Here is a 115343-nt window from a genome sequence, read left to right as displayed (position 1 = left end):
ACCGCTTCGATACGGGGAGATCGGAGCGCAGGGTCTCCCGCATCAGGTCCGCGTCGTCGAACGGCGACGGAAGCGGACGTCCCTCCACCAACTCGACGAGCGCCCGGGCGACCCACGGCACATCGATCAGGCCCGCCTCTTCGCAGGCGCGATGCGCAGACAACAATGCCACCGCACGCTGAACCTCGGGACCTGCGGCATCGAGGGCGTGCACCAGCTCGCTGTCGTAGGTGAGCAGTCCGAGGACATTGCTCCTGCGGACACCGCGCAGCGTTTCGCTCGGCAGCCGTCCGCCCCACTCCCACCTCTCGTAGTGCAGTCGCCGCTCCTCGGTGGCCCGTGCGCGGGCGGCCCGCTCCTCGGCGGCTCGCTCCTGGGCGGCCAGTTCGTAGGCGGCCCGCTCCTGGGCGAGCCATTCCTCGGCGAACCGCTCTTGGGCGGCCCGTTCCTTCGCCTGGCGGTCCCGTTCGGCCTCGGCGCGCTGCTCGGGCGTGTATGGGAGCCCAAGTGCGCTCGCGTAACGGTGGCGGTACGCGGCGCTCTGCGAGGTCTGGCGGATCACCCGGTCCGGGCCGGGCGGCGCGGGCCAGAACTGTAGGAGGTAGCTGTCCGCCTGTGGCTCCTTGGCCGCTCTGGTGGAGAGTTCCTGTCCCTCGTCCATCCCCCGGGCGCAATACCGTACCCGGTGGTCGGTCCGGGGGAGATCCAGGTCCCACGCAGCCTCGCCCGCCATCTGCACCAGACGGGTGTGTTCCGATGTCGGGCGGAAGGACACCTCCACCACATCCTCCCAGACCGGGTCCAGCGCAGGGGCCTCGTCGTGGATCTCCACGGTGAAGCCGACGTTGCCCTTGTGCAGTCCGGTGGCCAGGAAGAGCACACCCGGGACCGCGGCTCCACACAACCCCTCGCTCTGGCCCGGGAACGCCTCGTTGAGGTCCGGCTTCGCACCGTCCGGATCGCTCTCGACGTAGATCCGGTTGTAGTCGACGTGAACCTCGCCTGTGACCGGCCTGCGCATGGCACCCTCTCCGTGAGGACGGCCTCGGGAACCCCTGTCGGGTAGGCCGTCACATGCCCCGCATCATGCCCGACGCCGCGAGGCCGGCGGTGAGGTCGGTAATGCGGTGGCCGGCGGAAGCAGCGTGGTATGCGGGTCGGTGCGGCGCCGGCGGCTCTCGCCGTCGCGCCGGAACGCGGCCGTGCCGCCGCCTCATGGGCGGCGGCACGGTCTACGCCCGGAACGGTTCGGGCGTGGTGGTTCGTCAGGCGGTGGCGTACGTCCAGGAACCGCAGCCGTGGGGCTCGGTCCACTGGTCTTCGGCGACGCACACCTTGAACCGCAGTTGGCGGCCCTCGTCGAAGTCCCAGTCGTTGAGGACCCGGGTGCTGCCGGTGACCGACCACTTGGTGAAGCGGCCGGCGAAGTCCACATAACCGTTGCCGTAGTTGGCCTCGATGACAATGGCGGACCCCGAGCCACCCCAATAGTCGGTCAGCTCGAAGCGGTCGCCGTTGCTGTAGAACCGGGCGTAGCCGTCGACTCCGCTGTTGTCGTCACCCAGGGTCTGGGCGTAGTAGTTCGTGTTCCCGCCGGCGTGTGCCGCGCCGGTGAAGGTGAGCCCTGCGGTGAGCGCCATGACGGTGCTACCGACGGCCAGGGCGATTTTGCGCGTGGTCGAACGCACGGATGTACTCCTGGTGGATGGGGAGAACGTTGCTCCGGAAGCATCCACCGCCGCTCGCTTCGGAGATATCCGCGGAACGCGGCCGGCAAGATCCTTATTCGGCTGTGCTTACTGCAAATCGGCAGCGTCCCCGGGGCGTCAGAGGCGGTAGCAGCCGTAGGTGCGTGGGGCTCGGGCGCCGGGGGGAATGGGGAAGGGCTTGGATCTGGCGGGGGGTGCTCCGTCGCTCGGGTACCAGATGGCGTCGTCCGGGACGAGGTGGGTGAGGGGGGCGGTCCATGGGGGGCGGGTCGGGTCGAAGGGTTGGATGCGGGCCTGGTCGGTGTGCGGGTCGATGTGCTCGATTTCGCCGGGCGGGTGGGTTGTTCGCAGGCTCTCGTCCTTGTGTTTGACCTTGTGGCCGATGCGGCCGAGTGCTTCGTGGGCACTCATCGGCGTACCTCCGATTCGGTCTTCCCGTGTGTGGGAGGCGGGGCCGCACCGCAGCCAGGCCAGTGACTGCGGTGCGGCGGTTCAGGGGGCGGGCCGGGCCGGGGGTTGGGCCGGGCGCACGCTGTCGGAGGGCATCGCCCAGGCGATCCGGCCGCCCGGCGGTTGGACCGTGAGCCTTTGGTGCCCGTCGGGGAGGGGTTGCGCCATCAGGATCTGCCCGGGGTGACGCACCCGGCGCACGGCCTCGTTGGCCGGTTCCACCCAGTCACCCTCGCGATACATCGCGCCCCGCTTCCTCCAGCACCCGCAGGTTGCCGCAATGGGTGCGGAACTCGGTGCCACCGGGCAGGCGCACGAACGCCTGGAGGCTGATGACAGCAGCGAACGTCCCGATCCTGCCGGAGAGTTCGCAGCGGACGGCGCGCTTGGCGTTGGCTTTCCAGAAGCGGGCCACGTGCTCCGTGGTCCAGTCGCGGGGGTCTTTGGGATAGCTCTCGGGAGTGGGCATACCTGTCCTCTCGGTTGCCGCCAGTACTGATTCGGCCACTCTGTGAACAAGCATCGGCCCAGCGCCTAGGCTGCAATAGCCATTGGCGCTTACGTGACCTGTCGTAAAGGGGGATCCATGAGCAACGGGGCCCAGGAAGGGGCGTCGATCGGAGAATTGTTCGGGCGCGTGGTCGCGCGGCTCCGAGAGGCCGCCGGATACCGCCAAGCCGAGCTCGCGCACGCCATGTATGGCATGAGCAGCACCCGGTTGAACCAAATCGAGCGAGGAACCGGGCACCCTCCGACACTGGCGAACGCAATGGCTCTGGATGCCGAACTCAACACGGGTGGAATCCTCGCCGAGCTATGGAAGCACGGCAACAGCCGCATGTTTTTGGCGTGGTCGCAGCCACTCATCGACCTTGAAAGCACCGCTGTCGAGATGCATATGTACCTCGACCAGTTCGTACCTGGCCTCCTTCAAACGAAGGACTACGCGCGGGCGGTACTGCAAACGGGCCGCACGCTTCAGGATGAGGCTCATCTCGAAGAACTTGTTCTCAGTCGATTGGGTCGGCAGGAAAGACTCAACGGTCCGAACCGGCCATATCTCTGGCTAGTCATCGACGAGACTGTCATTCGCAGACCGATCGGCGGGCCGGACATCATGCGTCAGCAGCTCGCGCGGCTGCTCGCCACCGAGCACAACCAGCGCATCAGCGTGCAGGTTCTACCCTTCAGCGAAGGGGAATACCCGCGCATGGGCGGCTTGTTGGCGTTGCTGACGACACCGGACAAGCGCAAGGTTGCCTACACCGAAGGTGCGGAGGTCGGGCGTCTGATCGAAGATCCGGGCGAGGTCCGGCAATACGCCCTAACCTACGAACGGCAGCGGGCACGAGCCCTACCGGTGGGAATGTCCATGAACATGATCCGAGAAGCCATGGAGGGCCTTGGCCGTGCGCACTTCCCAAGCTCAGCCCAAGCCCTGCGCCTGGCGAAAGTCCAGTCACAGCAATTCAGAGGGAGGAGAGTGCGTGGAAGTCGGTATCGCTGACGCCGTGGTCCCCGTCCGGGACAGCAAAGCCCCGAACATAGGCCACCTCATAATCGGCGCAGCCTCGTGGACCGCCCTCGCCGCGTCGCTGCGTGCCTGACGTCACCGGTCGCCGACGGGCCCGTGCGTGCCGGGCCCGTCGCGTCCCGGTCAGGACAGCTCCGAGCCCAACGCCAGGAACCCGCAGATCAGTACGAACAAGATCCCGAGCAGCGGTGCCGCGAAGCGTAGGTACTGGTTGTAGCCGACCTTGGCCAGCGACACGCCGCCCATGATCACCGCGGTGGTGGGCACCCACAGGTTCATCCACCCCGACGAGGACTGCCACGCCGTCACCACCAACGCCCGCGGCACATCCGCGAAGTCGGCCAGCGGCGCCAGGATCGGCATCGCCAAGGTCGCGTGCCCCGACGTGGACGGGATCAGGAACGCCAGCGGCAGGTTCACCAGGAAGATCAGGACGCCGAACAGCGCCGAGGAGGCGTCCGAGACCACGCCCTCCATCGAGTGCAGCACCGTGTCGGTGACCTGCGCGTTGTTCATGATGACGGTGACTCCGCGCGCCAGCATGATGATCAGCGCCGGAGAGATGAAGTCCGCCGCGCCCTGGATGAGCGTCTCCGCCAGCTTCTTCTCGCCGAGCCGGGCCAACACCCCCACGATCACCGCCGCCACGATGAACATCGCGGCCAACTGGGCGAAGGACCAGCCCAGTTCCCAGTCATACGGTTCCGCATCCGCTTCGCCGGTGAGCACCTGGGCCCACGGGATGATCGAGAAGATCATGAACACGAAGGTGATGGTCACCGCGACCAGGACCATCTGGTGCGTACGGGTCAGCGGCGGCGGCTCGCTGCCGGTGGCCGCCGATTCCGCCGCCTCGCGGTCCCCCGGCAGGAATCCGACCAACGAACGGGACGGATCGGCCTTGACCCGATGGGCGTACCGCACCACGTACAGGATGGTCACCGCGGTCAGCACGATCAACATCGCCAGCCGCAACACGATCCCGTCGCCCAGCGAGATCCCCGCCGCCGACGACGCGACGCCGGTCGCGAACGGGTTGACCGTCGAGCACAGCACGCCCACGCCCGCGCCCAGGATGATCGTGCCGGTGGCCACCATCCGGTCGTAGCCCAGCGCCAGCATCAATGGCACGATCAGGCCGTAGAACCCGAGCGTCTCCTCGGCGAAGCCCTCGACCGAGCCGAGGATCGCGAACACCGTCATGATCGCCGCGATCAACACCGCACCGCGCGTGCGCAGTCGGTGCGCCAATCGGGCAATGCCCCGATCCAGCGCACCGGTCGCGAACACCACGGTGATGAACGCGCCGATCGCCAGCACGAACAGGAACACCGCCGCACTGCCGTACAGATCACCCGAGTTGTCCGGCGTGACCTGACCGCTCTGCGTGTCCTTGATCCCGTACAAGCCGTTGACCGGGGACAGGAACAGGTCGTTGAGCCGCTGGACGAAGTCCTCCGGCGACTTGATGTGGTGGTAGCTGCCCGCGACCGGCTTGCCGTCCTCGCCGCGCCGGTACTCGCCGGCCGGGATCGCGAACGTCAGCGCCCACACCGCGAGCGTCACGATCGCCAGCACCGTCAGCGCGCTGGGAAAGCGGAACCCGCCCTTGGGCGGAGGTGCTTCGTCCTCGGCCTCGGCCGGGGCTTGATCGGTACTCACGCGCTGCTCCTTGCGAGTGCTGGTGGCTACGGGGGTGGGTCAACGGGCGCCGCACGGCCCGAACGACAGCCGCAGGTGTGCTCCGCGGCTCAGCCGCGCCGGAACCGCTTGGCGTACGCGGTGAAGAACGCGGCCTCCGCCACCACCGCGTCGCGCAGTTCACTCACCAACACCCGTTCGTTGGGCCCGTGCAGGTTGCACATGCTGTCCTGCGCCCCGAACAGCAGGATCTCCGCGCCGGGTTGGGCCGCCGCCAGGCTGTTGACCAGCGGAATCGATCCACCCGCCGCCGCGTGTACGGGTTCCGCACCCCACGCGGTGCGCAGCGCCTCGTGCGCCGCCTGGTAGGCCACCCCGTCGGTGGCCGCGGCGAACCCGGACCCGGGCGCCCCGGCCTGGGTCACCGTCAGCGGCACCCCGAACGGCCGCAGGCCCTCCAGGAATTCGATCAGCAGGCGCTGTGCCTGGGCCGGATCCTGGGCCGGGTGGCAGCGCATGTTGAGCTTCGCCCGAGCGGACGGCACCACCGCGGACGCGGCCTTCGCAACCGAGGGCGCGTCGAGTCCGGTCACCGTGATCGCCGGTCCCGACCACAGGCGCGAGCCGAGGTTCCCGGTGCCGATCAGCGGCATTCCGTCGCGGATACCGGCAAGCCGGCGGAACTCGTCCTCGTTCCAGCCGCCCCCCGACCACTGCTCGCGACGCAGACCGGGCACCGCGACGTCACCCTTCGCGTCGTGCAACGCGGCCAGCGCGTGCAGCAGCACCAGCAGCGCGTCGGGAGCCGCGCCGCCGAAGTTGCCGCTGTGTTTGGCCTCTTCGAGGGTGCGCACCTCGACGATCACCTCGACCACCCCGCGCAGCGCGACGGTCAGCGTGCCGGTGCCCGGGCGGATGTTGCCCATGTCGGCGATCACCATCGCGTCGCAGGCGAACTCGTCCGGGTGCGCCTGGGGGTAGTCGTCGAACTCGCTGCCGTACTCCTCCTGTCCCTCGAACACGATCCGGATGCCCACCGGCGGTCGCCCGTCGAAGGCGCGCAGCGCGCCCAGGTGTACGACCAGGTTCGACTTGTCGTCGGCCGCGCCGCGCCCGTGGATCGCGCCGTCGACGTCGGTCGGCTCGAACGGCCGCGTCGTCCACAACACCTCGTCGCCGGCGGGCTGTACGTCGTAGTGCCCGTACAGCAGCACGGTCGGCGCGTCCGGGTGCGGCGGCGGGATGTGGCCGGTGATCACCGGCGCGGTGTCCGGCAGCCGCAACGCGCCGACGTCCCGCACGCCGGCCTCGCGCAGCAGATCGACCAGCAGGTCGTGGGCTTCGGCCACCGGCTCCGAGGGATACCCCGGGAAGGCGATCGACGGAATCCGGGTGAGTCGCCGCAGGTCGTCGCACAGGTTGTCGAGCATGCCGTCGACCCGTGTGGTCAACTCGTCCATCGTCGTGCTCCTTGGCCGCGCCGGGTCCGGTCCGCTGATCGCGTCTCCCGGCCCATGCTGGCCCGAACCGGATGATCCGGACCGATCCGGCACGCGGCGCCCGCACGGCTCACCCGGCCGGCCGCATCCGGCCAAGGGCCGATCGGGTGGTCCGCGTTCCCGTGACCGGGTTCCCGACCGCCCCCGCCACCCGCGACCCGGGCCGCACGCGAACCGGCCCGCCGCCTCGGCACAGGGAGCCGGGGCGACGGGCCGGTCGACACCGCGTCACGGGGGGAACGCGGTGATCGGGACCGCGTCCGGGGCAGACGCGGTATCGGGTGGAGCGGTCTCGGAGCGGAGCTGTATCGCGGCCCGCCGAGGGCGGGCTCTCGCGGAGCCGGGTCTCAGTCCCGACGCGGGGTGACCTGGCCGCTGAACAGGTAGCGCCCGCCCCCCTCGAAGGTTCCGAAGGTCACCGGGCGCCAGATCACCGATCCGGGCTCCCGTATCGCGAACAGGTCCTCGGCGACCGCGACCAGCGGCAATTCCCGCACCGCGTCCGGCAGGCTTTCCGCCATTTCCCCGGTCAGTTCGATCCGCAGCACCAGGCCCTCGCCCTCGGCGCCGGCCCGCACCTCGAAGCGCTGCATGGCACGTTCGTACACGCCGACGTAGCGCTCCGGATCGACGGTCGGAGGTTGCGCGGGCGGGGCGAACGGCGCGGGCAGCGCGACCTGCGCGACCTCGGCGAAGATCTCCCGGAACAGGTCCTCGTACAGCTCCGGCGCGTCCCCGCCGTTGGTCAACAGCGCCACCGCCAGGCCGTGTTCGGGCAGGACCCGGAGGAACGCGTACTGCCCGATGGTGCCGCCGTCGTGGCCGACCACCTCGTGGCCGTCCCACGCGTAGCGGTGCCAGCCCAGTCCCCACGACGCGTCCATGGCCGCGAGGTCGGGCATGTCGACGTGCTTCTCACGCATCGCGACGGCATGCTCGGCGCCCAGGAGCCGCTTGCCGTCGGCGGTGACGCCGTCGGCCAGGTGCAGCCGGGCGAACCGCAACAGCTCCGCCGAGGTGGAACCGATCAGACCGGCGGGTCCGGCCGAGCGAGGCAACATCCACACCGGCGCGACCCGCGGGTCGCCACCGTCCTGGGACACATGGCCGGCCGCCGCGCGCAGCAGCAGGGCCTCCTCGGGCAGTGTGATCGTGCGCTCCAGGCCCAGCGGCCCGCTCAGCCGCTCGCGCAGCACCTCGTCCCAGGTCTTTCCGGTGAGGTGTTCGATCACCCGTCCGGCCAGATTGAAGCCGGTGTTGCAGTACGACCACGCTCCGCCGGGCGGGAACACCTGTGCCGCGTCCTCGAGGCCGGCCACGTACCGGGCCAGGCAGTCGTCGCCGCGCCCGGTGTCGACGAACCGGTCGCCCTCGATGCCGCTGGTGTGCGTGAGCAGGTGCCGCATGGTGATCTGCTTGGCCGACTCCGGTCGGGACAGCCGCAGTTCGGGCAGTACCTCGATCAGCGGCTGGTCCAGGTCGAGCAGGCCGTCCTCGACCAGTTGCATGGCCAGCGTCGTGGTCCACAGCTTGGTGATCGAGCCGATCTGGAACACGCTGTCCGAGGTCGCCGGGACCCCGGTGTTCCGGTTGAGCACGCCGTAGGCGGCCTCGACCAGGTCGTCCGGCGCGTGCTCGTCCAGCCGCAGGATGCCCAGCGTCGCGCCGGGGATCCGGTGCCGCTCGGCCAGCGTGGACAGGCGGCGCTGCCAGTGCGCGGCGTCCAGCGGGGCGGGCCGGGTGCGGCCGGCGGATCCGGCGTACCGCTCGACCCAGTCGACGATCCGGCGGTTCCAATCCAGCCGGTGCGAGGGCGGGCCGTCGAGGATGAACAGGTGCGACCCGTCGGGGTAGAGCACCATCCGGGCGGGCACGTCGCGTTCGCGCAGCGCGCCGAACCACTGCTGGGCCTGGCCGAGCGGACACCGCACGTCGGCGGCGCCCTGCAGGATCAGGGTGGGCGTGCGCACGTCGCCGACCTTGGTGAACGGGTTCGACCGCGTGTACAGGTCGACGTCGTCCCACGGGGTGCCGCCGAACTCGGCCCAGCCCATGTAGGAGCCCAGGTCCGAGGTGCCGGCCATGCTGTTCAGGTCGCTGACCACGCCGCCCGCGACGGCCGCCGCGAAGCGCTGGTCGCGGCTGGTGAGGTAGCAGGTCATGTAACCGCCGTAGCTGTAGCCGGTGACGGCCAGCCGCTGCGCGTCGGCGATGCCCTCGGCGACCAGTTCGTCCAGCGGCTCCAGGAAGTCCGGGGCGTCCATCGTGCCCCAGTTGCCGACGGTGGCGGCGTAGAAGTCCTCGCCGTAGCCGTCGCTGGCTCGGGGGTTGAGGGTCAGGATCGTCCAACCGCGGGCGACCAGTTCCTGGTGGTAGAGGTGCACCGAGTCGGCCGTACCGGTCCACGCGTTGTGCGGTCCGCCGTGGATGTCCAGCAGCAGCGGGGTGGGGCCGGTCACCTGCGGGTCGCGCAGCAGCCGACCGTGCACCACGGTTCCGTCGGAGGTGGTGAACCGGCGGTCGATCGGGGTGAACAGCTCCACGTCCGGCAGGGCCTGCGTGCCGTGCGCGGTGAGCACCCGCTCGGTGCCGTCGGCCGGATCGACCATGGCGATCTCGCCGTACGAGGTGGTGGTGGTCAGCACGAACGCGACGGCGCCGGGGCTGCGGGACACGGACAGGCCCGAGACGGAGCTTCCGGTGTCGCCGACCACCAAACGCGCGCCGCCGCTTTCCAGGTCGAGCGCGTACAGGTGGGTGTTGCCGGCCTCGCGGAGGCAGAACAGGAGTTCGCGGCCGTCGGACGTCGGCTGCGGCAGGCCGCCCGGGTAGCCGGAGCCGCCCGGCATCACATTGCGGTCCAGAGCTCCGGTCAGGTCGACGGTGGGGCCGCCGGCGAGCGGCACCCGCAGGATCCGGGTGTGCCCGGTGCGGGTCTGCTCGGCGCCCAGCACGAGCAGTGACTCGCCGTCCGGGGTGAAGTCGACCCAACCCGCCATGCCGTCCGCCGACCCGACCCGTTCGGCGGGCGCGGCGGGGGTGGCGAGGTCGACGACGTACGCCGCCGAGCGCATGGTCAGGTCCGCGTCCGCGTCCGGGCCGGCGGCGTAGGCCAGCCGCGTCCCGTCCGGCGACCAGGCCGGGTCGCTCGCGTTCCAGGCACCCTCGGTCACCCGGGTGACCTCGCCGGAGGCCACGTCCACCACGTGCACGTGCCGGCGCAGGCTGCCCAGCATGCCCGCGCCGTCCACCTGGTAGTCCACGCGGTCGATGACCAGCGGCGCCTTCGCCCGGGCGGCCCGGGCGGACTCGTCCTCGTCCGTCGTCGCGTAGGTGTCGACCACGGCACCGAACGCCACACGGGTGCCGTCGGGGCTCCACAGCGCGCGGCCGGCGCCCATCGGCAGGCGGGTCACCTGACGCGCGTCGCCACCCTCGATCGGCAGCACCCACAATTGCGGCGGGCCGTCGACGGCACGCAGGAACGCCACCCGGGTCCCGTCCGGCGACCACACCGCGGTGCTGTCCGAGGGGCCTTCGGTGAGCCGCTGCGGCTCGCCGCCCGAGGTCGGGACCCACCACAGCGAGCGCACGTTGCGGTCCTTCGCCGCGTCGACGCCGACCAGGGTGTAGACCACCCGGGTGCCGTCGGGCGACACGGCCGGCTCGGCCGGCACCGTGATCGCGGTCAGGTCGTCCAGACGCAGACGTCGTGTCATGGCTTTCTCCATCCTGGTCGGCCCGTCCGGGCGGCCCCCGATCCTGGGTCGACCCGGTTCCGCGAGCGCCGGGTCGCGGACCGGGGCAACGGGTATCCGGTCGACTCACCGAAACCGGCCCCGCCTGAGGTGAGGCGGGTGCCGGTTCGGGGCTGGAGCTCAACGGTCGCGTCGGAGCCTCTCGGCGGCGCTTCCCCGAGGCTAGAGCGGTCGGAAGGTCCCGGACTTCGTGGCTTCGGACCAAGGTCGGGCCGCGTTTCGGTGCCACGCCACCAGGCGCGGGTGGGGTGCAGCCGGTAGACGGAAGCGGGATGGGGCTTCCGGGGGTGGGGGGCTGCCCGGGTCTGACGGGCGGGCTCCGCGGGTTGGCGGGCTGCCCGCGGAGGCGGGCAGGCGGGGGTGGCAGGCGTCAGGGGGAAGCGGCTTTCGGCGGGAAGCGGCCTTCGGCCGGGGATGGTGCGGCACAAGGACTCCAGGCCTCAGGGACGTAGGCCGATGCGGTCCAGGAAGGGCACTCCGGCGTTGTAGGTGCCGACGCCGGTGACGCGTTTGTCCCACACGGGGCCGATGCGCGACTCGGCGAAGACCCATACCGGCAGGTCCGAGGCGAGGGCGCGTTGCAGGTCGGTGTACGCCTGCTTGCGGGCCTGCGGGGCGGAGTCGGTGCGCGAGGTGTCCAGTGCCTGGTCGGCCTGGGGGTTCTTCCAGCCGGTGATGTTCAGCGGGCCCGCGGAGCGGAAGGCCTGGTACATCGCCGGTTCGGGGTCGGCCTGCCAGCTCTGGTCCATGGCGGCTTGGAAGTCGTGATTGACGCGGATCGTGGTGACGAAGGTGCCGATCTCCAGTCCCTGGGTGCGCATGGTGACGTTGTCGAAGGCGGCCAGTCGGCTCTGGAAGAACTCGGCGATCCGCAGGGCTTGAGGGTTCTGCGGGACCAGCGCGGTGAAGGAGAGGGGTCTGCCGGCGGTGGCGAGTTCGTCGAACAGGCGCTGCGCCTCGGCCTTGTTCGGGGTGGGCTGGGCGGCGGCGGGGTCGTGGAAGGGCGAGGTCCGGGGGAAGACGCTCTTCGCGGGGCGGAACCCGGTGCCCAGGGTGTCGGCGAGCTCGCGGGGGTCCAGTGCGAGGGCGACGGCGCGGCGGGCGCGCGGGTCGTCGAACGGCGCCCGGGTGAGGTTGAACGCGAGCGACTGGCCGCCGCCCGTGGGTACGGCGGCCACGTTCAGTTCCTTCTCGGCCTTGTCGAGGCTGGACGGGTCGGCGGAGACGAACAGGTGTGCGCCGCCTGCCCGTACGGTGTTGTAGGCCTGGGTGACGTCGGTGGCGATGGCGACGGTGAGCTTGTCGAGGTGGGGCAGGCCCTTGTCGTGCTGCCAGTACGTGGGGTTCTTGGCGAACTCCATGCGACTTCCCCTCGTCCAGCTCGACAAGGTGAACGGGCCGGCGCCGACGGGGTGGGTTCGGTACTCTTCCGGGCCTTTGGCGAGGACGGACGGGGCTGCGATGTAGGTGAGTTCGGTCGCGATCGTGCGGTCGAGGAGGACGTTGCGGGTCGGCGGTGTGACGCGCAGCGTCAGCGGCCCGGTCACCTCCAGGCGCAGTCCGGTGGCGGCGGCGCGGTGCAGGGATGCGGTCTCCGGGCGAACGTGCATGTCCCAGTTGACGCGGACGGCCTCGGCGTCCAGGGGCGTGCCGTCGCTGAAGCGCACGTCCGGCCGCAGCGTGAGTGTCCACGTCGCGCCGCCGTCCGCGGTCGACAGGCTCTGGCCGAGGTGCGGGTGGACCTCGCCGGTGGCGGCGTCGACGGTGAACAGCGGGTCGTACAGGGCGGCCATGCGCGGTTCGTCGAGCAGGGCGTTGTACGTGGCGCCGAACGGGTCGAGGCCTCGGGCGTCCGCGATGGACAGCATGGTGAGCGCGCCGCCGGCACGCGGCGGCGCAGTGTCGTCCCCCTTGCCCGGTCCCGATCCGCCGCCTCCGCCGCAGGCGGTCAGCAGGCAGGTCATCGCGGTGGCCAGGAGGATTGCCGGTCTGAATCTCATGGTGGGGCTCCTGGTCAGTGGCGGTTGCGCAGGTGGGCGGCGGTCCGGCGGCGGCGCAGCTGTTCGCTGCGCTCGGCGGGGTCGACGCGCGGGGTGGATGCGGGGAGGTGGTCGCGGAGCGAGTCGAACGCGACGACCCGCAGCATCGGTTCGGGGAAGGCGTCGGCCAGGAGCAACCGGCCGTTGAGGGTTCCGTGGGGGTGGCCGCCGGTGTCGAGCCAGTTCGGCACGCCGGGGTCGCGGTGTGCGATGACGGCGCGGAAGACGCCGTCATCGTCGAGCCGGGCCTGGTGGCAGTTGAGCGAGGACTGGCGGCTGAACCAGTTGACGGTCTCCCAGTAGTAGTTGCCGGTCCCGAAACTCCAGTAGTGCGCGGTCGGCGGCGTGAACTCCAGTACGACCGCCTCGTCGGGAGCGCAGCGGAAGTTGCCCATGCCGTACGCCTGGCTTTGGAATCCGCCCCACGCCGACTCCGCGAGGGCGGTCCACGGCAGGGTGTTCGGCATCGTCTCCAGCGACCGCTTGCACATCAGGTCCCAGAAGACGCCGGCCTTGTCGAACCAGCGCACCAGCCGTTCGCCGCGTGCCCGCACGTCGGTCTCGGTCAGCGGCGAGTCGGGCGGATAGTGCGCGCCGACCCGCTCGATCATCAGGTTGGCGGGGCGTTCGGTCTCCCAGTCGCAGAACAGCTGGCGGACGCACAGCGACTGCGCGTCCGCGTCGAGGGGCAGCCAGTTGCCCTCGCGCGGCTCGCCGCCGACGAACAGCTCGAACGAGCCGTCCCCGGCAACCGCGAGCGAGCGGCTGTCGATGTTCGAGTCGATCCGGTAGTCGGGGGCTTCGCAGAAGTGCGGCGAGTGCACCTGAACGTCCAGGTAATGCGACGTCCCGCGCTCCCCGAAGATCCGGTACACGGCGTCCCCGCGGACGGCGGCAAGGGTGTAGATGACGTCGGGGTTGTCGATGCCCCAACTGCACGTCGTGTCCGCCCACCGCGCGAACTCCGGGTAGTGCGGATCCGCCAGCTCCATGCTCAGCAGCGCCCCGGCCGCCATGTACCTGGTCGCGAAGCGCAGGCCCTCCGCGCGCAGCAGCGGGGTGTCGGTGGCGGGGTCGTCGAAGACGATGCCGCGCCCGAACCGCCGCCACGCGTCCACCACGTCGTCGAACAGTCGTCCGTCCCGGACGGTCGTTTCGCGTTCTGTCATGCCGGTCTCCTGGTGCGTCGTCCCGATGGGATCGACATACTCGCTAATGAAAACGTCATTTTCAAGAGCGAGTCTCATATACTCGCCGGGTCCGCAGACAAGGAGGAGACCTGTGACAACGACGGAGGGGTCCGCGGCGGAGAACGAGCCGGGACCGGGCGGGACACTTGCGACGGCGGCGGTGGACCGGCTCCTCGGCCCTCAGCGCGAGGAGTACCTCCACGACGCGCAGCGCCTGATCGCCGCATGTCGCGACCTCATCACCGAGACCGGCAGCGTCGACCCCCCGGTATCGGCGATCCTCAAGCGCGCGGGGCTGGGCAGCCGCGCGTTCTACCGGCTCTTCCCCAGCAAGCACGACCTGCTGATGGCGGTGCTGGAAGCCGGCACCGAAGCCCTGCAGGCGGGCGTCCGCAGCCGACTCGCCGCCGTCCCGGACCCGACCACGCGCATCCACCTCTGGATCGACGCGTTCATCGACCACGCCACGAGCACCCCGGCCGACGGCACCGCGTCGCTCATCCTCGACGCCCCCCGCTTCAGCGCGATCTTCCCCGACACCAGTGAAACCCTGGAACGCCGCATCATCGCGCCCCTGCGTGAAGCCCTCGACGGCCTGCGCGGCGACCAGGAAACCGAAGCGAACCTCGCCGACGCGACCGTGGTCTACGACATGGCCGCGTCGGCAGTCGTCCGCGCGCTGGCCCGGAGGCGACCCGTCTCCGAGCCTGTACGCGCCCATCTCCACGCCTGCGCGGCACGCGTCATCGAGGGCGTCGACCGGTGACTTCGATCGGCTCGATCGCGCGGTTCGACGCGGGCGCGGACGTGCCGGTGTGCGGCCTTGTCGGCCTTGTCGGCCTGTTCGCCGGGCAGCAGGTCACGGTTCCTGCGTGCGGTGCGGGACGACCGACCCGGTCCCGACGGGAGGAGGTGCCGTCCGCGATGCACAGCCGCTCGGCCGCGCCGGTTCAGCCCGTCGGCGACGCAAGTTCCTCGCGCAGCAGGCTGTAGAAGACCACGTCGCGCCATTCGCCGTCGCGGTAGGTGTAGGAACGGGCCACTCCCTCGCGGGTGAAGCCCACCTTTTCCAGGGCGCGCTGCTCGGCGAGGTTGCCCACCTCGGTCCCGGCCTCGATCCGGGCCACCTGGGTGTGCGCGAACAGGTAGCGCACCAGCAGGAGTTGGGCGCGGGTGCCGTATCCGTGGCCGCGCGCCTCGGGGAACAGGTTGATCCCGACGTTCCAGCAGTGCGAGCTGCGCGAGGTAAGGATGCTGCGCCAGGCCACGAAGCCCAGTACCTCGTCGCCCAGGACCACCAGCAACTGCCCGCCCTCGTCGCCGAGTAGGCCGTTCTGCGTCCAGTTGCGCCGCCACCGTCCCGGGTCCGACCAGCCGTACCAGGCGAACGACCCGACCGCCTCGGGATCGGTCGAGAACCGCTCCAGGAGGGATATGTCCGCTTCGGCCACCGGCCGCAAGGTCACCTGATCGCCGGCCATGATCCCGAACCCCGTTTCGATCGCCGCCGTCCGAGCGTCGGGCCCCGGCCCGCCGCGCCCGACCGAGTCGACGAGGGCGTCGACTGGGCCGAACGGGGCAGCATAGTCGACGCGGGCGCGCCCGACGAGCCGCCGTGTATCCGTCGCCCGCGAAGCGGCGCGCGTGGCGCTTCGCGGGCGAACCGGGCGGCCGGGTCGCCGAGTCGCCGAGTCGACGAAGCGGGCGGGGCGTTCGTACGCGATGAGCGCTCGTCGGTGCGGCGGCCATCGGCACGGGGGTCCGTACATCCGTACCTACGCCCGCATTCGGCGAGCCGTCACGAACCGGTGCGCGGCGGTTCCGGGTCGGGGCGGTTGGCCACCAGGCGTCGCACCCGCGCCCGGAGCGAGCCCCCGGACGCGTCGGGCGACTGCTGCCCGGATGCCGGATCCGGCGCCGACTCGCTCCACCGACGGGCCTGCCGTACCAGCGCGGCCAGTTCGTCGGCGCCTGACTCCCGGGATGAATCGTGCTGCGTCATGCCGAGCCGCTGCCCGCCCACACCCCCGAGCACGGCCGCTGAATGATCACGAATATGCGACATATCCATAACATTGGTAGCGCCCGACCTTCCAGACAAGCGCTCCGGCGCCGCACGTTCCGGTGATTGATTCGCTCAAACCGGGCCAAGACAAGGCCATCGCCCGGTCCTGACTCCCCCTCCCCGAGCACGGCGGCGGCAGGACACCGGCGAGGGCGCGGCGGAAAGATCATTTGGTGCGTCGCTGCCGATATCCTCTGACCCGGTTCAGCCGGGGAGCGCGACAGGGACACAGGGGGCACACGGATGACGCAGCCGACCAGCGACGAGGGCCTGTCCGGCCAGTCGCTCGACGAGGGCGGCGCGCGCACCGCGCGTTGGGCGTTCATTCGCACCGAGAGCGGCAGCGCCACCGTGCTGCTCGCCGCCACCCTGGCCGCGCTGGCCTGGGCCAACATCGACGCCGACTCCTACGCCTCGCTCTGGCACACCCACCTGTCCGTGCGACTCGGCGACTCCGGCGTATCGCTGGATCTGCGCGAGTGGGTCAACAGCGGCCTGATGACCCTGTTCTTCTTCGTGGTCGGCCTGGAGGCCCGGCGCGAGTTCGACATGGGCGAACTGCGCGAACGCCGCCGACTGACCCTGCCACTGCTGGCCGGCCTCAGCGGCATGGCGGTACCGGTGCTGATCTACCTGGCGATCAACGCGGGCGAGTCCTCGGCGCACGGGTGGGGCGCCGCGATGTCCACCGACACGGCCTTCGCGCTGGGCATGCTCGCACTGCTCGGCAGCCGGTTCCCTCGGCGGCTGCACACCTTCATCCTGACCGTCGCCGTGGTCGACGACTTCGTCGCCCTCGTGGTGATCGCGGTCGCCTACAGCGACGACATCGACATGCCCGCGCTGATGATCGCGCTGGCCATGCTGGTGGTGATCGTGCTGGTGCGCGCCGCGAAGGTGCGGCGCGGCAGCGCGTACGGCGTGCTCGGCGTGATCACCTGGGTGGCGGTGCTCAAGTCGGGCGTGGACCCGGTGGTGGTCGGCCTGGTGATGGGCCTGCTGACCTTCGCCTACCCGGCGTCCCGGGCCGAATTGGAGCGGGCCACCGGTCTGTTCCGCTCGTTCCGCGAACAGCCCACACCGGAGCTGGAACGCACCGCCCGGCTGGGCATGGCGGCGGCCCTGTCGCCGAACGAGCGCCTCCAGCGCATGTACCACCCCTGGACCAGCTATGTGATCGTCCCGTTGTTCGCGCTGGCCAACGCCGGCATCACGCTGGACGCCGGGCTGATCTCGCGGGCGTTCACCTCGCCGGTGACGCTGGGCATCCTGATCGGCTACGTGGTGGGCAAACCGGTGGGCATCATCGGTATGTCCGCGCTGACCACCCGACTCAGCGGCGGCCGGTTGCGCCCGCCGGTCGGCTGGGGGGCCGTGGTGGGCGGCGGTGCGATCGCCGGGGTCGGCTTCACCGTATCGCTGCTGATCGCAACACTGGCCTTCGAGGGCGAACGGCTCGAAGAGGCCAAGGTGGGCGTGCTCAGCGCCGTGGTGTGCTCGTTCGTGGTGACCTGGCTGGTCTCGCTGGTGATCGCCGCGCTGCCGCGTCCGGCCCGCACGCGGGCGTTGTTGGGCACCGCGCAGAGCCTGGTCGACCTGGCCGTACCGGTGGATCCCGAGCGTGACCACATCCGCGGTCCGATCGACGCCCCGGTGACGCTGCTGGAGTACGGCGACTTCGAATGCCCGTTCTGCGGTCTGGCCGAACCGGTGGTCCGCGAACTGCTCGCCGACTTCGGCGACGTGCGCTACGTCTGGCGCCACCTCCCGCTGCCCGACGTACACCCCCGGGCCCGGCTGGCCGCGATCGCCGCCGAGGCCGCCGCCGAGCAGGGCGCGTTCTGGGAGATGCTCGATCACCTGCTCCAGAGCCAGGACGCGCTCCGGCCCGGCGATCTGGTCGCGCACGCGGAGACGTTGGGCCTGGACGTGGAGGAGTTCCGGATAGCGCTGCGCGCCCATCGCGGCGCCGACCGGATCACGGAGGACGAGGAATCGGCGGACCTGAGCGGGGTTTCCGGCACCCCGACCTTCTTCGTCAACGGCCGTCGACACCACGGCCCGTACGACATCGCCGGGCTCACGGCGGCGGTCCGCGCGGCCAAGGAGCGCGCCTTCATGGACCGCTGAGCTCCGCGGTCCGCGCTCAGTCGCCGGTCTGGGTCCCGGTCGCGGTCTTGCTCCCGGTCCCGGTCCCGGTCCCGGTCTCGCTCTCGGTCCCGGTCCCGGTCCCGGTCCCGGGAAGGGTGTATTTCCGGGCCCGGACCACGTCCCGGGTCACTCGTGCGAAGGCGCGGGCGGCGGCGCTGCGGTAGGCGCCCTCGCGGTGCAGCACGGTGACCGTGCGCACCGGCAGCGGCGGGTCGACGGCGACCGGGCGCAGGTGGGGGTGGTCGTGGGTGATCGCGTCCGGGAGCACGGTGGCCAGCGGGGTGCGCCGGACGATCTCGATCAGGGCCTGGATCGAGTTCGCCTGTACGGCGATCCGAGGTCGCACCCGGTGCCGCGCGAGGTAGGCGTCCACGTGCCCTCGGGTCACGAAGTCGTGGCTGAGCAGCGCCAGTTCGTACCCGGCCAGGTCACGCACCGGGATCGGGGTGGCGGGACGACCGGTCGTGGTGTCCGGATCCGCGCCGGTTCCCGTACCGACGACCAGGCTCAGTCGCTCGACGCACAGCGGAGTCGCGCCGACGCCGGGTGGGTGGGCGCCGGCGAACGCGATGCCCAGGTCGAACTCGTCGGCGGGCAGCCCGGCTTCGATCCGGTCCTGGGTGGTCTCCACGACGTCCAGGGCGATCCCGGGATGCCGGGCGTACATCTCCTCGGTCAGTGGGCCGACCAGGTACGCCGTCAAGGTCGGCGTCACCGCCAGCCGCAGGCTGCCGCGCGCGAGGTCGGCCACGTCGTGCACGGCACGCTCGGCGGCGGCCAGGTCGCGCAGCGCTCGGCCCGCGTGGTGCAGGTAGACCTCGCCCACGTCGGTGGGGCGCACCGTGCGGCCGGTGCGGTCGAGCAGTTGCACGCCCAGCGCGCGTTCGAGCTGCCTGATCTGCTGGGACAGCGTCGGCTGTGAGACCCGCAGCTCCTCGGCCGCACGGGTGAAGTTGCCGTGCTCGGCCACGGCGAGCAGATAGCGCAGGTGACGCAGTTCCGGTGCCATGACCTCGACTATAGATGACCAATAGATGAGGTCTATGGCCACGATGGGCACTGCGTCTTGGACGCTATAGCAACAGGTCATGCATGGTGGATTCAGTCGGCCCCACGGGGCGGACGGCCATCGAAAGGCAGGAGTGACCATGCATCACCTCACGGAGGGCATCCACCGCTTCCAGCGCGACGTGTTCCCGGCCAAGGCGCCGCTGTTCGACCGGCTGGCGGGCGTACATCGGCCGGCCACGCTGTTCATCGGGTGTTCCGACGCCCGCGTCGTTCCCGAACTGATCACCCAGAGCGATCCCGGCGAGCTGTTCGTGATCCGCACGGCCGGCAACCTGGTGCCTGCATACGCGCCGGGATCCGACGGCATCGCGGCGAGCGTCGAGTACGCCCTCGCGGTGCTGGCGGTCACCGATGTCATCGTCTGCGGACACTCGGCCTGCGGGGCGATGACGGCGCTGGCCGAGGGCCACGACCTGACCGGGACACCGCGGATCGCCGACTGGCTGCGGCACGCGGACGCCTCCGCGGCCCGCGCTCGGGACATCGGCGCGGACGCGGACACCGGTACGGACGCGGTGGGCCGGCTCATCCGGAACAACGTCGCCACCCAGCTCGCGAATCTGGCCACCCACCCCAGCGTGGCCGGTGCCCTGGCCCGGGACGCGGTCACGCTGCACGGCTGGGTCTACGACATCGCCTCCGGCACGGTCACCGCACTCGACGCCGACACCGGCCGGCCGATCCCCCTTCCGGCCTGACGCCTTCCGCTCCCGGTACCGGACATCCCGCGCTCACCCCTAATCCCCCCTAATCCCCCTAAACCCCCTCACTCACCCCAATCGCCTCACCCGATCACGTAAGGATCCCCACCATGGTGCACGCCCAGTTCGACCCCACCGCCCGACAGAACCTGGCCATCGCGGCCGTCGAGGCGAAGACCCGCAAGGACCTCACCTGGCAGCAACTCGCCGACCCGACCGGCCTGTCCGTCGCCTTCGTCACCGCGGCCGTGCTCGGCCAGCACCCGCTGCCCGCCGACGCCGCGCACACGGTGGCCGAACTCCTCGGCCTGGACGAGGACGCGGCGCTGCTGCTGCAAACCGTCCCGACCCGGGGCTCGATCCCCGGCGGCGTCCCGACCGATCCGACCATCTATCGCTTCCACGAGATGCTCCTGGTGTACGGAACCACCCTCAAGGCGCTGATCCACGAGCAGTTCGGCGACGGCATCATCAGCGCGATCAACTTCAGGCTCGATGTCCGCAAGACGGTCGACCCCGACGGCGGCGAGCGCGCGGTGATCACCCTGGACGGCAAGTACCTGCCCACCAAGCCCTTCTGACCCACCACCGAGTCCTTCCCCCACTCCACCCACAGATCGTACGGACGGCGGGCGGGCCGCGACCGTCGTGCCCGCCCGTCCCCTCCCCAAGGAAATCCATGGACTTCGCACGGCGCACCATCGACCTGGCCCGCCGCAACGTCGAGGAAGGCGGCCGACCGTTCGCCACAGTGATCGTCCGGGCCGGCGAGATCCTCGCCGAGAGCGCGAACAAGGTTGCCCAGACCGCCGATCCGACCGCCCACGCGGAGATCCTCGCCATCCGCGAGGCGTGTACGAGGCTGGGTACCGAGCATCTGACCGGCGCCACGATCTACGTGCTCGCCCATCCCTGCCCGATGTGCCTCGGTTCGCTGTACTACTGCTCCCCGGACGAGGTGGTCTTCCTGACCACCCGCGACGCCTACGAACCGCACTACGTCGACGACCGCAAGTACTTCGAACTCGACACCTTCTACGGTGAGTTCGCCAAGCCCTGGGAGCGGCGCCGACTGCCGATGCGACACGACCCGCAAGCCGCCGCCGTCGACGTCTACCGCCGGTGGCAGGAACTCAACGGCGGCAACCGTCGTGTTGCCGACAGCATCTGAACCGCCGAGAACCACCACTCCGGGCACTCGGGCGGAGGTTGCGTCGTTGGGACGGCAAGTTCCTTGATTGCCTTGACGATTACGCTTCGGGGTTTCTAGGGTACGTTGCGTAATCGATCCCGGAAAGGTTGGCTTTTGATGGCTGGTCAGTCCGTCTTATCCGATCGACGGCCCGCGTCATGACGGTGGGGCCCGACACGCTCACGGCGTTGCTGAAGGGCAAGGACGTACTTCCGGCGGGCTGGGAGTCGGTGTTCGGCATGGTGGCCCGCGAGGATTTCGTCCCGGCCCGGATCTGGCCCGACGACAGCGACGCTCCGCTGGACCGCGACCGCGATCCGGAGGCGTGGCGCCGAGCGGTGTACTCCGACCGGGCGTTGGTGACCCAGTGGGACGACGGCCGGCATACCGGGGCCACCGCCGGACGACTGGCCACGTCGTCGGCATCGACACCGTCCACGCTCGCGGAGATGTTGTACGACCTGGACGCGGCGCCCGGGATGCGGGTGCTGGAGGTCGGCACCGGGACCGGCTACAGCGCCGGCCTGTTGGCGGCCCGCGGCTGCCGGGTGACCTCGATCGAGGTGGACCCGCAACTCGCCCACCGGGCACGGGAGAACCTGGACGCGGCCGGATTCGGCGACCTCGTCGAGGTGATCACCGGCGACGGCACGCACGGTTACCCGGCGGGCGGCCCGTACGAGCGGATCCAGGTCACCGCCGGCGTCCGGCGCGTGCCACCCGCGTGGATCGAACAGGCCGCGCCCGGCGCGGTGATCGTCTTGCCGTGGGGTACGGACTACGGCAGCGGCGACTGTGCGCTGCGCCTGGTCGTGGACGCGGAACGGCAGGCCGCGAGTGGGCCGTTCACGCTGGCCACCGCGTTCATGAAGCTGCGCGCGCATCGTCCGCGCTGGCGACGGTACGGCGGCGCGGCGCTTTCCGAGGACTGGGCCGCCTACGCGCGGCCGACCACCACCTCGCTCGGCTACGACGACGTGGTGGGTGGCCCGTTCGACCCGGTGGCCCTGGTGCTCGGCCTGTGTGTGCCCGACTGCCTGGCCCGACCGATCCTGCACGGCGCGCTCGGCGGGACGTTGTGGCTCTACGGCGCGGACACCGGCCGCGGCCACTCGATCGCCGCCGCCGACTTCGCCATCGGCGATCCGCCCACCGTGCGGCAATCCGGTCCGCGCCGACTGTGGGACGAGGTCGAGGCGACCTGGTACTGGTGGCATGCCCAAGGCCGCCCCACCATCCACGACTTCGGCCTGACCGTGTCGCTGGCCGACGACCGCACCGTCGACCAGCAGCCCTGGCACCTGACTCCCACCCGCCCGCTGATCCCCCCGGCCACCGACTGGCCGCCGACCGCGTCGCGGTGACGCCGCTCCCTCCGTCCCGGACTCCCGGGGCCCAAGCGTCAGGTCTCCGGGAAACCGGACTTGGTGAGCCAGGTGAGGGAGGTCTCGGCGAGTTCGGGCCAGCCGTGGTCGACGATCAGCGAGTGGCCCCGGTCGTCGAAGCGTTGATAGTCGGTGCTCGCACCGGATTTGCGGTACTGCTTGAGCGTCGAGCGGGTCAGCGCGTCGGGGACGGTGTGGTCCAGTTTCCCGGACAGGAGCAGGAGCGGTCCGCGGGTCTGGTTGTCGGTGGCCACCTTGGCGGCGGAGTTCGGGGTGAAATTGCCCAGCGCGAGTTGGAACAACGGTCGGGCCGGGCTGGGAATCGTCCACGCCGCGAACAGGTCGTCGGACTCCTTGAGGGAGACGGCGTTCGCGAAGCCGTACCGGAACTGCGCCTGATTCAGCGACACCGCGCGCTTGGTGTTGGCGGGGTTGCGCAGGAACGCGAAGGTCGATTTCGCCTGCGCTGGTGCGATCGCCTTCACACCCTTGATCTGGCCGGGACAGATCGCCACCGCCGCGGCGGCCCACCCCTGGCCGAGCAGGTGTTGGGCGATGAATCCGCCGACGGAGTGACCGACCAGTACGGGCGGGGTCTCCAGCTCCCGGATGATTCGCACGTGCGCCTCGGAGATCTCGGCGAGGCCGACGCCGGCCTGCCCCTCGGGCTGTCTGCGGGCCGCGAGCACGGTCTCGGGGACCCCGGGCCACTCCGGCGTGAGCGGCTCGTAGCCCGCCTCGCGAAACCGCTCGGCCCAGCCTCGCCAACTGGTCGAGTGCAGCCACAGGCCATGGATGAACATGACGGGTGTGCGCTTGGTTGCCATGCCTCGCCTCGCTCGCGAACGGTTCGATCCGTGCACCGTCGCGGCGGCGTGCTGCGTGCTGCGTGCTGCGTGCTGCGTGCTGCGTGCCGGACGACCCGCGATGGCGGGCGATCTCGGGATCCGAGGCCGCTCGTTTTCGCCGGTCGTGCCTGCGACCGGGCCACACGAAGATCCTTTACCGCCACTGTGGCACTCACGCGGTGCCGGCGCGCGCCGACACCGGACACGTCGCGTACCTGTCCGGTCGACGTACAGTGAACCTGCGTGCGGCGGCGGCCCGTTGCGGTGGTCGCCGCGGCAGCGCACCCGGGCCGCCGGTCGGAGCGAGGGGGCGGCGAAGGCCGGGAGGGCTTCATGTATGGTTTCTACAGATGTGTAGAAGCCTGGTTTCGGTGGCCTCGACGTGAACGGGGCCGCTCCGTCGCCTGCGGATCAGGGGTGGAACTGTGCTGAATGATCATCGAGAGCGGCCCACTGCCGACGGCCCAGGGGCCGAGTGGGTACAGGCTCCGCCGGACGCGGAGATCCGTCGGGTGTACGAGCCGGTGGAGATCCGTAATCGCGACGGCAGTTGGGCACTCGGGCGGATCAACGCCAGATGGCACGGCGGCCGCGGCGAGGACTGGTGCCGGCTGCGGATCGTGGGCAGCGACCGCCCGGCCCGCTGGGTCCCCTTCGATCCGGACGTATTCGTCGAATTGCAGATCGACGGAACCTGAGCGGCGGACCCGATCGCCGGAACCCGAGCGTCGGAACCCGAGCGTCGTCACGGGTCGGCGGGACCGGGCCGCCTTCCCGGATCACCAACGAGACCCGATCATGGTGGATCACCGCAACACACTCGTGCGAGCGGGCATGCCACGATCGCCCGCCCGGCCGGACAACGGCTCGGTTGCGGCACCCTTTAGGCTCGGTTGCCTTCGAGACAACCGAGGAGGGCGTCGTGTCCGACGAACAAGGTTTTCCGGCGACCGGCAGGCGGGTGTTGGTCAGTGGTGCCGCACGGGGTCTGGGACGGGCGATCGCGCACGCGTTCGCGGCCCAGGGCGACCGGGTGGCCGTGCACTACGGGTCGCGGCGGGAGGAGGCCGAGGCCACCCTGGCGGACCTGCCGGGTGAAGGTCACGTCCTGGTCGGCGCGGATCTGGCGGAGCCGGACGAGGTCGAGCGACTGGTGGCCGAGGTGGAGGACGCGCTGGGCGGGATCGACGTCCTGGTCAACAACGCGGCCGTGAACACCCCGCATCCGCCGGCCGACACCGGGTACGCCGAGTGGGTCGCGGCCTGGCAGCGGCACGTCGCGGTGAACCTGGTCGGCGCCGCCGGACTGAGCCACCTCGCCGCCCGGGGGATGATCGCGCGCGGGAGCGGCGGGCGGATCGTCAACGTCGGCTCGCGCGGCGCGTTCCGCGGCGAGCCGGACCATCCGGCCTACGGCGCCACCAAGGCCGGTCTGCACGCGCTCGGCCAATCCCTGGCGGTGGCACTGGCCCCGCACCGCATAGCCGTCGCCTCGATCGCCCCCGGCTTCATCGACACCGACCGGGTCGCGAACCGCCTGTCCGGGGCCGAGGGCGCCGCCATCCGCGCGCAGAGCCCATTCGGTCGCGTCGCCGCTCCCGCCGAAATCGCGGCATCCGTCGTGTGGTTGGCTTCCCCGGACGCCGAGTGGGCCTCCGGCACCATCCTCGACCTCAACGGCGCCTCGCACCTGCGGACCTGACCGGTCGAATCCCGTACGTTGTCCGTTCGCACCACGACCTCTTGTGGCTGCCGGCTCGGATGGTCGCCGAACACAAGGGCGCGGATCTGTTCATCGGCCGATTCGCCGACCTGTTCGGCACCTCCCGAGACCGGCGCGGGCGCCGTCGTCTCAGCGCCCGGTCGCGACGGAGCGGCACTCGTCCAACTCCATGAAGACCGCCGGCACCTGGTTGTCCAACACCAGCCGACTCAGGAGTTCGGCGAGCCTGGCTCGATCGGCGGCGGCGAGACCGGCCGGCAGCGTCTCCACCCGGCGGCAGGTCTCGGCGTAGAACTCCTCGGCGAGGTGGGCGCCTTCCTCGGTGAGCCCGATGCGCACCGCGCGTCGGTCCCGCGGGTCGGGCTCGCGCCGCACCAACCCGCGCTGCGCCGTGCGATCCACCAACCCGGTCAGGCTCGACTTCGCCAGCCCGAGCGTCTCGCCCAGTTCGCCCATGCCGTACGGCTGCGGCATCAGCACGCAGAGCAGTTGTCCCTGCTGTGGGGTCAGTCCGTGTTCCCGACCCGATTCGGCATACACCGCATTCACCAGGAATGCGGAACGCACCAAGGCGGTGACGACCCCCATCTCACCCACGGTCTTTCCCATTCGTCCAGAATACGGCACCCTCGGAAGGCGTGGTCCGAGCCGACGCCGGGCCGCGCGTTATGGCCAACACGTCGCGCACAGCGACTCGACCACGGCAACGGCGTCCGGGAACAACCGGCTCGGACAGCCCCCATGGTCGTGAATGCCGCCGTGCTGGCGGTTGTTGCCACGAGCACACGAAAACCGTTCCCGGTTCGCCGTAGCGGCAGCACGCCGTGACACACCGTCCGCCCGGATCGACCGGGGCGGACGGTGTGTCACGGCGCGGGTGGGCGCCGGGTCAACGGCCCTGGAGGGCCTTGACGTTGTTGCCGAAGCTCCAGCTCCTGGATCCGTCCCAGTTCAGCGACCAGGTCATCAGACCCTTGAGGCCGCCGCTGTAGCGGTTCCACGCCTGGGCCACCTGACTCGGCGTCATGTAGCCGCCGCCCGCGCCCGGTTGCGCGGGCAGGCCGGGGACCTGCTTGTCGTACGGCACCTTGATCGTGGTGCCCTGGATGACCAGGCCCCGGTTCAGGCAGTCCGTCTGCGCGGTGAAGCCGGCGACCGTGCCGGCCGAGTAGGAGTCGCCGGAGCAGCCGTACATGTTGCCGTTGTAGTACTGCATGTTCAGCCACCACAGTCGACCGTTGTCCACGTACTTCTTCACGATCGGCAGGTACGCGCCCCAGATCGAGCCGTAGGTCACGCTGCCGCCGGTGACGTAGGCGGTCTCGGGTGCCATGGTCAGGCCGAAGCCGGCCGGCATCTGGGCCAGGATGCCGTCGATGATGCGCACCAGGTTGGCCTGCGAGGCGGACAGCGTGTTGATGTTGCCGCCGCCGACCAGGCCGGTCTCGATGTCGATGTCGATGCCGTCGAAGTTGTAGGTCTTCAGGATCGGCACGATGGTCGCGACGAACCGGTCCGCCACGGCACTGGAGTTGAGGTCGATGCCGGCCGCCGCGCCGCCGATCGACATCAGGATGGTGGCGCCCGCGTCCTTGGCCTGACACATCTCGGTCGGTGTGGCGACCTTGACGGTCGAGTCCATCCCGTCCTGCCACAGGGCGGTGCCGTCGTTGAGGATGACCGGGAACGCCGCGTTGAGCACGTTGTAGCCGTGCGCGGCGATCTGCGGATTGGTGATCGGGGTCCAGCCGAACGGTGGGTGCACACCGTTCACGGCGCCGTCCCAGTTCTCCCAGTAGCCCTGGAGCACCTTGCCCGCGGGCTTCGGCTTGACCGCGCAGACGCTGCCCAGCGGCGCGCTCGCGGTGCTCGTCCGGTGCGAAGTGTCCTTGGCGTCACCGTCGTTCGGTGCGGCGGCGACCGATCCGGCGACGGTGAAGGCGACCGCCAGGGCGGCTCCCAGCAGGCGTGACGTCCGACCCATCATGCTCGATTCCCTTTCGGCACTTCGAGCGCGGCCGGGCACGGAAGGAACGTCCTGCGAGGCACGCCTACCTCCCGGGCGGGGACGGGCCCGGAGACTCACGTGGTGCGGTTGCCACGACGGTAAAGTGGTCCAGACCTTACGGTCAATAGGTCTGGACCACCGGCAAAGTCCGGCAAATGCCCCCGGGCGCGCGGTCGTTCGGGATCGACCGCACCTCGGTGGAGCGCCGCCGTCGCGGAACGAGGGGGCGACCCGCCTCGGGATCAGCGCGGCGGGGCGGGGGCCCGGTAGATGGTGGCGATCCAGATCGCGAGCAGTGTGTCGACCGCGTCGGCCTCGGCCAGGGCGGGTTGTTCGGCGGCGAACGTCGCGTGCAGGACCCGTTCGTTCATCGAGGTGAGCGCGATGGCCAGGTCGCGCGCGGGCAGCCCCGCAGGGGCCAGGCCGCGCTCGCGTTCGGCGTCGATCGCGCGGGTCGCCTGGCGGACCCACGTCTCCATCACCCAGGCCCACAGCTCGCGCACCTCGGCGTTGGTGCCGCAGGCCCGGCCGGCCGCGAGGGTCACCGCGCGATGTGCCCGGAAGGTGGCGAAGAAGGCATCGATCGCCGTACGCCAGTGGGCGGTCCGGTCCCGGGGCGGGCCGTCCGGCGCGGCTGTCGAGGCCGCGTCGGCCTCGGCCACGACCCGGTCGATCAACGCGAGCAGGACCGCCTCCTTGGAGGCGAAGTAGAAGTAGAAGGTGGGTCTGGAGATGCCCGCCCCACGAGCCAGGTCGTCGACGGAGATGCCGCTCAGGTCGCGCTCGCCGAGCAGCCGCTCGGCGGTGGCCAGGATCGCCTGCTCCCGGTCGGCGCCCGAGGGGCGGGACTCGCGCCGGCCCCGGCGCGGGCGGGTGGTGTCCTGCGCGGACGTGTCGCTCACCCCCGAACCCTACCGCCGGCCCACGGACTCGACACTGTGTTGACCGGATCGACAGCACGTCGATAACGTGGCCGGGCCATCATCACCCGGCAGGCGCGCGTGTCGTTCGTGGCGTGTGGTCCGGGGTGTCGTACGCACCGCCCGGTCCCGGGTGCCCTCGACGGCGCCCGGTCGCGAAATGGGGACTGGCATGGCCACGGAACACGTCGACGTCCTGATCGTCGGTGCCGGACTCTCCGGGATAGGGGCCGCGTGTCACCTGCGCGAGCGATCGCCGGGCAAGTCCGTGCTGATCCTGGAGGGTCGCGACGCGATCGGCGGGACCTGGGACCTGTTCCGCTACCCCGGGATCCGCTCCGACTCGGACATGCACACGCTCGGGTACTCCTTCCGCCCGTGGACCGCCGCCGAGTCGATCGCCGACGGCGCGGCGATCCGGGACTACATACGCGACACCGCGCGCGAGCACCGCGTGGACGACCTGGTGCGCTTCGGTCACCGGGTGCTCGACGCCGAGTGGTCCGGCGAGACGGCCCGCTGGACGGTCCGGGCCGAACGTACGCCCACCGGCGGCGAAACCGGCGTGGACCGGCAGCACGACCCGGACGGGACCGCGGCCCGGAACGCGAGTGGGAACACGACTCGGGAGCCGGGCGGGGCCGCGGCCCGGGAGCCGGGTGGGACCACGACTCGGGAGCCGGGTGGGACCACGACTCGGGAGCGTGGGAGCGCGACCGAAAGCGTCGAGCTGACCTGCTCGTTCCTGGTCGTGTGCACCGGCTACTACCGCTATGACCAGGGCTACACCCCGGACTTCCCCGGCCTGGACGACTTCGCCGGTCGGGTCGTGCACCCGCAGGCGTGGCCCGAGGACTTGGACTGCGCCGACAAGCGGGTGGTGGTGATCGGCAGCGGTGCGACCGCCGTCACCCTGGTCCCGTCGCTGGCCCGCACGGCCGCACACGTGACCATGCTCCAGCGCTCGCCCGGCTACGTGATGGCGCTGCCCTCGCGCGACGTACTGGGCGCACGATTGCGCCGGGTGCTGCCGGATCGGTTCGCCTGTCCGCTGATCCGGGCCAAGAACGTCGGCATGGCCATGCTCGCGTTCCAAGTCTCGCGCCGGGCACCGGCGTTGATGAGGTCGTTGCTGCGCAAGGACGCGATCCGCCGACTGCCCGAGGGCTACGACGTGGACACCCACTTCGCCCCGCGCTACGACCCGTGGGACCAGCGGATGTGCTTCGTCCCCGACGGCGACCTGTTCACCGCCCTTTCCGGCGAACGCGCCTCGATCGTCACCGACACCATAGCCGGCTTCACCGAGACCGGCCTGCGGCTGAACTCCGGCGCCGAACTGGCCGCCGACGTCGTGGTGACCGCGACCGGTCTGAACCTGCTCGCCATCGGCGGGATGACGCTGCGGGTCGACGGAACCCCGGTCGAGTTGTCCGAAACGGTGGCCTACAAGGGCATGATGCTCTCCGGCGTGCCCAACTTCGCGCTCGCGCTGGGCTACACCAACGCCTCCTGGACGCTCAAATGCGACCTGGTCAGCCAGTACGTCTGCCGACTGCTGAACCACATGGACGCGCACGGCTATCGGGTGTGCCTGCCGCAGGCCCCCTCGGCCGACACGCCGCTGGAGCCGCTGATCGATCTGAAGTCCGGCTATGTGCTGCGCGCTGCGGCGAAGTTGCCCAAGCAGGGGCCGACCCCGCCGTGGCGGCTGCACCAGAACTACCCGCGCGACGTGCTGATGCTCAGGCACGGCTCGCTCCGGGATCGCGGCATGCGCTTCGCCCGTACGGCGACCCCTCCGAGCCCGACGGCCGATCAGTTCAAGGCCCCGACCTCACGCAGATAGGCGTCCGTCCGGTCCGGCTCGTACAGGAAGTTCTCGAAGTCGGCCGGGGTGTCGATGGCGCGGGCCACCCGATCCGCCACGTGCCGGTTGTCGTTGCCCGCCGCGAGCAACCGCACCACATGCTCGGGCGGCGGCGCGAGCAGCGCGGTGGTGAACTTCACCGAGTGGCGGGCGTACGCCCAGAACCGCTCGAAGGTGTCCAGCATCCAGTCCCGGTCGAACGGCTTGTCGCCGTGCTCGACGATCGCGGCCAGGTACACCGCCGCCGCGCGGGCCGCGCTGTTCGCACCCTGACCGCTGATCGGGTCGTTCGCCACCACCACGTCCGCGATGCCCAACGCGAGCCCACCCGACGGGAGTTCCGCCACCGGGCGGCGCACCACGGGGGTGAAGGCGCCGCTGAGCACGCCGAGCGCGTCGGTCAACTCGGCCGCGCGCGTGCGCTCGTAGTCCCACGGCGCGTACACGCGGATCAACTCCAGTGTCAGCGCCCAGTGTTCCTGCGCGTCACGAACGCCGGTGAACAGGTCGAACGGACCGCCCGGGATCGCCTCGACGAGCACGATCTCGCACGGCCCGGTCAGCGTGAGGCCGGGCAGGTAGTACAACTCGCCCAGTCCAGGGATCACGTTCAGGTGCACCGCCTGGCGGCCGACCTCCGGGCGCGGCGTGACGCCGTGCAGGTAGGACACGGCCAGCCGGCGCTGCGGAACGGTGTGCACCGAGCGCTCGTGGTCGCGGTCGAACATGGTGACCAGTTCGCCCTTGCCCGCCGCGACGATCACCAGGTCGTAGTTCCCGCTGTACCAGTCGATGTCGCCGACCGAGACCGGATGCAGCACCACGTGGCCGCCTCGCTGGGCGAACAGCTCCAGCCAGGTGGACATCTTCAGCCGCTGGTCGACCGACTCGGACCCGCCCATGTCGCCGAGCCAGTCGACGAACGGCACACCGTCCGGCCCGGGGATGGTGAACCCGGTGTGCGGCAGCTTGGGTACCTGGTCGTCCCACAGGTCCAGGTTCTGCGCTGCCTCCAGGGCGAGTTGCGACGGGAACATCATCTGTGTCGAGCTGACCCGGCCGGCCCGGATCTCCTCCGGTGTGCGCTCGGTCATCACGGTGACGTCGTAGCCATGGTCCTGGAGCCCCAACGCGAGCTGAAGCCCGGAGTGGCCGGCACCGACGACGAGGATCCTGCGCACGGATGACGCTCCTTCCGGTTCACGGTCGAATGCATGTTATGGCCACGCATCCTGTGCCCGGACGGGCGCCCTCGGTATCCCGGACCTGATCGCGCCTGCGGCTGGGCAGCGAACACGGCTGATGCCGACGCTGCTTGGTCGAGCGAGGCCTGATCCGCCGGACAGGGCCTAGGCGGGCGGGGCGTCGCGGCGGGCGCGTTGGAGCAGCCAGGGGATCGTCAGGTGGTGGATCGGCGCGGCGGCGCCCCAGATCGGGCGCACGACGGGCCGCTCGAAGCGCACCACGGTGGTCCACACGACGCTCGCGTCGCGCACGAGCACGATGTTGTACGCGGTGATCAGGCGCGAGCGGGCGGTCACGGTGATCGAGTCGGCGTCGGCCGCCGCGATCGGCCGGCCCAGGATGTGCTTCGGCGAGGGCCACGGGCCCAACCGCAGGCGCAGCACCGCGGTCCATCCGGTGAGCAGCACGCCGCGCAGGGCGAGCGGGGCGCCCTCGAACACGGCGCGGGCCCATTGTTCGGGCGTCCACGAGCGTGCCGTCGGGGTGGGCAGCTCGAACGCCGAGGTGTAGTGGGCGTCCGTCAGGTCCGGTTCGGACGGGAGGTCGGACGGTACTTCGACCCGTCGCGCGCGGTCGGTGCTCACGCGCGGCCCTCCCTTCGACGACGATCCGGCGGGATCGATCCTAACCGGGGCGTCCGGGGCCGAATCCATCGGCACACCATCGACGACGAGGGGCCGGTGGGGGCGATGGAAGTGGTCAGGGCGGCGGCGCGGGCCGGCAGTAGGAGCGGCTGACCCGACGGTCGGCCACCCGGACCAGGGCCTCCAGGAAGGCGAGGCGGAAGGGGCCCAGTCCCGGGGCGTCGCACAGGCGGAGCACCCGCGCGGTCCAGGCCGCGGACGTGCCCGGGGCACGCGAGGCGTCCGGGGCTCTCCAGGCGCCCGCGCGGGGATCGACGTGCGTGCCGCCCGCGAGGAGCACGGTCGGGTCCAGGACGATCGCGGGCACCCGGCGGTCGCCGGGCACCTCGACCGGGCCGAACCGGTCGCCGGTCTCGACGCCGAGCACGCGCGGCACCGTTCGTTCCACCTCGTCCGGCATCGGCCGGATCGACACCCGGACCTGCCCGTGGTGCGCGGCGACCAGGTAGGTGATCAGATCCGCGTCGGGCACGCCGGTGAGCAGGTGGACCTCGGGGTGCAACAGGGCGAGCACGGAGACCAGTTCGTGCCGGAAGTGTGCGCGCGAGTGCGTGCCCCGGTCGTGGCCGGACTTCGCCCATGGGCCCGGCCCCGGTGGTTCGGCGCCGGGCGGGCAGTCGTCGCACAACATCGCCTGGAACGCGGCATGCGCCTTGCCCAGGTCGTGGAACCGCCCGGCGAGCGCCGCGGACGTGACCAGGTGTCCGGGGATCACGAACCCCGTCTCGGCCAGCTCGGCGGCCACCGTACGCACGTCGCGCTCGACGTCGGCCAGATGTTGCGGCAGGTCCACCCAGCGCTCCGCGCACGGCTCCTCGGGCCGCTCGACGTCGGCCGGGAGGCCGTCGTCGCGAAGGCCGTCGTCGCGGTGGCCGTTGTCGAGGCGGACGACCGGGACCGGCCCCGGGTGCCGGCTCCCCCAGCCCGATGCCACGTGGTAGCACCCGACTTCGGCGGCGGCCAACACCACCGCGCCCGGTCGCAGGTCGGCCGGCGTCAACGGCCGGCATCCCCCGGCCCGATCGAAGGTCCACCACCCGCTCGGCCGGCGGGCCAGCGCCTCGGCCACCTCGGCGACCGGCACCGGGCACATCTCCACCCGGCGGGGGTACGGCTCGCGCTCGTCGGGGCGGCCGGCCGGCCAGTGCCGCCACGCCACCGCGACGTGCGGGTCGGCGTCGTCCCGGATCCAGCGGGCCACCTCGTCGGCCCCCGCTTCGTCGGCGTCCGGCGCCGGCAGCGTGTCGAACAGCCGCATCAGATCCGCACGCCGCAACACGTGCCGTACCGGAGCGCCCGTCGCCACCGCGATCCGCGGCAACCGGGCGGTGGTCACCGCGTGCCCCTCCAGATCGGTCAACGCCCGTGCCGCGCAGCGCAGATCCGCACCGGCGTAGGGCACGTGCCCGGCCCCGCCGGCCCGGTCCACCGGCGGCCACGTCCACACCAGGCGCGCGTCCGGCTCACGGCCGTCGCGATTGCACCGCCCGGCCCGCTGCACGATCGACGGCCACGGGGCCACCTCGGTCAGCAGCACCCGCGCGGTGACATCCACGCCGGCCTCGACGACCTGGGTGGTCACCACGATCTGCCCGGCCGGCCCCGGCTCCTCGGCCAACCGCTCGACCAGGGCGGCGCGTTCGGGTGGGCGGAAGCGCGCGTGCAGGCCGAGCACCTCGGGTGCGAAAGCCCGTCCGGTCGCCAGGACGTCCAGCGCCGCCCGTACCGCGTCGGCTCGTTCGTCCGTGTTCAGGACCGCCATCGTTCGTGTCCCCGGCCGGTGCCGGCGGAGCAGTTCCTCGGCCACCGCCGCAGGGTAGGACTCGGGAATCGCGGGCATGGCGGCGAACTCGATCGTGCGTACCGCCTCCAGGCGCCGGGCCAACTCGGCGTCGAGGGGCAGGTCCAGGGCGTTCACCACACGGGCCACCGTGGGGTGGTCCGGGGTGCCCAGCCGGGACGGATCGGGCATCGCCGTCATCCACATCGTCGACGACCCGCCCACCGTGCCCAACTCGTCGCGCAGACCCTGGAGTTGCGCCGACGTCTCCAATCCCGGTCCCATCAGGTACGGCTCGTCGAAGACGAACCGGGTGCCGGCGTGCAGCAGTCCGAACGACAACGGCCAGGACGCCCGCCCTTCGCCGTGGCCGCGCATCAACAGGCGGGACAACACCAGGTCCTGGGTGCCGATCAGGACGGTCGGCCGGGCCGGCCGCACCTGCCAGTCGTCGACCTCGGGTTCGGCCCCGACGGACAACACGTGCACGTCGACCTCCGCGGCGTGGCCGAGCCGCTCGATCCAGGCGCCGATCAGCCGACGGGTCTGCTCGACCGAGGAGCGCAGCGGCAACACGTAGACCAGCCGGCCGGGCGTCGCCCGGCGCACGGCGGACCTGGGATGTGCCAACCTGCGCCACAACCAAGGCAATACGGCCGCGACCGTCTTCCCGCACCCGGTCGGCACGCACAACACCTGCGGCAGGTCGTCCCGCGCGAGGGTCTCCTGATACGCGTACGGCACCGATCCCGTCGCCGTGCGCACGAACTCGGCGAAAGAGCATTCCGTCATCCGGTTCATCACCGCCCCGTCGTCCGGCTTGAGGCCGGACACCGAGCATCCTGCCGGCCGGTGCCGACTTCGGTGGGCGAATCCCCCGACGGCGCCGGGCGACCGCACCGGCTGTGGCCGGCGCACGCCCGACGTGCCCCGGCGACACGCTGCGACCTCGCCGGACGCCTCGCCTATGGTGGGATCCATGGAGAGTCCGCCGCGGCACATACCCGAGCACGTCAACCCGCTGCGCGCGCTTTCGCTCGCCGAGCTGCGGCAGCGCACCAGCGAGAAGTGGCGGGTGTACCCGGAGGACGTGTTGCCGGTGTGGGTCGCCGAGATGGACGTCCCGCTCGCCGAGCCGGTCGCACAGGCGATCATCGACGCGGTCCGCCTCGGCGACACCGGCTATGCCACGGGTACCGCGTACGCCCGGGCCTTGTCCGACTTCGCCGCCAAGCGCTGGGACTGGCACACCCTCGCGGTGGAACGCACCGCGATCGTGCCGGACGTGATGCTCGGTGTGGTCGAGATGCTCAGGCTGGTCACCGACCCCGGCGGTCGGGTGATCGTCAACTCGCCGGTGTACCCGCCGTTCTATGCGTTCGTCACGCACATGGACCGGCAGGTCGTCGAGGCCCCGCTGGGCACGGATCACCGGATCGACCTCGACGTCCTGGCGGCCGCCTTCCGCGAGGCCCGCGCGAGCGGCGAGCGGGTCGCCTATCTGCTGTGCAACCCGCACAACCCGACCGGCACCGTGCACACCGAGGCGGAGCTGACCGCGGTGGCGGCGCTGGCCGCCGAACACGGGGTGCGGGTCGTGGTGGACGAGATCCACGCGCCGCTGGCCTCGCCGGACGTGTTCGTGCCATACCTGAGCGTGCCCGGCGCGGAGAACGGCCTGTCGCTGATGTCCGCCTCCAAGGGCTGGAACCTGGCCGGGCTCAAGGCCGCGCTGGCGGTGGCCGGTCCGGCCGCCGCCGATGACCTGGCCCGGATGCCCGCGGAGGCGGGGGACGGTTGCAGCCACCTCGGCGTGATCGCGCACACCGCGGCACTGCGCGACGGCGTCGGGTGGCTGGACGCACTCCTGGTCGGACTCGACGAGAACCGGCGCCTGTTGGCCGAACTGCTCGCCGACCGATTGCCGAGCGTGCGCTACACCCCGGCCCAGGGCACCTACCTGGCCTGGCTGGACTGCCGCGAACTCGGCCTCGGCGACAGCCCGGCGACACGCTTCCTGGAAGAGGGTCGGGTCGCCCTGAGCTGCGGCACGTACTTCGGCACCGGCGGCGCGGGGCACGCCCGATTCAACCTGGCCACCCACCCCGACATCCTCACCGAGGCGGTCGCCCGGATGGCGGCCTCGATCCGGGCCTAGGCCCTGACCGGCAACATTGCCCCGGCGCGGCCCCAGGGAGTGTCTTCAATGCCTGGGGCGCCGAACCGGCACGCTCACTGCGGTGGGCGCTGCCGGGCGGCGTACTCCAACGCGTGCAGGAGGTAGGCGGCGGACGGGTCGGCATGGTCGTTGCGCAGCGCCCACAGCGCGATCTCGGTGGGGAACTGTACGTCGGCGAACGCGATCACCACGCCCGTGCCGTCCAGGAACAGGCGGCTGCGGGCGCTGCCCAGGTCGATCCAGGTCGCGGCGACCGCGAGCGCGGCGCCCTCGTCCACGCAGGGCAGGTAGGCGAACCGGCCGTCGACGAGGTCGGCGGGCAGGACCCGGACGGCCCGGCGGACCCGGGTCAGGTGCTCGTCGAACGCGCGCCGGTGCTCGTGCGCCGGCCACGGCAGGCGCGACCGCCACAGCAGGCACGTACACCAAGCGAGCACCTCGGCGGCGTCCGGATCGGCGTCGGCGCCCGAGCGCCCGGCCGCGTCGGGGTGCGGCTCGGTGCGCAACACGTGTCCGACCCGGACCCGCTCGAACCTCTCGTCGGCGTCCCGCGGTCGATTCGGCTCTTCCTCGCTCAACGATCCGATCCCGTTCTCGCACGTTTCGTCGCGACACGTTCGGTCCCGACACCGACACGGTAGTCCAACCACCCGGCTCACGACCGCACCCGCCTGCGTCGGTGGCTCGCCTCCCTGCCCGCGTCCGGTCCGTGCGCATCCAGCGGCCCCCAACGGCTCCCGTTCGCAACGGACTTCGGCTGTTGACGTCCTGGTCCAGACCAATTACCTTCCAAGAGGCATTTTGGTCCAGACCAATCTGCCATGCGACTGCTTCGGATCACGGTCGATGTCCCACATCGACGATCGTGATCACCCCGGTGAGGCGCGCGCGTGCACGGTTCCGTACCGCCCTGTACCACGCACACAGGGAGAGAGCCATGTCCCCTCACAAACGCAGATTCCGCAGCCGATTCCGCAGCCGGGCCCTGGCCCTGCTCGCCGTCCTCGTCCTGCCGCCGGCCGTACTCACCGGGCTGTCCGCAGGTTCCGCCCAGGCCGCCGGCAAGCTCACCGCGACGTTCTCCATCCAGGACAACGGCTCGTGGTGGAAGGGCACCTACGTCGTACACAACGGTGGCACCGCCGCCGTGACCGGCTGGCAGTTGGAGTTCGACCTGCCCGCCGGCGTCACCGTGACCGGCAACTACTACGGCGACGCCACGGTGACCGGAAGCCACGTCTCGGTCAAGAACGCCTACTACAACGGGACCATCGCGGCGGGCGGCAGCACCGACCCGTTCAGCTACTGGTTCATCGGCAACGGCCCGGCCGGGCCACCCCTGCACTGCACCGTCAACGGCGACAAGTGCGACGGCTCGCCCGACGTCCCGCCCTCCGCGCCGGGCGCCCCGCGAGCCACCACCGTCACCGCGCGCACGATCGCACTCGGCTGGAGCGCCGCGACCGGCGGCGACTACCCGGTGGCGGGCTACGAGGTGGTCTCGGGCGGCAACACGGTCGCGACCGTGCCGACCAACTCGGCCACCCTCACCGGCCTGACCCCGGCCACCGCGTACACCTACGCGGTCCGGGCCAAGGACACCCGGGGCAACCTCGGCCCGCTCGGCCCGCCCACGACGGTGACCACCGTGGACCCGGCGAGCGATCCGACCCCACCGACCGCGCCGGGCACCCTGCGCAGCACCGGCAAGACCTCCTCCACCGTCGCGCTGGCCTGGACCGCGTCGACCGACAACGTCGGCGTGGCCGCCTACGACGTCTATCGTGACGGCACCCTGGCCAAGACCGTCCCGGCCGGCACCACCGCTGCCACGATCGAGGCGCTGTCCCCGGTCACCAGGTACACCTTCACGGTCAAGGCCCGAGACGCCGCGGACAACGCCTCGCCCGCGTCCAACGCGCTCGACGTCACCACCGACGACATCGCCGGCACGGGCAAGAACCTGCGGGTCGGCTACTTCGTGCAGTGGGGCATCTACGGCCGCCAGTACTTCGTGAAGAACCTGGACACCTCCGGCTCGGCGGCCAAGCTCGACGTGATCAACTACGCGTTCGAGAACATCGATCCGGTCAACCTGACCTGCATGGCCGGCGTCACCAAGGGCACCACCGCCAACCCGCAGGACCCCGACCAGGGCACCGGCGCGGGCGATGCGGACGCCGACTACGCCCGGCCGATGTCGGCCGCGCAATCGGTCAACGGGGTGGCCGACGACGGCTGGGCCAAGCTGCGCGGCAACTTCAACCAACTCAAGCAACTCAAGGCGAAGTACCCGCACTTGAAGGTGGTCGTCTCGCTCGGCGGCTGGACGTACTCCAAGTTCTTCTCGGACGCGGCGGCCACCGAGGCGTCCCGGCAGAAGCTGGTCAAGTCCTGCATCGACATCTGGATCAAGGGCGACCTGCCGGTCTACAACGGCGCGGGCGGCCCGGGTACCGGCGCCGGCATCTTCGACGGTATCGACGTGGACTGGGAGTGGCCCGGTTCGCCCGACGGCCACGCCGGCAACCACTACAACGTCAACGACAAGCAGAACCTGACCCTGCTGCTCGCCGAGTTCCGCAAGCAACTCGACGCGACCGCCGGTCCGCGCAAGCTGCTGACCGCGTTCACCCCGGCCGACCCGGTCAAGGTGAACCAGGGCTGGGACGTCTCGAAGATCTTCGACTACCTGGACGTCGCCAACGTCCAGGGCTACGACTTCCACGGCGCGGGCAGCGACAACTCGTGGGAGCCCAACCGCACCGGTGACCAGGCCAACCTGTACACCGACGCGCAGGACCCGTATCCGACCCACTTCAGCATCGACGACGCGGTGAAGATCTACACCGACGCCGGCGTCAATCCGCGCAAGCTGACCATCGGCTTCCCGTTCTACGGCCGAGGTTGGCAGGCCGTCGCCGACGGCGGCGCGCACGGCGAATGGCAGGCGGCCGGCGGGGCGGCACCCGGCCAGTTCGCCGAGGAGGCGGGGACCAGGGGCTACTCGAACCTCCTTGCCGGCGTGCCCAATCTGACCGTCTACCACGACGAACAATCCGTCTCGACCTACGGCTATACCGGGGCCGGCGGCCAGTGGTGGACGTTCGACGACGCGTGGTCGATCGCCAAGAAGACGGCCTACCTCAAATCCAAGAACCTACTCGGCGCGATGATCTGGGAGATGTCCGGCGACACCGCTAACGGAGCCCTGATCACCGCGCTCGACAACGGACTCAAGTAGCGCGCGGAGTCGGCAGTCGGCAGTCGGCAGTCAACACGACAGGCAAGGCCGACGCCGGGACAGTCGTCTCGACGTCCGATCCCGTACCGCCGTCCGGTCCCCTCCGGGCGGCGGTACGGCCGTGTCCGGCCCCGCTCCCGAAGCACCCGAGGTACGAGCGGTACGACCGCCCGCCCCGGGGGTCCGGATCAGGCGAAACCCGCGACCGGTCGCGGTGTGTACGGCCGTTCCAGGCGGTCGATCTCGTCCTCGGTCAGCGTCAGCGTCAGCGCCGCCACCGCGTCCTGGATGTGGCCGGGCTTGCCCGCGCCGACGATCGGCGCGGTCACCCCGGGCCGGCTCGCGATCCAGGCCAGCGCCACCTGGGCACGCGAGACGCCGCGCTCGGCCGCGATCGTGGCGACCGCCTCGACGATCGGCCGGTCCGCCTCGCCGTACAGCGTCCTGCCGAACTCGTCGGTCTCGCTGCGCGCGCTGTCCGCGCCCCAGTCGCGGGTGAGCCGGCCCCGGGCCAGCGGGCTCCACGGGATCACCCCCACGCCCTGATCGGCGCACAGCGGCAACATCTCCCGCTCCTCCTCGCGATAGAGCAGGTTGAGGTGGTTCTGCATCGACACGAACCTGGTCCAGCCGTGTCGTTCGGCGGTGTACTGGGCCTTGGCGAACTGCCACGCGTACATCGAGGAGGCGCCGATGTAGCGGGCCTTGCCCGCCTTGACCACGTCGTGCAACGCCTCCATGGTCTCCTCGATCGGCGTCGCGGTGTCCCAGCGGTGAATCTGGTACAGGTCCACGTAGTCCGTGCCCAGCCGGCGCAACGAGTTGTCGATCTCGGTCAGTACGGCCTTGCGGGACAACCCCGCCGCGTTGGGTCCGGGCCGCATCCGGCCGTTGAGCTTGGTGGCGATCACGATCTCGTCGCGGCGGGCGAACTCGCCCAGCGCCCGGCCGACGATCTCCTCGCTGGTGCCGTCCGAGTAGACGTTCGCGGTGTCGAAGAAGTTGATCCCGGCCTCGACGGCCTGTCGGATCAGCGGGCGGGCGGCCTCCTCGGGCAGCGTCCAGGGGTGCGTGCCCCGCTCCGGCACGCCGTAGCTCATGCAGCCGAGACAGATCCGCGAGACGTCCAACCCCGTGCTGCCGAGCTTCACGTACTTCATCCCGTGCCGTCCTCTTCCTCGTGCTCTCGTACGCCCCCCCGCGGGCCGCGCCCACGCGCCGTGCGCGCCTGCCGCGTGGCACCGGCGAGTCCCCGCTCGCCGGCCGCGACGATCACGAAGATATCCCGCGCGGCGACCGCCCCCGTGAGCGGTCGCCGCGCCCGCGCGTCGAACTCCTCGGCGCCGGCTCGACGCGGGCGTCCGCGTGGTCAGCCGGAGAGGCCGTCGCGGCGGTTGCGGGCCAGGACGGAGAGCAGTTCGTAGCCCACGTGCGCGGCGGCGATGCCGGTCAGTTCCGCGTGGTCGTAGGCGGGCGCGACCTCGACGATGTCGGCGCCGACCACATTCAGGCCGACCAGGCCGCGCAGCGTGTTGAGCAGTTCGCGGCTGGTCAGCCCACCCGCCTCGGGCGTGCCGGTGCCGGGCGCGTGCGCGGGGTCGAGCACGTCGATGTCGACCGAGACGTAGACCGGGCCGGTGCCCAGGCGCCGGCGCATGCGCTCCACCACCGAGGCGACGGTGGCGTCCTGGTAGTCGTCGCTGTGCACGACCTGGAAGCCCAACACGCCGTCCTCGCGCAGGTCGTCGGGCCCGTACAACGGCCCGCGGATGCCCACGTGCAGGCAGCGGGCCGGATCCAGCAGGCCCTCCTCCGACGCGCGGCGGAACGGCGTGCCGTGCGTGTACGGCTCGCCGAAGTAGGTGTCCCAGGTGTCCAGGTGCGCGTCGAAGTGCACCACCGCGATCGGGCCGTGCTCGGCGGCCACCGCGCGCAGCAGGGGCAGCGCGATGGTGTGGTCGCCGCCGATGGTCAGCAGCCGGGTGCCGCGCGCGGAGAACGCGCGGGCGGCCTGTTCCAGGTCGGCGATCGCGGCGCTGATATCGAACGGGTTGACCGCGATGTCGCCCGCGTCGGCGACCTGCTGCTCGGCGAACGGCGACACGTCCAGTGCCGGGTTGTAGGGCCGCAGCAGCTTGGACGAGGCGCGTACGTGCGCGGGGCCGAACCGGGCGCCGGGGCGGTAGCTGACGCCGCTGTCGAACGGCACGCCCACCACCGCGACGTCCACGTGCTCGACCTCGTCGGCGCGCGGCAGCCGCGCGAAGGTGGCCGGGCCGGCGAAGCGGGGTACACGCGTGGCGTCGATGGGTCCTCGGGGGGCGCCGGTCATCGCTCGGTCCTTTCATCGGTGTGGTCGTCGAGGGAGGCGTAGGGGTCGGCGACGGGGTTCACGATCGGTGCGTACAACTCCGGTCGGCGGTCGGCGAACACGTCGTTGTGCGCGCCGATCCGCTTGTCCCGGGCGTCGGCGAGCCGACAGCGGGCGAGCAGCAGGTGTTCGGCGTCCTCGGCCGGTGGACCGGCGAGCGGGAAGCCGTCCGGGTCGACGATGATCGAGCCGCCGACCCACGAGGTGCCGCGTTCGGGGCCCGCGCGGTCGCACGCGGCGACGAACACCCGGTTCACCGCGGCGTTCGCCTGCACCCGGATGTCCTCGGCCGGCCGCTCGCCGGCGGGTCGGGGCGCGAACGGCCAGTTCACCGGCGCGCACAGCAGGTCCGCGCCGCGCAGTGTCGCGGTACGCACCCATTCGGGGAACTCCAGGTCGTAGCAGACCACCACCGCGATCCGCCCCACGCTGGTGTCCACCACCGGCGGCAACTCGCTCCCGGGGACGAACAGTTCGCTCTCGCGGCCCCACAGGTGCGCCTTGCGGTAGCGGGCCCGTACGCCGCTCGGGTCGACCAGGACCGCCGAGTTGCGGATCGCCCCGTCGGCGTCGCGCTCGGCGAAGCCGCCCACCACGATCAGGTCGTGTCGCCGGGCCGCGTCCTGCCAGCCGGTCACGGTCGGCCCGTCCACCGGCTCGGCGAGTGCCGCGGCCTCGGCCGCGTCGCGCAACACGTAGCCGCTGTTCACCAGTTCGGGCAGGACCAGCACGTCGGCCCCGGCCTCGGCGGCCCGCTCGATCGCGGCCAGCGCCGCGCGGCGATTGCCGGCCACGTCGCCGACGGACAGCGCGAGTTGCGCGCAGGCCACCACGGTCTCGGTCACGTCACACCCCCTGCGGCGCGTCGGCGCCTTCGAGTTCGGCCTCGCTCGCGCGCTCGGCGGCCCGTTCGGCGGTCAGGTCCAGATCGCGGCACAGCCACGCGTACAGCGCGCCGCCGACCAGCAGGCCGACCACGAAGGACAGGTCCGCTCCGTCGAGCGCGTCCGCCACCGGTCCGGTGAAGAAGCTGGTCTTGAAGAACGGGATCATCGCCGCGAAGCCGACGGTGTAGGCGGTCAGGCCGCGCCAGGACCACCGGCCGTCGATGCCGCGCGGATCGAAGATCGCGGTGACCGCGTAGTGGCCGCGCCGGACGAGGTAGAGGTCCACCAGGTTGACGGCCGTCCAGGGGATCAGGAAGTAGAGCATCATCAGCACGAAGTCGTTGAAGCTGCCCAGGTAGTCGTCCGGGAGCACGATCGCGACCACGAAGACGATCGCCTCGATCGCCACGATCCCGGCCACCCGGACCCGCACCGTGGGCCGCACCGGCCGGAAGGCGTCGATCGCGCTGGTGGCGGTGAGCATCGCGCCGTAGGCGTTCACCGCCATGATGCTGATCAGCGCGAGCGAGGAAACCAGCACGGCGAACGTGCCGAAGCCGGGCACGATGTCGTTGCCCACCTTGCGCACCGCGCCGATCGCGTCCGGGTCCGGCAGCGCGGAGGCGAGCAGCGCGCCCAGCGACATCAGCCACGCCGCCGAGCCGGCCGCGCCCGCGTAGGTCCACCAGATCACCTTGCGCGCGGGCACATCGGCGGGCAGGTGGCGGGAGTAGTCCGAGACGTGGACGGCGTAGCTGATCTGGTAGCCGGCCGCGCCGGAGAAGACCACCAGGAACGCGGTCCAGGACATCCCGTCGCCGCCGGCCGGCGTGGCCACGTCGAGGTTGACCATCGCGCCGACGCTGAGCACCCCGAAGACCGCGATCAGCGCGTAGGTCAGCCACCGCTGGACCAGGTGCAGCAGGTCGTGGCCGACCACGGCGAGCACGATCGCGATCGAGATCAAGACCGCGTACCACAGTGTCGAGCCGCCCGGCAGCACGGTCTGTAGGCCCTCGGTGGCCGGCACCACGTTGAAGACGTTGAAGCCGACGTAGACGAACACGACCGCGACGAACGGGACGATCGCACCGCGGATGCCGAACCGGGCGCGGGACCGGATCATCTGCGGCAGGCCCATCCGCGGACCCTGATTGGCGTGGAAGGCCATGAAGAAGGTGCCGAAGCACGCCCCGAGCACCACGGCCGGCACCGACCAGCCCAGGCCCAGGGCCGGACCGATGAAGCCGGTGACCATCGTGGTGAGCACGAAGTTGCCGGTGAACCAGAACGGACCCTGGTGCCACACCTTGCCGTGCCGCTCCCGGGCCGGGACGTAGTCGATCGAGCGGGTCTCGATGGCCACCCCGCCGGGACGCGGCGCGGTGTCCGCCCCGGGGCCGGTCGCGACCGGCCCGGCCGCCGGGACGGCGGCGTGGCGGGCGGTGGCGGGGGCCGCGCGCGGTGGCCTGGTGGCGTCCATGCGCTCTCCTGCGGTCCTGGGTCCCGTTCGGTCGACGCGTCGGGGACGACGGTCGGGGGGACGAAGCGTGATCGATGGGATGACGCTCGAAGGTACGCCCGGTTAACAACCGTAAACGATCGATATCGTGTCGAATTCGAAGGAGACGGGTGGACACTATGTCCATGACCTCGTCGACGATTCCACCCTCCGCACCCACCGACCGGTCCGTCATGCCCGATTTCTCCGGTGCCCTGCGCATCTCCGATCTGGTGGCCCTGCCCGACCTGCGCCTGGCGGTCGCCGCCGGCGCCGAGCACCTGGACCGGCGGGTCGAGGCCGCGCACGTGTCCGAGCTGCTCACTCCCGGCCACTGGCTCCAGGGCGGCGAGCTGCTGATGACGATCGGCCTGCTGCTGCCGATGACCGACACGGCCTGCGTCGCGTACGTGCGCGACGTCGCGGGCGCGGGCGCGTGCGCCCTGGTGCTGGGCCTGGGTCGGGAGCTGCCGCACCAAAGCGCGCCCGAGCCGTTGATCCGGGCCGCCCTGGCGGCCGGCCTGCCACTGCTCACGGTCCCGGACGAGGTGCCCTTCATCGCGGTCACCAAGGCCGTGTTCGAGGCCCGAGCCGCCCGGCAGCGGCTGGCCCTGGAGCACGCGTTCGAGGCGCAGCGCCGGCTGACCATCGCGGCGGCCTCCGGCAATGGTGTGCCGGCCACGCTGCGCGCCTGGCGGGCCGCGACCGGTGTGGACGCGATCGTCGCCGACCCGGTGGGCCGGTTGGTCGCGGACAGCCTGGGCGGTCCGCCCGAGGCGCCGGGCGCCGACGGCTCGGCGGACGCGGTGGCGCTGCTGGCGGCGAGCACCGACCTGATCCGGAAGGTGGCCGCGCGGGGCCTGCACGGCAGCGGCAGCAGCAGGGACGCACAGGGCGTACGGGTGGAGGTGCAGCCGTTGGGCGCCCGGCGGCTGCGCGGGCTGCTGGTGCTGGCCGGTCCGGTCGAGTCGGCGGCCCGGCTGTTGGTGTCCGGCCTGGTGTCGCTGCTGTCCCTGGAGCTGGAGCGCCGGCACCTGGCCGACGAACCGGTGCGTCGGCGTCGGGCCGCGCTGCTCGGTCGGTTGCTGGCCCCGGGCACCACTCCCGAGCAGGCGCGCGACGTGCTGGCCGCGGCCGGGTTGGCGGCGCGGGAGGTGCGCGGTGTGGTGGTGGGTCTGGATCCGAATCCGGCGGACGCGGACACCGCGCGCCTCGACGCGGCCGAGCTCGCGGCCGACCTCGCACTGGCCCTGCCCGGCGGCCTGGTCCGGGTGGCGGGCGGCGCGGTGGAGGCGGTGCTGGGCGCCGAGCTGGACGTACGGGCCATCCTCGGCCGCTTCGCCCCGGGTCGGGCGGCGGGCATCGGCCCGGCCGCCGCGCCGGACGCGGCCGGGTCCTCGATCCGGCAGGCGCGCGGCCTGCTCGCGGTGAGCCGGGCCGCCGGGCATCCGGTGGAGGCCCGGCACGGCACCGCGAGCAGGCTGCTGCTCGGTCTGGCCGACGCGGGCACGCTGGCCGGCTACGCGGACGCGGTGCTGGGGCCGATCGACGCCGCCGACCCCGGCGGCGAACTGGCCGCGACGCTGGCCGTGTGGTTGGAGACCGGCGGCTCCTGGGACGAGACGAGTCGGCGCCTGGACGTGCATCGGCACACCGTGCGCAATCGGGTGGACAAGGCGATGCGGTTGACGGGCCGGCGCCCGCAGGACGGTGACGATCGCTTCGATCTGTGGCTGGCGGCCCGCATCCGCCGCGACAGTCTGGGCTGAACCTCGCGCACCGTCCCGGGGCGCCGGCCGCCGCTACCGGGGGGCCGTCCTCATCGCAGCACCGCCGGTGCGGACTCCTTCGACGGGGTCGGCGCGTTCGAGGTGTCGGCGCCGCCACGCGCCAACAGCCGCTCGAGCGCGAAGCTGCCCGACCCGAACACCACGATCAGCAACAGGGCCCAGCAGAACATCGCCGACGCCTCGCCACCGTTTTGGATCGGCCACAGATCCAGCTTCTGGTGCTCGGTGAAGTAGGCGTACGCCATCGATCCGGACGAGACGAACGCGGCGGCCCGGGTGCCCAGCCCGAGCAACACCAGCCCGCCGCCCACGAGTTGAATCACGGCCGCGTACCAGCCGGGCCACTCGCCGGAGGGCACGGTGCCGCGCCCGCCGTCCGGGAAGCCGAACAGCGAGGCGGTGCCGTGGCAGGTGAACAGCAGTCCGACGACGATCCGGAACAGGCCCAGTACATGGGGTTTGGCGGACTCGACGAAGGCGTGCGGAATAGGTGACATCGGACGGCTCCTGGGGGGACGGAGTGCGGGAGATTGGTCCAGACCAGTCTTGACGGGCCGTCCCGACAGCGACAATGCCGAACTTCTCGACCGGCACAAAATGGCAAGTGGACCGAGTGGACAGCACCCCACCAACCAGTGACCCTGCACCGCGCGCGTCCTCCCCCGTGGACCGCCGCGATCCACCCCCGGCCACCGTGCCGAACCGCCCTCGGCGACGAACTGCCGCCGAGGTAAAGGGCGTCGATCCCGACCGTGACGGTGACAACAGAGGCGGGTCGACACCCAAGTTTCGTTTGACGTCCGGTGGATTCGCAGGGACAGTGTGTGTGCGCACCGATGCGAACAGTTGCCCTAGCCGCAATCGGGCGCTTCCTGGTCGACCCCGCACCCCCTTGCGAGGAGTGATCCGTTCATGGGCGTTTTTGCGTCGAATGCTCGCGACCGAACGATCCCGGAACGGTCGGCGAGCTGTTCGAGGACGCCGCTCCGGGACCTGAACGCCGGTTTCCCGACCGCGAGTTCAGCTCGGGTGATCCGGCCGCGCCGCGCGGGCTAGCGCATGCGCGCGTTCCCCGGCCGCCCGTGACGCGCGCGCGGACGCCCGCTGATCGCAAGCCCGGGTCGGATCGAATCGGCGTTCACCGTACGGCGATCCAACCGCGTCCGAACCGGAAGCGGAGGCGCCGGTACCGCCTGCCCCGATCGCACCGGCACCCCACGAGCCCGCCGGCGCCGGCGCGCCCGACCCCGAAAGGCCCGCACATCGGGCCCTGTTCCGGTCGCCCACACCGTGCCCGGTCCGCCGCGCCCGCCCTCGACGGGCCGCCCCTCGCGAGCACCATCGTCGCGATCTCCCTCCCACCGACCATCCTTCAGGGATCACTGCCCGTGTTGCGATTACTCCGCCGTCCCCCTCACGTCGCCGACGCGACCCGGCCCGGTCGACCCCGACGACCCGCCCCGGCCCGCGCCGGCCGACGGACGAGCACCCCCGCACACCCGGCGAATCCGCACCCCTTCGGGTGCGCACGATCCGGCCGGTCCGGCCGAAGGGGCGAACTCGGATGAAGATACGTCGCTCCCGCCCGGCGACCGCCGACGCGCCGGCACAGCCCGCCGGCCCCCCGCGGCCTCCGGCCGACTCGGCGCGGCCCCCGTTGCGGATCCGGGTCACCGCCCGGATTCGCCCCCGGGTGCGCGGCCTGATCACGCTCATGGTCGTCGTGCCCTCGGCGGGCATGGTCTTCTTCGCCGGATCCGCGATCCTGACCATGGTCGAACAGGCCCAGGCCGCCGACCACGCGCACGACCTGGTCCGGGTCTCCGCCGACGCCGGCGAGGTGGGGCGCCGACTCCAGGCGGAGAGCGCCGCCGCGGTGACCCTGCTCTCCCGCGGCCCCGGTCCGATCACCAGCGCCGACTACCGGACCGCGATCGACGCGAGCGAGAGCGCCATCCGCCGCTACGAGAACCGGCGCCGCGACCTCGAACCCGCCTCCGCCGGCGAACGCGCCGCACTGACCGCGGTGGACACCGCGCTGCGCGGTCTGCCGGGCCTGCGTACCCAGATCGACCAGCGGGGCGTGGCCACCTCGGCGGCGGCGGTGCGCTACTGGGCCTGGATCGGCAGCACCGTGGACCTGCGCGCCCGGGTCGCGCTGGACCCGGGCGTGTCCACCGACATCGCCGCCCGACTGCGCGCGATCACCTCGCTGGCCCAGGCCCGGGCCGCACTGGGCCAGCAACAGGTCACCGTGCTGCGCTCGCTCGGCGCCGGACCGCTGGGCGGGCCGGTGCTCAAGGCGGCTTCCACCGCACGCGCCGCGCACGACCAGGCGCTGGAGGCGTTCGCGGTCACCGCCCCGACCGGCTGGCGCGACCGCCTCGCCCGGGCACTGGCCGGTTTCGAGATGATCCGGGTCGCGCAGACCGAGGACGCGCTCGGCCGCGACTCGCTCGAACCGGACGTCTGGCGCGCCGCGTTGGCCGAACGCGCGGACCGCCTGTGGTCGGTGGAGCAGCGGGCCGACGCCGACATCGCGCGCGAGGTGGCCGACGTCACCGGCGACCGGTGGTGGCTGGCCGGCGTTCAGGGCGCGGTGCTGATCGGCGCCGTACTCGCCGCCGCCGCGGCCGCGGCCTGGCTCGGCCGCCTCCTGCACCGGCGCCTGCGGACCCTGGCCGAGCGGGTCACCGAGATGACCCAGAAGACATTGCCCGCCGTCGAGGCCGACCTGCGCCGCCGCGACGCGTTGGGCCCGCACGAGAGCGGCGCGGCGTACGCGGTCAAGATGCTCGGCCCGCAACCGGACCGCGAGCGCGGCGCCGACGAGATCGCCGACCTGGCCCGCGCGCTGACCCGACTCGCCTACAGCACGGTCGAACACAGCGCGTCGCTGGTGCTGGCCCAGCGCGAGTACAACGACGCGCTCGGCGACGTCGCCCGACGCATCCGGGTGCAGACCAGCCGGGTCAGCAGCGCCCTGGACCGGCTCCAGGAATCCAACCTGACGGTGGATCAACTGGGCACGGTCTTCGAGGTGGACCACGGCAACGAGGGCACCAAGCGGCTCGCCGACTCGATCGCGGTGCTCAGTGGGCAACCGCCGAACCGCCTGTGGCCCGACACCCCGCTGTACGAGGTGGTCCGGGCCGGCGCCCAGCGGGTGACCAACTACGAACGCCTGCCGGACATCGCGTTCAAGGGCATCCCCACGTCCGTCACGCTCGCCGGCGACACGGTCGGCGCGGTGACCCAGATCGTCGGCGAGATCGTCGACAACGCGGCCCGCTTCTCCGGTCGGCACGAGGTCGAGGTCACCGCCGAACGCACCGAGGCGGGCGTCCTGGTGCGCGTGCGGGACCAGGGCGTGGGCCACCACGACCCGGAACTGCTCAACCGGCGGCTGCGCACCGACGTGGACGCACTGCCCTCGCTGCGCCAGACCGGCCTGACCGTGGTCGCGCTCCAGGCCCGCCCGCTGGAGATCGAGGTGGAGCTGCAACCGGGCACGGACGGCGGCACGGTGGTCGAGATCGTGCTGCCGCACGCGATCATCGCCTCGGTGGGCCGCCATCGACGCCGGGTGGAGCATGTCACCCGGCCGGGCACGCCGCAGATCGGCCCCGCGCGCCCGATCGCCATCGGCGCCGGCGTGAACGGCCACGGCCACAACGGCGACTCCGCGAACGGCAGCACCGCCAACGGCAGCCAACCGCACGGAGCGGATCCGAGTGCGTCCGCCCCGATCGTCGGCGGCCCGCTGCCCGCGAATTACGCGCCCGAGTTGACCGCGCAGGGCCTGCCCCGCCGCGAACGCCGCACCGGACAAGCGACCCAGTTCCGTCGTACCGCCCCACCCACCCGTGACATCGCGCAGGCCAGCGCCGCCGCCGCCTCGTTCGGGCGCGGCGCCCGCGACCTGCCCTTCACCCGGACCCCCAAGGAATCCCCATGACCGAGCCCGCCGTCGACCAGAGCGTGCTCGACGACTTCATGCGCCAGTTCGTGCACGACCACGCTCCCGACGTGCTGCACGCGGTCGCCGCCAGCGGCGACTCGCTGCTGGTGGCCCAGGCCTCGCTGTCGGGTCGCATCCGCACCGACGCCGCCGCGCAGGCGGCGTGGATCGCGAACGCGGAGAAGATCGCGTCGAGCGCGCCCGGTGCCCTGCTCATGCAGGACTACAGCGCCGACCTGATGGGCCTGGGCCCGGTCAGTGTGCTGATGTCGCAGGCCGAGCACGGGCTGCTGCTCACCATGGGCAACACCAGCCCGGGACCGGACGGGCAGGTGCACCCCTCCGCGCTGATCGTGGCGACCACCTGGAACGCCGACGTCGGCAACCTGATCCGGGCGATGCACGCGCTGATGGAGCGTGTCGGCCCGTCCCTGACCCCGCTCGCGCGCGGTCGCGGCCTCCAGCCGCAACCCGCCCGCATGCCGGCTCCCAGCCGGGTCTTCTGACCCCACGATCCCGGCTGCCCCCGCCGGGCGCCCCGGCCATCCGCCGGGTCGTCCGGAGTATTCGCGCGCCCCGGCCCACCGGCCGATCCGGCGCGTCCGCCCCGTCCGGCTCCCGCGCGCCCCAAGACCGCCTTCCACGTCGTCGCGCGAGCGAACCGGCTGCCACACCCGGAGAGTTCGAACCCCCGTATCGCGAACCTGCCGAGAGAGAGACCGACATGCGCAGCAGCAGCAGTAGACGGTTCCGCAGCACCCGCGTCCCGCTGGCCCTCGCCTCCACCGGCTTACTGCTGGTGTTGTCGGCGTGCTCGGGCAGCGCGGCCGGTGACGACAAGGGCAAGGCATCCGAGGCCGTCGCCAAGATCGGCCTGCTCACCCCCGCGAGCGGTCCGTACGCCGCCGTCGGCGAGGACACCCGGGCGGGGCTTGAGCTGTACCGCGACACGCACGGCGGCAAGCTCGGCGGGCTCAAGGCGGAGGTCGTGGTGCGCGACGAGGGCGCGGGTCCGCCGACCGCCGTCCCGGCCGCGACCGAACTGGTCAAGCAGCAGAATGTGTTGGCCATCACCGGCATCGTCAGCGGCGGCAGCGTGGCCGGTGTGCTGCCGATCGCGGCGGCCAACAACACGGCGCTGATGGGCGTCGCGGGCCGACCCGAGTTCCCCGACCCCAAACTGACCGCGCACGTCTGGTCGTTCAACACCCAGTCCTACGAGGCCGGCGCCGCCGCCGGTCCCTGGGTCAAGGAACACGTCAACGGCCCGGTCTACGCGATCGGCCCGGACTACCAGGGCGGTTGGGACCAACTCAAGGGCTTCACCGAGTCGTTCACCAAGGCCGGCGGCACGCTGGCCAATCCGGACGGGAAGACCACCTTCACCCCCTTCCCCGCCACCCAGAACTTCCTGCCCTACCTGAACAAGATCGCGCAAAGCGGCGCCAAGGCCGTCTACGCGTTCTACGCGGGCACCGCGGCGGTCGACTTCGTCAAGCAGTACAAGGCCTCCGAGGCGGCCAAGCTCCCGCTGTACGGCAGCGGACCGCTGACCGAGGGCCGCCAACTCGACGCGCAGGCCGACGCCGCCGCCGGGATCACCACCTTCGCCACCTACGGCGCGGACCTGGACAACCCGGCGAACCGGGCGTTCGTCGCCGCGTGGCAGCAGCGCCACCCGGACCGCAGCCCGACCATCTACGCGGTCGCCGCGTGGGACATCGCCCGGTCGTTGGACACCGCCATCGCCGCCGTCCGCGCCGAGAAGAAGGCGCTCACCCCCGAGGCGGTGAACACCGCGCTGGGCAACGTCGGGCAGATCGACAGCCCCCGCGGCGTGATGCAGCTCAACCCGGCCACCCACTCGCCGGTGCAGCAGTGGTACCGCTTCGAGGTGCGCAACGACGGCCCCAAGCGGGCCAACGTGGCGGTCGAGCAACTCGCCGTCCTCGGCGGCTGATCCCGCCGGTCCCGTTCCCCACCACTCCACCCACCCCAGGAGGGCTCTTGTACGCGTTCGCCGAAGCCGACGACATCACCTTCCAGTTGGAGACCCTGCAGAGCCTGCTCGACCCCAGCACCCGGATGGTGCTGGACTCCCTCGACGACCCGACCGGCCAGGAATGGCTGGAGATCGGCTACGGACTGGGCAGCATCGCCCGGGAGTTGTCCCGCCGCATCGGTCCGATCGGCGTCGTACACGCCACCGACCTGGACGCGCGCCCGCTCGCCGCGCCCGTCGACGGCGCGCCGATCCGCACCTTCCCGCTGGACCTGCGCACCGACGAACTGCCGCGCCGGCCCTACCGGGGCATCCACGGGCGGCTGGTGCTGCTGCACATACCCGAGCGCCGGGCCATCCTGTCGCGCCTGGTCGACGCGCTGGAACCCGGTGGCGTCCTGGTCGTCGAGGACTGGTACTGCCCCGAGCCGCCGCGCGTCCTGGCCTGCGCCGACCCCGCCGACGAGAAGGTGTTCACCGAGGTCGTGGCGGGCATCCTGGCCGAACTGCGCAGCCGGGGCGCCGACCTGGAATGGGCGGCGGCGACCAGGGACGCGTTCGTCGAGGCGGGCCTGACCGACGTACGGGTGACCCGTTCCGACGCGGACTGCGCCGGACCCGGCCTCGCGCACCGCCTGTACGCCTGCAACGCCCGGCAACTCCGGTCTCGGCTCGCCGAGTCGGGCCTGGACGACGACATCCTGGACCGCTTCCAGGAGGTCGCCGGCCGGCCGGGCCTGGTCACCACCGGCTGGCGGCTGTATTCCACGATCGGCACCAAGCCGGCGGCCGGCTGACCCGAGACGGCGCACCGACCTCGCCCCCTGTCGACGCTCCGACAGGGGGCGAAGTCGTCGGCGCCCGGCCACGTGCCCTCGAACGACGCGGGTGACGCTCTGTACGGTCGACGGGACAGTGGGTGAAGGGCGGTCGGGCGCTCCGCCGGGCCTCGACTACAACTGCCTCGACTACAACTCGCGTACCGGTCGGCCGGCCAGGAACGCGCCGATGTCCTCGACCGCGTCGGTGTACGCCAGCGTGTAGTTGCCCTGGGTCGCGTAGCCGATGTGCGGCGTGAGGATGGTGTTGGGGGCGTCCAGGATCGGGTCGTCGGCGGGCAGCGGCTCCACCTGGTGCACGTCCAGCGCGGCACCGGCGATCCGACCCTCGTGCAGCGCGGCGAGCAGGGCGGCACGGTCCACGATCGCGGCCCGGGAGGTGTTGATCAGGTACGCGGTGGGGCGCATCAGGGCGAGTTCCGCCGCGCCGACCAGGGACCTGGTCCGCTCGCTGTAGCGCACATGCACGGAGACGAAGTCGGCGCCGCGGAAGAGTTCGTCCTTGGCGACCACCTCCACACCGAGTTCCGCACCGCGCTGGGCCGTCAGGTTTTGGCTCCAGGCCATCACCCGCATCCCGAACGCGGCGCCGATCGTGGCCACCCGCGCGCCCAGTTTGCCCAGACCGATCACCCCGAGAGTGGATCCGGCGAGGTCCGACCCGATGCCGCGCTGCCATCCGCCGGCGCGCAGGCTCGCCTCCTCGGCGCCGGTGCGGCGGGCCAGTTCGAGGATCAGCGCCCAGGTCAGCTCGGCCGCCGGATGCGGCAACAACCGCGTTCCACACACCGTGACGCCCTGCGCACGGGCCGCCTCGATGTCGATGGCGGCGTTGTTCATCCCGGTGGTGACCAGCAGCCGCAGGCTCGGCAGTCGCGCGAGCAGCCCGGCGGGAAACGCGGTGCGCTCGCGCATCGCGATCACCGCGTCGAACGGCGCCAACCGCTCGACCAGCGCCTCGGCGTCGGTCACGTGGTCGGGGAAGAACGCGACCTCGGTGCCTTCCGGCAGCTTGCACCAGCAGTCGAGCGCCGCGGCCGGCCCCTGGTAGTCGTCGATGACGGCGACCCGAAACACCTGTCGTCCCCCCGCGTCCGGCGACCGCCGGAGCGCGGATCACCCGGTCGGCTCGCGGGTCCGACCCTATCGGGCGGGGCCGTCGAGCGCGCCCAGGCCCTTCTGCAGGTCTTCGAGGTTCATCACCGGCTTGACGGTGACCTTGGCGCCCATCGAGAAGAACGGCTCCGCGATGCTCGGCAACTGCGACGAGTCCTGCATGTCGAAGACGAACAGGCACGAGCGGTCGCCCTCGACGGCGGTGAAGTAGGCCGCCTCGGGGTGGAGTCGCTCGACGATCGCCTGGATGGTCTTGGGCAACGACCCGTCGGCGACGGCCCGGTTGCCCGCCTCGGTGTCCATGCGTGCCTGGAGGAACATGCGCATCGATCTCACCCGGTCTCGCGTACGGACCGTGTTCGGCGCTCACCACGGGCACCCGTGAGGACTCGGTCGCGTACGCTTCCAGGCTCCTCTCGTGCGCCGACGCCCGCAAACGCCGCGAACACCGCGGGCCGCGATTCGCGTACCGGTTCGGTGGTCGGGTATGCGAAAGGTATGAACGCGCGACATCGCGCTCCGGCCAAGCGCCCTCCCGGCAGCGAGGCGGCCCATCCACGCAGTGACCTCGCCGCGCGCAGGGTCATGTCCAGGATCGCGCTGCCGTTCTTCGTCGTCGGTTGTGCGCTGTGCGCGTGGGCGGCCTCGACGGATGTCACGAGCGAGGTGCGCACGCTGTGGATCGTCGCCGCGGTCGCGTGCGCGGTGACGGCGTTGATCGCCTGGATCGATCTTGTGGTCATCGCGCGGCGGATGCGCGGCGAGCGGACCTGGTCGGCGCGAGACCGGTGAGCGGTGGCCGGCCGTGGGTGGGCCGGCGCTCAGGCCCTGTCCGGCGGATCCTGGTGGGTCCGCGCCGGCTGGCACCGTGCCTCGCCGCACCGGAGAAACAGCCGAATGGAACCACTGTGCGGCTGCTTCTGCGGCACGCCGAGGCACGGCATCCGCCCTTCGGGCTCCTCGCTGCGCTCACGACGCGGCCCGATCCACCAAGATCCGCCGGACAGCGCGTCGGCGCGCCTGTCGACGGGTCGTTCGACCCGCGCGTGGTCGGCGTTTTGCCCCACGTGCCGCTCGGTGCGCGTGCGGTCGGCCTCCCGCTCGGCGTGCCGAGGTGCGGTGTGTCCGTCAGTGCGCCGGTTGTGCCACCAGGGATTCGGCGCGGGCGGTGGGCTCGGTGTGCGCGGTCTCCTCGGTGTGGCCCATGCGCCAGTAGCCCATGAAGGCGATCGAGCGGTGGTCCATGCCGCGCTCGTCCTTGAGGTGGCGGCGCAGCGCGCGCACCCGACCGGCCTCACCGGCCAGCCACGCGTAGCCGTGTTCGACCGGCAGGTGGGCGTCGCGGATCGCGTCCAGCAGCCGGTTCTCGGCGACCGGCGCGTCGCCGCGATGGATCCAGTCCACCCGTATCCCGGGCGGCGCCGCGAGATGTTGGCGATCCGCCTCGGAGGCCACCTCGACGAAGACGTGCCCGCGTGCGTCCGGCGGCAACGATTCGACGATGGAGCCGATCGCGGGCAGCGCCGCGTGGTCGCCGGCCAGCAGCAGCCGGCGCCCGGCGGGCGGCTCGAAGCTGTAGCCGCCGTTGCGCTCGGCGGTCGGCCCGAGCAACTCGATGGCGTCGCCGGGACGCGCGGCGCGGGCCCAGCGACAGGCGGGTCCGCCCGGCGCGTGCAGCGCGAAGTCGATGTCGATCTCGACCGGATCCGACCGGTGCGCGCGCACGGTGTAGGTGCGCTGGTACGGCCGGTCGGCCTCGGGGATCCGCGTCCACGCCTCACGCCAGGTCAGGTCGTCCCGGGTGATCCGGGACGCGGGCCGACCCTCGCGCGGCACGAAGAGCTTGACCCGCTGGTCGGGTCCGCCCGGGACGAAGTGCGCCAACCTGGGACCGGTCAGGGTGATCCGGGTGGCGTTGCGGGTGATCGGCGTGTTGCGGACCACGGTGAGCTGGAAGGGCCGGTAGAGCTGCGCCCGGCGTTCACGTTCGGTGGAGATTGGAACTCGCCCTCTCGGACACGGTCGGCCACGGACGACCCGAGACGATGTCGTGGTTAGGTTAACCTAACCACAGACTTCCGCCGGCCGCCGCCGGCGCGCCGGGCGAACCCGAGGACTCCCCGAGGCACACCCGAACGGCCCTGGGACCGACCGGATTTGGCCGGCAAGTATGCCTACCCTAAGTTGTGGGGCGTCCGGGTGGACGGGTCCGGATCGACGCTCCGGTCGATGTTCCCGTTCGACGTGCCCGGGTCGAGGTGCCCGGTTCGCCGTGTCCGGGTCGACATGTCCGAGGGGGACCGATCACGCATGCGGCTGTACCTGCTCGCGCTCAATCCCACCGACTCGGTGACCGAGGGATTCCTGCCCGCCGCCCACCGCCTCGGACTGCACGTCACCCTTCTGGCCGACCCCGCGTACGCCGCGCGACACCGCGAACTGTGCGCCGCGCTCCCGGGGGTGCGGGTGCTGGACTGCGACGTCCGCGACTTCCGCGCGGTGATCGACCGGATCTCGGGCGGGCACCGCCCGGACGCGGTGTTCACCAACAGCGACCACCTCCAGGTGCAAGCCGCCCTCGCCGCCTCCTACTTCGACCTCCCGGCCAAGGACTGGAAGGCCGCGCTGCGGACCAAGAACAAGGCCCGGATGCGCGGCCGACTGGCCGACACCGGCACGGACACCGTCTGGGCCGCCGAACTGGCGCCCGGGCAGCCGGTCGCCGACCTGTTCGACCTCACACCGCCGTATCCGTGCGTGGTCAAACCGCGCGAGGGCGTCGCCGGCGAGGACGTGGTCCTGGTCACGGACGACGCGGAACTGCTCGAGCGCTGCGCCGAGATCCGGGCCCGGCGACCGGCGGCGGCGCTGCTGGTCGAGGAGTTCCTGTCGGGAGAACTGCACACCCTGGAGACGCTCGGCGACCGGCACGGCATCCGGGTCCTGGGCGGCTTCCACACCCGACTGTCGCCACCGCCGTACTTCGTCGAGACACGCCTGGATCTGGTGCCCGAACCGCCCGCCGCGACCACCGCCGCCGTGCTCACCCAACTCGACGCGCTGGGGGTGGGTTTCGGGGCGTGCCACACCGAATTCGTGGTCCAGGACGGGCGACCCCGGATCATCGAGGTCAACTACCGTGCCATCGGCGACCAATGCGACCTGCTGCTGCGGGACGTGCTCGGCATCCCGCTGTTCGAGCACATCCTGCGCGTGCACCTGGGCACCGACCTGCCCGCCGACCTCGGCGCGCGCGCCGGCCGGCACGCCCGGGTGGACTACCCATGCGCCGACCGTGCGGGCACCCTCACCGCGGGCCCGGACCGCGTGCGCTCCGACCCGGCCGGCGCCACCCGCGTGGACTACCACCCGCTGCGCGCGATCGGCGAACGACACCCGGTGTACGGGTCCAACCGGGACTACCTCGGAGTGCTGCGCACCATCGGCACCGACCGGATCGCCGTCGACCGGGCCGCCGAGGACTTCCTGACCGGCCGGCAGTGGAGCATCACGCCGTGACCGAACACGCGGCCGGCGATCCGCCGCCACCCTCGGCCGGCACGGACGCGCCGCTCGACGCCGCCGCCGGCGATCCGCCGCTCGACACGGCCGCGGCCGAAACGGCCGATGCCGCCGACCCGGCCGACGGGCCCGGTGGCTTCGACGGTGAGTTGCTGCGTCGAGTGCTGGACACCGTGCTGCGCGAGGACGTCCTGGGCCTGCGCGGCACCGCCGTACCCGAACAACGACCGGACGGGACCTGGCTGCGACTGACCGCTCCGACCGGCACCGACGCGTTGCTGCTGCCGGTCCGCGCCGACGGGTTCCAGTGCGAGTACGCCACCCGCGCGCCGTTCCTGGTGGCGTCGCGGGACGGCGCGCGCGTGACCGACACCGACCGACTGCTCGCGATCCTGCGGGACTGGGCGGATCCGCGGGACCGGTCCGGCTTCGACGACTTCGCCGAGGAATGCCGGCAGGCCGCCCGGGCGGGCCGACTGCTCGCGCGCACCGGCCCGGCCGTTCGCGCCGGGCTCGCCGACCGGTACGGCCCGGACCCGAGCGCGTGGACCGGGCTCGGCTCGGGCCCGGCCCTGGACACACTGGCCGCGCACGTCGACCATCCGCTCTACCCCACCGCGCGCGCCCGCTCCGGCCTGACCGAGACCGCGCTGCGCCGGTACGCGCCCGAACACCACCCGAGCTTCCGTCTGCGCTGGGCCCTGCTCCCGCGCGACGCCACCACCCGCGCCGGGACCCTGCCGCCCTGGTGGCCGACCCCCGCCGACCTCGGCCGACCCGACCTCGCGGGCAGCCATCTCGCCCTGCCCGTGCACCCGTTGACGTTCGACCGACTCCCGGACCCGGCCGTGCCGACCGACCGGGAGTATCTGGACGTGCGCCCGACCCTGTCGATGCGCACCGTGGCGGTGACCCGCGACCCGGCCGTGCATCTCAAGCTCCCGCTGCCGATCGCCACCCTCGGCGTGCGCAACCGGCGCACCATCAAGCCCGGCACCCTGGTCGACGGCGCCGCCGGCCGACGGCTGCTCGCCGAGGTGCTGCGCCGGGAACCACGCTTTCACGACCGGGTCTTGCTCGCCGACGAACAGAGCTACCTGCACGCGGACCACGAACTGCTGGGCGTGCTGGTGCGCCGGCATCCGCCCGACCTGGAGCACACCCTCGTGCTGCCGCTCGCCGCACTGCTCGCCCGAGGACCGGACGGCGCCCTGGTCCTGGACCGGGCGGCCGGGCGATTCCACGCGGGCGATCGATTCGCGCTGCTCGACGCCTACCTCACGCTGCTCCTGGACTGGCAGACCACGCTGTTCCGGTACGGCATCGCGCTCGAATCACACCCGCAGAACCTGTCCCTGGTCCTGGCCCGAGGACGCCCGGCCCGCCTGCTGTTCAAGGACAACGACGGCCCGCGCGTCAACCCGGCCCGCTGTCCGCTGCCGCACGGCGGATTCGACGACGCGCGCACCTACACCGCCGACGACGGCCCGCTCGCCGACCTGTTCCTCACCATAACCGTGCATCTGTGCGCCGGTGCGCTCGCGTTCGCGCTGCCCCCGCCGGAGCGGGACCGACTGCTGCGGCTGGTGGGCGAGCGACTGGCCGTGCTGGCACCGCCGGAGCTGCGGCGCCGCGCGCTGGACGGGCAACGATTGCCGGTCAAGGCGATGATCACCGCCGGCACGCTGCTCAGCAAGGAGCGCTCCGGCGCGGCCGACATCAACAAGTACTACACGACCGGGCCGAACTACCTTCGTCGTGCGGCGCGTTCGACCTAGCGATCGACCGCGACCGTCGATCCGCCCGACCGCCCGGCGCACGCGCCGCGCATCTCGCCTCGCCTCGCCTCGTCTCGCCCTCGAATTCGTTGGAGTCGCCCATGCCGCTGCCGTCGGCGCAACCCCGAACCGACCCCGCCCACACCGGCCAGGCGCCGCCCGCGCCGCCCTCCGCCGACGAGGTCGTCGTGCACACCCTGCTCAACTGCCTGCATCGGGAGGTCTGCCGGCCGGAGGGGCGCAGCGTGGTCGAGCCCGGCGACGGCGGGCACCTGCGGCTGCACCTGGCCCGCTCGGGGACCCGGTTGCGGGTCCGCCTGCGCCGCGCCTCGCTGTTCGGCGACCATCGCTTCACCGGCCCGGTGGCCGAACTGCGCGGCTCCACCTGGCAGGTGTTGACCTGGCCCGAGGTGGCCGAGCGCGTGCACGCCGAACTGGGCCTGCGGACCGGTGTGCGCAACGACGAGTTCCTGGGCCAACTGGCGTCCAGCCACGCGGGCGTGCGTGCGGGACTGGCCCGCCGGACCGCGCGACCCGCCTCGCGCTACCTCGACTCGGAGCAGGCCCTGCTCTTCGGACACCGCTTCCATCCCACCCCCAAGGCGCGCGGCGCCGACCCGGCGGCGTGGGCGGCCTACGCGCCCGAGGCCCGGGCCGCGTTCCGGTTGCGGCATCTGGCGGTGCGCAACGAACTGGTGGCGCAGGAACGGCTGTCCGAGTCGGCGACGGCCGTGCTGGACCGGCTCGGCCCGGTACCCACCGGATACACACTGCTGCCCGCCCACCCGTGGCAGTACGAACTGCTCTCCGAGCACCCGCGCCTACGGGCCGCGCTGGACCGAGGCGACGTGCTCGACCTGGGCCCGCGCGGCGAGTCGTTCACCCCGACCGCGTCGGTGCGTACGCTCGCCGGCGCGGGAGCCTTCCTCAAGTTCAGTCTGAATGTGCGGATCACCAACTGTGTGCGCAAGAACGCCGCCTACGAACTCTCCGGGGCGGTCGCGCTGACCCGCGCGCTGGGCCCGATCCTGGCCCGATCGGCGGCCCGACGGCCGGACTTCGCGATGCTCGGCGAACCCGCGTACCGGAGCCTGTCGGCGACCGTCGCGCCGGAACTGCTCGAAGGCTTCGGGGTGATCGTCCGGGACGGTCTCGACCCGCTGCTGCGGCCGGGCACGACGGCGCTGCTGGCCGGCGCCGTGGCCGCCGAGTACCCCACCGGGTCCGCGCACGTGTCCCGGTTGCTGGACGGCGCCGGGCCGGACGCGGTGATCCGCTGGTGGGACGACTACCTGTGGCTGCTGGTGCCGCCGGTGCTGGCCGCCTACTTCGAGCACGGCGTGGTGTTGGAGCCGCATCTGCAGAACGTGCTGCTCGCGGTGGACGACGCCGGCCGGCCCCGCCAAGTGCTGATCCGGGACATGGAGGGCACCAAGCTGCTGCCCGGGCCGCACGCGGCCACCCTGGCCGCGTTGCCGCGCTCGGTCGCCGAGCCCATGACGTACGGCGCCCGGCGCGGTTGGGATCGGGTGGCCTATTGCCTGCTGGTCAACAACATCGCCGAGTTCCTCGCCGCGCTGACCGACCTGTACCCACGGCTGGAGACCCGCCTGTGGGCCCGGGTGCGGGCGGTCCTGGCCGACTGCGCGACCGAACACGGCGAACCGCCGCCGCTGCGCGCGCTGCTCGCGGGTGCGCCGCTGCCCGCCAAGGCCAACCTGCTCGCCCGCTGGGAGCGGCGGGCCGACCGCGAGGCGGAGTACGTCCGCATCCCCTCGCCGCTGGCCGCGTCCCGGCCCGACACCGCCGCCCGCACACCCGCCCGGAGCGCACGATGATCACACCGGCCGTACGAACCCGCGTGGCCGACCTGGACTCCGCCGAACTCCCCGCCTACATCCACGACACGACCCACCTGCGGGCACACGCGGCCTCGGTGCGCGCGGCGCTGCCGGCGCGGGTCGAGCTGTACTACGCGGCCAAGGCCAACCCCGCGCCGGAGATCCTGACCGCGCTCGCCGGCGACGTGAACGGCTACGAGGTCTCCTCCGGCGGTGAACTGGCGCACGTACGGGCGCATCTGCCCACGATGCCGGTCGCCTTCGGCGGCCCCGGCAAGACCGTCGACGAACTGACCGCCGCGCTGCACCTGGACGTCGGGCGCTTTCATGTCGAGAGTCCGTACGAGGCGCGTCGCCTCGTCGCGCTTGCCGCCCGGACGCGGCCCGACCACGACGTCGACGTGCTGCTGCGGGTGAACCTGCCGCTCGGGCCGGACGTCCTGCGCGGCGCGGCGCTCACCATGGGCGGCGATCCCGGGCCGTTCGGCATGGACCCGGACGACGTGGAGTCCTGCCTGCGCGCGCTCCGCGGACCGGACGCGGGTCGGGTCAGGGTCCGGGGCATCCACGCACACCTGGCCAGCGGCCTGGACGCGGACCGTCGACTCGCCCTGGCCGAAGGCGTCCTCGCCTGGGCCCGCGACATCGCCGATCGGCACGGGATCACCCGGCCCGAGGTGAACATCGGCGGCGGAATGGCGGTCGACTACACGAACCCCACCGCCCGCTTCGACTGGGCCCGCTTCGGCGCCGGCCTGGACCGGCTCGTGGCCGACCGCCCGGACCTGATCGTGCGGATCGAACCGGGTCGGGCGCTGACCGCCTACTCCGGCTGGTACGCGACGGAGGTGGTCGACCTCAAGCACAGCCGCGGCCGGGCCTTCGCCGTGCTGCGCGGCGGAACCCACCACCTGCGCACCCCGGCGGCCAAGGGCCACGACCAGCCGTGCGTGATCGTGCCGACCACGAGCCCGTGGCCGCACTCGTGGCCGCGACCGGAGATCCACCACACCCAGGTCACGTTGACCGGTCAACTGTGCACCCCCAAGGACGTGTTCGCCCGCGACCGCGCGATCACCGAACTCCGCGTCGGCGACCGGATCGCCTTCGCGCTGGCCGGCGCGTACGCGTGGAACATCTCCCACCACGACTTCCTGATGCACCCCCACCCGACATTCCACTACCTGTGACCCACCCCCTGTGACCCCGCTCGATGGTTCCCCCGTGATCTCGCCCGATGACCCCGTCCGCAGCCCGCGGACCGGGCGCACCGGGTCGGGATCGGTTCGGGATCGGGTCGGTCGGAAACGAGAGGACAGGCCGTAGGGTCGGCACATGCTCTTGTGGATCAACGGCCCGTTCGGGGGCGGCAAGACTCAGACCGCGTACGAACTGCGACGACGGTTGCGCGGCAGCGTGGTCTGCGACCCGGAGCAGGTCGGCTTCGGCCTGCACCGGATGTTGCCGCCGGCGCTGCGCGGCGACTTCCAGGATCTGCCGGCCTGGCGGCAGGGCGTGTTCGAGGTGTTGGACCTGACGCTGACCAGGCACGACGGCCCGGTGATCGCGCCGATGACGGTGGTCGAGCCGGGCTACTTCCGGGAGATCGTCGGGCGGTTGCGCGAACGCGGGCACGACGTCCGGCACTTCGCGCTGCTGGCGGAGCGGGCGACGGTGCTGCGGCGACTGCGTGAACGCGGCTTCGGGCACGCGGTCCGGGTCTTGGGCGGCAAGGACGCGCCGCTGCGCCGGGAGAGCTTCGCGGTCTCCCGGCTCGACCTGTGCCTGGAACGGCTGGTCGACCCGGAGTTCGCCGAGCACATCCACACCGATCACATCGACATCGCCCGGGTCGCCGATCGCATCGCCCACTCGGCCGGGCTGACCCTGGCCCCGAACACCGACGGCCCCGTGCGCGGTCGGCTGCGCCGGGCCTGGACCGGCGCCAAACACATCCGCTTCGACTGATCCGGGCACGGGGAGGGTCGGCGAGCACGCGGGCGATCAGATCGCGGGCGGCAGCAGCGTGGTGAGCGGAAACGCCGTGGCGTCCGTGTGCGGGCGGGACACGTGCAGCGCCGTGTGGAAGTACCCGGCGGTCTCCTTGCCGTGCGGGTCCTCGGCGGCGGCCGTCACCGCGTCGACGGCGTAGCGCTGCTCCCGCGCGCTGGTGAACCGCCGCTGCGGGAAAGTCTGCGCGGCGGCCTTCTCGGTGACCAGACCGTGCGCGGTCAGCCCGTCGGCGATGGCCTGATAGGACCCCGTACGCAGGACGAACGCGGCCACCCAGACGGGCTCCGGGGCGTCGGCCAGGAACGGCTGGAAGGTCCGGGGCGACAGGAAGCTGGCGCCGCCCGTGATGGTGATCAGCCGGGTCGGCCGCGCGGCCCGGAGCAGCGCGGGCGAGGGCGCCGCCAGTTCCAGGTTTTCCGCGAACCCCTCGTCCAGCAGGCCGACCGCGCGAGCGTAGGCGATCGCGTTCGCGGCCACGTCGAGGCCGACGACACGGACCGCGTCCGAGCGCCGCCGAGCCGCGTAGTAGGCCCGGTCGGCCTCGATCAGCTCGGCGGTGTCCAGCGCGGCGATCCGCGCGGAACCGTACCGGTCGTAGAGCTCGGCGAGTGTCACGTGGTGGTTGAGCAGCGCCGCGTTGATGCCGTACGAGCAGCAGATGTCCAGCACGGTCACCGGCTCCCGGACCTCGCCGTCGGCCCCGGCGCGGGCGGCGACCAGGCGGCGAAAGATCTCCTGGGCGTGATGCGGCGTCTGGTACTCCCAGGCCCCGAGCGCCCGAAAGAAGTCCCGCGGATCCGGCCGATCGTAGATGTCGTCGAACCGGGTCATCGCGCTCTGCGGCCCGTCCTCCGCCGACTCCGCTTCACCACCCACGCCAACCACCACCCTCTCCTCCCGAAACGCTGCCCCCCACGCACCCACCCGAACCGACCCACACCCCCGAACACCCGAAACCCCAAGCCGACGGCCCGACATCGACGGGAGCGGGTCCGGCACCGGCGGGACGGTGGGCGGGACCGGCCCGACACCGGCAGGACGAGGACGGGTCCGGCACCGGCAGGACGGTGGGCGGGATCGGCATCGGCGGGACGGTGGGCGGTGGGACCAGGGCGGGGGTGGGTCCGGCGGGGGACACCGGCGACCCCGGACAACGTTGCCAGGGTGTCGGTGGGGGTTCGTTTCAGGTGGGGGTGGTGGGGTGAATCTGGTCGGGTGACCCATCGGCGAGGAGTTCCCGTGAGTACAGACGACACCGGGTCGGGCGGTCCCTCCGGCGCCTCGCCGGCGCTGGACGTCGAGCCGCACCCGCATACCACCACCGTGGCCGAGGCCACCGGGCTGCGGGTCGCCACCCGGCGGATCGCCGCGGCGCCGTCGGCGAGCCCGCGCACCTGGTTCGGTCGGGTCCTGGAAACCCCGTTCGGCGCCCGGGTGCTCTTCGGCGACGTGTCCGGCGACCCGCTGTGCGCCCCCGACCTGACGGCGGACGTGGTCGCCGGCTTCGCTGCGGCGGCGCCCGACGTACCGGAGCTGCCCGATGTCGCGCATCGGATCGCCATGTCCCTGCGCGAGGATCATCTGCGCGGCCATCGCTCCATGGTGCGACTGCTTCTGATCGGCCACGTCGAGGAAGCGGCCGGGACCGGCTCGCTCGCCCTGGTCAATCGCGGCTACCCGGCCCCGCTCCTGGTCGTCGGCCGGCAGGTGCTCGGCCTCGAACCGGCCTTCACCACCCCGCCGATCGGCGCGCTGACCCCGGGCAGCCTGCGGCCGACGGAGCTGGTGGTCGCGGCCGGCGGCGGCGAGCGCGTGTTGTTGTACACCGACGATCTCGCCGAGGCGTACGACGCCGCCGGCGAACGCTATCCGGTGGTGCGACGCGCGCCGGATCGACTGCACGGCGACTTCGTCGGCGCGCTGGAGCGTCTCGCGGTCGACGTCGAGGCCCATGTCGACGCGTCCTTCGCCGGCGACGCGGCGCTGTTCCTGCTGGAGGCCGAGCGAGCGGGTGGCTGAGCACGCGGGCAGGGCCGGGCCACCCGTTCGGCTCGCCCACGGCGCGTCCGGGCCGCGCCGGGCCTAGCGTTCGAACATGGCGAAGACCTCGAAGCACGGCACGGCGGAACGAGGCTCGCGGGTCACCATGCGGCAGATCGTGATCGTCGTGGTGATCGCGCTGAGCGTCTGGTTCGTCCTGGCCAACACCGGGACCACCTCGATCCGCTTCTGGATTCCCGAGGTGGAGGCCCCGCTCTGGTTCGTGCTGGCCGGCACCTTCGTGGTCGGGGCGCTCATCGGATGGCTGATCGGGCGGAACCGCCGGCCCAGGTGAGCACGAAGCCCCGCGCCCCAATCGGCGCTACACCCCGGGCCCCCGCACCGGCACGGACGAACTGAGCCGCCCCACGGCGACCGCCGCGCGTTGCGCCGAACCGTTCAGGTGCACGCCGTGCAGGCGGAGCTGGAACATCGCGTCGAAGCGGGCGTCGCCGTCGGCGAGGTCGATCGCGCCCACCTCGGACAACCGGCGCAGCCGGTAGCGGAAGGTGTTCGGGTGCACGTGCACGGCCGCCGCGGCGGCGGTGACGTCGCCGAAGGTGTCCAGCCACGCGGCGAGGGTCTCGGTGAGATGCGTGTCGTGCTCGGCGTCGTAGGCGCGCAGCCGGGCGACCGGCCCCGCCGGTGCGTCGTCGGTGGCCGCGACCCGGTCGGCGACGTCGACCAGGAGCGAGGACACGTACACGTCGCACAGTCGGGCCACCCGCAGCGACGAGCGGCCCGAGCGCAGCACCCGCAGCGCGCGGTCCGCGTCCGCGCGGGAGGAGGGCAGGTCCACCTCGCGCGCGACGACCCGCCCGATGCCCACGACGGCCTCGATCCGGCCGCCGATCCGGGCCAGGAACTCCTCCGCCAGCCGGACCGCCCTGCCGTCCGACTCGGTGGGCAGGATCGCGTAGGTGAAGCCGCCGAGGCGCGCGGTGGCCGTGCGCGGGTGTACCGCCGCCAGGTGCAGGGCCAGCGCGTCCACGATCCGGTGTTCCTCCGCGGTGCGCTCCGCGGGTGCCGAGTCGCCGACCACCGCGAGCGCGAGCACGCACGCGGGCTGGTGCGCCAGACCCAGTCGGCCGGCCGCGTCGACCGCCGCGGGGCCGCCTTCGAGCACGGTGGCCAGCAGGTCGGTGCGCAGTCGGCGCTCGACGTCCGCGCCGGCGCGGCGGCGCAGCAGGTGCAGGGCGACCACCTTGGCCGCCTCGGTCAGCGAGCGCTCCAACTCGGCGGACAGCGGTGCGCGCACCACGACCCAGATCGAGCCGAGGATCTCGTCGCCGGCCCGGACCGCGATGGCCACCCGGGGCAGGTCCGAGACGCCGGCCAGGTACAGCGGCCCCTCGTTGCGGTACAGGGCGTGGAAGGCGCCGCGTTCCTCCAGGATGCGCAACATCTCCGCGGGCACCTGGCGGTCCAGGATGGTGGCGATCCGGGGTTCGTCCGCCTCGTCCTGACGACTGGAGAAGGCCAGCACCCGCCCGCTGCGATCCTCCACCGTGACCGGCCCGTCCAGGAGCGCGGCGATCGCGTTGACCAGCGCGAACAGATCGCCGGCCGGTGCGCCGTCGAGGGTTTCGCCGGTCTGCGCGGTGCCCACCTCGTCCACCGCGAGCAGTGCCCGCAGCAGCGTGGTGACCTGGGACCAGGAGGCACCGGGGGTGAGCGCGAGGACGACCACGCCGGTGCTCGCCACGGCCGCCTCGATCTCGGCGTCCACCACGATGGGGCCGCGCACCACGACGGCCGGCGCGGCCAGGCCGGCCGCGCGGTGCACCAGGGTCACGATGGCCGGCGATCCGTAGACGGCTACGCCCAGGACCACCGCGCCGGGCGCGTGCGAGGGTTCGTCGTGCGGGTCGTGGATGAGCACTCCGGTGACCTCGCGGTCGGGATCCGGCTCGCCGGCCGCCACCTCGAACAAAGTGGAACCGAGGTCGTCGATGATGCGCCCGAGGACGGCGCGCGAATGCGCGGTCATCGGATGGCCACCGGGGCGGCGGCGGGAATGCCCGACGCTATTCGACGCGGGCCCAACACGTTCACCACGTTCATGACACGGGGATCCAATCGGTCGACACAGTCCCCCGTCGGGCGCTCCGGCCGACCGCGTCTGCGCCGGTCACTCCGTGGGCGGGAGTTTAAACGATCTTGTGATGGATGTCGTGGTCCATCGCGCCGCCGGGTGCCCGTCCCCCGAGACCGGGCACCCGGCGCGGGGTCAGCGCGAGTGCGGGCCCCGACCGAGCACGTACCGTCCGTCCCGGGTGAAGCCGAGCACCACCCGGCCCTCGGCCATCAGCCCGCCCAGCACCTCGCGCAACGCCAGACGCCAGCCCCGCGCCGCCGCCGGGTCGGTCCGGCGCAGCGCCTCGATGTCGCGCGGCACCGCCACCAGCACCACGTCCCCGTCGGTCCGGCCCGGGATCGGCCGCTTGTCCGGACCCGTGTCCAGGCCGAGCACCACCTCCCCCGCCAGGGCCTCGGCGTCGACCGGCCGAGGTGTCCCCGCGCAGGCGAGGGCCACCCGGTCGGCGGTCAGGTCCCAGCCGGCCAGGATGCGATCGGAGTAGTCGTCGCCGTTGATGGCATCGGACATGGGCCCGTAGAAGTCGGCGAGGTACTGCGCGGGTACCGCGCCGAGCTTGGCCAGGTTGAAGTAGGCGTTCCGTCCGACCAGGGGGTCGAACGTCCAGGTGACCCGGGTGATCCCGCGGGCCAGGCACCACGCCCGCTGGTACACCTTGAGCGCGTAGCCCACCTCGCGTCCTCGCGAGCGTTCGTCGACGCCGGCGATGTGCGAGTGCAGGCCGTCGGTGGAGAGCAGGCCCACACCCGCGCCGACCAGTCGATCGCCCTCGTAGGTGCCCGCGACGTAGCCGCCGGAGTGCGCGACCACGGTCATCATCTCGGGGCTGATCATCGGGGTGTCGGGCTGCCAGACGTGTTGGAACAGGCCGCACGCGTCGGCCATCTCGACCGGCGTGTGCAGTTCGCGGATCTCGATCCGAGCCACGCGAGCCGCGCGGTCGGCCGCCTCGGCCGCGCGGTCGCGCAACGCACCGGGGTCGGGTTCGGGTTCGCGGTCGGCGCGGTACAGGTCGCCGCCGGTACGCGCCCCCGCCGGTGTCGGGGTCATCGGGCCGCGGCCTCCGTCTCCACATCGGTATCGGGGTCGACCGCCGCGCGTTCGGGCAACGGCTCGCCGATCGTGGGCACGCCGGACAGCAGCGCCCGGGTGTACTCGTGTTCCGGGTTCTCCAGGACCTGGGCGGCCGGGCCGGACTCCACCAGGACGCCGCGGTCCATCACCGCGATCCGGTCCGCGAGATAGCGCACGACGGCCAGGTTGTGCGAGATGAACAACATCGCGAAGTCGAGTTCGCGTTGCAGGTCGCGGATCAGGTTGAGCACCGCGCCCTGGACCGAGACGTCCAGCGCGGAGGTGACCTCGTCGGCGACCAGTACGGCGGGCCGGGCGGCGAGCGCGCGGGCCAGTGCCACGCGCTGGCGCTGGCCGCCGGAGAGCGCGTGCGGCAGCCGGCCGGCCACGCCGGGGTCGATGCCGACCAGGTCGAGGTAGCGGGCCACCTCGCTCGCCCGGGTCGCCCGGTCGGTGCGCGGCACCGCCTCGGCGACCGAACCGCCGATGGTCAGGCGCGGGTTGAGCGAGGCGAACGGGTCCTGGAAGACCAGTTGGATCGGTCGGCGCCCGGGCTTGCGGCCCTGGTCGACGCCGTCGACCAGGACCTGCCCCGAGTAGACGGGGACCAGACCGACCGCGGCCCGGCCCAGGGTGGACTTGCCCGATCCGGAGCCGCCGACCAGGCCCACCACGCTGCCCGCGGGCACCTCCAGGGACACGTCGTCGACGGCGGTGGAGGCACCGCGGCCGCGGCCGTAGCGCACGGTGATGTTGCGCAGTTCGAGCGAACCGGATGTGGCGCTCCCGGCCGGGCCCGGGGCGGCTTCGGCGGCGGAGGGATCCACCGTGCTCGCGGCTTTCATCGTGCCTCCTCGAGTTCGTGGGTGACGGTGGTGATCGGGTCCCAGCACGCGACGCGGCGGCCGGAACCGATCGATTCCAGGACCGGCTCCTCGGTGCGGCAGCGGTCCGTCGCCCGGGCGCAGCGCGGCGCGAACGGGCAACCGACGCTCTCCTCGCCGGGCTCGGGCGGCCGGCCGGGGATGGTCGCCAGCGGGACGTCCCGGTCGGTGGTCATGCTGGGCACCGCGCCGATCAGCGCGGCCGAGTACGGGTGGGCGACGCCGTCGGCGAGGTCCCCGACGGGCAGTTCCTCGACGATCCGTCCCGCGTACATCACCACGACGCGGTCGCACACCTGGGAGACGACGGCGATGTCGTGCGAGATGAGCAGCAGTGCGGCGCCCGATTCGGTCCGCACGTCCCGGAGCAGGGCCAGCACCTGGGCCTGCACGGTCACGTCCAGGGCGGTGGTGGGCTCGTCGGCGATGATCAGCCGGGGTTCGCCCATCAGGCCCATCGCGATCATCACGCGTTGGCGCATGCCGCCGGAGAACTCGTGCGGACGCTTGCGGACCCGCTGTTCGGGGTTGATGATGCCCACCGCGCCCAGTCGGGACACGGCCCGGGAAAGGGCCGCCGCCCGCCCGGCGTCGTGGTGCACCTCGGCCACCTCGGCGAGTTGCCGGCCGACCGTGAGCGCGGGGTTGAGCGAGGCCATCGGGTCCTGGAAGACCATGGCCATCGAGGTGCCCTTGGGGGCCTGCTTGTTCAGGTCCCGGTCGCCGAAGCGCAGGGTGCCCGCGCTGACCCGGCCCGGGTGCGGGACGAGTCCGGCCGCGGCGAGCGCGGTCAGGCTCTTGCCCGAGCCGGACTCGCCGACGATGCCGACCGCTTCGCCCTCGGCGACGGTGAGACAGACGTCGTGCACGGCGGTGTGCCCGGGGAAGCGCACCCGCAGGTGGTCGATGTTCAGCAGCGCGGACTCGGCCGCTTCGGCGGACCGTTCGGTGACCGGGTCGGCCGCGCCGACCTCGGCCTGCGGCGCGGTACGGCCGGCGTTCGCCTTGGCGACCACCTCGCCGATCAGGCCGAAGGTGATGCCGGTGAGCACGATCGCAAGGCCCGGCCCGACCGCCGACATCGGGTCCACCATGACCCGGTCGAGTTGCTCGTTGAGCAGGCGTCCCCAGTCGTAGTCGGGCGGTTGCACGCCCAGACCGAGGAAGGACAGGCCGGAGAAGGCGACCAGGATGCCGGCGGCGGTCGTGGAGACGAACAGCGCGACGGGTTCGGCGATGTTGGGCAGGATGTGCCGGACGATGATCCGGAAGCGGCCGACGCCCAGGATCCGCGCCGCGGCCACGTAGTCGGTGCCGGCGACCGAGGCGGTCAGGTTCTGCACGAGTCGGGCGGTGCTGGGGGCCGCGCCCAGGCCGATGGCGAAGGCGGCGGAGAAGGTGCCGACGCCGAAGATGACCGCGAGGAAGAGCACGAACAGCAGGCCGGGGAAGGCGACGAGCAGGTTGACCGTCGCGGTGATCAGGCGACCGGCGCGGCGGCCGAGGACGGCCGGCAGGACGCCCAGGACCAGGCCGCCGACGACCGCGATGAGCGTGGCGAACAGGGTCAGTTCCACGGTGAGCCGGGTGGCCACCACCACCCGGGCGGCGATGTCGCGACCCAGCGCGTCGGTACCGAACAGGTGCTCGGTGCCGCTGTGTCGGCCGATCGCGTCGGTGTCGATCCGGTCGGCGGTGTCACCGAGCAGCATGGGTCCGAAGATCGCCACCAGGGCGATGATCGTGCTCGCGACGGCGGCGGTGATCCCCAGCGGGGTGCGCAGTGCGAGGCGAAGTCTTGGTGCGTTGGCCATCTTCAGCTCCCGCGAATCGTGGACTGGGGATCGGCGGCGGCGACGGCGAGGTCGACCACGAAGTTGATCGTGAGCGCGGCGGCTCCGTAGACCAGCACGATGCCTTGGACGAGCGGATAGTCCTTCTGCAGGATCGCCTGGACGATGGTCATGCCCAGGCCGGGCCAGGCGAAGACGTTCTCGATCAGTACGGTCCCGGCCAGCAGGCCGCTCAGGAGCAGGCCGCCCAGGGTGAGCGAGGAGGTCAGCAGGTTCGGCAACGCGTGCCGCAGGTAGACCAGTCGGCCGGGCAGCCGCTTGGCGCGGGCGGTGCGCATGTAGTCGGTCTCGAACACGCGCAGCGCCTCCACCCGGACGATCCGCGACAGTGCGGCGATCGGGGTGATGGCCAGCGCGAGCACCGGCAGGACGTAGGAGTCCGGGCCTTCGCGCAGCGCCACCGGGAACCAGCCGAGCGAGACCCCGAACACCGAGGCCAGGCAGACGGCGAGGAGGAATTCCGGGATGGCCACAATCGCCCCGGTCGAGGAGGCGAAGGCGAGTTCGCCGCGCCGGCGCCGCCCGTTGCGGGTCCACACGGCCATGGCCATGCCCAGCGGGATGGCCACCAGCATCACCAGGAGAAACGCGTAGATCGCGATCTCCAGGGTCGCCGGGAGCCGGTCGCCGATCATCCGGGACACCGGGACCCGGGCGGTGATCGACTCGCCCAGGTCGCCGTGGAAGAGCCCGCTCACGAAGTGCTTGTACTGGGAGATCAGCGAGTCGTCCAGGCCCAGTTGCTCCTTGCGGGCGGCGACCGCCTCGGGCGTGGCGTTGAGTCCCAGGGCGCCGCGGACCGGGTCGCCGGGCACGAAGTGGATCATCGCGAAGGCGGCGGTGACCAGTGCGGCCAGGGAGACCACGAGGCGTCCGGTGCGGCGCACGAGGAAGGAGGCCCAGGGACCGAGACGGAAATCGATCACCCGGCCGGAGAGGGTTGCGGTGCTCATCGTTCACCGACCTTGCGCAGTGTGGTCGGAATGGGACCGCCACCGTCGAGTTGGAAGTTGTAGCCCCGGGTGAAATAGGGCGTCATCGAGTCCATGAAGGTCACCACATCGACACGTTTGGTCAACTCGGACTCCGCTGCCGTCCATTCGGGGCAGCCGGAGGTGTCGGGCTTGGCCATCGCGAGGGCCATGAGCCGCTTGTACTCGGGGTTGTCGAGCGAGCCGAAGTTCAGCCCGTTGGGCGGCGGGGGTCCGGCGAAGAACGGAATGGCCTGGTCGGGTGTGGTCACCCCGAGCGGCGCCCACGCGACCTCCCACTGGCCGCCCATCAGGATCGTGGCGTTGGTCGAGGGGGTGGTCGGCCGCAGGTCGACCTTGACGCCGAAGGAGGTCCACTGCTTGACGGCCAATTCGGCGGCGGCGACGATCTGGGTGCCGTAGGTGTTGCCGGGATAGGCCATCGAGAGCGAGAGCTGTTTGCCGTCCTTGCTCCAGTGCCCGCCGGACTTCTTCCAGCCGGCCTCGCGCAGCGTCTCCGCGGCCTTGGCCACGTCGTGCGGTGGGATGTTGCCGGTGATCGCGTCGTCGGTGCACGGCGGGCCCATCGTGACACCGAGCCGGCGCGGCGCGACGCCCTTGCCGCCGGTGGCCACCGCACCGATCTGCTTGAGGTTCAGCGCGGTGATCAGGGCCATCCGCACCTGCGGATCGGCGGTGACCCGATTGGCGGCCTCGTTGAAGACGAACATCCCGAGCGGGTCGCGCTGGGTCTGGAACTTCACCCCGGCCGCGGTCAGCCGGGAACGGTCGGCGCCCATGATGGGCGCGATGTCGAGTTGGCCGCCGAGCAGCAGGTTCGCCCTGGTGGACTCGTTGCCGATGACCTTGAAGACCACGCGCTCCGGCGACCGGGTGTTGTCGGCGCCGTCCGGCCCCCAGGTGTATCCCGGGCGCCTGGTGAAGGTGAAGTGATCGCCGGGGACCACCTCGGTCAGTCGATACGGGCCGGTGCCGTCGGACGCGTGGGTGAGCGTGTCCGAGGCCCGCAGGCCGGTGGGGCACACCAGCGGCAACATCGAGGAGCCGCGGACCAGGAACGGGGCGGGCTCCGTGGTCTTCAGCGTCAGGGTGCCCGCCGCGTCGTCGGCGGTGGCGACCACTCCGGCCGGCACCATCAGGCCGTACAGGGGGGACTTGTTCGCCGGGTCGGCGATGTAGGCGTACTGGGCCGCGATGTCGGACGGGGTCAGCGCCACGCCGTTGTCGCACATCGCGTCGCGCCTGATGGTGAAGGTCGCCGAGATCGCGTCGGAGGTCCACTTCTCCGCGACGCCGGAGACGATCCGCCCGTCGTCCGGGTTGATCTTGATCAACGAGTCGTAGGTGAAGCGGTTCATCGTCACCGCGGACGAGGTCAGCGCCGTCAGCGGGTTCATGTTGCCCGGGTCGCCGGGGATCGCGATGGTGACGGCGTCGCCGGCGCCGGAGCCGCCGCCGCTGCCGGTCCCCCCGCACCCTGCGGCGAACAGGCCCAACGCGACGGCCGCGGCGGCGCCGCGTGGGAGCCTTCTCATCTCGCGCCTCCGGCGGTACAGCCGACGGCACCCTGCTCGGCGGCGTGCGCGGCAACCGCGTCGACGGCGCCCACCCGGGGCAGCGCACGGGTCATGTGCAGGAAGCGGGCCCGGTCGCCGTCGCCGAGGAAGGCGTACTGCGTGTGCTGCCCACCCCGTGCCTCGACCGCGATCAGCGTGCGGGCGTCGCGGATCACCAGCTTGCTGGTCTTGACCTGTTCGCCGATCATCTCGGCGGCGGCGCCGAGCGTGCGCATGGTCAGTTCCAGTCCCTCCTCGGACTCGACCACGTCCAACGACATCGCCTGCGAGGCGTAGCGACCGACGAAGAAGCGCGAGTCCACCACCGGGGGCTCGGCGGGCGGTACGACGGGCTCCGGTACCCGCACGTCCGCGGTCGTCGCGAACACGTCGCGGACCAGGTCGTACATCACGGCCAGGTCGCCGCCGTTGGTGAGGATCGCGATCGAGACGTCGCTCTCGGGGGCCACCCGCAGGATCGCGGCCTGGCCCATGGTGCCGCCGTCGTGACCGATGATCGGGCCGCCGACCCAGTCGAACAGATTCCAGCCCAGCCCCCACGCGCCGCCGACCGCCTCGATGTCGGGCACCCGGACCTGCGGCTCGCGCATCGCGAGCGCGGACGCCTCCGACAGCAGACGGGTGCCGTCCGGGAGCAGTCCCCGGGCGATGTGCGCGGCGGCGAACGCGAGCAGGTCGGTCGCCGTGGTGGTCAACGTCGAGCCGGCGGGCGCGTTGGAGCGCGGCATCTCCCACCCCGGCACCCGCACCGCGGTCCCGTCCGGCCCGGACACGTGCCCGATCGCCACCCGGTGCAGGATCGCCTCGTTCGCGCTGGTGGCCAGCCGGCCCAGGCCCAGCGGCACCGCTATGCGCTCACGCAGCGTCGCCTCCCAGGTCTGCCCGGTGAGCACCTCGATGATCCGGCCCAGCACGACGAACCCGCTGTTGCAGTACGAGAACATCTCGCCGGGTGCGAACAGTTGGCCGGCCTTCTCGGCCAGGTCCGCGACCAGCTTGGCCACCGCGTCGTCCCCGGGACCGTGGTCCTCGAACAGGTCGCCCTCGAAACCCGCGGTGTGGCACAGCAGTTGACGCGTCGTCACCACCTGTGCGGCGGCCTCGTCGACGAGCTTGAAGTCCGGCAGGTAGGTGCGCACGGGGGCGTCGAGGTCGAGCACGCCCTCGTCGACGAGCTGCATGATCAGCGTCGCCGTCCAGACCTTGGTGATCGACCCGATCTGGAAGATCGAGTCCGGGGTCGCCGGGTACCCGATCTCCACGTCGAGCACGCCCGTGGCGGCCACGACCGTCTCGTCGCCCATCCGTACCGCGACACTCGCACCGGGAATGTTGCCGCGCTTGGCCAGTTCGCCGAGTCGGGTCGCTAGGTACTCGGGCGTCGGCAGTGTCCGGGCAGCAGACCCGGGCACGTCGGATCGTCCCATCGTGGGATACCTCCTCGGAAGGCGGCGGCGAGTGCCGCAGAGGACGATCACGGTAGGCAGCCCCCGAAAACCTCGAATCGTCCTCGTGGACGAAGAACCGCCGCCGAACCTGTCCGAATCACCGACGCCGAGCCCCGGCCGCCTCGGCAATCCTCGGCAGAGGCGGCCGACGGTCGGCGCACCGCCCGGCCGGGCGTCGGGCGATGCCCGCGCATCGGGTCGGTCACGGGCAGCGCGACGAACGGGAGTGACCGATGGACGTGTACATCTCGATCGACATGGAAGGCGTGGCGGGCATCGCCACCCTGGATCAGATCTGGCGCGGGGGCAGCGGCTATCCGCGCGCCCAGCACCTGATGACCGGCGAGGCGAACGCGGCGATCGAGGGCGCGTTCGCGGCGGGCGCCGAGCGCGTGCTGATCAACGACAGCCACGGCACGATGGACAACCTGATCGCGGAGGACCTGGACTCCCGCGCCCGGATGATCCTGGGCACCCCCAAGGCCCAGTGCATGGCGCACGGCTTGGGCCCGCAGCACGCGGTGGCGCTGTTCGTCGGCTACCACGCGGCGGCCGGCAAGCCGGGCGTGCTCTCGCACACCTTCTCCGGCAACTTCACCTCGGTGAAACTGGGCGACCGCCACGTCACCGAGGCCGAGGTGATCGCGCTGCTGGCCGCCCAACACGGGGTGCCGATCGGACTGGTCACCGGCGACAACCACGTCTGCTCGGTGGCCGAGGAGGTATTCCCCGGCGTGGTCACCGCGCAGGTCAAGTCCGCCGAGGGATGGACCGCGGCCGACACCATGCATCCCTCCCTGGCTCGGGACCTCATCCGGGAGAAGGCCGCGCTGGCCGTCGAGAACGCGAGCGGGCTGCAAGCCCTGCCGATGCCCGATGAACTGGTCCTGGAGGTGGGCTTCCAACTCCCCCTGGCCGCCGAGTTCGCCGCCGCCGTGCCCGGCGCGGAACGACTGGACCTGTTGACCGTGCGATGCGCGGCGCCCGATCCCAACGTCGTGATGGACCTGATCAACCTCTGGTACACGGTGGGCGCGCACGCGGCCGCCACCCACCTGCCGAACGTCGCCGCCAAACGCTGAACACACCCCGTCGGGCCCTTCGGGGCCACCCGACCACCCCCACGGAGCGAACATGATCACCGACCAGGATCCGGTCGAGCCGGCGAAGAGCATCCGCGCCGTCTTCGACGCGGCCGAGGTCGAGGGCTTCCTGCACGTACGCGACCTCGACGGCGACGACGAGGTCTGTTACGGGTCCGATCACAAGGTCGTGCTCGCCTCGGTCTTCAAGATCCCGATCGCGTTGGAGTACGCGCGCCAGGCGGCCTCGGGCCGGCTGGACCGGGCCGGGCGGCACGTGGTCACCGACGCCGACAAGGCAGGCGACGGCATCGGCACCGACGGCTGCGTGCACGACGTGGAGATGAGCGCGCGCGACCTCGCCGCGATGATGATGACCATGAGCGACAACGCGGCCACCGACGTCGTGCTCGGCCTGGTCGGCCGGGAGAACGTGCGGGCCACGCTGGACGAATTGGACTGCCGCGCCACCGCGGTCACCGGCTGCAAGGAACTGCTCTCCAGCGTGGTGACCGACCTGGGCATCGACCCGACGGCCGAGGACGTCGAGGAGCAACTCGCCCGGGTCACCCCGGACCGCATGCGCATGCTGACCGTGCGCGACCCCGAGCGCACCGCCTCGACCACCCCGCGCGAGATCACCAAGCTGCTCGCCGCCATCTGGCGGGACGAGGCCGGGCCCGCCGAGGCCTGCGCCGAGGTGCGCGAGATCATGGGCCGGCAGATCTGGCCGCACCGGCTCTCCTCCGGCTTCGAGGACGAGATCCGGGTGTCCGGCAAGACCGGCACCCTGTGGGGTGTGCGCAACGAGGCCGGGGTCGTCGAGTACCCCGACGGCAAGCGCTACGCCGTCGGCGTCTTCCTGCGTTCGGAGTCGATGGGCTTCCGCCTGCCCCGGGCCGACGCCGCGATCGGCCTGGCCGCCCGCGTCGCCATCGACCACCTGCGCGCCTGAGCGGTGCCGCGCCCGGCGACTCGTGCCCTGTCGCCGGGCGCGGCACCCCGCGTGTCCTCGCACCCCGGTACTGACCCGGTGGGGTCCGGGGACACGCCCCGTACCCCGCGTCCCGACCCGGTCCGCCGTCCCGCCGGGTCAGGACGCGGGGTCGCCCGCCTTGCGCGCCACGTACACGGTGTTGGTCGCCGTACCGCCCTGGAGCGGGTTGTCGAAGTCGACCACGTGCGCGGCCGAGGCGGGGAACACCTCGGCGAGCACCGCGCCGAACTCGTGGTCCGGCGGGTCGTTCGACCACAGGGCGAAGACGCCGTCCGGATGCAGCCGATCGGCCAGCGCGCGCAGCCCGGCGGGCCGGTAGAGCGCGGCGTGGCTGGGATGCAGCACGTGCCGCGGCGAGTGGTCGACGTCCAGCAGGATGGCGTGGAAGCGCCGGCCGGGCGCCTGCGCATCCCACCCGCGAGGGTCGCCGGCCATCGCGAAGAAGTCGCCGAGGACCAGCCGACAGCGCGGATCGCCGGCCAGCCCCGCGCCCAGCGGCACCAGCCCGCGCCGGTGCCAGTCGATCACCTCGCCGAGCGCGTCCACCACGATCAGGCTGCGCACGCGTGGATCCTCCAGCGCCGCCCGGGCGGTGTACCCGAGCCCGAGCCCGCCCACCACGACGTCGAGTTCGGCGTCCGGCAGGTCGGCCAGGCCCAGTCGGGTCAGCGCGATCTCGCCCGCCGTGAACAGGCTGGACATCAGGAACTCGTCGCCGAGCTTGACCTCGTACACGTCCTCGCCCGTGGCCGGATCCCGCCTGCGGCGCAGACTGATCTCGCCCATCGGCGTCGGCCGCCAGTCGAGTTCCTCGAAACGCGCGCTCATCGGTGCACCCTCAACCGTGTCGGTGCCGCTCTCCGGCGCCAGTGGGTGGTTTGTGGGTGGTCAGCCTATAGAGCGCGCGGGCCCCCGCCGACCAGGCGCGAGGACCGCCCGGGGTTGGTGTGGCCCACCCGAGGCGGGTCCGAACTTTCGTCCGCGACGACGGTGCGGCCCACGACGGGCAAAGCGGAGAGTGACGGCATGCGAATGCCGGCGGAAACGACATCCGGAGCCACCATGACCGAGCTCGCGACGGACCCTGCGAAGCCGCGCCCGCGCATCCGCGACTTCGGCCACGCGCCGGGCCCGCTCGCTCCCGGGACGTAAAACGCGCTCACCGACGTCCCGGGCGTGCGGGTGGGGCACACCACGCTGCGCGACCCCCGGGAGGGGTTGTACTCGGGAGTGACCGCGATCGTGCCCGACGCGCTGGGCAGTCACGGCCCATTGCGGGCCGGGCAGTTCGTCGGCAACGGCCACGGGAGGTTCGTCGGCGCCGGCCGATCGGTGGAACCGGGCGCGTTGGAGACCCCGTTGCTGCTCACCTCCAAGCTGTCCACCTTCCCCGTCGCGAACGCCCTGTCGACCTGGCTGCGGGAGCGGGCCGACCCGCCGCTCACCTCGGTGCTGCCGGTGGTCGGCGAGATCGACGACACGTGGCTGTCCCGGAACCGACCACGCCGGGTGACCGCGGCGCACGTGTACGCGGCACTGGACACCGCCTCGACCGGGCCGGTACCGCAAGGCAGTGTGGGCGGCGGCACCGGCGCGTGCGCGCTGGGCTACAAGGCCGGCATCGGCACCGCGTCGCGCCGGGTGCCCACGGACACCGGCGAGGCGACCGTGGGCGTGCTGGTGCAGGCCAACATGTCCGGCGAACTACGGCTGGGCGGGCAGGTGTTGCGCCCGGCCACGCTGGGTCTGCCGACCGCCGGGCCGGCCCGCGGGCAGGGCTCGTGCGTGGTCGTGGTCGCCACCGATCTGCCCTGCTCCACACGCGAGTTGACCCGGATCGCCGGGCGCGGTGTGTTCGGTCTGGCCCGGGTCGGGGCCGCGTTCGCGCACGGCAGCGGCGACTACGCGGTGGCCTTCTCCACCGCGCCCGCGCGCGCCGCCGAGCCGCTGCCCTCGGCGCTGCTGGACACGGTCTTCGCCGCGACGATGGACGCCATCGAGGAGGCGGTACTGGACGCCCTGTTGGCCGCCGAGACGGTGCACGCGCCGTCCGGGCACAAGGCGTTCGCGCTGCCACACGCGGCCGTGCGTCGCGCCCTGGGATGAAGGACGCGACACCCCGCCGGCCGGCCCGGGAATGGACCCGGCCGGGCCCGCCGGTCAGGGCCAGACGGCCCGCTCGTCCTCGCGCGGGGCGAGCACCGTGCGGACCTCGGGATGGTCGAACACCCGTACCGGGCGCCGGGCGTCCCACGGCTCCCAGCCCGGGTCGCCGGTCTTGGCGAACCGTACCCACGCCGCGTGCATGTCGTCGGCCAGCCGCTGCGGCGCCGCGTCGCCGGTGAGGGCGCGCCAGTCGGGCGTCGCGAGGCCGTCGAAGACGAAGGGCAGTTCCATCGCGTGCGCCGCGCCCAGGTCCCGGACCGGGCTGCGCCAACCGAACTCGTAGACGTAGGTGGACGCGTCGTGATCCAGTCGGGCGTCCGCGACCCGGTTGATCGGCAGTCGCAGCAGCAGGTCGCCGACCAGCGTGCCGAGCAGTTCACCGCGCGAGGCGCCCGGCCGGTTGGCCCGATACGCGGCCAGAATCCGGCGTCCGATCCGGAATTTGAGCCGCGCACCCGCGAACAGCAGTGCCCCGACCCGGGCCGGCATCCCCGTGGGCACGAACCACAGCCGGTATTCCTCGGTGTTCGAGCCGAGCAGCAGCGTGATGTCCGACCCCGCGCCGGCCAACAGCGCCGCCATCGGCTCGACCGGCACCAGGTCCGCTTCGACGGCCATGGTGAATCCGGGGCCACCGGTCATCGGCGAGCCGCCGGCGGTGACGGCCTGTTCGGCCGCGACCAGTTCGGCCGCGGGCACGTCCGCGAACGCCTCCCGGGTGGCCGCGCGACCCAGTCGCTTGGCCACCAGGCGGGTGATCCGGCCGGCGCCCTCGGGCGGGAGCGCGCCGGGCATCCCACTCTGCAGAATCGCCCGACCGAACAACGACGCGGCCTCCGGGTGGGCGACCAGCGCACCCAGCAGGATCGATCCGGCGGACTCGCCGAACACGGTGACCTGTTCGGGGTCGCCGCCGAAGGCCGCGATCTCGGCGCGCACCCAGCGCAGCGCGGCGAGCACGTCGGCCAGTCCGAGATTGAGCGGCGCGCCCGCCAACACCGAGAAGCCCTCGGAGGCCAGCCGGTAGTTCAGCGCCACGAACACCACGCCGTCCCGGGCGAAGGCGGAACCGTCGTACCCGGGCAGCGCGTTGGCGCCGTGCGCGAGTGATCCGCCGTGCACCCACACCATGACCGGAAGAGCGGCCGCGTCGGCCGGTGCCCAGATGTTCAGGTTCAGGTATTCGTCGCCCTCGACCACCACCGTCGGCAGCAGGTCGCCCAGGGCGCCCCGATACGGCGCCTGGGGCGCGGTCGCCCCCATCGAACCGGCGTCGCGCACGTCCGCCCACCCCGGATGCGGGGCCGGCCGGTCGAACCGTCTCCGGCCCACCGGCGGGGCGGCGTACGGGATGCCGAGGAAACGACGCACGCCGTCCGCGGTGGTACCGCACACCCGTCCGGCGGAGATCGACACCGTCGGGCGCCCGGACGCGTCGTCCGGGGAAACGTTCTTCATGGGCCATCCGATCCGCGGGGAGCCCCGCTCGACGATTGCCGGATCGGGCGAGGGTAGCGAAGGGGTCGGCACACCGGAATGGTTGTTTCCCACTTCGGATTTTCCTCCCATTCTCCCGTCGTGAAACAGGATTCGATGACACTGTGTTTTCGAGCCGCCACTCACCGCGATCATGGCGGGGTGTCGGCCTCGTCCGCACGAGCGACGAAGTGGGAAGGAACCGACGTGAGTTCTCAGGAACCGCAGCCGACCAGCCTCTACCCCGAACTGGACGAGGCGACCTTGACGCAGGTCGTCGAAGCACTGGAGACCGGGAACACCGGTCGACTCGCCCCCGCGCGCGTGGCCGAGGTCGAGGAGACCCGGGCACAGGTGGAGTTCAGCAAGGTCGGCGTGCCCGGCGCGGGAGGCGACGAGTTGGACGGCGCACTCTGGCTGCACCGGGACGGCCGACCCCGACCGCTGATCGTGATGCCCTCGCCGTGGGTGAACCTGGGCTGGGTCGTCTACGCGGTGCAGGCCACCCGCTTCGCGCTCAAGGGCTACCACGTACTGGCCTACACCGCGCGTGGGTTCGGCAACTCCCAGGGTGAGGTCGAGGTGGCCGGCCTCGAGGACATCCAGGACGGTCAGGCGGCGATCGCCTTCGTGGAGGGCCTGGTCGCGGGCGAGTTGACCGGCGTCGGCTTCATCGGAGACTCGTACGGATCGGGCATCAGCCAGTTGGTCGCCGCCGAGGAGCCCAAGGTGGGCGCGGTGGTGGCCCTGAGCACCTGGGGCGATCTGGGCGAGGCGTTCTTCGAGAACGGCACCCGGCACCTGGCCGCGGTGTCCACGCTCCTGGGTGCCGCCGCCGACGCCCGGCTCAGCGAGACGACACAGCAGGCGTTCCGGGACGTACTGACCAACCCGGACCCGCAACCGGCGCTGGACTGGGCGGTACCGCGCTCCCCGTACGACCGCGTCGGAAAGCTCAACGAACGCGGCGTGCCGATCCTGTTCGCGAACGCGTGGCACGAGACGCTGTTCCCCACCAACCAGACGTTGAAGATGTTCAACGCGCTGACCGGCCCCAAGCGCCTCCTGTTGTCCATCGGCGACCACTCGGGACCGGAATCGCCCGGCATCGTCGGGCTGCCGAACCGGATCTGGGAGGACGCGCACCGGTGGTTCGACCACCACCTCAAGGGCGTCGCCAACGGCATCGACGCCGAGGGCGAGGTCGTCACGCAGATCATGTGGAAGGGCCCGATCGAAGAGCAGCCCACGTGGGGCGCGGTCACCGGGCGCACCGAACGGCTGTACCTGTCCGGCCCACAGAACGGCGGCGACGGCACGCTCACCGACAAGCCGGGCGGCGACGCGGACATCGTCTTCCGGTCCGGCGCCGACACCCCGGCCACCGTCGCAAACAAGATCATCTTCTCCGGCTACCCGGAGATGGCCGGCTTCCCCAAGGTCTACCCGACCAACGAGATCGACCGGTCGCACGCGGGCGTATGGGCAACCGCACCGCTACCCGTGGCGGTGAAACTGCGGGGCGTGCCTCGACTGCGGGTGACTTACACGATCGAGGGGCCGACCCCGACGGTGATCGCACACCTCTTCGACGTCGACGCCGACGGCAACGCCCACATCATCACGCACGCGCCGTTCACCGGCCCCGAGGGCGAGGCGGAACGGCTGGTCACCCTGGACATCGACCTCCAGGCCACCGGTTACAACGTCCCGGCCGGCCACCGGGTACTGCTCGTGCTGGACACCTACGACCCGTTCTACGGTGCGGCCCCCGTCGCGGGCACCACGATCACGGTCTCCCCCTCCGACGAGGATCCGTCCTACCTGGATCTTCCGGTGAGCTGATCGTGACCTCTCGGTGAGCCGATCGCGGCCTCTCGGTGAGCCGGTCGCAACCTCTCGATGAGTCGATCACGGCCTCCAGGCGAGTCGTTCGCGCCTGCTGCCCGGCACCCGATGCGCCTCTCCGGTCGCCGCACCGGGTGCCGGGCAGCCCCGTCGACCGACTCCCGGAACCATTCTCCGCTGTAGGCAACTCACCTGCGTGGCACGGAGTTTGACAGATTTTGCCGGCTCTTCGAGCGCGCATTGAACGGAACGGGCAGACCGTGTGAACGTGTGCCGATCGGGCACGAACCCGGCGGCCAGGCGCGTCGGCGGTTCGCTCACCTTGCGGACACGCATCGCGAAGGCCGGATTCGTGGTCGAGGTCTACCTTCCACTCGAGGAGCCTCGATGAATCGCAAAACGGTGACGGCCGGGACAGTTCTGGCCGTACTCGCCGGATTGGCGGTCTCCACGACCGCGCAGTCGGCTTCGGCCGATCCGCCTTCCCCTCCCGGCTCGCAGGCGCTGGCGGTCTCCGCCGCCGACCGAGCCGCGACCAGTGGCTTGGACACCCTCGCCAAGGGTCCCGACGAGAGTTACGAGCGCCAAGCGGTGACCCCCTGGGTCAACGGCCTCTACTCGGTCGCCTACGAGCGCACCTATCGGGGCATTCCGGTGGTCGGCGGCGACGCCGTCGTGCTCGCCGACGGCCAGGGCCGGGTCCGCGCGACCCAGTCCGCCACCAGCACCCGCATCTCGGCCAACACCACGCCCACGATCGACGCGGGCGCCGCCGAGACCACGTCCAGGGCCAAACTCGCGGCCGTGGACAAGGTCGAATCGCACCGCCTGGTCGTCCGGGTCAAGGACGGCAAGAGCGCGTTGGCCTGGGAGACCGTGCTGATCGGTCGTACCGCGACCGCGCCCAGCAGGCTGCACGTCTTCGTCGACGCGAGCACGGGCACGGTGCTCGACACCGTCGACGACGTGAAGGCCGGCACCGGCAACAGTCAGTGGAACGGCCCGAACCCGCTCACCATCGACACCACCGGCTCGGGCAGTTCCTACTCCCTGCGCGACCCGAACCGCCCCGGCCTGACCTGCGCGGACTACAGCAACGGCCAGGTCTTCACCAAGTCCACCGACTCCTGGGGCAACGGCCAGGCGTCCAGCAAGGAAACCGGCTGCGTCGACGCGATGTTCGCGGCGCAGAAGGAATGGAACATGCTCCGCGACTGGCTCGGTCGCAACGGACACAACGGCAACGGCGGCAGCTGGCCGGTCAAGGTCGGCCTCAACGACCTCAACGCCTACTGGGACGGCTCCTCCATCACCATCGGCCACAACCAGGCCAACCAGTGGATCTCCTCCCAGGACGTCATCGGCCACGAATTCGGCCACGGCATCGACCAGTTCACCCCCGGCGGCGCCGGCACCGAACCCGGACTCGGCGAGTCCACCGGCGACATCATGGGCGCCCTCACCGAGGCCTACACCAACGAGCCCTCCCCCTACGACGTCCCCGACTACACCGTCGGCGAAGTCGTCAACCTGGTCGGCCAGGGCCCGATCCGCTACATGTACAAGCCCTCCACCAACGGCGACCCGGACTGCTACAGCTCCTCCATCCCGAACACCGAGGAACACGCCGCGGCCGGCCCGATGAACCACTGGTTCTACCTCCTCGCCGAGGGCACCACCCCCGGCGGCGGCAAGCCCAACAGCCCCACCTGCAACAACACCACCCTCACCGGGGTCGGCATCCAACAGGCCGGCAAGATCTTCTACGGCGGCATGCTGCTCAAGACCAGCGGCATGACCTACAAGAAATACCGCACCGCCACCCTCAACTCGGCCAAGACCCTCGACCCCACCTGCGCCCTGTTCAACAAGACCAAGGCCGCCTGGGACGCCGTCAGCGTCCCCGCACAACCCAACGACCCGCCCTGCACCGGCGGCCCGGGCCAAAACGACTTCTCGATGACCCTCAGCCCGAACTCGGGCACCGTACAGGCCGGCAACTCGGTCTCGTCGACGCTGAGTACGACCGTCACCTCCGGTGTGGCGCAAACCGTCGCGCTGACCGCGTCGGGTCAGCCCACCGGCGTCTCCGTGACCCTGACCCCGAACTCGATCCAGTCCGGCGCGTCCTCGACGCTGACCGCGACCGCGGCGGCCAACGCGGCGAACGGCACCTACGTGATCACGGTCACCGGTACCGGCGCCTCGGCCACGCACACGGCCCAGTACACCCTGACCGTGGGCAGCGGCCCGCCCGGCAACGCGCTCCGCAACGGTGACTTCGAAGCGGGTACCGCCAACTGGACGCAAAGCGCCAACATCATCACCAACAGCAACCCGGGTTCCGCGCACGGCGGCTCCTGGTACGCGTGGATGATGGGCTACGGCTCCACGGCCACGGAGAACCTGAGCCAGGCCAACGTCACGGTCCCGGCCGGTTCGCCGAACCTGCGGGCGTGGATCAAGACCACCACCCGGGAAACCGGCAACACGGTCTACGACACGCTCAAGATCAAGATCGGTTCGACCACCCTGGCCACCTATTCCAACGTCGGCGCCACCGGCGCCTACGTGCAACGCACGGTGAACCTGAGCGCCTACGCGGGGCAGACGGTCACCATCACCTTCGCGGGCTCCGAGGACTCGTCACTCGTCACCACGTTCCTCGTGGACGACGTGACCATCTCCTGATCGCACGCGACCGATAGCGGCCTCGCTCCCGGCGCCCCACGCCGGGAGCGAGGCTTTCGCGTGCGCGCCGCCGGCGGCGGCGGGCATGGGCGTTCACATGGCCAGGGTCGTTGGGGGCGATGCCGTTGCGCGTCGCGGGTCGGGGTGGGCGCGGGACTTGCGCGTATCGGAGTCAGGAGGTGGGGCGTTCGCCTGTCGGAAGTCGGGTTGGGTTGGGGCTTGCGCGTGTCCGGGGTTGGGTGACGGGCCTTCGCGTGGGTCGGGGCGGGGCATCGCGTGTCCGGGTCGGGGGCGGCGTCTTGCGTACCCGCCGACAGGTGCCGGGCCGGCGCGTGGCTCGGGTCGTCTCGGGTCGGGAGTCGGGCCCCGGACCCGAGCGAGGGGTACGCCCGAGCGAGGGGTACGCCGGAGTGAGGGGTACGCCGGAGTGAGGGGTACGCCGGAGTAAGGGGTACGCCGGAGTAAGGGGTACGCCGGAGTGAGGGGTACGCCGGAGTGAGGGGTACGCCGGAGTGAGGGGTACGCCGGAGTGAGGGGTTCGCCGGGTGGGTGCCGGGCGGAGGTGGGGTCGCTCGTCTCGCGCAGGTGGGGTTTCGGGGGACGGTGAAGGGGTGACCATCTCGCGCACGGTGACCGTGTCCGCCGTCCCCAGTGCGGGTGGTCGGCCCGCCCCTCGGCTTGTCTGGAGAGTGATGGCCTCGAACCAGTCCACCCCCTGGGTGGGTGCGTCGCGGGTGTTGCGCAACCCGCGGATCTGGGTGATGCCCTCGGTCATCGTCGGGCTGCTGGCCTTCCTGCTCTCCATCCTGTACATGGGCGGCATCCTCGATCCGCGCAGGGACCTGCACCGCCTGCCGATCGGCCTGGTGAACACGGACCGGGGCGTGCCGTCGGCGGGCGGGACGGAGAACCTGGGCGCGCGGATCACCGCCGGCATCGCCGCCGCGCCCGACCCCGGGGACACGGTGTCCTGGCGCGTCCTCGACGAGGCGTCGGCACGCCGACGGATGGCCTCGGGCAAGCTGTACGGCGCGATCGTGGTGCCGGCCGACTTCACCGCGTCGGTGGCCGCCCTGAACACGCCCGCGCCGGCCGCGCCGACCCACCCCACGGTCACCGTACTGACCAACCCCGGAGCGGGCAGCCTGGCCTCCTCGTTGTCCACCGCGATCGCCCAACAGGCCCTGCACGCAGCCTCGTTGCAGCTCGGCGCGACGCTGACCGCCGCGCCGCAGGCGGCTCCGGGGCAGACCACCACGGCCGGTCGCCTGCTGCTCGCGGACCCGATCGCGGTCGCCGTCGCTGTGGGCCACCCGATCGCCCCCCGCAGCGGACTGGGGCTGACCGCGTTCTACTACACGCTCCTGCTGGTCCTGGCCGGCTTCCTCGGCGGCAACATCATCAGCAACGGGGTCGACGTCGGGCTCGGCTACGTGGCCAGTGAGATCGGCCCGTGGCGTACCGAACGCCCGTTGGTGCACATCACCCGCACCCATCAACTCGCGGTCAAGTGCGTGATGTCGGCCGTGTTGTCGGTGCTGACGGCGACCCTGATCATGCTCGCCACGATCGGCATCCTGGACATGGACGCGTCCCATCTGCCCCTGTTGTGGGTCTTCTCGATCTGCGCGAGCACCGCGGTGGGACTGGGCGTCCAGGCGATCAACGCGGCCTTCGGCGGGATCGGCCAGTTGGTGAGCATGTTCGTGTTCATCGTGCTGGCGCTGCCGTCCTCCGGCGCGACCATCCCGCTCCAGGCGCTGCCGGGCTTCTACCGGGTGCTGTCCGCGTTCGAGCCGATGCGCCAACTCAGCGACGGCGTACGCGCCATCCTGTACTTCGACGCCCGCGCCGACGCCGGCCTGACCCGGGCCTGGGCGGGCATCGCCTTCGGCGCACTGGCCGGCCTCGCCTTCGGCTTCGCGATGACCACCTACTACGACCGCAAGCAACTGCACCGCATCGCCCCGGCAACCGAGTAGCCCCCCGCCGAACCCGACCACGAACGGCCGCGAACGGGCCAACCGGTCCGATTCGGTGAGCTAGGCCCTGTCCGGCGGATCTTGGTGGGTCCGCGCGGTTCGGCTCCTTCAGCATCGCCGAGATGTCGGAGTGGCGGCCCTCCACGCTCCGCAGGGCGGCGATCAGCGTGTCGATGGACAGTTGCACGACGTCCTCCACGGGGACGTCGCGGTACGCCGGCCGGTCCAGGCTGATCTCGTCCAGGTAGCCCACCCAGCCGCGCAACGCGGCGCGCAGGATCGGCGGTGGCGGCGCGGACTCGATCCCGAACAGGTCCAGCACCAGGTCCACGCCCGCCGCGCGGGCCGCCTCGAAGATCCCCCGCACGTCGGGGTCGCCCAGGCCGGTGCGCATGAACCCGATGAAGGTCTGGGTGTGCCGGCCGATGTAGTCGAAGTGGCGCCGGACCATGCCGTACAGGCGGCGCGGACGCGACGGTCCGCCGCCCGGACGGCACCCGGGAGCGGATCCGGGCCGCTACGTGGTGGCCGCCGACGGCGCGCGCAGCCCGGTGCGCGACCTGCTGGGCGTCGGCAACGACGAGATCGCGCCGGTCGGACACCTGATCAACGCCTACTTCGACGCCAACCTCACCGCGTACACCCGGGGCCGGGCGTACGCGGTGTGGTGGATCCTCAACCCGCGGACCCGGGGCGCGCTGATCGCCCTCGACGGCAGTCGGCGCTGGACCTACAACTTCGCCTTCGACCCGGAGCGCGAGAGCCCCGCCGACTATCCGCCCGAATGCTGCGCGGAGCTGATCCGGCACGCGGTGGGCGCCCCCGACCTCGCCGTGCGGGTGCGCAGCGCGTTGCCGTGGAAGCTGGAGATCGCCATCGCCGAGCGATTCCGGGTGGACCGGGTCTTCCTCGCCGGCGACGCGGCCCACCGGTTCCCGCCCACCGGTGGCTTCGGGATGAACACCGGCATCCAGGACGCGCACATCCTGGCCTGGAAACCGGCCGCCGTGCTGCGCGGACGGGCCGGCGAGGAACTGCTCGCGAGCTACGAGGCCGAGCGGGTACCGGTCGCCCGGTTCAACGCCGCGCAGAGCATGCGCAACGCCGAACGCATGGCCGGCACCATCGTGTTGTTCACCGACCCGACCGCGCTGTCCTCGATCGAGGACGCCGCGGGCCACCAGCTGCGCGGCGCCCTGGCCGTGGCCATCCCCGACCAGCGCGAGCACTTCGTGTTCCAGGGACAGACGTTCGGGCACGACTACACATCCACCGCGATCGTGCCGGACGGGACGCTCGCGCCGCGCTCCGGCATCACCGAATACCGGATGAGCGCGCACCCCGGCGCGCTCGCCCCGCGCACCTGGTTCCGCACCGCGGACGGTGCACGCGTGGCCACGGTCGACCTGGTCGCCGACGGCTTCCTGGTGCCGGCCGGGGCCGAGGGCGCCGCCTGGATCGCCGCGGCGCGCGGCGCCCCCGGGCAACCGGGCCTTCCCAGCGCGGCGTTCCGGGTCGCCGCGGACGGCCACCTCGACGCCGAGCCGGACGCGTGGCGGCTTTAAGGCTCACCGGCGACGAGCCCGCGCGGCCGGTGTCCGCCGGATGAACCCCGCTCCCGTCCTCCTCCCCACCCCCATCCCCGCCCCCGTGCTCTTCCTCGTCCCCGTCCGTCGCCCGACCCACAGGAGCCCGCGGTGACCGAGACCACTCAGGACCGCGCGGGACCCGACACCCGCTTCGGCGCGGCACACGGACGCGTCCTGCTCTCCGGCGTGCAGGCGTTGGTGCGATCGGTGTTGGACCAGCGCCGGGCCGACGCCGAAGCCGGCACCGACACCGACACCGGGGCCTACGTGTCCGGCTATCAGGGCTCCCCGCTGGGCACCATCGACCTGGAGTTCGCCCGACAGTCCGCGCTGCTGGACGAGTTGGGCATCGTCTTCCGGCCGGGCGTCAACGAGGAGTTGGCCGCGACCGCCGTCGCGGGCAGTCAACTCGCCGCCGGGCGACCGGAGCACACCGTCGAGGGTGTCCTCGGCGTCTGGTCCTGCTGCCCGGCCAAACGCTGGTGAGCTGGATCGAGGGCATCGGCGAACTACGCAACCCGATGCTCCCCCGAACCGCAAACCCGTGAACCCCGCCCGGGGCCGGTGGGCCGATCCCCCTCCGGCTCCGGCCCACGGCACTAGCTTCGGGTGGTCATGGCCAGGAGGCGCGGGCCCGCGACGTGGCGGAAGATCGACCAGTACTCGGCGTGGCCGAGCAGCGGGGAGACCACCCGCAGGTCGGCGGCGTCGCGGATGTCCTCGTCCGCGGCGGCCAGAAGGGCCTCCACGATCGCTGCGGTCCGCGCCAGCAGGTCGCCGTTCCGGGTCTCGACGGCCGGGACGATCACCGGCCAGAAGAGCGCGTCGGAGAGGATGCCGTACGGATTGAGCAGGTAGCCGACGGAGGCGTCGGGGATCTCGCGGCCTTCCTGCACGGCGTCGAGTTCGGCGTCCGCCTTCAGTTCGGCAAGGTGGGGGCGCGCCTCCGGGAGCCGTTCCCACAACCAGTCGAACAGTCCTCGAAACGTCAACGCGGGCTCGCGAGACTCCGGCACGTCCTCTCCTCTTCCCGTCAGGTGAACCACGGTGCCCGAAGCGGCATTTGCGATGAGATCGTATCGTTCGACCGGCGCGGGTCCCGCGTGGCCGCGCGCGGTGACGCCGTCATGGGTCGACCTCCGGGCCGTTCCGTCCGCGTTTCCTGGTCGCGTCGTTCGAGACCGCCGGCCCGCCGGTCCGTCCCGGTGCCGGGCGCAACGCCTCGGATCCCCGCGCGGTTTCGATCAGCGACGCGGCCCGACCCATGCCCTTGGCCGCGATGCGGGCAGCCTCGGCGTCGAGATTCTGCGGCTCGGGTCTGGCCAGCGTGCGCCGCAGGTGCGCGATCAGGCCCATGTCGGGCACCACCGCCTCGAGGGCGGGCCGCTTGAACGTGGACGTGAGGAAACGCGACCCCGTCACCGACGCCAGCTCGGGTTCGGCCTTCACCGACTCGACCGCGTTCAGCGTGGTGTTCGCGCGCTCCGGATTGGCGTTCAGCCACGCGGTGACACCGCCCGCCGTGTCGCGCACCTGAAGTGCCCGGTACAGCTCGCCGGATTCAGCAAGAATAATTGATTTGTCACGATTCGAGAGTTGGGGTTGCCGGAGCGCCTTGCGATATCGACCGAGCAGGTCGGCCACGTCGACGGGGTGGAACTTCTCTCGGCCGGGAGAGCCTGTGGGTCGCCCGTCGTGCAGTTCGGCATACAAAGCCGCGGCGGCCTTGCCGTTTCCGACCCAGTTCCCGGCGCCGCCCGGTGTCGGATAGGTGTCCGCGACGATGTTGCGCAGGTAGGCGTTGTCCACCTCGGGAGGCGTCGCCTTGGCCAGTCGAGTTCTCGGCGATCCGGTCGGCGGACCCTGTGGCTGAGACATGTCCCGACCGAACTCCTCCCATGGGCAAACGAGGAAAACCTATCGAGCAGAACCTCGTGCCACATGCGATTGCGGCACATTGCCGGTCCGGAGGAGGGACTTCCCTGGACGTTCGGCCTGTTGGCCGCGAACTCCTGCGCCTGCCGCCGACGAAGCCGTGGACGCGACGCCCGGCACGGCACCCGGCGCTCGACACCCGCCCCGGTACCCGGCACCCGGCACCGAAAGGGCGCGGAGCGCCGCGTTCGCGAGGGTCAGACGCGGCTCAGTTTGTCCGGGTTGGCCACCATGCGGATGCCGTGGATGAGGCCGTCCGCGCCGGTCTCCAGGGCGATCACCGTGACCACCCGACCGTGTGCGCTGATCCGCAGCGCGGGCTCGCCGTTGATCTCGGCCAGGTCGGGCACCATGTCGGCGAGGTCGACGCCCTCGTACGGGCGTTTGGTGACGCCCGCGAGCCAGGCCGCGACGTTGTCCGCGCCGACGATCGGGCGCAGCGCGGCGCGGACCTTGCCGCCGCCGTCGGTCCAGATCGTGACGTCCGGGGCGAGCAGTTGCATGAGTTCGTTGATGTCGCCGCCCGTGGTCGCGGCGAAGAACTTCTCGGTGACGGCCTTGCGGGCGCCCCGGTCGGCGGCGTACCGGGGGCGACGGGCCCGCACGTGCTCGCGGGCGCGATGGCCCAGTTGCCGAACGGTCGCCTCGGGCCGGTCGATCGCCGCGCCGACCTCGGCATAGGGGAAGCCGAACACCTCGTGGAGCACGAAGACCGCCCGCTCCAATTCGGAGAGCGACTCCAGCACGACGAGCATCGCCAAGGACACCGAGTCGGCAAGCGCCGCGTTCTCGGCCACGTCCGGGCCGGTCGACATCGGCTCGGGGAGCCAGGGGCCGACGTAGGTCTCCCGGCGCACCCGGGCCGAACGCAGCGCGTCCACCGCGAGGTTCGTGGCGATCCGCACCAGGTACGGCTTGGGGTCGTGCACATCGGAACGGTCCGCGGACGACCAGCGCAACCACGCCTCCTGGACCACGTCCTCGGCGTCGGCCGCGCTGCCCAGCATGCGGTAGGCCACCGAGAACAGCAGGTTGCGGTGGTCCTCGAACACGTCCGTGTCGACCACGTGTCTCCCTCGTCCCCTCGGTCATCGTGCCCGACGGGTGGCCCGGCCTCCGGTCGGCCACTTTACGGCTCCGCCGATCCTCTTCAGCAGGCGGAACGACTTCCACGGCGAGCCGCTGACGAACTCCTTGTACATCACCGCCCACCTGCCGGTCAGGACGAGCCGGCGCGGCGTGTCGTCGGGGTGGGTGAACTGGATGACCCCGTCGTGGCGTCCCAGGCTCACCGGCTGATGGATGTACCCGAACCGGAACGCCTCGGGCTCCCTGCCCGCCACCTGCCGGGCGATCGACGCGGCGGCGTGCGCCCCCGTCGGGATGCCGCTCTGGCAGGTGCCGTGGATGACGCCGTACGCCTGGCGGATCGCCGCCGCGTCGCCGATCGCGTACACCCGCGGGTGGGAGACCGAGCGCAGCGTCGGGTCGACCACGATCCGGCCGCGGTCGTCGACGGTGAGGCCCGCTTCGGCGGCCAGTGGCGACACCCGTACCCCGGTCGTCCACAGCAGCGCGTCGGCGTGCACGAGCTCGCCGTCCTCCAGTTCGGCCGCGTCCGGGAGCACCTTGACGATCGTGGTCGCGGTGCGGACCCGGACGCCGAGACGGTCCAGGGCCGCGTGCAGGTGGGCACGTGCCTTGGCGCCCATCATCGCGCCGGGCTCGTGCCGGCCGAGCAGGACGACCCGCAGGGCCGGGTGGTTCTCGGCGATCTCGGCCGCGGCCTCGATCCCGGTCAGGCCGGCGCCGCCGATGACCACGGTGCCGCCGGTCGTGTCGAGCTCGGTGAGGCGTTCGGCCAGCCGGCCGGCCGCGGCGGCGCTGTCGAGCGTGAAGGCGTGTTCGTGCACACCCGGCACCGTCACGGTGTCGGCGACGCTACCGAGCGCGTACACGAGGGTGTCGTACGCGATCGACCGGTCGTCGTGCAGCCGGACGGTACGGGCGGCCGCGTCGACGTGCGTCACCCGTGCCTGCACGAAGTCGATTCCGGTGCCGCTGAGCATGTCGGGAATCCGAAGATCGGCGAGCTCTTCGCCGGCGGCCCTCTGGTGCAGCCGCAGCCGCTCGGTGAACCGGCCGATCGGGTTGACCAGGGTGATCCGGACGTCGTGTTTGCGGGTGTGCCGGGCCACACCGAGCACCGCGGTCATGCCCGCGTAACCGGCCCCGATCACCAGGATGCGCTGTGTCATGGTCCTTCCCTTCCTCGTTTGCCCCCGTGGACGGGAAAGGTCGGCGGAACGTGACATGACCTCGGAAGTGATTCAGGTCACATACGATCGGTCACGGCGAGTGTCGGGTGCCGAGGTTTCGTTCCAGGAGTTCGGTGGCGGTTCGGACGCCGACCGCGGCCGGGCCGTCGGGCGCGGGCAACCGGCCGTCGGACCGGATCAGTTCGGCCAGCGCGGTGTCGATCGCGGTGTGCGCGGCGAACAGGCACGGTGTGCTGTAGATCGCCGCGTCCACGCCCAGGTCGGCCAGTTCGGTCAGGGACAGGCGCGGCGACTTGCCGCCCGCGATCTGGTTGAACAGCAGCGGCTTGTCCGCGACCGCCGCGCGGATCCGGCGGATCCACTCGACGCTGCGCACGCCGTCCACCAGGACCACGTCCGCGTCGGTCTTGGCCAGCGCCTTCGCGCGGCGCAGGATGTCGTCCGGCTCGGTGGCGTCGGTGCGCGCGACCACGACCAGGTCGCCGCGGCAGTCCAGGACCCGGGTCAGCTTGTCCAGGTAGTCGTCCAGCGGCAGCAGCAGTTTGCCGTCCGCGTGACCGCAGCGCCGGGGCCGCGCCTGATCCTCCAGGATCACCCCGGACGCCCCGGCCCGGTCCAGCCGCCGCACCACATGGCAGGCCACCTCCGGATCGCCGTACCCGTCGTCGATGTCGACCAGGAGGTGCTGCCGGGGAAAGGCGAGGCGCAGGCGTTCGACGAAGGCCACCATGTCGGGCCAGGCGATGAAGCCGATGTCGGGCAGCCCGTAGTACGAGGCGGCGAAGCCGAAGCCGGAGACGAAGAAGCCGTCGAAGTGGCTCGCCGCCAAGGACGCGGAGTACATGTCGTGGATGCCGACCAGCGGCATGGTCCGCGCGCGGGCCAGGTCGTCTCGCAATGCGCTGCCGTAGAGCACGAGTTCTCCGAGGGTCGGGCGCGGGGCCGCGGTCGAACCCGACACGTCTCCGAAGCGGGCGGAGCACCTGCGGTCGCCCGGAGGACCGGTCGCCATGTGTAGTCATGTGACTACACAAGCAGTATGGAGATCTCGGTTGATTCATGTCAATCCTTACCAACCACCCGTCCCGGTGGACGTATCGCGTGGTGGTCGGCCGGCGCGGCGGGCGCGGCGAACGTACGTACGCGCGCCGGTCAGGTCGCGGGTACCCGGCCGACCTCGACCACCTCGACCATCCGGCGCAGTCTCGCCTCGACCCGGGCCGCGTCCCGGGCGAGCACGGTGACCTCGACGGTGGCGGCACCGAACTCGGTGGACACGTACGTGAGTCGACGTACGCCGTGGTTGTTCAGCGTGGTGGCGACCCGGGCGAGCACGCCGTGGCCGTGGCGCATCCGGGCCACCAGCCGGGCGGTCTCGCCGACGGGATCGACCGCGTCGCCCTCGGGCGCGGTGAGCGGTGCGGGCACGGCGGGCGCCGCGGCCGCGGCCGGATCGGCCGGGCTCGGAGCGGGATCGGCGAGGCTCGGGGCGGACTCCACGAACCGGGGGGCTTCGAGGACCTGGGTGCCGTCGTCAACCATGAGTCGCTGTTCTCCTGTCGCAGTGCGGGGATCGGGTGGCGTCGACGAGCGTCGGAGGCAGGGCCGGGCCGGGAAAACAGAAAGACCCCTCGCGAAGCGCGAGAGGTCTGCGTGCGGACGGTGGGCCGCAGGGAAGTGGTCGTCCTGGTCAGCCCGGTGTCGGCACGCTGCCGGTAATAATCATCCGACGTCGCATGACGTCGAACCTGGCACACCCGCCTCGCGCCGTCCAACGCGTCTCATGATGCGGATGCCGATGACCGGTCCCCGGACGACGACGCCCGGTCGGCGGATGCGTTCGTCCCGATTCATGGGGCCGACGGCGCCCGGTCGAACGACCGGGCGCCGTCGGGTGTCTCAGAACTTGATCCACTCGCTGGACGTGGTCACCGAGTCCAGGATGTCGACGATCGGGTCGATGCCCACACCGGGGCCGGTGGGCACATCGAGGTGGCCGTCGGCGAGTTCGAACGGCGTGGTGATGTCGGTGGCGTAGTAGCGGCGCGAGGCCGATGTGTCGCCGGGGAGGATGAAGCCGGGCAGCGCGGCCAGCGCCACGTTGGCGGCCCGACCCAACCCGGTCTCCAACATGCCGCCGCACCACACCGGTACGCCGTGCGCCACGCACAGGTCGTGGATCGCCTTGGCCTCCAGGTAGCCGCCGACCCGACCGGGCTTGATGTTGATGATCGACGCGGAGCCCAGGGTGATCGCCGCCGCGGCGTCCTCGACCGACTCGATCGACTCGTCCAGGCAGATCGGCGTGCGCATCTGCTTGGCCAATTGAGCGTGCTGGACCAGGTCGTCGTCGGCCAGCGGCTGTTCGATCAGCAGCAGGTCGAACGCGTCCAGCTTGGCCAGTTGACGCGCGTCGGCCAGCGTGTACGCGGCGTTCGCGTCCACCTGCAGCAGCAGATCGTCGCCGAATCGCTCGCGCACCGCGCGCACCGGCGCCAGGTCCCAGCCCGGCTCGATCTTCAGCTTGATCCGCACATAACCCTCGTCGACGAACTCATCGACCGATTCGAGCAGTTGCGGAATCGAGTCCATGATCCCCACGGACACCCCGCACGGCACCCGATCCCGGGATGCGCCCAGGAACGATCCGAACGACTGTCCTGCGGTCCGCAGTTGGGCGTCCAGTACGCCGGTCTCCAGCGCCGCCTTGGCCATCTTGTGGCCCTTGAACGGCTTCAGCGCCCGCTTGACCGACAGGGCGTCCACCCGCTCCGGCAGCGCCGGGATGAAGAAGCGCTTGAGCACGTCGACCGCGCCGTCCACGTACTCCGAGTTGTACAGCGGATCCGACATCGCGACGCACTCGCCCCATCCCTCCGCCTCCGGCGTGACCACGCGGAGCAGCAGGATGTCGCGTGCGGTCTCGACGCCGAAGGAGGTGCGGAACGGCGCGCGCAACGGCATCGCGATCCGGCGCAGTTCGATTCCGGTGATCTTCATGGTGCCTGGGCTCCTGATCGTTGGGGGGGTCACGCGGCGGTGTCGCGCGTGAGGACGTAGCGGGACTTGTCCTGGAAGCCGATCACCCGCGCGCCGTCGGCCAGCAGGCCGCCCAGCACCTCGCGCAGGGCGATCCGCCAGTCCTTGGCGGCTCCGGGGTCGGTGCGCCGCAGCTTCTCGATATCCGCGGGGACCTCGACGAGCAGGTGGTCGGCGTCGGTCCGGCCCAGGACCGGCAGGTCGCCCTCGACGGACAGCGCGGCCACCGCACCCGCCGGAACCACGAACGGGATCGGCGTCAGGTTCGCGGCCGCGACCACCCCGGGGTCGGACAGGTCCCAGATCACCAGCGCGCGGTCGGTGTCGGTGCCGCCGTTGATCGCGTCGTCGACCGAACCGTAGAAGTTGGGCAGGTAACCGTCCGGGCGACCGGCCAGTTTGGTCACGTTGAAGTGCGCGTTGCGCCGGATCAGCGGATCGTAGGTCCAGGTGATCCGGGTCACGCCGCGGGCCAGGGCCCAGTTGCGCTGGTGCAGCTTGAGCGCGAAACCGGCCGCGTGGCCGGGGCGGGCGCCGGTGATGTGCGAGTGCATCGTGCGGGCGATGGGAGCGCCGAAGAACCCGACGGTGGCGCCGATCATGCGCCCTTCCGCGTAGGCCCCGGCGACGTAGTTCCCGGCGTGCGAGAGCGCGCGCATCTGTTCGACGGACATCGGCGCGTTGCCCGGTCCGGTCCCCCAGATCTCGCAGAACAGGGTGAACGCGTCCTCGAGCTCGTGGAGTTCGTGCAGCTCCCGGATGATCACGGCGCTCATCGCACCGCCTCGATCAGACCGGCGAGCAGCAGCGCACGCGGCGCCAACTCGGACACGATCACGTGCTCGTGGTCGGCGTGCGCACCGCCGCCGACCGCGCCCAGACCGTCCAGGGTCGGGCAGCCGACGCCGGCGGTGAAGTTGCCGTCGGAGGCGCCCCCGACGGCCGCGGCACGCAGCGGCGGCAGGCCGCTGCCGCTCGCCACCCGGTCCGCGAGGTCGAACAGCGCGCTGGAGGAACTCTCCTCCAGCGGGGGTCGGTTGGGGCCGCCGAGCACCTCGAGCCGAGCACCCGGCACGGTCGTGGGCAGCGCCCGGATCAACTCGTCCACCCGCTCCTGGGCCTTGATCGTGGGCACCCGTACGTCCACGGTCACCCGGGCACGATCCGGGACGGTGTTGGACACCGCGCCCGCCTCGACCACCGTGGGGGTCACCGTGGTGCGCCATCCGTCCAAGGCGCCCTCGTCCGCCAGATCGGCCAGGCCGCCGAGCGCGAGCACCAGGTGGGCGGCCTCGATCGCCGCGTTGATCCCCTTCTCCGGCTCCAGGCCCGCGTGCGCGGCCTTGCCGTGTACGACCAACTCGTAGTGCGAGCCGCCCTTGCGCCCGGTCTTCAACGCCCCGCCGTCGGCGGACGCCTCCAGGACGAAGGTCGCCGCGCAACCGCGGGCCGAGTCCTCGATCAGGGCGCGCGAGGTGGTCGAGCCGACCTCCTCGTCGCCGGTGATCAGCACACCGATGCCGTCCAGCGAGTGCAACGAGGCGAGCGCGTGGAACATCTGGACCAGGCCGGCCTTCATGTCGAAGACGCCCGGCCCCCGGGCGATCCCGTCCACGACCGACCACGGGTGGGTGGCCAACGAGCCCATCGGCCACACCGTGTCGTGGTGCCCGACCAGCAGGACGCGCGGAGTGCCGAACGTCCATTGCAGGTGGGTCACCCCATCCAGCACGATCCGGCGCGGCTGCGCGCCGAGGTGACGCGCACCCTGGGCGGCGACCACGTCCGCGCTGCGCGCCACCGCCGCCAGGTCGGCGGAGAAGGACTCGCAACGCACCAGCTCGGCCAGGTCGGCCAGCATCGCGTCGGTGTCGAACACGGGTGTACCGGCCGTCGAACCGGCCGTCGCGCCGGTCATCGGGCCAGGCCCAGCTCGGCACGGAACAGCCTGTGCACATTGCCGCCGAGGATCGCCATGATCTCCTTCTCACCCAGTCCGCGCCGCACCAACGCCTCGGTGAGCGCGGGAAGTTCGGCCGGGCCGTTCAGCCCGGGCAGTTCGGTGGTGGTGTCCACGCCGGTGTAGTCGACGCCCTCGCAGCACGGCGGGGTGATGTCGGCGAGCACCTCGCGCAGGAAGTCGGGGCCGATCCCGACGTGGTCGACACCCACCAGATCGATGATGTGCTCGATGTGGTCGACGAGCCCGTCGATGTTCTGCCGGTCCCGGTCCCGGGACAGGAAGTCGGGCACGAAGTTGACGCACACGACGCCGCCCGTGGCGGCCACGCCCCGGATCTGCTCGTCGGTCAGGTTCCGGTGGTGGTCGCACAACGCCCGGGCACCCGAGTGGGTGGCGATCAGCGGACGGGTCGCCTCCTCCAACACGTGTGCGACGCCGACGGCCCCCAGGTGGGAGATGTCGAACACGATGCCGAGCCGTTCCATCTCGCGCAGCGCCTCGACACCGGCGTGGGTCAGCCGGCTGCCGGTGGCGTCCTCACCGCTGCCGTCGCCCAGCGCGGAGCGGCCCCAGTGCGCGATCGAGGCGACCCGGACGCCGAGGCGGTACAGGGTGCGGAACAGTTCCAGGTCGGCGTCCACGCCGGGCGCGCTCTCCAACGCGAGCACCAGCGCGATCCTGCCGGCGGCCAGCGCCGCGTCGATGTCGTCGCCGTCCAGGCACAGCCGCACGTCGTCCGGGTTGCCCTCGGCGATCGCGTGCGCGCACTCGACCATCCGCAGTGTCCGGCGCAGCGCGCCCTCCGGGCGGAACTGGTCGTCCACGAACACCGGCAGGACCTGGATGTCCACCCCACCCTCGCGAAGCTGGGGCAGCCATTGTTCCCGGAAGAAACTCGCCCAGCGGCTTGGTGGTCGTTCGACCACCGCCATCAGGAGGTCGTTGTGCGTGTCCGCCACGACGGCACGGGTGTGCAGCTCGGCGCTCATATCGCGTCCTTCCGGTCGATGTGTGATCGACGCTAGGCCGCGCCGCGTACCGGGTGCTTCGTCCGAATGGCCAATGCCGGCGACACTTTCCGTCACCGGGCACCAAGCCACAGTGTGATCGCGTCGCTTCGATATCGACGGTTCATCACCGGATCCGGTCCCCGCAAGAGGGGGATTCGGACCCATAGGTGGGCCCCGACGAAGAACCCGGCTCGGCTTTGTCGCGCCGGACGATCCCGGGCCGGCGGCCGGGCACCTACCGTGCGCAGGTGTCCTGGTATCCCCCGGCCGGGGTCGGCCCGTCCGGGCCGCCCGGCCCGGCTCCGGTCGTCGCCCCGACGACCCGGATTCCCCACCCGGCCCGACCGTCCACCCCAGGGATGCGCCCGTGCCCGTCGATCGTCTGCTCCCCACCGACGAAGCCCACGACCTGATCGCCCGGACCCGGGCGTTCGCGGACCGGGAACTCGCGCCCCGGGTGACCGGGTGCGAGGCCGACGCGAGCTATCCCACCGGTCTGTTCGCCGCCCTGGGCAGGGCGGGCCTGTCCGGCCTGCCCTACCCGGTGCAGTACGGCGGCGGCGGTCAGCCGTACGAGGTCTACCTCCAGGTGCTGGAGGAACTCGCGGCCCGCTGGCCGGCGGTGGCCGACGCCCTCGACGTACACACGCTGGCGTGCCTGCCGACGGCGGCGCACGGCAGCGCGACGCAGCGCGAGCAGTGGTTGCCCGGAATGCTGGACGGCGCGCTGACCGGCGGCGGCAGCCGGTCCGAACCGCACGTGGGCGCCGACCCCTCGGCGGTCACCTGCCGGGCCGAACGCACTCGCGGCGGACACCTGCTCCAGGGCACCCAGCTCGCCGTCGCGCACGGGGGCCGCGCGCACTTTCACACCGTGTTCGCCCGCACGGGTTCGGCCCGACCGGACATCTCCTGTTTCCTGGCTCCCGGTGCCGACGAGTATCTCTACTTCAGCGCGCCGGAACCGTCGACCGCGTTGCGCGCCATCCCGACCACGACCGCCTATTGGGACGGGGTGTACCTGGAGCCCGAGCGGTTGATCGGCGCACCGGGCCGGGGCCTGCGGATCGCCTTCGACCTGCTGGACGCGGGCCGCCTGGGCGCCGCTGCGTGTGCGACCGGACTGGCCCAGGCCGCGCTGGACGTGGTCGGCGACTTCGCCGACGGAGGCGATCGGCACCTGTTGGCCGAGCCCGCGGGCGCGGTCGACTCCGCCCGGGCGATCTACCTCGACGCGGCCCGCCGGCGCGACGCGGGCATCTCGTACACGCGCCAGGCGTCGGTGGCCGAGTCGGCGGCGGTCGAGGCGGCGGTCCGGGCGACCACGGCCGCGGTGCGGATCCTGGGGGCGGAGGCGGACACCGACGAGTTCCCGGTGCGGCGCTACGCGCGCGAGGCGGCGGCGCTGCGGGGGCGGACCGCGCCGGTGGGGACCGGTGGGGGTGCGGGCGCCCGCGAGGGTGGGGGTACGACTACGGCCGCGGGCGCGGGCGCGGGTGCGGGTGCGGGTGCGGGTGCGGCCGCGGGCACGGGCACGGGCACGGGCGGAGCCGTGGGCACGGGCACGGGCGCGGACTCGGGTGCGGCGCCGGTGGGTTCGTGTGGTCCTTCGACCTTGGCCGCCGTGGGTCCTTGAGCGGCTTCGGGTCCGTTCCGGGGGGTCTCGGCGGGCTCGGGCCCGTCCGGGGGTGTGGCCGACCGGACCTGACCGGAGTCTCGGCGGGCCCGGGTCCGTCCCGTGGGGCTCGGCGGGGCCGGGTCCGTCCCCGGGGGCTCGGCGGGGCCGGGTTCCGGGGCCGGCCCGTGAAGCCTTGGCCGGAAAGCGAGTTACCCTCGGCCGCGAACTGTCCGTAGAGTGCGCAGCGTCTCGCCCGAGGATCTTCGGGGCGACGGCGACGTCCGCTCCCGGGCCCGCCGTGCCCGTTCGATCCGGGGCGTGGCGACCCGCGTCATCTTCGGCCGCAGGGGAAGTCCGGTGCGAATCCGGCGCTGACCCGCAGCGGTGGTCCGTCCGCGTGACGGCGAGCCCGAATGCCTGGGGCCGGAGCGTTCCCTCTCCATTCCCCGTCGTGGCCTACGGGGCGGAGCCCTCGCGCCGCCGTGCCGAGGCCGTGTCGCCCTCCGGGTTCGCGGTCGAACGCGCCGCGTGTCCGCCGGGCATGCCGCGTCGCAGGCCCGGAAAGGCTCCACCATGACGCTCACCCGACCCGGCCGGAGGATCTCCGCCCTGCTCGGCGGTCTGCTCCTCGCCGCGGCGACCGCCGTCGTCCCGGCGACCGCCTCCGCTGCCCCGGCGAACTCCGCGCCGACCAACTCCGCGCCGTCGACCGCCGGTTCCATCCTGGCCGGCAATCGCACCCAGGCCGCCGCCGGTTGGCTGGCCCGGCAACTCGTCGACGGGGAACGCTTCGAGGCGACCTTCGACGGGGTGACCTACCCCGACCAGGGTCTGACCATCGACGCGATCCTCGCGTTCGCCGCCGCCGGGGTGGCCGAGCAGAACGCGGCCAAGGCCACCACATGGCTGGCCCGCCCGGAGATACTCTCCGGCTACATCGGCGACGGCACCACCAACGCCTACGCCGGCGCCACCGCCAAGCTGCTGCTCGCGGCCGAGGTGCGCGGGGCGAACCCGAGCAGCTTCGGCGGCGTCGACCTGCCGACTCGGCTGCGCTCGCTGCAACAGCCCTCGGGCCGGTTCACCGACCTCTCGCCGTGGGGTGACTACAGCAACGCGTTCAGCCAGTCCCTCGCGCTGCTGGCCCTGGACCGCACGCCGGCGGGCGCACCGGCCGGCGCGGTCGACTTCCTGGCCGGCGCGCGTTGCGCGGACGGCGGGTTCCCGCTCGACTTCGGCAAGCCCACCTGCACCAGCGACGCGGATTCGACCGCGATGAGCGTGCAGGCACTCGCCGCCACCGGCCGCCCGCAGGAGGCGGCGGCCGGCCTGAACTGGCTGGTGGGCCACCAACTCGCCGACGGCGGCTTCGGCACCCCCGGAGCCGGCACCTCGAACGCCAACAGCACCGGCCTGGCCGCGCAGGCGCTGCTGTCCTCGTGGCGGGTGCTGCCCGGGCTGACCGCGCGACACTTCATCACCGAGCGCCAGGTCCCCTGCTTCGGAACGCCCGCCACGCGTGGCGCGATCGCGTACGACGCCACCGGATTCGACCCGTCCACCGCCACCCGGGCCACCGCCCAGGCGGTACTGGGTCTGGCCGGCACCGGCTTCGCCGGGCTGAGCGCCGCGGGCGCCCGACCCGACGCGCCGAACCTGCACTGCCCCTCGCCCACGTCCTGACCCACGATCCGGTTCGCCGCGCCGTCGACCGCCACTCACGGCAGCCACCGACGCGGCGCGCCCCGGAACCGGCTTTGTCGGGGTGGGTGCGGTGACGTCGCCGGCGAGGCCCGGGTGGGCTCGCCGGCGACGGTTGGTCATGGGTTCATCGCCTCGCGGGTGCTGCGGGGGCGTAGGTCGGTCCAGACCTTGTCGATGTGGGCCAGGCAGGCCGGGCGGGTGCCGGTGAAGCCTTCCGCGTGCCAGCCGGGTGGGATGTCGCGGTCGGTGGCCCAGACCGAGTATTGCTCCTCGTCGTTGATCACGACTCGGCAGTGGCGCTCGGGGGGTTCGTCGGTGGTCATACCTTCTCCAGTTCGGATGTGGGTTCGCTTTCGGGTTCGGATGCGGGGGACTTCCCGGTGGGTGGCGATGGGGGCGCGGCGTTGGCGCGCTTCTTGCGGCGTTCCTCGATGCCGATCAGGTCGTCCGGCATCGCGTCGGGGACGTCGTCGTCGAAGCGCGCGATCACCCGGTGGCGGAACGAGGCGAGCGCGAGCAGGATCATCGCGGACGCACACAGCAAATACAGGAAACCCGTGCCGCGGCCCTCGCCGACGCCGATCACCCGGCCGACGCTGGAGGCCAGCGCGCCGTCCGCGGTGAACAGTGGTTCGAGCAGGTGCACCGCCAGCGGCGCGATGACGCCGAAGCCCAGCGGGAGGGTGGACCACGCCACCATCGTGTTCAGCGCGATCACCCGGCCGTGGAACCGCTGCGGCACCTTGACCTGGATGATCGTCGCGTAGATGCCGTTGAGCAGCGACAGGCCGAAGAACACCCCGAAGAAGCCGACGCCGACCAGCACCGGCGAGGGCCGCAGCCCGGCCACGAAGGCGAACACCGCGATCAGCACGGTGGCCAGCAGGATGCCGTGCATCCTGCGGTGCCGAGGACCTCCCCACACCCCCATCGCCAGGCCGCCGAGCAGCGCGCCCGCGCCCGCCGCGACGCCGACCGCGCCCGCGGTGTGTACCGAGCCGAACGAGAGCACCAGCGGCGTCATCAGCACCAGCATCGGCGCGAGGAAGACGTTCAGCAGCGCGAAGTAGAGCAGCATCGTGCGGAATCCGGCGTGCCCCATCGAGTAGCGCACCCCGTTGGCGATCTCCTTCACCATGCTCTCGCGCCGGGTCTGCGCCATCGTGTCGGGGAAGGGCACGAACGCGACCACCGTCACCGCGATCACGAACGTGGTGATGTCGATCACCAGGATCCCGCCGAGTCCGATGCTCGCCAACAGCGCGACCGCGATCAGCGGCACCACCAACTGCGCCATCCCGGTGCTCATTTGCACGATGCCGTTGGCGTGCCCGAGGTAGCGCTTGGGCACCAGTTGCGGAACCGCCGAGTTGTAGGCCAGTCGTTGGAAGGTCGCCGTCACCGACAACACCACCAGGAGCCCGTACACCGCTCCCACGCCCAGATGGCCGCCCCACAACAGCAGCGCCATCACCACCTGCACCGCGCCCGCGGCGCAGTCCGCGGCCAGCATCACCGAGCGCCGACTGTTGCGGTCCACCACCGCACCCGCCAGCGGCGCGACCACGATCCCGGGGACCAGCGCCAGCACCGAGAACAGCGCGAACTGGGTGAGCGAATCGGTACGCAGGTAGATCCAGATCGGGATGGCGAACTCGGTCAGCGCCGACCCGGTGATCGAGGCGAGCTGCCCGAGCGCCACCGCCATGAACCGGCCCATGCTCGGCCGTACCGCCGGTGTGCGCGACGGTGTGGCCGCGACTGCGAATCCCGGCTCGTCCGCGGCTCCCGGCCTGTCCGCGAACGCCGGCTTGTCAGCGGCTCCCGCCTCGACGTCCGGGCCGGATACCCCGTCCAGCCACCAACCCGCGTCCTCCCCGCGCGCCGCCCGGGTCAGCGGTTCGGTGCGGTCCCGGGTCACCGCCTCGTGGGTGGCGGTGACGATCTCGGCCAGCTCGTCCGCGCGGTAGCGCAGGAAGTAGTGGCCGGCCTCGTCGATCACCACCAGCGCGGTGGAGTCGGCCATGAAGTGCCACTCCCGGTAACGCTCCTGGTAGAACTCGGTGCCGGGGTCGCGCTCGCCGATCACCGAGATCACCGGCGCGGCCAACGGCCGCATGCCCTCGGCCATCCGCCGGGTGAAGTACTCCTCCGAGGTCCGGCCGTCCTTGCGCATGTTGCGGACGATGAAGGTGACCTGTTCCTCGTCCAGGTCGCCCAGGTCCGCGCCCATCGAGGTCAGCCAGTTCAGGTGCACCCGGTCACCGCGCAGGCGCTCCAGTCCGGCGAAGCGGGACAGCGCGCCGAGCAGGCCGCCCTCGGGTCGGGCGAACGGGAAGATCGCGCCGAGGTAGACCGCCTCCAACGTGCGCCCCGACTCCTCCAGGAGGTGGGCGATCTGCGCGGTCAGCGCGCTGCCCACCCCGCAGTGGCCGTACAGCGCCAACGGCCCCTCGACCCGGGCCAGGATCTCGTCCACGCACTCCCGCGCGACCTCCTCGATCGGCCGGGGTGCCTCGGGCATGGACAGGTCGTGGCCGGGGATCGCCACCGAGTACAACGAGTGGCCGGCCGGCAGCGCGTCGGCCAGTGGCTGGTACACCACCGCGCTGCCGCCGCCGTAGGGCACGCACACCAGCGAGAGCACCCGCTGCGCGAGCGGTACGGGACGGGTCAACTCGTGCAGCAGCGAGCGCGGTTCGTCGGCGCCGCCCGGGCGGTCGATCAACGCGGCCAGTTCCCGGATGGTGCGGTGCTTGAACAACTCCAGCAGGCTCACCTGCCGACTGCCCGGCGGCAGCGCCTTGCGCAGCCGGGCCAACACCTGCATCGCCAGCAGCGAGTGCCCGCCCAGTTCGAAGAAGTCGTCCGTGACGCCGACCGAGGCGAGGTCGAGCACCGCCGTCCAGATCCCGACCAGGGCTTCCTCGGTCGCGCCCACCGGGGCGACCCGATCCGTGTCGCCCGCGCCCACGCCCGCGCCGGCGTCCGGTTCGGGCAGCAGGGCCCGATCCACCTTGCCGTGCGCCTTCAGCGGCATCCGATCCAGCCACACGAACCGGGACGGCACCATGTACTCGGGCAGCCGAACCAGCAGTTCGCGGCGCAGTTCGGCGGCGGCCGGCGGCTCGCCCGAATGCTCCTCGGCCGCCACCAGGTAGGCGATCAACCGCTGCGCGCCGGCCGGGCCACGCGCGTCCACCACGGCCTGCCCGACCTCGGGCCGGCCCCGCAACGCCTCCTCGATCTCGGCCGGTTCGACCCGATAGCCGCGGATCTTGACCTGCTGATCGCTGCGACCCAGGAACTCCACGTCGCCGCCGGGCAGATACCGGCCCAGGTCGCCGGTGCGGTACAACCGGGCGCCCGGCGGTCCGAACGGGTCGGGCACGAACCGGTCGGCGGTCGCGCCGGATTGCCCCAGATAGCCGCGTGCCAACCGCTCGCCGCCGATGTGGATCTCGCCGGTGACCCCGATCGGCACCGGTTCCAGGTGCTCGTCGAGCAGGTACACCCGGGTGTTCGCCAGCGGTCGGCCGATCGGCGTCACCGTGGAGGTGGGCTCGTCCTGTGGGCGGACCCGGTAGGTGGTCACGCCCACCGTGGTCTCGGTCGGCCCGTAGTGGTTGACCACCGCGCACGTCCCGAGCCGGGCCAGGTCCCGCGTCCACTCCCAGGACGAGCCCTCGCCGCCGAAGATCAACAACCTTCGGGGCAACAGGCGTTCCGGGCCGACTTCGGCGGCCAGCCCGGCCAGATGCGACGGCGTCATCTTGAGGTAGTCGACCGGATGCCGGTCCAGGTGGTCGGCGAACTCCGCGCCGGACAACCGCTTGGGGATCAGGTGCAGTTCGCCGCCGGTGGTCCAGGCGAGGTACAGCGCGGTGATGGCGAAGTCGAAGGACAACGACTGGGCCAGGCCGTGCACCGACCCGGGCACCACCTCGAATCGTTCGCGCACGCCGTCCAGATAGGCCAGCGCCTCGCGGTGCTGCACCGCGACGCCCTTGGGTCGGCCGGTGGATCCGGACGTGTAGATGACATAGGCCAGGTTCCCCGGCCCGGCCGGCACGGGTGGCGGGCCGGTCTCCTCGGCGGCGGTCGCGTCCGGTTCCCGATCGAGCAGGATCACCGTGCCGGGGTGACCCGCCGTGCGCTCGCGCAGCGTCGGGTCTGTCACCAGGACCCGCACATCGGCGTCCGACAGCATGAACGCCAGGCGCTCGACCGGCTGTTCGGGATCCAGCGGCAGGTAGGCCCCGCCTGCCTTGAGCACGGCCAGGACGGCCACCGCGAGGTCGAGCGACTGTTCCAGGCACAGCGCGACCGGCGTCTCCGGGCCGACGCCGTGCCCGCGCAGCCGGCGGGCGAGCCGGGCGGCGCGCGCGTCGAGTTCGCCGTAGGTGAGGGTCTCCCCCCGGTAGGTCACCGCCGGCGCACGCGGATCGCGAGCCACTTGGGCCTCGATCGCCGCCGTCAGCGTCGGGTGCTCGGGCGGCGGCGCGGCGGTGTCGTTCCAGCCGGTGGTGACCTGGGCCCGCTCCGTCGGCCCGAGCAGGTCGATCCGGGACAGCGGCGTACGCGGATCGGCGACCACCGCGCGCAGCAGGGTCTCCAGGTGTGCGGCCAGCCGGGCCACGGTGCTCGCGTCGAACAGGTCGGTGTTGTAGGTGAGCAGGCCGTGCATGCCGGTCGCGGTCTCGAACACGAACAGGCTCAGGTCGAACCGGGTGACCCGGGAGTCGCCGGTGAACCAGTCGTGGGTGAGCCCGGCGAAGCCGCGCTCGCCGCGCCCGTAGTTCTGCAGCGCGAAGGTGACCTGGAACAGCGGCGTGCGGCTGACGTCGCGGGTGACGTTCTGGTCGCGGACCACCCGGTCGAACGGGAGGTCCTGGTGGGCGTACGCGTCCAGGCAGCTCTCCCGGACCCGGCCCAGCAGTTCGGTGAAGCTGGGGTCCCCGTCCAGCGGCGCCCGCATGGCCAGCATGTTCACGAACATGCCGACCATCGGTTCCAGGTCCGGATGGGGGCGTCCGGCGATCGGGGATCCGACCGCGAAGTCGCGTTGTCCGCCGTGCCGGGACAACACCGCCTGCCACGCGGCGAGCAGGGTCATATAGGAGGTGGCACCGTGCGTGCGGCCCGACTCGGCGATCGCGGCGGCGAGTTCGGCGTCGAGGGTGAAGGTGTGCGCGTCACCGGCGAAGGTCTGCCGGGCCGGACGCGGTCGGTCGGTGGGCAGTGCGAGCGTGCCGACCCCGGCGAGCCGCTCCCGCCAGTACGCGGCGGCGCGTTCGCCTTCGGGACCGGCCAACCGCTCGCGCTGCCAGGCCGCGAAGTCGCCGTAGCGCACCGCCGGCGGGGGCACCTCGGACTCCCGGCCCGCCATGAACGCGTTGTAGTCGGACATCAGTTCGTTCACCAGGAGGTGGACCGACCAGCCGTCGCCGACCAGGTGGTGCAGGACCACCACCACTACGGTGTCCTCCCGGTCCAATCGCACCAGCGCGGCCCGGATCAGCGGCGGCACCTCCAGGTGGAACGGCCGGGCGAACTCCGCGCCCACCAGCGCCGCCGCCCATTGCTCCCGCGCCCGGGCGTCGAGGTCGCCGTCGGGCGAATGCCGGGTAACAGTGATCGGCATCGGCGGGTGCACCGTGGCGATCGGTCGACCGTCCACGCTGGTGGCGAACGTGGTGCGCAGGCTGTCGTGCCGGGCCGGGAGCGCGTTCAACGCGCGTTCCAACGCGTCCTCGTCCAGCCGTCCGCGCAGGCGCAGCGCGAACGGAATGGTGTACGCGGCGGTCCCGGGGGTGAGGTTCTCCATGAACCACAGCGGGATCTGCGCGGACGACAGCGGTACGTCCGCGCCCTCCGGCAGTCGCGGTATCGACGCCGGGGCGGTCGTCGCGGATCTGCGCAGCCGCTGTTCGAGCAGGGTGCGCTTGGCGGCCGACAGTTCGCCCGGCCGGGTCGGCGGCGCCGGGGTGAGCGTCATCGCGGGTCTCCCGTCTCGGCTTGGTCCAGCACCAGTCGTTCGGCGTCCGCCTCGGAGAGCGTGTCCAGTTCGGCCACCAGGAGTTCCTCGACCGAGGCGGCCAGTCCGGCGACCGTGGGGTCGGCGAACAGGGCGCGGATCGGCACGGTGAGTTCGATCGCCGCGCCGAGTCGGGCCACCGCCCGGGTGGCCAGCAGTGAGTGCCCGCCGAGCGCGAAGAAGTCGTCGAGCGCGCCGACCCGTTCCAGGCCGAGCACATCCGCGAAGGTCTGCGCGACCAGTTCCTCGGCGCTGCCGCGCGGTGCCACGAAGGACGCCTCCGGTGCGGCGCGTTGCTCGGGTGCGGGCAGCGCGGCCCGGTCCAGCTTGCCGTTGGCGGTCAGCGGCAGACGGGCCAGCACCACGAAGGCGGCGGGCAGCAGGTAGGCGGGCAGCGTCCGGGCGAGCGCGGCACGCACCGCGTCCGGGTCCGGGGCCGCCGCGTCGGTTCGGGGCACCAGGTAGGCGACCAGCCGTCGATCGCCCCGTTCCTCGCGCAGCAGCACGGCCGCCTGGCCGATGTCGGGCCGGGCGACCAGGGCCGCCTCGATCTCGCCGAGTTCGATCCGATAGCCGCGCAGTTTGACCTGGTGGTCGGTGCGGCCGAGAAACTCGAGCTGTCCGTCCGGCCGTTGCCGGGCACGGTCGCCGGTGCGGTAGAGCCGGGAGCCGGGTGGGCCGTACGGATCGGGCACGAAGTGACGCGCGGTCAGACCGGGGCGGCCGAGGTAGCCCCGGGCCGGCCCGATGCCGCCGACGCACAGTTCGCCGGGCACCCCGGGCGGCACCGGTTCCAGATGCCGGTCCAGCACGTGCACGCGCGTGTCCGCCAGGGGCCGTCCGATCGGCGGGCGAGTGCCGTCCCACGGCTCGGCCAGGGGCCCGGCCAGGGTCGCCGAGGTGGCGATGACCGCGGTCTCGGTGGGGCCGTACGTGTTGACCAGGTCGACCCGATCGCCGAACACCTCGCGCCAGCGCCGCATCGAGGCCACATCGGCCTGGTCGCCGCCGATGATCAGCAGCCGCAGCGCCGGCGGCCACGGCAGGCCCGGCGTCTGCGCGACCAGTTCGTGCCAGTACGGCGTGGGCAGGTCGAGCACGGTCAGCGTGCGGCCCGCGTCCGTGGCGAAGAAGTCCGGCAACAGCGCGTCGGCGGGTGCCAGTACCAGCGTCGCGCCGCCGAGCAGGGTCGGATAGACCTCCTCGACATGCGTGTCGAAGCCGAACGAGGCGAATTGCAGGACCCGGTCACCCGGGCCGGTCCGGTAGCGCTCGCGCATCCAGGCGAGCCGGGCGGCCAACGCCGCGCGGGTGATCAGGGTGCCCTTGGGCCGGCCGGTGGACCCGGAAGTGTAGACGAGGTAGGCGAGGTCCTCGGGGTCGGCGACGGACGCGAGCGGCTGTGCCTCCGCCGCCGACCCGTCTCCCCGACCGTTGTCGGCCCCGGCGCCGTCCAACGGCAGGATCGGCCGCCCGAAGTCGGCGAAGCGGTCGGCGAACTCGTCCCGGCACAAGAGTTGTTCAGCGCCGCTGTCGGCGAGCATGTAGGCGATCCGCTCGGCCGGCAGCTTGGGATCCACGGGCAGGTAGGCGCCGCCCGCCTTGAGTACGGCCAGCAGCGCGACGATCGTCTCGATCGAGCGCTCGGCGCACACCGCGATCACCGAGTCCGGCCCGGTGCCGCCGCGCCGCAACACCCGGGCCAGCCGGTTCGCCCGGGCGTCCAGCTCGGCGTAGTCGATGCGATCGTCGCCGGACTCGACCGCGTCGGCATGCGGGGTGCGCAGCGCCTGCACCTCGAAGGCCAGGACCGGGTCCGGGCATTCGCCGAGCGGCGGACCGGCCGCGGCGGCCAGCACCCGCGCGCGGTCGGTCGCCGGCAGCAGCGGCAGCCGGGACAGCGGCGTGTCCGGGTCGGCCACGGCCCCTTCGAGCAGTGTCTCGAGGCAGCGGGCGAGGCGGGTGACGGTCTCGGGGACGAAGCGTTCGGTGTCGTAGACGAACTCGACCACGAGTTCGTCCCCTTCCGGCCACACCTCCAGCGTCAGGTCGAACTTCGCCTGGCGAAAGCCCGATTCGAAGACCTCGGCGCGCACCTCGCCGAGCCGCAGCCCGGGTCCGGCGGGTGGCCGCAGGGTCAGCATGGTCTGGAACACCGGCGGGACGTCCGGATCGCGCTCCACGTCCAGGGCGCCCAACAACCGCTCGAACGGTACGTCCTGGTGTTCGTAGGCCTGGAGCGCCACCGTGCGGGTGCGGGCCAGGAAGGCCCGGAAGGTGGGGTCCTCGGCGGTGCTCCCGCGCAGGACCAGCGTATTGAGGAAGTAGCCGACCAGCGGCTCGTACTCCTCCTCGTCCCGGCCCGCCAGCGGCGAGCCCACGCACACGTCCTCCTGGCCGCAGTAGCGCGAGAGCAGAGTCTGGTACGCGGCGAGCAGGGTCATGTACAGCGTGACCTTCTCGCGCCGCGCGAGTTGCTCGATGCCGGTGCGCAGTCTTGCCGGCAGGTGGTGGGTGACGGTGCCACCGCGCGCGGTGTGGGTGCCGGGGGTGCGCGGGAAGTCGGCGGGCAGGTCCAGGGTCGGCGCGCCCGCGAGTTGCCTGGTCCAGTAGGCCAGTCGCGCGTCGAATTCGGGCGAGTCGACGAGTTCGCGCTGCCGTCGTACGTAGTCTCCGTAACTCAGCGGCAGTTCGGCCGGCGGCGAGGGCTGCCCGGACGCGAACGCCCGGTACAACGCCGCCAACTCGGTGTCCAGGACATTCATCGACCAGCCGTCGGCCACGATGTGATGCAGGATCAGGCACAACACGTGGTCGTGTGCGGCGTCGTCCAGGCGCAGCAGACTCGCCCGCAGCAGCGGGCCTCGGGCCAGGTCGAACGGGCGGTTGGTGCGCTCGGCGACCAGTTCGCGGGCGTGCCGCTCGCGTTCGCCCGGGACGCCGTCGACGCCGACGCGTTCGAGCACGAAGCCGCCGGGCGGGCCGATCACCTGGGCGGGCACGCCGTCGCGATCCGGGAAGACGGCGCGCAGGCTGCCGTGCCGGGCGACCAGTTCGGCCAGCGCGCGTTCGAGCGCGTCGGCGTCCAGCGGGCCGCGCAGGCGGTGCACCTGGAACATGTTGAACGCGGCGTCGCCGGGGTTGAGCCGGTCCAGCAGCCAGAGCCGTTCCTGGCCGGCGGACAGCGGCAGGTGTTCGGCCCGCCCCGGATCGGGACGGTGCGTGGGCCGCGCGGTCGGCGCTTGCCGGTACGTGTGCGGATCGTGGGTCGGAGAGGGGTTGTTCATGGCCGCCGTTCGCTTCGCATCGCGGAGACCGCGCTGGTGAGTCCGGTGATGGTCGGGGATTCGAAGAACACGTGCAGCGGTACGTCCACGCCCAGGCGTTTGCGGATCCGGGCGCCGATGCGGGTGACGGTGAGCGAGTGCCCGCCCAGGTCGAACAGGTCCTCGTCGGGGCGGATGTCGTCCAGACCGAGCACCTCGCACCAGATCGCGGTGATCTCGGCGGTCGGGCCCGGATCGACGGGCTCGCGTTCCGGGTCGGATTCGCCGCGCTCCCGGCCCGCGGGCGCCGGGCCCGGATGCGACTGCGCGGTGCGCAGGCGCGGCGGAGCGGGCAGCGCGGCCCGGTCCAACTTGCCGTTGGGCGTCAGCGGCAGACGCTCCAGCACGACAAAGGCGCCGGGCACCAGTGCGCGCGGCAGGGTCGCGGCCAGGTGCACGCGCAGTTCGGCCGGGCTCGGAGCGGGGCCGCCGCGCGGTACCAGGTAGGCGACCAGGCGCGGGCCGTCGGCGGCGTCCTGCCGGGCCAGTACGGCGGCCATCGCGATCTGCGGATGCCCCAGCAACGCGGCCTCGATCTCCCCGAGTTCGATCCGATGACCGAGGATCTTGACCTGGTGGTCGACCCGGCCGAGGAACTCGATCCGGCCGTCCGCGCGGTAGCGGGCCCGGTCGCCGGTGCGGTACAACCGGGCGCCGGGCGGTCCGAACGGGTCGGGCCCGAACCGGTCCGCGGTGCCGCCGGGCAGGTGTCGGTAGCCGCGGGCCACTCCGCTGCCGCCGATGTACAGATCACCCGCGACGCCGACCGGGACGGGCTGCGACTCGTCGTCCAGGATGTACATCCGGGTGTTGGCGATCGGGCGGCCGATGCTCACCCGGTCCTCGTCCACCCCGATTTCCGCGACGCTGGACCACACCGTGGTCTCGGTCGGGCCGTACGCGTTGACCAACCGCCGCACTCGACGGCGCAGTTCCCGGGCCAGCGGTACCGGGAGCGCCTCGCCACCGGCGACCGCGAGCACGGCGGGCTCGCGGAAGCCGGCGTCGAGCAACATCCGCCAGCCGGACGGGGTGGCCTGCACGTGCGTGACGCGTTCGGCGCGGATCAGTCGCAGCAGCGCCCCGCCGTCGCGCACCTCGCCGTCCTGCGCGAGGACCAGTCGCCCGCCGGTGATCAGTGGCACGAACAGTTCCAGGGCGGAGATGTCGAAGGACGCCGAGGTCAGTCCGAGCCACACCGGGTCGCGATCGCCGGCCAGGATGTCGCGCATCGACGCGAGCAGGTTGCCCAGCGCGCCGTGCTCGATCTCCACACCCTTGGGCCGGCCGGTGGAGCCGGAGGTGGCCAGCACGTAGGCCAGGTCGCCCGGGCGCGGCGGCGCGCACGGCCCCTCGGCGTCCGCAGTCGGCGTCCCGATCTCCTCGATCAGCAGGGCGCCGGCGGCGTGTTCGGGGAATCGGGTGAGCAGGTCGTGCTCGGTCAGCAACATCGTCGCCGCGCAGTCGCCGAGCACCGAGGCCAGCCGCGCCGAGGGGTACTCGGGGTCCAGCGGCAGGTAGGCGGCGCCGGTCCGCAGGACGCCGAGCAGGGCCGTCGGCAGTGCGGCGGTGCGGCGCACGCAGACCGCCACCAGGTCGCCGGGTCCGACCCCGGCGGCGCGCAGGCGCTCGGCGACCGCCTCCACCGCCGTGCCCAGGTCGGCGTAGGTCAGCCGCTCGGCGCCGCAGTGCACCGCCGGCGCGTCCGGGGTGCGGGCGACCTGCGCGGCGAACAGTTCCGGCAGCGTCGCGGGATCGTGCTCGCGGGCGGTGTCGTTCCAGTCGCCCAGGATCGCGGCCCGCTCCCGGTCGGACAGCAGCGCGAGCCGGGACAGCGCGGTGTCCGGGTCCGCGACGATCGCCCGCAGCAGGGTGGTGAGGTGGTCCGCGATGTCGAGCGCCGTGCCCGAATCGAGGGCCCGCGCGGCGTGGTGCAGGGTCAGCGTGAGTCGGTCGGGGTCGTCCAGGCATTGCAGGTGCAGGTCGCCGCGCGCGGACCGGTTGAACATGGTCCAGTCGATCGAGGTCGGCAACTCGGTGAAGCCGGGCACCTCGGTACGGCGGCGATAGCTCATCGACACCGGGGCCAGGGCCAGACGCGGGGTGAGGCCGGGCACCGCGCGGCCGAGCGGCACGTCGCGCACCGTGTACAGCTCGCGCAGGTCCGCGCGCAGCGCCCGGGCGAAGGCGCCGAACGGCGTGTCCGCCAAGGGCTGCGTGTGTACCGGGAGTTCGTTGACGTACGGGCCGATCCGGTCCCGGGTGTGCGGGGTGCGGGTCCCCAGGTCGATGGCGACCGTGGGGTGTTCGTTGCCGTAGCGCCACAGCAGCACGTGCAGGGCGCCCAGCAGCAGCGCGAACGAGCTGACGCCCAGCGATTCGGCGGTGTCGGCGATGCCGCGCCGCAGTTCGTCGTCCACCGGGATCGGCACGGCCGCGCCGGGGCCGCCATCGGTGCCGGTGCGTCCGGATCCGGGCAGCACCACGCCGGCTGGTTCCTGGGGCTCGGCGGCGAACCGGGACTTGGCGAGCGTGACGCGGCGGGCGAAGTCCACCGCCTCGCGGGCGGTGCGCTCGGCGTCGGCGGGATCCGCCGGGTCCGGGAGAGCGGGCAGGTCGGGCTTGGTCCCGGTGCCGAACGCGGTGTAGTGCGCGGCCAATTCGCGGACGAGGATGTCCTTGGAGCCGCCGTCGAAGGCGAGATGGTGCGCGACGATCAGCAACACCTTGGGCGCGGTGGCCGCGTCGATCAGCGTGAAGCGCACCAGCGGGCCGGCGGCGGGGTCGAACGGGCGCACCGTCTCGCGTCGGATCAGCTCCGCCGCCGCGGCCTCGCGCAGGTTCGCCGGTGTGTCGCCGAGCCGCTCGGTGACCAGGCGGGGCGGGTTGTCGGCGGGGACCAGCCACAGGTCGCCGTCGGCTTCGCGCAGCGCGCTGCCCAGGACCGGGTGACGGGCCACGAGCGCGTCGCACGCGTCGGCCAGCGCGACCGGGTCGAGGTCGCCGGTGAAGCGAATGGTGAGCGGCATGTGGTGTGCGGTGCCGGTGCGACCGGCGAGTTCGGTGAACCGGATGCCGTGTTGCGCCGGGGAGACCGGGGCGCGGTGGACGGGTTCCGGCGGCAGGGATGCCGGCTGGGACTTGCGCATCGTCAGCCCTTCTCGATGGCGGTCGGTGAGTGCGCCAACGCGTCGGCGTCCCCGAACACCGGCGCGTGGGGGTGGTCGAGCGCGTGCCCGCAGGCGTCGACGAAGGCCCGGGCGAGGCCCTCGACGACACCGCGCTCGAACGCCCGGTCGTTGTACAGCAGCCAGCCGGCGATGGTGCCGTCCGGTTGTTCGGCGAGCGCCAGTTCCGGCACGCCCAGGTCCGGTCGGCCGCCGGGCGTGCCCCATTCCGCGTCCAACTCGCGGGGCAGCTCGAAGGGTTCGGAGAGCAGGCCGAGGAAGTGCGCCGGGTTGGTCCAGCTCTCGTAGCGGATCCAGGCCGCGTCCGGAAAGCGCGGGTAGAACTCGGCGAACGGATAGCTCTGATGCTCGTTGGCGGCCAACGCGGCGCCGCGGACCCGGCCGACCAGGTCCTCGAAGGAGGGGTCGCCGTGCAAGTCGACGCGGATCAGCAGGGATTGCACCAGGCAGCCGATCAGGTTCTCGCTGCCCGGTCGCGAACGTCCCGGGACCGGTGACATCACCACGATGTCGCGGGTGCCGGCCGCCTGGGCCAGCACGCTCGTCCAGCACGCGGTGGCGAGCATGAACGCGGTCGCGCCCCGCTCCCGCACGCCGGCGCGCAGCCGGGCCACCAGGGCCGCGTCCAGGGCGAACCGTACCGAGCCGCTGTGCAGCCGGTCGGTGACGATCCGGTCCGGGAAGGGATCGATCGCGGAGGGTGCGCCCGCCAACGACTCCTCCCAGAACGGCCGGGTGCGCGGCCACTGCGCGCGGGCCCAGGCCAGATGCTCGGAGCAGGTCGGTGTCGGCGGCGGCGGGCCGGGCCGGCCGGTGCGGGTCGCGGAGTACACCAGCGCGAGTTCGCGCAGCAGCACGCCCATCGACCAGCCGTCGAAGACCATGTGGTGCACCGCGAGGATCAGGACGTGGTCCTCGGTGTCGAGTTCGATCACCAGGGCGCGCACGAGCGGACCGGCGGCCAGGTCCCAGTCGTGCTC

General features: G+C 72.0%; 88 protein-coding genes, 2 pseudogenes and 1 riboswitch (2 of these 91 only partly in view). Of the genes and pseudogenes, 36 read left to right on the top strand and 54 right to left on the bottom strand.

The features are described from left to right. From OG948_RS48680 to OG948_RS48660, 5 genes are all read right to left on the bottom strand, one after another. A protein-coding gene (locus OG948_RS48680; RefSeq protein ID WP_331771459.1) for a hypothetical protein crosses the window boundary here: on the bottom strand, positions 1-1021 show its 5' portion. 278 nt of this gene lie to the left of the window's left edge; only the first 1021 of its 1299 coding nucleotides appear in the window; its start codon is at positions 1019-1021; its stop codon lies beyond the left edge, outside the window. A gap of 244 nt (positions 1022-1265) precedes the next feature. Continuing rightward, on the bottom strand, positions 1266-1688 hold the full coding sequence (locus OG948_RS48675; protein ID WP_331771458.1) for a hypothetical protein: 423 nt from the start codon (positions 1686-1688) through the stop codon (positions 1266-1268). A gap of 138 nt (positions 1689-1826) precedes the next feature. Further along, positions 1827-2120: a hypothetical protein gene (locus tag OG948_RS48670; RefSeq protein ID WP_331771457.1), complete on the bottom strand. Its 294-nt coding sequence runs from the start codon at positions 2118-2120 to the stop codon at positions 1827-1829. A gap of 81 nt (positions 2121-2201) precedes the next feature. Further along, a complete protein-coding gene (locus OG948_RS48665) occupies positions 2202-2402 on the bottom strand; it encodes a hypothetical protein (RefSeq protein ID WP_331771456.1) in 201 nt (66 codons plus the stop codon). Then, positions 2386-2628, bottom strand: a complete 243-nt coding sequence (locus OG948_RS48660; RefSeq protein ID WP_331771455.1) for a hypothetical protein — start codon at positions 2626-2628, stop codon at positions 2386-2388. Before OG948_RS48660 ends, OG948_RS48665 begins: the two co-directional genes overlap by 17 nt. Positions 2629-2745: 117 nt before the next feature. Here OG948_RS48660 and OG948_RS48655 point away from each other — a divergent pair, with 117 nt between their 5' ends. Next, on the top strand, positions 2746-3666 hold the full coding sequence (locus OG948_RS48655) for a helix-turn-helix transcriptional regulator (RefSeq protein ID WP_331771454.1): 921 nt from the start codon (positions 2746-2748) through the stop codon (positions 3664-3666). Beyond that, positions 3647-3766, top strand: a complete 120-nt coding sequence (locus OG948_RS48650) for a DUF397 domain-containing protein (protein WP_331771453.1) — start codon at positions 3647-3649, stop codon at positions 3764-3766. Before OG948_RS48655 ends, OG948_RS48650 begins: the two co-directional genes overlap by 20 nt. A 50-nt stretch (positions 3767-3816) precedes the next feature. Here the strand turns inward: OG948_RS48650 and OG948_RS48645 are convergent, their stop codons facing one another. From OG948_RS48645 to OG948_RS48625, 5 genes are all read right to left on the bottom strand, one after another. After that, positions 3817-5355, bottom strand: coding sequence for a YfcC family protein (locus tag OG948_RS48645; RefSeq protein WP_331771452.1), 1539 nt, complete (start codon positions 5353-5355; stop codon positions 3817-3819). An 89-nt stretch (positions 5356-5444) separates the two neighbouring features. Then, positions 5445-6794 (bottom strand): M20/M25/M40 family metallo-hydrolase, encoded by a 1350-nt coding sequence (locus OG948_RS48640; protein ID WP_331771451.1) that lies wholly within the window; start codon positions 6792-6794, stop codon positions 5445-5447. Between the two features lie 386 nt (positions 6795-7180). Beyond that, positions 7181-10552, bottom strand: a complete 3372-nt coding sequence (locus tag OG948_RS48635; RefSeq protein WP_331771450.1) for a serine hydrolase — start codon at positions 10550-10552, stop codon at positions 7181-7183. Positions 10553-11031: 479 nt separating this feature from the next. Continuing rightward, complete coding sequence (locus tag OG948_RS48630) at positions 11032-12591, bottom strand: ABC transporter substrate-binding protein (protein WP_331771449.1); 1560 nt, start codon at positions 12589-12591, stop codon at positions 11032-11034. A 14-nt stretch (positions 12592-12605) separates the two neighbouring features. Then, the gene (locus OG948_RS48625) at positions 12606-13799 is read right to left on the bottom strand and encodes a DUF1214 domain-containing protein (protein WP_331771448.1); all 1194 of its coding nucleotides are present in this window, start codon (positions 13797-13799) and stop codon (positions 12606-12608) included. Positions 13800-13911: 112 nt separating this feature from the next. Here OG948_RS48625 and OG948_RS48620 point away from each other — a divergent pair, with 112 nt between their 5' ends. Then, positions 13912-14586: a TetR/AcrR family transcriptional regulator gene (locus OG948_RS48620; protein WP_331771447.1), complete on the top strand. Its 675-nt coding sequence runs from the start codon at positions 13912-13914 to the stop codon at positions 14584-14586. Positions 14587-14770: 184 nt separating this feature from the next. Here OG948_RS48620 and OG948_RS48615 read toward each other — a convergent pair whose 3' ends face one another. Together OG948_RS48615 and OG948_RS48610 are read right to left on the bottom strand one after the other, a co-directional pair. Further along, on the bottom strand, positions 14771-15301 hold the full coding sequence (locus OG948_RS48615; protein WP_331771446.1) for a GNAT family protein: 531 nt from the start codon (positions 15299-15301) through the stop codon (positions 14771-14773). Between the two features lie 317 nt (positions 15302-15618). Beyond that, positions 15619-15822 (bottom strand): hypothetical protein, encoded by a 204-nt coding sequence (locus OG948_RS48610; RefSeq protein WP_331771445.1) that lies wholly within the window; start codon positions 15820-15822, stop codon positions 15619-15621. A 306-nt stretch (positions 15823-16128) separates the two neighbouring features. On the opposite strand from OG948_RS48610, the gene nhaA reads away from it, so the two are divergent. Further along, positions 16129-18015, top strand: a complete 1887-nt coding sequence (gene nhaA / locus OG948_RS48605) for a Na+/H+ antiporter NhaA (RefSeq protein ID WP_331771444.1) — start codon at positions 16129-16131, stop codon at positions 18013-18015. Between the two features lie 16 nt (positions 18016-18031). Here the strand turns inward: nhaA and cynR are convergent, their stop codons facing one another. Further along, on the bottom strand, positions 18032-19045 hold the full coding sequence (gene cynR / locus OG948_RS48600; protein ID WP_331773552.1) for a transcriptional regulator CynR: 1014 nt from the start codon (positions 19043-19045) through the stop codon (positions 18032-18034). Between the two features lie 139 nt (positions 19046-19184). Between cynR and OG948_RS48595 the strand changes: the two genes are divergently transcribed. From OG948_RS48595 to OG948_RS48580, 4 genes are all read left to right on the top strand, one after another. Next, a complete protein-coding gene (locus OG948_RS48595) occupies positions 19185-19805 on the top strand; it encodes a carbonic anhydrase (RefSeq protein ID WP_331771443.1) in 621 nt (206 codons plus the stop codon). A gap of 113 nt (positions 19806-19918) precedes the next feature. Further along, positions 19919-20389 carry a cyanase gene (cynS, locus tag OG948_RS48590; RefSeq protein ID WP_331771442.1) on the top strand — a complete coding sequence of 157 codons (471 nt, stop codon included), beginning with the start codon at positions 19919-19921 and terminating at the stop codon, positions 20387-20389. Positions 20390-20487: 98 nt separating this feature from the next. Then, positions 20488-20979, top strand: coding sequence for a nucleoside deaminase (locus OG948_RS48585; protein WP_331771441.1), 492 nt, complete (start codon positions 20488-20490; stop codon positions 20977-20979). 179 nt (positions 20980-21158) lie between these two features. Further along, positions 21159-22364: a methyltransferase domain-containing protein gene (locus OG948_RS48580; RefSeq protein ID WP_331771440.1), complete on the top strand. Its 1206-nt coding sequence runs from the start codon at positions 21159-21161 to the stop codon at positions 22362-22364. Between the two features lie 38 nt (positions 22365-22402). Here the strand turns inward: OG948_RS48580 and OG948_RS48575 are convergent, their stop codons facing one another. After that, a complete protein-coding gene (locus tag OG948_RS48575) occupies positions 22403-23212 on the bottom strand; it encodes an alpha/beta hydrolase (protein WP_331771439.1) in 810 nt (269 codons plus the stop codon). Positions 23213-23658: 446 nt separating this feature from the next. Between OG948_RS48575 and OG948_RS48570 the strand changes: the two genes are divergently transcribed. Both OG948_RS48570 and OG948_RS48565 read left to right on the top strand, forming a co-directional pair. Then, complete coding sequence (locus OG948_RS48570; RefSeq protein WP_331771438.1) at positions 23659-23931, top strand: hypothetical protein; 273 nt, start codon at positions 23659-23661, stop codon at positions 23929-23931. A 224-nt stretch (positions 23932-24155) separates the two neighbouring features. After that, positions 24156-24935, top strand: coding sequence for an SDR family oxidoreductase (locus OG948_RS48565; RefSeq protein ID WP_331771437.1), 780 nt, complete (start codon positions 24156-24158; stop codon positions 24933-24935). Positions 24936-25085: 150 nt separating this feature from the next. Here OG948_RS48565 and OG948_RS48560 read toward each other — a convergent pair whose 3' ends face one another. From OG948_RS48560 to OG948_RS48550, 3 genes are all read right to left on the bottom strand, one after another. Continuing rightward, positions 25086-25565 (bottom strand): MarR family winged helix-turn-helix transcriptional regulator, encoded by a 480-nt coding sequence (locus OG948_RS48560; RefSeq protein ID WP_406300679.1) that lies wholly within the window; start codon positions 25563-25565, stop codon positions 25086-25088. A gap of 280 nt (positions 25566-25845) precedes the next feature. Continuing rightward, positions 25846-26940, bottom strand: a complete 1095-nt coding sequence (locus tag OG948_RS48555; RefSeq protein WP_331773550.1) for a chitinase — start codon at positions 26938-26940, stop codon at positions 25846-25848. Between the two features lie 266 nt (positions 26941-27206). Then, positions 27207-27866, bottom strand: coding sequence for a TetR/AcrR family transcriptional regulator (locus OG948_RS48550; protein WP_331771436.1), 660 nt, complete (start codon positions 27864-27866; stop codon positions 27207-27209). A 190-nt stretch (positions 27867-28056) separates the two neighbouring features. On the opposite strand from OG948_RS48550, the gene OG948_RS48545 reads away from it, so the two are divergent. Next, on the top strand, positions 28057-29733 hold the full coding sequence (locus OG948_RS48545; protein WP_331771435.1) for an NAD(P)/FAD-dependent oxidoreductase: 1677 nt from the start codon (positions 28057-28059) through the stop codon (positions 29731-29733). Here the strand turns inward: OG948_RS48545 and OG948_RS48540 are convergent. The 3 genes from OG948_RS48540 to OG948_RS48530 all read right to left on the bottom strand — a co-directional run bounded on the left by OG948_RS48540 (position 29703) and on the right by OG948_RS48530 (position 34257). Further along, entirely contained in the window at positions 29703-30935 is a 1233-nt protein-coding gene (locus tag OG948_RS48540; protein ID WP_331771434.1) for a styrene monooxygenase/indole monooxygenase family protein, read from the bottom strand. The two genes, OG948_RS48545 and OG948_RS48540, sit on opposite strands and share 31 nt — an antisense overlap. Before the next feature lie 168 nt (positions 30936-31103). Further along, a complete protein-coding gene (locus OG948_RS48535; RefSeq protein ID WP_331771433.1) occupies positions 31104-31583 on the bottom strand; it encodes a DUF2867 domain-containing protein in 480 nt (159 codons plus the stop codon). Positions 31584-31698: 115 nt separating this feature from the next. Next, the gene (locus OG948_RS48530) at positions 31699-34257 is read right to left on the bottom strand and encodes a DEAD/DEAH box helicase (RefSeq protein ID WP_331771432.1); all 2559 of its coding nucleotides are present in this window, start codon (positions 34255-34257) and stop codon (positions 31699-31701) included. Between the two features lie 145 nt (positions 34258-34402). Between OG948_RS48530 and OG948_RS48525 the strand changes: the two genes are divergently transcribed. Further along, positions 34403-35581, top strand: coding sequence for an aminotransferase class I/II-fold pyridoxal phosphate-dependent enzyme (locus tag OG948_RS48525; RefSeq protein WP_331771431.1), 1179 nt, complete (start codon positions 34403-34405; stop codon positions 35579-35581). A gap of 74 nt (positions 35582-35655) precedes the next feature. On the opposite strand, the gene OG948_RS48520 is transcribed toward OG948_RS48525, so the two are convergent. Then, positions 35656-36180, bottom strand: coding sequence for a hypothetical protein (locus tag OG948_RS48520; RefSeq protein WP_331771430.1), 525 nt, complete (start codon positions 36178-36180; stop codon positions 35656-35658). Positions 36181-36539: 359 nt separating this feature from the next. Between OG948_RS48520 and OG948_RS48515 the strand changes: the two genes are divergently transcribed. After that, complete coding sequence (locus OG948_RS48515) at positions 36540-38846, top strand: glycosyl hydrolase family 18 protein (RefSeq protein ID WP_331771429.1); 2307 nt, start codon at positions 36540-36542, stop codon at positions 38844-38846. A 188-nt stretch (positions 38847-39034) separates the two neighbouring features. Here OG948_RS48515 and OG948_RS48510 read toward each other — a convergent pair whose 3' ends face one another. From OG948_RS48510 to OG948_RS48495, 4 genes are all read right to left on the bottom strand, one after another. Continuing rightward, a complete protein-coding gene (locus OG948_RS48510; RefSeq protein WP_331771428.1) occupies positions 39035-40006 on the bottom strand; it encodes an aldo/keto reductase in 972 nt (323 codons plus the stop codon). A 209-nt stretch (positions 40007-40215) separates the two neighbouring features. After that, positions 40216-41178: an agmatinase gene (speB, locus tag OG948_RS48505; RefSeq protein ID WP_331771427.1), complete on the bottom strand. Its 963-nt coding sequence runs from the start codon at positions 41176-41178 to the stop codon at positions 40216-40218. Beyond that, the gene (locus OG948_RS48500) at positions 41175-42062 is read right to left on the bottom strand and encodes a nitrilase-related carbon-nitrogen hydrolase (protein WP_331771426.1); all 888 of its coding nucleotides are present in this window, start codon (positions 42060-42062) and stop codon (positions 41175-41177) included. Before OG948_RS48500 ends, speB begins: the two co-directional genes overlap by 4 nt. Position 42063: 1 nt before the next feature. Next, positions 42064-43587 (bottom strand): cytosine permease, encoded by a 1524-nt coding sequence (locus OG948_RS48495; protein ID WP_331771425.1) that lies wholly within the window; start codon positions 43585-43587, stop codon positions 42064-42066. 164 nt (positions 43588-43751) lie between these two features. On the opposite strand from OG948_RS48495, the gene OG948_RS48490 reads away from it, so the two are divergent. Then, complete coding sequence (locus OG948_RS48490; RefSeq protein ID WP_406300678.1) at positions 43752-45374, top strand: PucR family transcriptional regulator; 1623 nt, start codon at positions 43752-43754, stop codon at positions 45372-45374. Between the two features lie 50 nt (positions 45375-45424). Here OG948_RS48490 and OG948_RS48485 read toward each other — a convergent pair whose 3' ends face one another. Continuing rightward, complete coding sequence (locus tag OG948_RS48485) at positions 45425-45892, bottom strand: DoxX family protein (protein WP_331771424.1); 468 nt, start codon at positions 45890-45892, stop codon at positions 45425-45427. Between the two features lie 1067 nt (positions 45893-46959). Between OG948_RS48485 and OG948_RS48480 the strand changes: the two genes are divergently transcribed. The 4 genes from OG948_RS48480 (at position 46960) to OG948_RS48465 (ending at position 52155) form a co-directional block, all read left to right on the top strand. Continuing rightward, complete coding sequence (locus OG948_RS48480; RefSeq protein ID WP_331771423.1) at positions 46960-49353, top strand: nitrate- and nitrite sensing domain-containing protein; 2394 nt, start codon at positions 46960-46962, stop codon at positions 49351-49353. Beyond that, positions 49350-49862 carry a hypothetical protein gene (locus OG948_RS48475; protein ID WP_331771422.1) on the top strand — a complete coding sequence of 171 codons (513 nt, stop codon included), beginning with the start codon at positions 49350-49352 and terminating at the stop codon, positions 49860-49862. Before OG948_RS48480 ends, OG948_RS48475 begins: the two co-directional genes overlap by 4 nt. Positions 49863-50080: 218 nt before the next feature. Continuing rightward, on the top strand, positions 50081-51316 hold the full coding sequence (locus OG948_RS48470) for an ABC transporter substrate-binding protein (protein WP_331771421.1): 1236 nt from the start codon (positions 50081-50083) through the stop codon (positions 51314-51316). Positions 51317-51363: 47 nt separating this feature from the next. After that, positions 51364-52155 (top strand): methyltransferase domain-containing protein, encoded by a 792-nt coding sequence (locus OG948_RS48465; RefSeq protein WP_331771420.1) that lies wholly within the window; start codon positions 51364-51366, stop codon positions 52153-52155. Positions 52156-52326: 171 nt separating this feature from the next. Here the strand turns inward: OG948_RS48465 and OG948_RS48460 are convergent, their stop codons facing one another. Together OG948_RS48460 and OG948_RS48455 are read right to left on the bottom strand one after the other, a co-directional pair. Next, positions 52327-53274, bottom strand: coding sequence for a D-2-hydroxyacid dehydrogenase family protein (locus OG948_RS48460; RefSeq protein WP_331771419.1), 948 nt, complete (start codon positions 53272-53274; stop codon positions 52327-52329). Between the two features lie 66 nt (positions 53275-53340). Then, on the bottom strand, positions 53341-53640 hold the full coding sequence (locus OG948_RS48455; RefSeq protein ID WP_331771418.1) for a hypothetical protein: 300 nt from the start codon (positions 53638-53640) through the stop codon (positions 53341-53343). A 171-nt stretch (positions 53641-53811) separates the two neighbouring features. Between OG948_RS48455 and OG948_RS48450 the strand changes: the two genes are divergently transcribed. After that, entirely contained in the window at positions 53812-54105 is a 294-nt protein-coding gene (locus tag OG948_RS48450; RefSeq protein ID WP_331771417.1) for a hypothetical protein, read from the top strand. A 336-nt stretch (positions 54106-54441) separates the two neighbouring features. On the opposite strand, the gene OG948_RS48445 is transcribed toward OG948_RS48450, so the two are convergent. After that, positions 54442-55257, bottom strand: coding sequence for a siderophore-interacting protein (locus OG948_RS48445; protein WP_331771416.1), 816 nt, complete (start codon positions 55255-55257; stop codon positions 54442-54444). A 366-nt stretch (positions 55258-55623) separates the two neighbouring features. Here OG948_RS48445 and OG948_RS48440 point away from each other — a divergent pair, with 366 nt between their 5' ends. The 5 genes from OG948_RS48440 (at position 55624) to OG948_RS48420 (ending at position 62422) form a co-directional block, all read left to right on the top strand. Continuing rightward, positions 55624-56832 (top strand): ATP-grasp domain-containing protein, encoded by a 1209-nt coding sequence (locus tag OG948_RS48440; protein WP_331771415.1) that lies wholly within the window; start codon positions 55624-55626, stop codon positions 56830-56832. Further along, complete coding sequence (locus OG948_RS48435) at positions 56829-58613, top strand: IucA/IucC family protein (RefSeq protein WP_406300677.1); 1785 nt, start codon at positions 56829-56831, stop codon at positions 58611-58613. The genes OG948_RS48440 and OG948_RS48435 overlap by 4 nt, the downstream gene beginning before the upstream one ends. Positions 58614-58714: 101 nt before the next feature. Beyond that, on the top strand, positions 58715-60451 hold the full coding sequence (locus OG948_RS48430) for an IucA/IucC family protein (RefSeq protein WP_331771414.1): 1737 nt from the start codon (positions 58715-58717) through the stop codon (positions 60449-60451). Continuing rightward, a complete protein-coding gene (locus OG948_RS48425) occupies positions 60448-61644 on the top strand; it encodes a type III PLP-dependent enzyme (protein WP_331771413.1) in 1197 nt (398 codons plus the stop codon). Before OG948_RS48430 ends, OG948_RS48425 begins: the two co-directional genes overlap by 4 nt. Positions 61645-61789: 145 nt before the next feature. After that, positions 61790-62422 (top strand): AAA family ATPase, encoded by a 633-nt coding sequence (locus tag OG948_RS48420; RefSeq protein WP_331771412.1) that lies wholly within the window; start codon positions 61790-61792, stop codon positions 62420-62422. 36 nt (positions 62423-62458) lie between these two features. Here the strand turns inward: OG948_RS48420 and OG948_RS48415 are convergent, their stop codons facing one another. Beyond that, positions 62459-63343, bottom strand: coding sequence for a hypothetical protein (locus tag OG948_RS48415; protein ID WP_331771411.1), 885 nt, complete (start codon positions 63341-63343; stop codon positions 62459-62461). 363 nt (positions 63344-63706) lie between these two features. On the opposite strand from OG948_RS48415, the gene OG948_RS48410 reads away from it, so the two are divergent. Next, positions 63707-64486, top strand: a complete 780-nt coding sequence (locus OG948_RS48410) for a SpoIIE family protein phosphatase (protein ID WP_331771410.1) — start codon at positions 63707-63709, stop codon at positions 64484-64486. Positions 64487-64562: 76 nt separating this feature from the next. Continuing rightward, positions 64563-64802 carry a LapA family protein gene (locus OG948_RS48405; protein ID WP_331771409.1) on the top strand — a complete coding sequence of 80 codons (240 nt, stop codon included), beginning with the start codon at positions 64563-64565 and terminating at the stop codon, positions 64800-64802. Positions 64803-64829: 27 nt separating this feature from the next. On the opposite strand, the gene OG948_RS48400 is transcribed toward OG948_RS48405, so the two are convergent. The 7 genes from OG948_RS48400 to OG948_RS48370 all read right to left on the bottom strand — a co-directional run bounded on the left by OG948_RS48400 (position 64830) and on the right by OG948_RS48370 (position 74412). Next, a complete protein-coding gene (locus OG948_RS48400) occupies positions 64830-66497 on the bottom strand; it encodes a helix-turn-helix domain-containing protein (RefSeq protein ID WP_331771408.1) in 1668 nt (555 codons plus the stop codon). Between the two features lie 240 nt (positions 66498-66737). Further along, the gene (locus OG948_RS48395) at positions 66738-67655 is read right to left on the bottom strand and encodes a GNAT family N-acetyltransferase (RefSeq protein WP_331771407.1); all 918 of its coding nucleotides are present in this window, start codon (positions 67653-67655) and stop codon (positions 66738-66740) included. Beyond that, complete coding sequence (locus tag OG948_RS48390) at positions 67652-68524, bottom strand: ATP-binding cassette domain-containing protein (RefSeq protein ID WP_331771406.1); 873 nt, start codon at positions 68522-68524, stop codon at positions 67652-67654. The genes OG948_RS48395 and OG948_RS48390 overlap by 4 nt, the downstream gene beginning before the upstream one ends. Further along, complete coding sequence (locus OG948_RS48385; protein ID WP_331771405.1) at positions 68521-70377, bottom strand: dipeptide/oligopeptide/nickel ABC transporter permease/ATP-binding protein; 1857 nt, start codon at positions 70375-70377, stop codon at positions 68521-68523. Before OG948_RS48385 ends, OG948_RS48390 begins: the two co-directional genes overlap by 4 nt. Before the next feature lie 2 nt (positions 70378-70379). Next, the gene (locus tag OG948_RS48380) at positions 70380-71369 is read right to left on the bottom strand and encodes an ABC transporter permease (RefSeq protein ID WP_331771404.1); all 990 of its coding nucleotides are present in this window, start codon (positions 71367-71369) and stop codon (positions 70380-70382) included. Continuing rightward, entirely contained in the window at positions 71366-72943 is a 1578-nt protein-coding gene (locus tag OG948_RS48375; RefSeq protein ID WP_331771403.1) for an ABC transporter substrate-binding protein, read from the bottom strand. The genes OG948_RS48380 and OG948_RS48375 overlap by 4 nt, the downstream gene beginning before the upstream one ends. Then, a complete protein-coding gene (locus tag OG948_RS48370) occupies positions 72940-74412 on the bottom strand; it encodes a serine hydrolase domain-containing protein (protein ID WP_331771402.1) in 1473 nt (490 codons plus the stop codon). Before OG948_RS48370 ends, OG948_RS48375 begins: the two co-directional genes overlap by 4 nt. A gap of 254 nt (positions 74413-74666) precedes the next feature. Between OG948_RS48370 and OG948_RS48365 the strand changes: the two genes are divergently transcribed. After that, a complete protein-coding gene (locus tag OG948_RS48365) occupies positions 74667-75515 on the top strand; it encodes a M55 family metallopeptidase (protein ID WP_331771401.1) in 849 nt (282 codons plus the stop codon). Between the two features lie 52 nt (positions 75516-75567). Beyond that, entirely contained in the window at positions 75568-76470 is a 903-nt protein-coding gene (locus tag OG948_RS48360; protein WP_331771400.1) for a serine hydrolase, read from the top strand. Positions 76471-76608: 138 nt separating this feature from the next. Here OG948_RS48360 and OG948_RS48355 read toward each other — a convergent pair whose 3' ends face one another. Further along, the gene (locus tag OG948_RS48355; RefSeq protein ID WP_331771399.1) at positions 76609-77340 is read right to left on the bottom strand and encodes a spermidine synthase; all 732 of its coding nucleotides are present in this window, start codon (positions 77338-77340) and stop codon (positions 76609-76611) included. 234 nt (positions 77341-77574) lie between these two features. On the opposite strand from OG948_RS48355, the pseudogene OG948_RS48350 reads away from it, so the two are divergent. Continuing rightward, positions 77575-78618, top strand: a pseudogene (locus tag OG948_RS48350) (P1 family peptidase). A 54-nt stretch (positions 78619-78672) separates the two neighbouring features. On the opposite strand, the gene OG948_RS48345 reads toward OG948_RS48350, so the two are convergent. Continuing rightward, the gene (locus OG948_RS48345; RefSeq protein WP_331771398.1) at positions 78673-80136 is read right to left on the bottom strand and encodes a carboxylesterase family protein; all 1464 of its coding nucleotides are present in this window, start codon (positions 80134-80136) and stop codon (positions 78673-78675) included. 225 nt (positions 80137-80361) lie between these two features. Between OG948_RS48345 and OG948_RS48340 the strand changes: the two genes are divergently transcribed. The 5 genes and pseudogenes from OG948_RS48340 to OG948_RS48320 all read left to right on the top strand — a co-directional run bounded on the left by OG948_RS48340 (position 80362) and on the right by OG948_RS48320 (position 88750). Continuing rightward, the gene (locus OG948_RS48340) at positions 80362-81999 is read left to right on the top strand and encodes a CocE/NonD family hydrolase (protein ID WP_331771397.1); all 1638 of its coding nucleotides are present in this window, start codon (positions 80362-80364) and stop codon (positions 81997-81999) included. A 390-nt stretch (positions 82000-82389) separates the two neighbouring features. Then, positions 82390-84262, top strand: a pseudogene (locus OG948_RS48335) (M4 family metallopeptidase); the annotation flags it as partial. A gap of 1123 nt (positions 84263-85385) precedes the next feature. Next, positions 85386-86675, top strand: coding sequence for a DUF3533 domain-containing protein (locus OG948_RS48330; protein WP_331771396.1), 1290 nt, complete (start codon positions 85386-85388; stop codon positions 86673-86675). Positions 86676-87124: 449 nt separating this feature from the next. Beyond that, positions 87125-88240, top strand: coding sequence for an FAD-dependent monooxygenase (locus OG948_RS48325; protein ID WP_331771395.1), 1116 nt, complete (start codon positions 87125-87127; stop codon positions 88238-88240). Positions 88241-88372: 132 nt separating this feature from the next. Next, positions 88373-88750, top strand: a complete 378-nt coding sequence (locus OG948_RS48320; protein ID WP_331771394.1) for a hypothetical protein — start codon at positions 88373-88375, stop codon at positions 88748-88750. Positions 88751-88863: 113 nt separating this feature from the next. Here OG948_RS48320 and OG948_RS48315 read toward each other — a convergent pair whose 3' ends face one another. The 10 genes from OG948_RS48315 to OG948_RS48270 form a co-directional block, all read right to left on the bottom strand. Next, positions 88864-89280 (bottom strand): hypothetical protein, encoded by a 417-nt coding sequence (locus tag OG948_RS48315; RefSeq protein ID WP_331771393.1) that lies wholly within the window; start codon positions 89278-89280, stop codon positions 88864-88866. Between the two features lie 109 nt (positions 89281-89389). Beyond that, positions 89390-90142: a hypothetical protein gene (locus OG948_RS48310; RefSeq protein ID WP_331771392.1), complete on the bottom strand. Its 753-nt coding sequence runs from the start codon at positions 90140-90142 to the stop codon at positions 89390-89392. Positions 90143-90396: 254 nt separating this feature from the next. After that, entirely contained in the window at positions 90397-91266 is an 870-nt protein-coding gene (locus OG948_RS48305) for an RNA polymerase sigma-70 factor (protein WP_331771391.1), read from the bottom strand. A gap of 21 nt (positions 91267-91287) precedes the next feature. Beyond that, entirely contained in the window at positions 91288-92457 is a 1170-nt protein-coding gene (locus tag OG948_RS48300; RefSeq protein WP_331771390.1) for an FAD-dependent oxidoreductase, read from the bottom strand. 91 nt (positions 92458-92548) lie between these two features. Next, the gene (locus OG948_RS48295; protein WP_331771389.1) at positions 92549-93394 is read right to left on the bottom strand and encodes an isocitrate lyase/PEP mutase family protein; all 846 of its coding nucleotides are present in this window, start codon (positions 93392-93394) and stop codon (positions 92549-92551) included. 236 nt (positions 93395-93630) lie between these two features. Further along, on the bottom strand, positions 93631-94020 hold the full coding sequence (locus tag OG948_RS48290) for a hypothetical protein (protein WP_331771388.1): 390 nt from the start codon (positions 94018-94020) through the stop codon (positions 93631-93633). A 357-nt stretch (positions 94021-94377) separates the two neighbouring features. Continuing rightward, the gene (gene menC, locus OG948_RS48285) at positions 94378-95478 is read right to left on the bottom strand and encodes an o-succinylbenzoate synthase (protein ID WP_331771387.1); all 1101 of its coding nucleotides are present in this window, start codon (positions 95476-95478) and stop codon (positions 94378-94380) included. A 29-nt stretch (positions 95479-95507) separates the two neighbouring features. Next, positions 95508-96293 (bottom strand): GNAT family N-acetyltransferase, encoded by a 786-nt coding sequence (locus OG948_RS48280; RefSeq protein ID WP_331771386.1) that lies wholly within the window; start codon positions 96291-96293, stop codon positions 95508-95510. Beyond that, entirely contained in the window at positions 96290-97435 is a 1146-nt protein-coding gene (locus OG948_RS48275; RefSeq protein WP_406300676.1) for a M20 family metallopeptidase, read from the bottom strand. The genes OG948_RS48280 and OG948_RS48275 overlap by 4 nt, the downstream gene beginning before the upstream one ends. Next, the gene (locus tag OG948_RS48270) at positions 97432-98469 is read right to left on the bottom strand and encodes a dipeptidase (RefSeq protein ID WP_331771385.1); all 1038 of its coding nucleotides are present in this window, start codon (positions 98467-98469) and stop codon (positions 97432-97434) included. Before OG948_RS48270 ends, OG948_RS48275 begins: the two co-directional genes overlap by 4 nt. 388 nt (positions 98470-98857) lie before the next feature. Between OG948_RS48270 and OG948_RS48265 the strand changes: the two genes are divergently transcribed. Together OG948_RS48265 and OG948_RS48260 are read left to right on the top strand one after the other, a co-directional pair. Then, entirely contained in the window at positions 98858-100126 is a 1269-nt protein-coding gene (locus OG948_RS48265; protein WP_331771384.1) for an acyl-CoA dehydrogenase family protein, read from the top strand. A gap of 329 nt (positions 100127-100455) precedes the next feature. After that, positions 100456-100526, top strand: a riboswitch (cobalamin riboswitch). 155 nt (positions 100527-100681) lie between these two features. Further along, entirely contained in the window at positions 100682-101791 is a 1110-nt protein-coding gene (locus tag OG948_RS48260) for a prenyltransferase/squalene oxidase repeat-containing protein (protein WP_331771383.1), read from the top strand. A 137-nt stretch (positions 101792-101928) separates the two neighbouring features. Here the strand turns inward: OG948_RS48260 and OG948_RS48255 are convergent, their stop codons facing one another. The 5 genes in view from OG948_RS48255 to OG948_RS48235 are tightly spaced (at most 2 nt apart) and all read right to left on the bottom strand, a layout consistent with a single transcriptional unit that may run on beyond the window. Further along, on the bottom strand, positions 101929-102135 hold the full coding sequence (locus OG948_RS48255) for an MbtH family NRPS accessory protein (RefSeq protein WP_331771382.1): 207 nt from the start codon (positions 102133-102135) through the stop codon (positions 101929-101931). Continuing rightward, positions 102132-107810 carry an amino acid adenylation domain-containing protein gene (locus OG948_RS48250; protein ID WP_331771381.1) on the bottom strand — a complete coding sequence of 1893 codons (5679 nt, stop codon included), beginning with the start codon at positions 107808-107810 and terminating at the stop codon, positions 102132-102134. The genes OG948_RS48255 and OG948_RS48250 overlap by 4 nt, the downstream gene beginning before the upstream one ends. Next, complete coding sequence (locus OG948_RS48245; protein WP_331771380.1) at positions 107807-111136, bottom strand: amino acid adenylation domain-containing protein; 3330 nt, start codon at positions 111134-111136, stop codon at positions 107807-107809. The genes OG948_RS48250 and OG948_RS48245 overlap by 4 nt, the downstream gene beginning before the upstream one ends. Next, entirely contained in the window at positions 111133-114324 is a 3192-nt protein-coding gene (locus OG948_RS48240; protein ID WP_331771379.1) for an amino acid adenylation domain-containing protein, read from the bottom strand. Before OG948_RS48240 ends, OG948_RS48245 begins: the two co-directional genes overlap by 4 nt. A gap of 2 nt (positions 114325-114326) precedes the next feature. Then, a protein-coding gene (locus OG948_RS48235) for an AMP-binding protein (protein WP_331771378.1) crosses the window boundary here: on the bottom strand, positions 114327-115343 show its final stretch. It continues 2199 nt past the right edge of the window; 1017 of the gene's 3216 nt are visible here — the last part of the coding sequence; its start codon lies beyond the right edge, outside the window; it ends in the stop codon at positions 114327-114329.

Origin of the sequence: Embleya sp. NBC_00888, assembly GCF_045207655.1 — a bacterium.
Taxonomy (GTDB): Bacteria; Actinomycetota; Actinomycetes; order Streptomycetales; family Streptomycetaceae; genus Embleya.
This window is presented reverse-complemented; position numbering and strand designations above follow the sequence as displayed.

Coding starts and splice junctions, on each gene's coding strand:
- cynR (WP_331773552.1), bottom strand. CDS start 19,045: ATGGCACCGGAACTGCGTCACCTGCGCTATCTGCTCGCCGTGGCCGAG.
- OG948_RS48485 (WP_331771424.1), bottom strand. CDS start 45,892: ATGTCACCTATTCCGCACGCCTTCGTCGAGTCCGCCAAACCCCATGTA.
- OG948_RS48560 (WP_406300679.1), bottom strand. CDS start 25,565: ATGGGAAAGACCGTGGGTGAGATGGGGGTCGTCACCGCCTTGGTGCGT.
- OG948_RS48345 (WP_331771398.1), bottom strand. CDS start 80,136: ATGAAGAACGTTTCCCCGGACGACGCGTCCGGGCGCCCGACGGTGTCG.
- OG948_RS48495 (WP_331771425.1), bottom strand. CDS start 43,587: ATGGACGCCACCAGGCCACCGCGCGCGGCCCCCGCCACCGCCCGCCAC.
- OG948_RS48545 (WP_331771435.1), top strand. CDS start 28,057: ATGGCCACGGAACACGTCGACGTCCTGATCGTCGGTGCCGGACTCTCC.
- OG948_RS48290 (WP_331771388.1), bottom strand. CDS start 94,020: ATGGTTGACGACGGCACCCAGGTCCTCGAAGCCCCCCGGTTCGTGGAG.
- OG948_RS48425 (WP_331771413.1), top strand. CDS start 60,448: ATGATCACACCGGCCGTACGAACCCGCGTGGCCGACCTGGACTCCGCC.
- OG948_RS48555 (WP_331773550.1), bottom strand. CDS start 26,940: ATGGGTCGGACGTCACGCCTGCTGGGAGCCGCCCTGGCGGTCGCCTTC.
- OG948_RS48275 (WP_406300676.1), bottom strand. CDS start 97,435: ATGACCGGCGCGACGGCCGGTTCGACGGCCGGTACACCCGTGTTCGAC.
- OG948_RS48355 (WP_331771399.1), bottom strand. CDS start 77,340: ATGAGCGCGCGTTTCGAGGAACTCGACTGGCGGCCGACGCCGATGGGC.
- OG948_RS48400 (WP_331771408.1), bottom strand. CDS start 66,497: ATGACCGCGCATTCGCGCGCCGTCCTCGGGCGCATCATCGACGACCTC.
- OG948_RS48635 (WP_331771450.1), bottom strand. CDS start 10,552: ATGACACGACGTCTGCGTCTGGACGACCTGACCGCGATCACGGTGCCG.
- OG948_RS48360 (WP_331771400.1), top strand. CDS start 75,568: ATGATCACCGACCAGGATCCGGTCGAGCCGGCGAAGAGCATCCGCGCC.
- OG948_RS48575 (WP_331771439.1), bottom strand. CDS start 23,212: ATGGCAACCAAGCGCACACCCGTCATGTTCATCCATGGCCTGTGGCTG.
- OG948_RS48640 (WP_331771451.1), bottom strand. CDS start 6,794: ATGGACGAGTTGACCACACGGGTCGACGGCATGCTCGACAACCTGTGC.
- OG948_RS48365 (WP_331771401.1), top strand. CDS start 74,667: ATGGACGTGTACATCTCGATCGACATGGAAGGCGTGGCGGGCATCGCC.
- OG948_RS48580 (WP_331771440.1), top strand. CDS start 21,159: ATGACGGTGGGGCCCGACACGCTCACGGCGTTGCTGAAGGGCAAGGAC.
- menC (WP_331771387.1), bottom strand. CDS start 95,478: ATGAAGATCACCGGAATCGAACTGCGCCGGATCGCGATGCCGTTGCGC.
- OG948_RS48405 (WP_331771409.1), top strand. CDS start 64,563: ATGGCGAAGACCTCGAAGCACGGCACGGCGGAACGAGGCTCGCGGGTC.
- OG948_RS48670 (WP_331771457.1), bottom strand. CDS start 2,120: ATGAGTGCCCACGAAGCACTCGGCCGCATCGGCCACAAGGTCAAACAC.
- OG948_RS48310 (WP_331771392.1), bottom strand. CDS start 90,142: ATGTCTCAGCCACAGGGTCCGCCGACCGGATCGCCGAGAACTCGACTG.
- OG948_RS48615 (WP_331771446.1), bottom strand. CDS start 15,301: ATGGCCGGCGATCAGGTGACCTTGCGGCCGGTGGCCGAAGCGGACATA.
- cynS (WP_331771442.1), top strand. CDS start 19,919: ATGGTGCACGCCCAGTTCGACCCCACCGCCCGACAGAACCTGGCCATC.
- OG948_RS48245 (WP_331771380.1), bottom strand. CDS start 111,136: ATGAACAACCCCTCTCCGACCCACGATCCGCACACGTACCGGCAAGCG.
- OG948_RS48325 (WP_331771395.1), top strand. CDS start 87,125: ATGCCGTACAGGCGGCGCGGACGCGACGGTCCGCCGCCCGGACGGCAC.
- nhaA (WP_331771444.1), top strand. CDS start 16,129: ATGACGCAGCCGACCAGCGACGAGGGCCTGTCCGGCCAGTCGCTCGAC.
- OG948_RS48300 (WP_331771390.1), bottom strand. CDS start 92,457: ATGACACAGCGCATCCTGGTGATCGGGGCCGGTTACGCGGGCATGACC.
- OG948_RS48270 (WP_331771385.1), bottom strand. CDS start 98,469: ATGAGCGCCGAGCTGCACACCCGTGCCGTCGTGGCGGACACGCACAAC.
- OG948_RS48525 (WP_331771431.1), top strand. CDS start 34,403: ATGGAGAGTCCGCCGCGGCACATACCCGAGCACGTCAACCCGCTGCGC.
- speB (WP_331771427.1), bottom strand. CDS start 41,178: ATGACCGGCGCCCCCCGAGGACCCATCGACGCCACGCGTGTACCCCGC.
- OG948_RS48395 (WP_331771407.1), bottom strand. CDS start 67,655: ATGACCCCGACACCGGCGGGGGCGCGTACCGGCGGCGACCTGTACCGC.
- OG948_RS48450 (WP_331771417.1), top strand. CDS start 53,812: ATGAACGCGCGACATCGCGCTCCGGCCAAGCGCCCTCCCGGCAGCGAG.
- OG948_RS48280 (WP_331771386.1), bottom strand. CDS start 96,293: ATGAGCGCCGTGATCATCCGGGAGCTGCACGAACTCCACGAGCTCGAG.
- OG948_RS48380 (WP_331771404.1), bottom strand. CDS start 71,369: ATGAGCACCGCAACCCTCTCCGGCCGGGTGATCGATTTCCGTCTCGGT.
- OG948_RS48330 (WP_331771396.1), top strand. CDS start 85,386: ATGGCCTCGAACCAGTCCACCCCCTGGGTGGGTGCGTCGCGGGTGTTG.
- OG948_RS48660 (WP_331771455.1), bottom strand. CDS start 2,628: ATGCCCACTCCCGAGAGCTATCCCAAAGACCCCCGCGACTGGACCACG.
- OG948_RS48385 (WP_331771405.1), bottom strand. CDS start 70,377: ATGGCCAACGCACCAAGACTTCGCCTCGCACTGCGCACCCCGCTGGGG.
- OG948_RS48375 (WP_331771403.1), bottom strand. CDS start 72,943: ATGAGAAGGCTCCCACGCGGCGCCGCCGCGGCCGTCGCGTTGGGCCTG.
- OG948_RS48665 (WP_331771456.1), bottom strand. CDS start 2,402: ATGTATCGCGAGGGTGACTGGGTGGAACCGGCCAACGAGGCCGTGCGC.
- OG948_RS48250 (WP_331771381.1), bottom strand. CDS start 107,810: ATGACGCTCACCCCGGCGCCGCCGACCCGGCCGGGCGAACTGTCGGCC.
- OG948_RS48475 (WP_331771422.1), top strand. CDS start 49,350: ATGACCGAGCCCGCCGTCGACCAGAGCGTGCTCGACGACTTCATGCGC.
- OG948_RS48510 (WP_331771428.1), bottom strand. CDS start 40,006: ATGAAGTACGTGAAGCTCGGCAGCACGGGGTTGGACGTCTCGCGGATC.
- OG948_RS48595 (WP_331771443.1), top strand. CDS start 19,185: ATGCATCACCTCACGGAGGGCATCCACCGCTTCCAGCGCGACGTGTTC.
- OG948_RS48430 (WP_331771414.1), top strand. CDS start 58,715: ATGCCGCTGCCGTCGGCGCAACCCCGAACCGACCCCGCCCACACCGGC.
- OG948_RS48370 (WP_331771402.1), bottom strand. CDS start 74,412: ATGGGACGATCCGACGTGCCCGGGTCTGCTGCCCGGACACTGCCGACG.
- OG948_RS48455 (WP_331771418.1), bottom strand. CDS start 53,640: ATGCGCATGTTCCTCCAGGCACGCATGGACACCGAGGCGGGCAACCGG.
- OG948_RS48625 (WP_331771448.1), bottom strand. CDS start 13,799: ATGACAGAACGCGAAACGACCGTCCGGGACGGACGACTGTTCGACGAC.
- OG948_RS48255 (WP_331771382.1), bottom strand. CDS start 102,135: ATGACCACCGACGAACCCCCCGAGCGCCACTGCCGAGTCGTGATCAAC.
- OG948_RS48610 (WP_331771445.1), bottom strand. CDS start 15,822: ATGACGCAGCACGATTCATCCCGGGAGTCAGGCGCCGACGAACTGGCC.
- OG948_RS48390 (WP_331771406.1), bottom strand. CDS start 68,524: ATGAAAGCCGCGAGCACGGTGGATCCCTCCGCCGCCGAAGCCGCCCCG.
- OG948_RS48260 (WP_331771383.1), top strand. CDS start 100,682: ATGACGCTCACCCGACCCGGCCGGAGGATCTCCGCCCTGCTCGGCGGT.
- OG948_RS48630 (WP_331771449.1), bottom strand. CDS start 12,591: ATGAGATTCAGACCGGCAATCCTCCTGGCCACCGCGATGACCTGCCTG.
- OG948_RS48585 (WP_331771441.1), top strand. CDS start 20,488: ATGGACTTCGCACGGCGCACCATCGACCTGGCCCGCCGCAACGTCGAG.
- OG948_RS48240 (WP_331771379.1), bottom strand. CDS start 114,324: ATGCGCAAGTCCCAGCCGGCATCCCTGCCGCCGGAACCCGTCCACCGC.
- OG948_RS48490 (WP_406300678.1), top strand. CDS start 43,752: ATGACCTCGTCGACGATTCCACCCTCCGCACCCACCGACCGGTCCGTC.
- OG948_RS48440 (WP_331771415.1), top strand. CDS start 55,624: ATGCGGCTGTACCTGCTCGCGCTCAATCCCACCGACTCGGTGACCGAG.
- OG948_RS48655 (WP_331771454.1), top strand. CDS start 2,746: ATGAGCAACGGGGCCCAGGAAGGGGCGTCGATCGGAGAATTGTTCGGG.
- OG948_RS48480 (WP_331771423.1), top strand. CDS start 46,960: ATGAAGATACGTCGCTCCCGCCCGGCGACCGCCGACGCGCCGGCACAG.
- OG948_RS48515 (WP_331771429.1), top strand. CDS start 36,540: ATGTCCCCTCACAAACGCAGATTCCGCAGCCGATTCCGCAGCCGGGCC.
- OG948_RS48420 (WP_331771412.1), top strand. CDS start 61,790: ATGCTCTTGTGGATCAACGGCCCGTTCGGGGGCGGCAAGACTCAGACC.
- OG948_RS48470 (WP_331771421.1), top strand. CDS start 50,081: ATGCGCAGCAGCAGCAGTAGACGGTTCCGCAGCACCCGCGTCCCGCTG.